The sequence below is a fragment of the Telluria sp. GW821-FHT07G12 genome, from assembly GCF_059418525.1.
Genome location: NZ_JBWKQA010000005.1, coordinates 397615 through 479212, shown reverse-complemented (window position 1 = coordinate 479212; position 81598 = coordinate 397615). Strand labels below are relative to the sequence as shown.

The 81598-nt window shown below is 65.2% G+C and carries 77 protein-coding genes and 1 other RNA gene (1 of these 78 cut by a window edge); 35 read left to right on the top strand and 43 right to left on the bottom strand.

Going from position 1 to position 81598, the window contains the following annotated elements; all coding sequences use genetic code 11:
• From AC07PE_RS20790 to AC07PE_RS20780, 3 genes are all read left to right on the top strand, one after another.
• Positions 1–675 (top strand): transposase (locus AC07PE_RS20790; RefSeq protein ID WP_498767971.1); only part of this gene is annotated, 675 nt, incomplete at its 5' end.
• Between the two features lie 145 nt (positions 676–820).
• Positions 821–1234, top strand: coding sequence for a hypothetical protein (locus tag AC07PE_RS20785; protein ID WP_498767969.1), 414 nt, complete (start codon positions 821–823; stop codon positions 1232–1234).
• A gap of 191 nt (positions 1235–1425) precedes the next feature.
• Complete coding sequence (locus AC07PE_RS20780) at positions 1426–1983, top strand: dihydrofolate reductase family protein (RefSeq protein WP_498767967.1); 558 nt, start codon at positions 1426–1428, stop codon at positions 1981–1983.
• Here AC07PE_RS20780 and AC07PE_RS20775 read toward each other — a convergent pair.
• Together AC07PE_RS20775 and htpX are read right to left on the bottom strand one after the other, a co-directional pair.
• The gene (locus AC07PE_RS20775; RefSeq protein ID WP_498767965.1) at positions 1980–3062 is read right to left on the bottom strand and encodes an AI-2E family transporter; all 1083 of its coding nucleotides are present in this window, start codon (positions 3060–3062) and stop codon (positions 1980–1982) included. The two genes, AC07PE_RS20780 and AC07PE_RS20775, sit on opposite strands and share 4 nt — an antisense overlap.
• A gap of 30 nt (positions 3063–3092) precedes the next feature.
• The gene (htpX, locus tag AC07PE_RS20770) at positions 3093–3962 is read right to left on the bottom strand and encodes a protease HtpX (protein WP_498767963.1); all 870 of its coding nucleotides are present in this window, start codon (positions 3960–3962) and stop codon (positions 3093–3095) included.
• A 173-nt stretch (positions 3963–4135) separates the two neighbouring features.
• On the opposite strand from htpX, the gene AC07PE_RS20765 reads away from it, so the two are divergent.
• A complete protein-coding gene (locus tag AC07PE_RS20765) occupies positions 4136–4552 on the top strand; it encodes a hypothetical protein (protein ID WP_498767961.1) in 417 nt (138 codons plus the stop codon).
• Here the strand turns inward: AC07PE_RS20765 and AC07PE_RS20760 are convergent, their stop codons facing one another.
• Positions 4553–5044: a phage regulatory CII family protein gene (locus tag AC07PE_RS20760; RefSeq protein WP_498767959.1), complete on the bottom strand. Its 492-nt coding sequence runs from the start codon at positions 5042–5044 to the stop codon at positions 4553–4555.
• An 82-nt stretch (positions 5045–5126) separates the two neighbouring features.
• Between AC07PE_RS20760 and AC07PE_RS20755 the strand changes: the two genes are divergently transcribed.
• Genes AC07PE_RS20755 through AC07PE_RS20745 form a run of 3 tightly spaced genes read left to right on the top strand, consistent with a single transcriptional unit; the run spans position 5127 to position 7595 of the window.
• Positions 5127–6017 (top strand): hypothetical protein, encoded by an 891-nt coding sequence (locus AC07PE_RS20755; protein WP_498767957.1) that lies wholly within the window; start codon positions 5127–5129, stop codon positions 6015–6017.
• Positions 6018–6021: 4 nt separating this feature from the next.
• Positions 6022–6804 (top strand): DUF2491 family protein, encoded by a 783-nt coding sequence (locus tag AC07PE_RS20750; RefSeq protein WP_498767955.1) that lies wholly within the window; start codon positions 6022–6024, stop codon positions 6802–6804.
• A 26-nt stretch (positions 6805–6830) separates the two neighbouring features.
• On the top strand, positions 6831–7595 hold the full coding sequence (locus tag AC07PE_RS20745) for a hypothetical protein (protein ID WP_498767953.1): 765 nt from the start codon (positions 6831–6833) through the stop codon (positions 7593–7595).
• Positions 7596–7600: 5 nt separating this feature from the next.
• Here the strand turns inward: AC07PE_RS20745 and AC07PE_RS20740 are convergent, their stop codons facing one another.
• Together AC07PE_RS20740 and AC07PE_RS20735 are read right to left on the bottom strand one after the other, a co-directional pair.
• Positions 7601–7921 (bottom strand): hypothetical protein, encoded by a 321-nt coding sequence (locus AC07PE_RS20740; RefSeq protein WP_498767949.1) that lies wholly within the window; start codon positions 7919–7921, stop codon positions 7601–7603.
• An 87-nt stretch (positions 7922–8008) separates the two neighbouring features.
• Positions 8009–8329 carry a Dabb family protein gene (locus AC07PE_RS20735; RefSeq protein WP_498767947.1) on the bottom strand — a complete coding sequence of 107 codons (321 nt, stop codon included), beginning with the start codon at positions 8327–8329 and terminating at the stop codon, positions 8009–8011.
• A gap of 68 nt (positions 8330–8397) precedes the next feature.
• On the opposite strand from AC07PE_RS20735, the gene AC07PE_RS20730 reads away from it, so the two are divergent.
• Positions 8398–9228, top strand: coding sequence for a sugar phosphate isomerase/epimerase family protein (locus AC07PE_RS20730; protein ID WP_498767945.1), 831 nt, complete (start codon positions 8398–8400; stop codon positions 9226–9228).
• A 98-nt stretch (positions 9229–9326) separates the two neighbouring features.
• Positions 9327–11327, top strand: a complete 2001-nt coding sequence (locus AC07PE_RS20725) for an acyltransferase family protein (protein WP_498767943.1) — start codon at positions 9327–9329, stop codon at positions 11325–11327.
• Here the strand turns inward: AC07PE_RS20725 and AC07PE_RS20720 are convergent.
• The 7 genes from AC07PE_RS20720 to AC07PE_RS20690 form a co-directional block, all read right to left on the bottom strand.
• Positions 11324–11731: a GFA family protein gene (locus AC07PE_RS20720; RefSeq protein ID WP_498767941.1), complete on the bottom strand. Its 408-nt coding sequence runs from the start codon at positions 11729–11731 to the stop codon at positions 11324–11326. The genes AC07PE_RS20725 and AC07PE_RS20720 overlap by 4 nt on opposite strands.
• Before the next feature lie 2 nt (positions 11732–11733).
• Positions 11734–13671, bottom strand: a complete 1938-nt coding sequence (locus AC07PE_RS20715) for a CocE/NonD family hydrolase (RefSeq protein WP_498767939.1) — start codon at positions 13669–13671, stop codon at positions 11734–11736.
• 45 nt (positions 13672–13716) lie between these two features.
• Entirely contained in the window at positions 13717–14616 is a 900-nt protein-coding gene (locus AC07PE_RS20710; RefSeq protein WP_498767996.1) for a LysR substrate-binding domain-containing protein, read from the bottom strand.
• Positions 14617–14659: 43 nt separating this feature from the next.
• Entirely contained in the window at positions 14660–15559 is a 900-nt protein-coding gene (locus AC07PE_RS20705; RefSeq protein WP_498767937.1) for an SDR family oxidoreductase, read from the bottom strand.
• On the bottom strand, positions 15556–16314 hold the full coding sequence (locus AC07PE_RS20700) for an SDR family oxidoreductase (protein ID WP_498767935.1): 759 nt from the start codon (positions 16312–16314) through the stop codon (positions 15556–15558). Before AC07PE_RS20700 ends, AC07PE_RS20705 begins: the two co-directional genes overlap by 4 nt.
• 88 nt (positions 16315–16402) lie before the next feature.
• Positions 16403–16756, bottom strand: coding sequence for a hypothetical protein (locus AC07PE_RS20695; protein WP_498767933.1), 354 nt, complete (start codon positions 16754–16756; stop codon positions 16403–16405).
• Between the two features lie 62 nt (positions 16757–16818).
• Positions 16819–18171: a GIN domain-containing protein gene (locus AC07PE_RS20690; RefSeq protein WP_498767931.1), complete on the bottom strand. Its 1353-nt coding sequence runs from the start codon at positions 18169–18171 to the stop codon at positions 16819–16821.
• A 216-nt stretch (positions 18172–18387) separates the two neighbouring features.
• On the opposite strand from AC07PE_RS20690, the gene AC07PE_RS20685 reads away from it, so the two are divergent.
• From AC07PE_RS20685 to bufB, 10 genes are all read left to right on the top strand, one after another.
• Positions 18388–19212: a metal-dependent hydrolase gene (locus AC07PE_RS20685; RefSeq protein ID WP_498767929.1), complete on the top strand. Its 825-nt coding sequence runs from the start codon at positions 18388–18390 to the stop codon at positions 19210–19212.
• A 76-nt stretch (positions 19213–19288) separates the two neighbouring features.
• Entirely contained in the window at positions 19289–19474 is a 186-nt protein-coding gene (locus AC07PE_RS20680) for a hypothetical protein (RefSeq protein ID WP_498767927.1), read from the top strand.
• Positions 19456–19953, top strand: coding sequence for a hypothetical protein (locus tag AC07PE_RS20675; protein ID WP_498767925.1), 498 nt, complete (start codon positions 19456–19458; stop codon positions 19951–19953). The genes AC07PE_RS20680 and AC07PE_RS20675 overlap by 19 nt, the downstream gene beginning before the upstream one ends.
• A 13-nt stretch (positions 19954–19966) precedes the next feature.
• Positions 19967–21610: an ExeA family protein gene (locus AC07PE_RS20670; RefSeq protein ID WP_498767923.1), complete on the top strand. Its 1644-nt coding sequence runs from the start codon at positions 19967–19969 to the stop codon at positions 21608–21610.
• A 1-nt stretch (position 21611) separates the two neighbouring features.
• A complete protein-coding gene (locus AC07PE_RS20665) occupies positions 21612–22406 on the top strand; it encodes a general secretion pathway protein GspB (protein ID WP_498767921.1) in 795 nt (264 codons plus the stop codon).
• Complete coding sequence (gene mobB / locus AC07PE_RS20660) at positions 22393–22929, top strand: molybdopterin-guanine dinucleotide biosynthesis protein B (RefSeq protein ID WP_498767919.1); 537 nt, start codon at positions 22393–22395, stop codon at positions 22927–22929. Before AC07PE_RS20665 ends, mobB begins: the two co-directional genes overlap by 14 nt.
• A 98-nt stretch (positions 22930–23027) precedes the next feature.
• On the top strand, positions 23028–25184 hold the full coding sequence (locus AC07PE_RS20655; RefSeq protein ID WP_498767917.1) for a PAS domain-containing hybrid sensor histidine kinase/response regulator: 2157 nt from the start codon (positions 23028–23030) through the stop codon (positions 25182–25184).
• Between the two features lie 76 nt (positions 25185–25260).
• A complete protein-coding gene (locus tag AC07PE_RS20650) occupies positions 25261–25461 on the top strand; it encodes a YjfB family protein (protein WP_498767915.1) in 201 nt (66 codons plus the stop codon).
• A gap of 195 nt (positions 25462–25656) precedes the next feature.
• Positions 25657–25929: a BufA1 family periplasmic bufferin-type metallophore gene (locus tag AC07PE_RS20645; protein WP_498767913.1), complete on the top strand. Its 273-nt coding sequence runs from the start codon at positions 25657–25659 to the stop codon at positions 25927–25929.
• Positions 25930–25933: 4 nt separating this feature from the next.
• On the top strand, positions 25934–27565 hold the full coding sequence (bufB, locus tag AC07PE_RS20640) for an MNIO family bufferin maturase (RefSeq protein WP_498767911.1): 1632 nt from the start codon (positions 25934–25936) through the stop codon (positions 27563–27565).
• A gap of 47 nt (positions 27566–27612) precedes the next feature.
• Here the strand turns inward: bufB and AC07PE_RS20635 are convergent, their stop codons facing one another.
• The 3 genes from AC07PE_RS20635 to fumC form a co-directional block, all read right to left on the bottom strand.
• Positions 27613–27903, bottom strand: coding sequence for a DUF883 domain-containing protein (locus AC07PE_RS20635; protein ID WP_230027529.1), 291 nt, complete (start codon positions 27901–27903; stop codon positions 27613–27615).
• A 166-nt stretch (positions 27904–28069) separates the two neighbouring features.
• Positions 28070–28282: an RNA-binding S4 domain-containing protein gene (locus AC07PE_RS20630; protein WP_487855143.1), complete on the bottom strand. Its 213-nt coding sequence runs from the start codon at positions 28280–28282 to the stop codon at positions 28070–28072.
• Positions 28283–28354: 72 nt separating this feature from the next.
• The gene (gene fumC, locus AC07PE_RS20625) at positions 28355–29749 is read right to left on the bottom strand and encodes a class II fumarate hydratase (RefSeq protein WP_498767908.1); all 1395 of its coding nucleotides are present in this window, start codon (positions 29747–29749) and stop codon (positions 28355–28357) included.
• Between the two features lie 95 nt (positions 29750–29844).
• Between fumC and AC07PE_RS20620 the strand changes: the two genes are divergently transcribed.
• On the top strand, positions 29845–31038 hold the full coding sequence (locus tag AC07PE_RS20620; protein ID WP_498767905.1) for a type IV pilus assembly protein FimV: 1194 nt from the start codon (positions 29845–29847) through the stop codon (positions 31036–31038).
• A 372-nt stretch (positions 31039–31410) separates the two neighbouring features.
• Positions 31411–31806: a winged helix-turn-helix transcriptional regulator gene (locus AC07PE_RS20615; protein WP_498767903.1), complete on the top strand. Its 396-nt coding sequence runs from the start codon at positions 31411–31413 to the stop codon at positions 31804–31806.
• Here the strand turns inward: AC07PE_RS20615 and AC07PE_RS20610 are convergent.
• From AC07PE_RS20610 to AC07PE_RS20600, 3 genes are read right to left on the bottom strand one after another with little or no spacing between them, the layout of a single operon-like run.
• A complete protein-coding gene (locus AC07PE_RS20610) occupies positions 31801–32430 on the bottom strand; it encodes a FadR/GntR family transcriptional regulator (RefSeq protein ID WP_498767901.1) in 630 nt (209 codons plus the stop codon). The genes AC07PE_RS20615 and AC07PE_RS20610 overlap by 6 nt on opposite strands.
• Entirely contained in the window at positions 32427–33380 is a 954-nt protein-coding gene (locus AC07PE_RS20605; protein WP_498767899.1) for an alginate lyase family protein, read from the bottom strand. Before AC07PE_RS20605 ends, AC07PE_RS20610 begins: the two co-directional genes overlap by 4 nt.
• A 13-nt stretch (positions 33381–33393) precedes the next feature.
• Positions 33394–35301: a hypothetical protein gene (locus tag AC07PE_RS20600; protein ID WP_498767897.1), complete on the bottom strand. Its 1908-nt coding sequence runs from the start codon at positions 35299–35301 to the stop codon at positions 33394–33396.
• Between the two features lie 137 nt (positions 35302–35438).
• Here AC07PE_RS20600 and AC07PE_RS20595 point away from each other — a divergent pair, with 137 nt between their 5' ends.
• Positions 35439–37682: a glycoside hydrolase family 3 N-terminal domain-containing protein gene (locus tag AC07PE_RS20595; protein ID WP_498767896.1), complete on the top strand. Its 2244-nt coding sequence runs from the start codon at positions 35439–35441 to the stop codon at positions 37680–37682.
• 107 nt (positions 37683–37789) lie between these two features.
• On the opposite strand, the gene AC07PE_RS20590 is transcribed toward AC07PE_RS20595, so the two are convergent.
• From AC07PE_RS20590 to AC07PE_RS20570, 5 genes are all read right to left on the bottom strand, one after another.
• Positions 37790–38602: an NAD-dependent epimerase/dehydratase family protein gene (locus AC07PE_RS20590; RefSeq protein WP_498767894.1), complete on the bottom strand. Its 813-nt coding sequence runs from the start codon at positions 38600–38602 to the stop codon at positions 37790–37792.
• A 24-nt stretch (positions 38603–38626) separates the two neighbouring features.
• Positions 38627–39529, bottom strand: coding sequence for an SMP-30/gluconolactonase/LRE family protein (locus AC07PE_RS20585; protein ID WP_498767892.1), 903 nt, complete (start codon positions 39527–39529; stop codon positions 38627–38629).
• A complete protein-coding gene (locus AC07PE_RS20580) occupies positions 39522–40928 on the bottom strand; it encodes an MFS transporter (RefSeq protein WP_498767890.1) in 1407 nt (468 codons plus the stop codon). The genes AC07PE_RS20585 and AC07PE_RS20580 overlap by 8 nt, the downstream gene beginning before the upstream one ends.
• Before the next feature lie 51 nt (positions 40929–40979).
• Positions 40980–43124 (bottom strand): glycoside hydrolase family 88 protein, encoded by a 2145-nt coding sequence (locus tag AC07PE_RS20575; protein WP_498767888.1) that lies wholly within the window; start codon positions 43122–43124, stop codon positions 40980–40982.
• A 108-nt stretch (positions 43125–43232) separates the two neighbouring features.
• Entirely contained in the window at positions 43233–44225 is a 993-nt protein-coding gene (locus AC07PE_RS20570; protein WP_498767886.1) for a LacI family DNA-binding transcriptional regulator, read from the bottom strand.
• 119 nt (positions 44226–44344) lie between these two features.
• On the opposite strand from AC07PE_RS20570, the gene AC07PE_RS20565 reads away from it, so the two are divergent.
• The gene (locus AC07PE_RS20565; protein ID WP_498767884.1) at positions 44345–45169 is read left to right on the top strand and encodes an NAD-dependent epimerase/dehydratase family protein; all 825 of its coding nucleotides are present in this window, start codon (positions 44345–44347) and stop codon (positions 45167–45169) included.
• Here AC07PE_RS20565 and AC07PE_RS20560 read toward each other — a convergent pair whose 3' ends face one another.
• The 4 genes from AC07PE_RS20560 to AC07PE_RS20545 are packed head-to-tail and all read right to left on the bottom strand — an operon-like array spanning position 45170 to position 48292.
• Positions 45170–45817, bottom strand: coding sequence for a dihydrofolate reductase family protein (locus AC07PE_RS20560; protein ID WP_498767882.1), 648 nt, complete (start codon positions 45815–45817; stop codon positions 45170–45172). It abuts the gene before it with no gap.
• The gene (locus AC07PE_RS20555) at positions 45805–46212 is read right to left on the bottom strand and encodes a VOC family protein (RefSeq protein ID WP_498767880.1); all 408 of its coding nucleotides are present in this window, start codon (positions 46210–46212) and stop codon (positions 45805–45807) included. The genes AC07PE_RS20560 and AC07PE_RS20555 overlap by 13 nt, the downstream gene beginning before the upstream one ends.
• A 1-nt stretch (position 46213) precedes the next feature.
• Complete coding sequence (gene bcaP, locus AC07PE_RS20550) at positions 46214–47641, bottom strand: branched-chain amino acid transporter BcaP (protein WP_498767878.1); 1428 nt, start codon at positions 47639–47641, stop codon at positions 46214–46216.
• Positions 47642–47677: 36 nt separating this feature from the next.
• A complete protein-coding gene (locus AC07PE_RS20545) occupies positions 47678–48292 on the bottom strand; it encodes a tetratricopeptide repeat protein (protein ID WP_498767876.1) in 615 nt (204 codons plus the stop codon).
• 137 nt (positions 48293–48429) lie between these two features.
• On the opposite strand from AC07PE_RS20545, the gene pdxR reads away from it, so the two are divergent.
• Positions 48430–49884, top strand: a complete 1455-nt coding sequence (pdxR, locus tag AC07PE_RS20540) for a MocR-like pyridoxine biosynthesis transcription factor PdxR (RefSeq protein WP_498767874.1) — start codon at positions 48430–48432, stop codon at positions 49882–49884.
• Here pdxR and AC07PE_RS20535 read toward each other — a convergent pair.
• The 4 genes from AC07PE_RS20535 to AC07PE_RS20520 form a co-directional block, all read right to left on the bottom strand.
• Positions 49881–51755 (bottom strand): glycoside hydrolase family 2 protein, encoded by a 1875-nt coding sequence (locus AC07PE_RS20535; protein ID WP_498767872.1) that lies wholly within the window; start codon positions 51753–51755, stop codon positions 49881–49883. The two genes, pdxR and AC07PE_RS20535, sit on opposite strands and share 4 nt — an antisense overlap.
• 77 nt (positions 51756–51832) lie before the next feature.
• The gene (locus AC07PE_RS20530; RefSeq protein WP_498767870.1) at positions 51833–54358 is read right to left on the bottom strand and encodes a TonB-dependent receptor; all 2526 of its coding nucleotides are present in this window, start codon (positions 54356–54358) and stop codon (positions 51833–51835) included.
• Positions 54359–54378: 20 nt separating this feature from the next.
• Positions 54379–55599 (bottom strand): glycoside hydrolase family 88 protein, encoded by a 1221-nt coding sequence (locus tag AC07PE_RS20525; protein WP_498767868.1) that lies wholly within the window; start codon positions 55597–55599, stop codon positions 54379–54381.
• A 278-nt stretch (positions 55600–55877) separates the two neighbouring features.
• Complete coding sequence (locus AC07PE_RS20520; RefSeq protein WP_498767866.1) at positions 55878–56159, bottom strand: flagellar protein FliT; 282 nt, start codon at positions 56157–56159, stop codon at positions 55878–55880.
• A gap of 334 nt (positions 56160–56493) precedes the next feature.
• Between AC07PE_RS20520 and AC07PE_RS20515 the strand changes: the two genes are divergently transcribed.
• The 5 genes from AC07PE_RS20515 to AC07PE_RS20495 all read left to right on the top strand — a co-directional run bounded on the left by AC07PE_RS20515 (position 56494) and on the right by AC07PE_RS20495 (position 62989).
• Positions 56494–59109, top strand: coding sequence for a M1 family metallopeptidase (locus AC07PE_RS20515; protein WP_498767864.1), 2616 nt, complete (start codon positions 56494–56496; stop codon positions 59107–59109).
• A 47-nt stretch (positions 59110–59156) separates the two neighbouring features.
• A complete protein-coding gene (locus tag AC07PE_RS20510; RefSeq protein ID WP_498767862.1) occupies positions 59157–61220 on the top strand; it encodes a M13 family metallopeptidase in 2064 nt (687 codons plus the stop codon).
• Between the two features lie 137 nt (positions 61221–61357).
• Positions 61358–61984 carry a class I SAM-dependent DNA methyltransferase gene (locus AC07PE_RS20505; protein ID WP_498767994.1) on the top strand — a complete coding sequence of 209 codons (627 nt, stop codon included), beginning with the start codon at positions 61358–61360 and terminating at the stop codon, positions 61982–61984.
• Positions 61985–62182: 198 nt separating this feature from the next.
• The gene (locus AC07PE_RS20500) at positions 62183–62362 is read left to right on the top strand and encodes a CsbD family protein (RefSeq protein WP_047825672.1); all 180 of its coding nucleotides are present in this window, start codon (positions 62183–62185) and stop codon (positions 62360–62362) included.
• Between the two features lie 84 nt (positions 62363–62446).
• Positions 62447–62989 carry a DUF2939 domain-containing protein gene (locus AC07PE_RS20495; protein WP_498767860.1) on the top strand — a complete coding sequence of 181 codons (543 nt, stop codon included), beginning with the start codon at positions 62447–62449 and terminating at the stop codon, positions 62987–62989.
• Here the strand turns inward: AC07PE_RS20495 and AC07PE_RS20490 are convergent.
• Together AC07PE_RS20490 and AC07PE_RS20485 are read right to left on the bottom strand one after the other, a co-directional pair.
• Positions 62986–63444 carry a hypothetical protein gene (locus AC07PE_RS20490; protein WP_498767858.1) on the bottom strand — a complete coding sequence of 153 codons (459 nt, stop codon included), beginning with the start codon at positions 63442–63444 and terminating at the stop codon, positions 62986–62988. The genes AC07PE_RS20495 and AC07PE_RS20490 overlap by 4 nt on opposite strands.
• A gap of 55 nt (positions 63445–63499) precedes the next feature.
• Positions 63500–64579, bottom strand: a complete 1080-nt coding sequence (locus AC07PE_RS20485; RefSeq protein ID WP_498767855.1) for an AI-2E family transporter — start codon at positions 64577–64579, stop codon at positions 63500–63502.
• 121 nt (positions 64580–64700) lie between these two features.
• On the opposite strand from AC07PE_RS20485, the gene AC07PE_RS20480 reads away from it, so the two are divergent.
• Positions 64701–64880, top strand: a complete 180-nt coding sequence (locus AC07PE_RS20480) for a CsbD family protein (protein ID WP_379771560.1) — start codon at positions 64701–64703, stop codon at positions 64878–64880.
• Between the two features lie 109 nt (positions 64881–64989).
• On the opposite strand, the gene AC07PE_RS20475 is transcribed toward AC07PE_RS20480, so the two are convergent.
• On the bottom strand, positions 64990–67209 hold the full coding sequence (locus tag AC07PE_RS20475; protein ID WP_498767853.1) for a S9 family peptidase: 2220 nt from the start codon (positions 67207–67209) through the stop codon (positions 64990–64992).
• A 157-nt stretch (positions 67210–67366) separates the two neighbouring features.
• Here AC07PE_RS20475 and AC07PE_RS20470 point away from each other — a divergent pair, with 157 nt between their 5' ends.
• Positions 67367–68425 carry an oxidoreductase gene (locus AC07PE_RS20470; protein ID WP_498767851.1) on the top strand — a complete coding sequence of 353 codons (1059 nt, stop codon included), beginning with the start codon at positions 67367–67369 and terminating at the stop codon, positions 68423–68425.
• 6 nt (positions 68426–68431) lie between these two features.
• Here the strand turns inward: AC07PE_RS20470 and AC07PE_RS20465 are convergent, their stop codons facing one another.
• The 3 genes from AC07PE_RS20465 to AC07PE_RS20455 form a co-directional block, all read right to left on the bottom strand.
• Positions 68432–69232 (bottom strand): HDOD domain-containing protein, encoded by an 801-nt coding sequence (locus tag AC07PE_RS20465; protein ID WP_498767849.1) that lies wholly within the window; start codon positions 69230–69232, stop codon positions 68432–68434.
• Positions 69233–69327: 95 nt separating this feature from the next.
• Positions 69328–70731: an MATE family efflux transporter gene (locus AC07PE_RS20460; RefSeq protein WP_498767847.1), complete on the bottom strand. Its 1404-nt coding sequence runs from the start codon at positions 70729–70731 to the stop codon at positions 69328–69330.
• A 40-nt stretch (positions 70732–70771) separates the two neighbouring features.
• On the bottom strand, positions 70772–71674 hold the full coding sequence (locus tag AC07PE_RS20455) for a c-type cytochrome (RefSeq protein WP_498767845.1): 903 nt from the start codon (positions 71672–71674) through the stop codon (positions 70772–70774).
• Positions 71675–71897: 223 nt separating this feature from the next.
• On the opposite strand from AC07PE_RS20455, the gene AC07PE_RS20450 reads away from it, so the two are divergent.
• Complete coding sequence (locus tag AC07PE_RS20450) at positions 71898–72824, top strand: DnaJ C-terminal domain-containing protein (protein ID WP_498767843.1); 927 nt, start codon at positions 71898–71900, stop codon at positions 72822–72824.
• A 3-nt stretch (positions 72825–72827) separates the two neighbouring features.
• Positions 72828–73139, top strand: coding sequence for a chaperone modulator CbpM (locus AC07PE_RS20445; RefSeq protein WP_498767841.1), 312 nt, complete (start codon positions 72828–72830; stop codon positions 73137–73139).
• 419 nt (positions 73140–73558) lie between these two features.
• Here AC07PE_RS20445 and AC07PE_RS20440 read toward each other — a convergent pair whose 3' ends face one another.
• Both AC07PE_RS20440 and AC07PE_RS20435 read right to left on the bottom strand, forming a co-directional pair.
• Positions 73559–73750, bottom strand: a complete 192-nt coding sequence (locus AC07PE_RS20440; protein WP_498767839.1) for a hypothetical protein — start codon at positions 73748–73750, stop codon at positions 73559–73561.
• 1029 nt (positions 73751–74779) lie between these two features.
• The gene (locus AC07PE_RS20435) at positions 74780–77590 is read right to left on the bottom strand and encodes a TonB-dependent receptor plug domain-containing protein (protein ID WP_498767837.1); all 2811 of its coding nucleotides are present in this window, start codon (positions 77588–77590) and stop codon (positions 74780–74782) included.
• An 87-nt stretch (positions 77591–77677) separates the two neighbouring features.
• Between AC07PE_RS20435 and AC07PE_RS20430 the strand changes: the two genes are divergently transcribed.
• Entirely contained in the window at positions 77678–78109 is a 432-nt protein-coding gene (locus tag AC07PE_RS20430) for a hypothetical protein (RefSeq protein ID WP_498767835.1), read from the top strand.
• 4 nt (positions 78110–78113) lie between these two features.
• Here the strand turns inward: AC07PE_RS20430 and ssrA are convergent.
• Positions 78114–78472: a transfer-messenger RNA gene (gene ssrA / locus AC07PE_RS20425) on the bottom strand.
• Between the two features lie 159 nt (positions 78473–78631).
• On the opposite strand from ssrA, the gene AC07PE_RS20420 reads away from it, so the two are divergent.
• Positions 78632–79483 (top strand): class I SAM-dependent methyltransferase, encoded by an 852-nt coding sequence (locus AC07PE_RS20420; RefSeq protein WP_498767833.1) that lies wholly within the window; start codon positions 78632–78634, stop codon positions 79481–79483.
• Positions 79484–79533: 50 nt separating this feature from the next.
• On the opposite strand, the gene AC07PE_RS20415 is transcribed toward AC07PE_RS20420, so the two are convergent.
• From AC07PE_RS20415 to ubiG, 3 genes are all read right to left on the bottom strand, one after another.
• Complete coding sequence (locus tag AC07PE_RS20415; protein ID WP_498767831.1) at positions 79534–80172, bottom strand: glycine zipper 2TM domain-containing protein; 639 nt, start codon at positions 80170–80172, stop codon at positions 79534–79536.
• A 101-nt stretch (positions 80173–80273) separates the two neighbouring features.
• A complete protein-coding gene (locus AC07PE_RS20410; protein ID WP_498767829.1) occupies positions 80274–80969 on the bottom strand; it encodes an HAD family hydrolase in 696 nt (231 codons plus the stop codon).
• 21 nt (positions 80970–80990) lie between these two features.
• Positions 80991–81598, bottom strand: partial view of a bifunctional 2-polyprenyl-6-hydroxyphenol methylase/3-demethylubiquinol 3-O-methyltransferase UbiG gene (gene ubiG / locus AC07PE_RS20405; protein WP_230027659.1) — the 3' portion only. The gene runs 94 nt beyond the window's last position; only the last 608 of its 702 coding nucleotides appear in the window; its start codon lies off the right edge, out of view; the stop codon is at positions 80991–80993.

Genomic DNA, 81598 nt, shown 5'->3' with positions numbered 1-81598 from the left:
GGGGTGATTGTCGATGTCGAAGCCTCGGCAGTGACCAAGACAGCCGAAGTCGAAGCCACCAAGACCATGATCAATCGAGTGGAAGAGAAATATGCCATGAAGCCACGGCGCTTGGTGGGCGACACGAACTATGGCGTGGCTGCCATGCTGGGGTGGCTGGTCGACGAAAAGGGAATCGCTCCGCACGTGCCGGTATGGGACAAATCCGAGCATCACGATGGCACTTTCAGTCGCACCGACTTTACCTTCGATGCCGCAAACAACCGGTACGTTTGCCCTGCCGGAAAATATTTGAAACCAGCTCAGCGCAGTCAACAGAAAAATCCGTTTCGCTATCGCGCCAGCTCGTACGACTGCCAGGTTTGTCAGCTAAAACCGAGGTGCTGTCCCAACATGATCATTCGTAAAATCGACCGCAGTCCGCATGAGCCTGCGCGCGACGTGGCCAAAGCGATCGGTAAAACGCCGGCCTATCGCGAATCGCGTCGGGAGCGAAAGAAGGTCGAGATGCTGTTTGCCCACCTCAAACGCATTCTCAAGCTCAGGCAATTGCGATTGCGTGGGCCCAGCGGTGCCCACGATGAGTTTCTGCTCGCGGCCACGGTGCAAAATCTTCGTCGAATGGCTAAAAACCTGATACCGGCACGGCGAAACGAGAATCTAGTGATGAGTTAGCCAAACCAAGATGGGCCAGCCGCTCGTCCTTCCTGTACAGTTACTTCATCAAGGACTGCTGCTTGCCCAAGAGTTTTTCAACACAATAGGCCAATAGCGGACGCAAAACGCGTCAAACCTAGCGAGAGGGAGCAAACTGTCTATCGTGAAAAAAGCACTTTTTACCGTCATTTTATTTCTATCGGGCTCCGCGATCGCCGCACCGATACCAGGCGAAGTCGTAGGTATATGGGCCACCAAAAATTCAGAATTTCTTGGGGATGCAGTCCTTAAGGGTGACGCTATTTACCTGGACTCAAACGGGATAGGTGGTTGGATAGGGGGCAATGGACGGGATGTGCTAGGCGTCCAGATTGTCGTCACATCATTTGATCCCGCGAACGGCATCTTGACTTTCAAAATGACTGAGAATGGCAGAAACGGCCCCATCGGAACTCTTGTTTACGATCCTAAGACTCATGTGCTGATATCGGGAGCGGACGGAAAAAGGTTCGAGCAACGCAAGGCTGGGCCACTCTCTGAGCAGCTGCGACGAACGCTGGGATTGGAGCAAAAATAGCTTGTTAAAATTCCGAGTCCCAGTGTTAATGATTGCCATACGTGCGTAAGCTCTCGCGCGGAATAGGTGGATGCCGCTTGGCAACAGTCCGCTTCGGGGCGATAGCAGCCAGCCACATCAAGCAGGTCTCGCCTAGCAACGATCGACAGGATCAACTACCAGCACGCCCCGGAACGCAAACGGAAAACACCATGGGACTCCTGACCTTCAGCATCAACCTCACCCTGGACGGCTGCGTCGACCACCAGGAAGGCATCGCCGACGACGAGACGCACGCCTTCTTCACCCACCTCATGGACGAGAGCGGGGCGATGCTGTGGGGCCGCGTCACCTACGAGATGATGGAGGACTACTGGCCGGCAGTCGCCCGCGGCGACGTGGAAGCGCCACCGGCGATGCGCGAGTGGGCGCGCAAGCTGGAGGACAAGCCGAAGTACGTGGTCTCCTCGACGCGCAAGGACTACTCCTGGACCGAAAGCCACCACATCGCGGAGGACCTGCTCACGGGCGTACAAAAGCTCAAGGATGCGACGCCGAACGGCGTGCTCCTCGGTAGCGGTAAGCTCGCCACACAACTGGACCGCCTTGGTCTGATCGACGAGTACAGATTCCTCGTCCACCCCAGGATCGCCGGCCACGGCCCCACCCTGTACGAGGGTGGGCTGCTCGCCACGCGGCGGCTCGCGTTGATCTCGGCGACGCCGCTCAGTAACGGTGCAGTCGCCATGCACTACCGGCGCGAGTCTTAAACGTCGGCAGTCTTGTCGGGCACGCCGGCGGACTCCGGCGCCTTGATCGACGCCGCATGCTCGCCGCCGCGCAGCCAGCCGAACAGGATCGCCATCATGAAGGGGCCCACGAAGAGGCCGATCACGCCCAGGGTCGAGACGCCGCCGAGCAGGCCGAACAGCACGGCCAGGAAGGGCAGGTTGACGCGCTGGCCGATCAGCTTGGGACGGATGAATTTGTCGACCATGAACAGTTCGACGGCGCCCCAGCTGAACAGTCCCAGGGCCGCGCCCGAATGGCCCTGGCCCAGCAGCAGCAGCGACACCATGGTGAAGGACAGCGGCGCGCCGCCCGGCACCAGGGCCAGGTAGCCGGTGATCACGCCCAGCAGGGCCGGCGCCGGCGCCCCGGCGAGGCCGTAGGCGATGCCGAGCACGATGCCCTCGAGGATGGCGACCGAGCACAGGCCCAGCGCAGTGCCGCGCACCGATAGCGGGAACACCCGGCGCAAGGTGGGATAGTGGGCCGGCAGCAGGCGGTCGCCGGCACGGTCCATCAGGCGCACGACGGCGGGGCCGTGCACGTAGAGCATGAACAGGGTGAGCAGGGCCAGGAACAGGTACAGCGCATTGGCCAGGATGATCGAGCCCCAGGTGCGGGCGGCGCCGGTCAGGTGGGGCATCATGTCGCCGACGATGCTGCGCACCAGGCTGCCGATGCCGCCCGGCCGGGCCAGGTGCTCGTTCCACCACTTGACGGCCGGTTCGGCCACCATCGGCAGGTTGGACAGCCAGGCTGGCACCGGCACGCCGGTTTCGTTCAGGTGGGCCAGCGAGCGCTGTACGCCGGCCAGTTCGCTGCTCAGGGCATTCACCAGCACGAAGCCGGGGCCGGCAAAGGCCGCTACCAGCAGCAGGACCAGGAAGGCCGCGCTGAGCGGCCGCGGCCAGCCGCGCCGGACCAGCCGTTCATACAGAGGCCAGGTGATCACTGCCAGCAGGCCGGCCCAGGCGAGCGAACCGACGAAGTGCTGGAGCACGAACGCGAGTCCGATCGCAAATATGACGGGCAGCGCGGACTGCGCGAATGAATACCGCATGTGTTCCCTGGTCTCCTGGCTGGCCCCGTCTTACGCGCGCTGCAGGGCTGCGATGCGCTCTTCGCAGGACGGGTGGGTGCTGAACAAGGACAGCATACCACCGCCGGCGATGCCGGAGGCCGCCATGTTCTTCGGCAGCTCGCCCGACTCCATGCCGCCGAGGCGGTGCAGCGCGGCGATCATCGGACGCGGGGTGCCCATGATCTGGGCCGAACCGCGGTCGGCGCGGAACTCGCGCTGGCGCGAGAACCAGGCCACGATGATGCTGGCCAGCAGGCCGAACAGCAGGTCGCAGACGATCGAGGTCACGTAGAAGGCGATGCCCGGGCCGCTGGATTCCTCGTCCTTGCGGATGAAGCTGTCGACCGCGTAGGCGACCACGCGCGCCAGGAACACCACGAAGGTATTCACGACGCCCTGGATCAGGGTCAGGGTGACCATGTCGCCGTTGGCAATGTGGGCCACCTCGTGCGCCAGCACGCCTTCGACTTCCTCGTGCGTCATCGAGGCCAGCAGGCCGGTCGACACCGCCACCAGCGACGCGTTTTTCGTCGCGCCGGTGGCGAAGGCGTTCGGGGCGCCGTCGTAGATGGCGACTTCCGGCATCGCGATGCCGGCGCGCTGGGCCTGGCTGGCGACGGTATTCATCAGCCAGGCTTCGGTGGCGTTGGACGGCTGCTGGATGACGCGGGCGCCGGTCGTCCACTTGGCGATCGGTTTCGACATCCACAGCGAGATGAAGGCGCCGCCGAAGCCCATCAGGGCCGCGAAGCCGAGCAGGGCTCCCAGATTCAGACCGTTGGCGGTCAGGTAGCGGTTGACGCCCAGCAGGCTGGCCGATACGCCCAGCACCAGCATGATGGCCACGTTCGTGGCGAGAAAAAGAAAGATGCGTTTCATGATTGCTTACCCTCTGGAGGTTATATTTCCAAGGTGAAGCATAAGCCAGACGGCTCATCGGAAAAAGCGCAGTTTTTGGAAGAATGACTTCGGAAAAATCGAAGCCATGTGCGATATCGTTTTGCTATAGTTTGACGCGTTCGTCCCTTTCCCATCCATACATGGAGGTTGCAATGCGCGGAGCAGGCGGAACCAGCGGCGGTACGGGCCAGTTTTTCCTCGGCCTGGTCATGATGTGCGGCGGCTTTTATTTGCTGCTCAACAGCGTGGTGGTGAGCTCGGCCTTCGGCTGGGGTACGCGCCTGTTCGGCTTCGGCAGTGTCGGTATCACGGGCGGCATCGTCCTGATTCCCTTGATCATCGGCGTCGCCATGATCTTCTACAACGCCCGCAGCGCAGTCGGCTGGCTGCTGGCGGTCGGCTCGCTGGCCGGCCTCGTGTTCGGCGTGATCGCCTCGCTCAGCATGAGCTTGCGCACCATGTCGGCCTTCGAACTCATCTGCATCCTGGTGCTGGCTTTCGGCGGCCTCGGGCTGTTCCTGCGCTCGCTGCGCAGCCATGCGCGCGAAGAAGCCGCGGAAGCCGTCTGATCAATGCAAGCCGGCGTCCGTCTCTTTACGGAGCCGGGCGCGCCAGGCGCCCAGGGCCGACAGGGCCGAGTGGAATTTGCGCTCGATCAGATCGGCCTCCGCCTCGGTGACCCTACCATCGATCAATGCGCTCGACACGGCTTCCGCCACCGCGCCCACTTCGCTCATCACCCGGCACACGGTCTGCGACAGGTCGTCCTGGCGCGCGCTCTCCGGCTGCGGCACCAGGAAAGCGGCCATCCCGTGGCGCACCAGCAGGGCGTGCAGCGGCAGGTGGGCGTCGGGTACGCCGGCTGCATGACAGCGTTCGACGATCAATGAGACCTCTTCGAACGAGGGATAGTGCGAGGCGATGGTCGGCGCCAGCTTGTTGCGCAGGACGTTCACCGACATATCGAGTTCGCGCGCCAGCGCATCGAGTCCGCCGGGGTACTTGCGTGCCACCGTGTAGAGGGCATCGTGCTGGTTCATGTCCAGGTAGCGTCGCGTCATGGTAATCCTTTGATATTTTTACCGGTGCATGTCAACATGCCCTTCGTTATCCTGATTCTAACTTTCGACGGCTCTCCTGACCATGCTGAAGACCTTTACCAAGTATGCACATGTCGCCCTGGCGCTGAGCCTGGCCCTGTCCGTCGCTGCGGCGCCGGTGGACGCCAAGCCGTCGAAGTCCTCGTCCTTCAAGGGCGGCTTCTCGTCGCAGCGTTCGGCGTCGTCGTCGTCGGCTAAGGGCGGCTTCGGCTCCTTCAGCAGCCGCTCGGCGTCGAAGGCATCGGGCAGTAGCGACAGCAGCGCGGCCAGGAAATCGAGCGGCGGCTTCGGCTCCTTCAGCTCGGCGCCGGCCTCCGAGTCGCGCAAGTCGGATTCGGCGCTGTCGCGCAAGCTGGACCGCGAAAGCTCGGAATCGAACGCCCTGCGCACGCTGGATGAACGGCGTGCGGCGCAGGCAGCGCGTAACAACCCGCGTCCGGCGCCAAGCTACGAGCCGCGCGATGCGCGCACGCCGCAGCAGCCGCCGCAAGGCTATGGCTATGGCAATGCGCCGGCGCCCGCACAGCCGCCCATAATCATCAACCAGGGCGGCGGCGGAGGAGGGCTGGGTCACGTGATCGCCGGCGCCGTGCTTGCCAACTCGGTCGCCAACGCCCATGCCCGCAACAACAATGGCAATAACAGCGGCGCCAACGGCGGCTACTACCCGGCGCCGAGCGGTTCCGCCGGCGACTTGGCCAACCAGGCCGGCGCCGGCAGCGTGGGCGGCAGCGCCGGCGCGGCGGCGCCCGCGGCACCGGGGGCGCCAGTGGCCCCTGCACCTGCGGCGCCCGCAAAAGGCGGCTCGGTGTTCGGCACCGTCCTGTGGCTGGGCGTGCTGGCGCTGATCGGCTGGGGCATCTACCGCGTGTGGAAGCGCGCCAGGGCCCGCCGCGAAGCAAACAAACCGAATTATTCGTTCGAAAGGAATTGAGCAGATGGCCTGGAAGGATGTATTCAGCTACGTGCGCGGCGTCGCGGCAAAGAAGGGCGTGGCCGAGGGCGAAGCGCGCATGGACGAAGGCGTGCCGCTGGACGCGCGCATCGGCAGCGTGGTGCAGATGCAGGCTTCGCCCATCATCCGCGCGCAGGCCAACGGCTCGCTGATCGCCATGCCGGAGGCCGGCGACACGCGCATCCTGGCCGTCTCGCAGATGCGCCTGCAGCCGGATACCGAGCTGTATCGCCTCTACCTGGACAAGGGCGACGAGGACGCGAAGGAGAAATTCCTGCAGGTGTTCTGCGGCGACGACGGCAAGGTGGCCGAGATCCTCTACTGCACCCAGCTGGCGCGCGTGATCCCGGAAACCGCCGACGATCAGGACGCCTACACGGGCCAAGCCGGCTACGGCCTCGGCGACCAGGGCTACACGCTGTGGCGCGAGCAGCTCGCCGACACGCTGGACGAGGTGACGCTGGCCACGGCATTCGGCGACAGCGAGCGCATCGACTTCATGCGCGACGCCGGCGGCGCGGCAAACTTCGTCAAGCCCTTCACGGGCCGCGAGATCCGCATCGACGACGCCCAAGGCGTGCACGGCCTGCGCCAGGAGATGTACTTCATGCCCTACGTGCGCGAACTGGCGGGCGGCGGGCGCGAATACTTACTGATCACCACGGAGATCATCGAAAGCGTCGATGGCGATACCTCGAAGCGCGGCATCCATGTCGACTTCGTGATCGGCATCCCGATGGAGCAGGAACGTATCGTCATTCAATGACATCTTTACCCACGAAAGGAAAGACAATGAGCAACGCAAGCGGATGGGGCCTGACTGCACGGCTGGTGTCGAAACACTTCGGCGCACTGGGCGACCGGATCTCGGAGGCGATCGCCAACTTCGATCCGGAGACCGCGACCGAGGCCGACCGCGACCGCCTGGTCGACACCCTGCGCGACACCGCGCAGCTGCTGGCGACGGCCCGCGCCTCCTTCGACAAGGAGCACAAGGACGTGGTCAACCTGCAGACCCTGATCGCCAGCGACGAGCGCGCCGCCGAGAAGCTGGCCGAGCGCCTGGCCGCCGGCACCATCTCGGAAGCCACGGTCACGCTGTTCTGCGACGAGCTGGAAGCGAACAAGGCGCGCCTGCCGCAGGAAGTGCAGGAAGAGGCGGACGCCCGCGCCTACATGGACGAGCTGCAGAAGATCGTCGACGCGCTGTCCAAGCAGCTGGCCGAGTTTGACGCCCAGGCTAGAAAAGCGATCCAGCAGCTGGCGGCCGCCAAGGCGCAGAAGGAACTGCAGGAACTGCGCATGGAGCGCCAGAGCCAGTTGGCCGGCCTGACCAGCATGAAGGGCAATTCGACCGCGCTGAACGCACTCACCAAGCGCGCCCAGGCCGTCAGCAACGAAGCGGCCGGCCTGCGCATCGTCGCCGACATCGGCCAGAAGCCGCTCGACCAGCAGGCCGAACTGGATGCGATCCGCAAGTCGGTGAGCCAGCCGGAGACGGCCGGCGAGACGGCGCTGGAGCGCCTGAAGCGTTTGTCAGGCAAGACCGCGGCCTGATTCTTCTATTCGGAATCGCGCAGCCAGGACTTGCTGTTCGGCCTGGCGGGGACGGGGGCGGCGCTGACCGCCTTGGACTGGACCCGCTTGCCGAACTCGCGCTCGGTCTTGCGCGGCGGCGTCTTCGATTTGGCCAGGTAGGATTTGACGCCAACCGTGCATCGGTAGATCAGCACGCCGACGCCGAGGATCAGCGCGCTGACCGTGATCGCCAAGCCATCGGGTCGGTTTGCGACGACGAAAATGCAGACGAAAACGATGAGGTCGAGGCAGAGAAGAAGGTTGAATCGCGCCTTGAGGTTCGAGGCGACTTCATTGATCGACATGCTGAGTTCCAGGTAAATCTTGCGGCAATGGCTTCATTTTACCATTGCCACATGGAAATATTGCATGACAATGCGCAAAGCCAGGGTTTATTGCGCCCAGTAGTCGATCACCAGCGACTTCTCCAGGCTGGCGCCCAGCGTATCGACAAAAGCCTGGTGCGCCGCATGCAGCAGATAGCCGTTGCGGTCTTCTTCGCTGGCGAAGCTGAGCGTGAAGCAGTGGCTGAAGCCCTGGTTCAGGCCCTCGGGGCTGACGTTGGTCCCCCATTCGTAGGCGGTGATGCCGGGTATGAGGTCTTTCAATCGGCCGAAGCCGGCGACGATGGCGTCGATCTCGTCGTTGGTGGCGCTGTCCTTGAAGGCAAACAGGACGATGTGGCGCAGCGTGGTGTGGGTGTCGATGTTCATGGTCGGTATCGGTAAGTGATGAGTCAGCCGATTTATCTTACACTTGCCAAAAAAAACCGGAGACACGCATGACCCTGCAACGCATCCTGCTGGCCCTTTTCTTGTCCTCATCGCTGGCCCAGGCCGCGGAGCCGGCCCCGCGCGTCGGCGTGCAGCTGTGGTCCGTGAAGGACGATCTCAAGCAGGACTTCGAAGGCACGCTGGCCACACTGGCGGGAATGGGTTTCCAGGGTGTGGAATTCGCCGGCGAGTTTGGCCGCTACGCGAAGGATCCCGCCGGCCTGCGCGCCTTCCTCGACCAACAGAAGCTGCAATGGGCCGGCGCCCACCTCGATTTCGCCGCGCTGTCCGATGCGCGCTTCGCCGAGACCACTGCCTTCTACCGGACCGTGGGCTGCCGCAACCTGGTGATCGCCTGGGACAAGCGCGGCGCATCGGTCGAGGGCGCAGGTGCCATCGCGCGCGAACTGGCCGCACTGTCGTCGAACCTGCAGCCGCTCGGCATGCGGATCGGCTACCACAACCACGCGCAGGAAATGACGGGGCCGGACGGCCGCACGCCTTGGGACGGCATCGCGGCCGGCACGCCGCACGAAGTCATCCTTCAGCAGGACATCGGCTGGACCGTCTTTGCCGGCAAGGACCCGGTGGTGCTGGTCAAGCGCTATCCCGGCCGCACCATTTCTTCCCACTTCAAGGCCAAATTGGTGGAAGGCGGGCAGGGCAAGCCGCTGATCGGTCAGGACCGCACCGACTGGCCCGGTGTGTATGAGGCCGTACGCACAACGGGCGGGGCTGAGTGGATCGTGCTCGAGCAGGAAGAGTATCCGGACGGGCTGCGGCCGCTGGAGGCAGTGGCGGCGTCGATGCGCGGGCTGCAGCGTCTGATTGGACGATAGCCACAAGCAAAAGCCCTGACGCGCACGATAGACAGTCTGTTTGACACATCATAATCGTTGAGCAAGACTGCGATGACGCGTCATGTGGAGGTTGCTACATGGATATTCGCCGAGACAGCAACGAAGTTCTCAAGGCAAGCGCAGCACACACGATCACCTACCGCCCGGACATCGACGGCCTGCGCGCCGTGGCCGTCGGCCTTGTCGTTCTGTTCCACGCCTGGCCCAAGTGGCTGCGTTCCGGCTTCATCGGCGTCGACGTCTTCTTCGTCATCTCCGGTTTCCTGATCACCTCCATCATCCTGAAGGACCTCAAGCAGCGATCCTTTACCATCCGCGGCTTCTACGTGCGCCGCATCCGGCGCATCTTCCCGGCATTGATCACAGTCGTGCTGGCGGTGCTGGCCTTCGGCTGGTACGTGCTGCTTCAGCAGGAGTTCGCCCAGCTGGGCAAGCACGTCGCTGCGGCGGCGGCCTTCGTGTCGAACCTGGTGCTGTGGAGCGAGGCCGGCTACTGGGACAACGAATCCGTCACCAAGCCCTTGCTGCATCTATGGTCGCTGGGCGTGGAGGAGCAGTTCTACCTGGTGTGGCCGATTGCGATGGCGCTCTGCTTCAAGGTCAGGTTCGGCATCCTGGCCTTCCTGGCGCTGACCCTGGGCGGCTCTTTCTTCTACGGCCTGTACGCCACCTTCAACCATCCGGCCGAAGCCTATTTTTCGCCCGTCACCCGGTTCTGGGAACTGGCCTCCGGCGGCCTGGTGGCGTATGCGATGACCAAGCGCAGCCCGCTGCTGCCGCAGCCCCTGCTGGTCTCGAGCGCTGGCCTGGTGCTGCTGGTGCTGGGCGCAGTACTGATCAAGGGGCAGAGTAATTTTCCCGGCGCCTGGGCGCTGCTGCCGGTGCTCGGCACCTGCGCGCTGATCGCCGCCGGCAACGTCTCCTTCATCAACCGCCGCCTGCTCGGCAATCCGCTGATGGTGAAGATCGGCCTGGTCAGCTATCCCTTCTATTTGTGGCACTGGCCGCTGCTGTCCTTCGGCTACATTATCGAGGGTGAAAAGCCGCAGGCGCTTACCAAGGCAGTGCTGGTGCTGGCGGCGCTGGCGCTGGCCTTCCTGACCTACCACCTGATCGAGCGCCCGGTGCAGAAGTCGCCGAACAAGCGCCGCGCCATCCAGGGACTGGTGGCGGCGATGGCCTGCTTCGGCATGCTCGGGGTGATGGTCAAGGCCGGCCTGCTTCCGGAGCGGATGCAATCCACCGCGGTCGCGCGCTACATGGGCGCGCTGAACGACCTCGGTTTCCCGGACCCGGCCATGAAACCGCTGCGCTATCAAGGCTCGCTGTTCCAGCAGCTCGAAGGGCAGGGCAAGGGCACCACGGTCCTGATCGGCGATTCCGTCATGGAGCAGTATGCGCCGCTGGTCTCGCAGGGCTTGCGCGAAGGCCGCTTCGACCGCCGGCGCGTGATCTTCGCGACCCAGGGCGGCTGCCCGCCGATCGAAGGCGCGGTGCGCCTGCCGCGGCTGCGCTATCCGACCTGCACCACCACCGTCAGCGACGCCTGGCGGCTGGCGGCGTCACAGGACGTCGACACCGTGGTGGTCGCGGCTTCCTGGTACGGTTATTTCGCGAACTGGCAGCAGGATGTCGAGATGCCGGTCAATGGCACCATGCAGATCTTCCCCGCGAAGACCGCGCAGCAGGCGGCCTATGCGACGCTGGAGCAGTCCATCGCCCGCCTGCGCGCGGCCGGCAAGCGCGTGTTCCTGGTGCTGCAGCCGCCCTCGGGCAATCCGTTCGACCCGCGCTCGATGATCACCGGTTCGCGCTTCGGTGAAATGAAACCGCGCACCGACATGGAGGCCTTCCGCGTCGACCGCTTCTACAACGACAATGCGGCGCCGCGCCAGCGCCTGCTGCAGATCGCACAGGCGACCGGCGCGGTGCCGATCGATCCGGTCGACACCATCTGCAAGGACGGCATCTGCCCGACCGTGAACGCGGAAGGGGAGCCGATCTACACGGACCCGGTGCACATGCGGCCTTTCTACGTGCGCAGCAAGGTGCATTACCTCGACACGGCGATGCGCTAGAGATTGCGGATGTCGGACGGAGGTGTCGACCAGTTGTCGTTGCGGCCGTCGAGATAAGCGACGGGGGCCGCCGCCAGTATGTCCGCCGGTACGTCGTCCAGGCAGTTGACGCTCACCGCCACATACGCGCCCCAGCGCGGCGATGTGCCTTTGCCGAAGGGCCGCACGCCGCAGGCCGAGCAGAAAACATGCTGCTCGGTGCGCGTGTTGCAGCGGTACTCGGACAGCGCCGCCTCGCCCTGCAGCAGGCGGAAACGGTCCGCAGGGACGATCGCCGCCCAGTTGCGCAGCTTGGTGCACAGCGTGCAGTTGCAGCGGATCGTGCCCTGTGAGAGGTCGATGTCGGCCTCGAAACGGACCGCGCCGCAATGGCAGCTGCCGCGATAGGTGGCGAGGCCGGCCACCGTCAGCGCGCCACCGCGGTGTCCACCACCGGCAGCTCGATGAAGCTGCTGTGATAGATCCGCTGCGTCGCCTTTTTGTAATCCTCCGGCTTGGCCAGGAAGATGTTCTCGACGTAGGTCTGCGGATTGCGGTCATAGAGCGGGAACCAGCTCGACTGCACCTGCACCATGATGCGGTGGCCAGGCAGGAAGACGTGGTTCGCGGTCGGCAGGCCGAAGCGGTAGGACAGCGGCTTGTTGGCGGCCAGCGGCTTCGGCTTGTCGTAGCCCTCGCGGTAGCGGCCACGGAAGATGTCGCCCGAGATCATCAGCTGGTAGCCGCCCATCGCCGGCTGGCTGCCCACCTGGTCCGGGTAGACGTCGATCAGCTTGACCACCCAATCCGAATCGGTGCCGCTGGTCGAGGCGACCAGGTTGGCGATCGGCTCGCCGCTGATCTTCACCGGCGCGGTCAGCACATCCGAGACGAAGGTTGCGACGTCGGTGCGGCCCGAGGCTTCGCGCTGGTCGTCGGCCAGCCAGCGCGGCCAGCTTTGTCCCTTGGCTTCGTCGTAGCCGTAGGGCGGGATCGGGCGCTGGCGGAAGGGCACCGGCTTGGCGGGGTCGGAGACGTATTCGTCGTAGGCCTTCGCATCGGCGGCGGCGCCCAGCACCGCCTTCTGGCCGGCGGCCAGGCGCAGCGCAACCGGCTTGGCCGCACTCGGCCACGACGCCAGGTTGCGCCACTGGTTGGTGCCGGTCTCGAAAGCCGTCACGGTCGGGATGTCGGGCGTGGCCTCGTTGCCTTTCAGGTGGCGGTCGAGGAAGGGCCGCAGCACCGCCTGGCGCCAGTACAGGGCCGTATCGCTGCCGAACTTCAGCGCGCCCAGGCTGCTGCCGTCGCCGATCGCGCCGCCGTGGTTCCACGGACCGAGCGTCAGGTGGACCAGGTTGTTCCTGTCGTTCGGCTTGATCGCCTTGTAGACGGCGACGGGGCCGTAGATGTCCTCGGCGTCCCACAGGCTGTGCACCAGCAGGGTCGGCACCGTGACCGGCTGCCTGGCCAGGATCTTGTCCATAGCCTGCTGCTGCCAGAAGCTGTCGTAGCTCGGGTGCTGCACCACTTTGCGCCAGAAGCCGCTCTGTTCGAGGCCGCGCTGGCGCGCCAGCTCGCCGGCGGATCCGGCGCGCATGTACATGTCGTAGTCGTCGTAGTTCGAGGTGTACCACTTGGCGGAGTTACCGCGCGTGACCACCTGCTCCATGATGTAGGACAGGTTGATCTGGCGGAAGGCGCCGTGGTGGAACCAGTCGTCGCCCATCCAGCCGTCGACCATGGGGTTCATCGGCACCGCCGCCTTCAGCGCCGGGTGCGGATTCACCAGCGCCATCAGCGGCAGGAAGCCGTCGTAGGAGATGCCGATGATGCCGACGCGGCCATTGGTCTCGGGGATGTTCTTGATCAGCCAGTCGATGGTGTCGTACGTATCGGTCGAGTGGTCGACCGGGGTCGGGTTCAAGGGGCCGGACAGCGGCCGGTTCATCACGTAGTCGCCTTCCGAACCGTACTTGCCGCGCACGTCCTGCACCACGCGGATGTAGCCGCCCTGGACGATCACGTCGGCGGCATTGTCGTAGCCGCTCAGGATGGATTCCAGGTCCGAGCTCTCGGCGTGGCTGGTCAGGCTGGAGGCGTCGTAGGGCGTGCGGGTCAGCAGGATGGGCGCGTTCTGGGCGCCCTTCGGCACGATGATGACGGTGTTCAGGCGGGTGCCGTCGCGCATCGGGATCATCACGCTGCGCTTGACGTAGTTGAAGCCGACGGTGGGGGCGTTGAATTCGGCCGGGGTCTCCGAGGGCAGGGCGGGATATTGCGGCGTGGGAGGTGCGGTCTGGGCCTGGGCGATGCCGGCGATGGTCATCGCACAGAGCAGTGCGATACGTGTGCTTGCTGAGGTCATGGTGTCCCTGTTGTTATTTTGAGGCACCGATACATTAGCACGGGATCAGGGCATGCGCGGCTGCTCCGCGAAGCACTGCAGCAGCCAGTCCGCGAACACCCGCACCCGCGCCGACAGCTGGCGCTGGCGCGGATACAGCACCGATACCGGCAGCGTCGGCGGCGGCAGTCCGGGCAGGACGATGCGCAGGCGTCCTGCCGCCAGCTCGCCGTCGATGCGATAGCGCGGCACCTGCACCAGGCCCAGTCCGGCCAGCGCCGCCGCGGTGTAGGCCGAGGCGCCCGCGACCGATACCGCGGCCGGGGGCAGCGCCAGTTTCAGGCCATCGTCCGTCATGAACTCGAGCGGATAAGGGCGGCCGGTGGCGGTGGACACGTAATGGACGGCCCGGTGGCGCGCAAGATCGGCCAGTTCGCGCGGCTCGCCGAAGCGTTCCAGATAGGCGGGGCTGGCCACGGTCAGCTGTTCCAGGTTGGCCGCGCGCCGCGCCACCATCGAGGAATCGTGCAGCTGGCCGGCGCGCAGCACGCAGTCGACACCCTCGCGCACCAGGTCGACCAGCCGGTCCCCTTCGCCCGCGTGCAGCGTGATGCGCGGGTGGCGCGCCAGGAAAGCCGGCATGGCAGGGAACACGAAATGCTCGGCCAGCGTGGGCTGCAGGTTCACGCGCAGCACCCCGGCCGGCTCGGTGTCGCGGAAGGCGCCTTCGGCTTCGTCGAGATCGGCCAGAAGGCGCACGCAGCGCTGGTAGTAGGCCTCGCCGTCCTGGGTCGGGTTGACCACCCGCGTGGTGCGCTCCAGCAGGCGGGCGCCAAGCCGGGACTCAAGGCGCTTGATGGCATTGGTGACGGTGGCGCGCGGCAGCAGCAGATCCTCGGCCGCCTGCGTGAAGCTGCGGCGCTCGACGATGCGGACAAAGATCTGCATCTCCTGGAACCGGTCCATCTGCGTCATCGTCTTCCTCATCCTCCCGTGTGCACGCCGCCGATTATACGGCGGGCCGCGACGGCGCCAGCAGGTCGGCGATGCCGATCCGTTGGGCGAAGTCGATGCGCACCGCTTCCGCTACTTCCAGCACCTCGCGCGCGCCGTCGCCGATGAAGTCGACCACCGTGCGGAAGGGCCGCTGGCCATGCGGCAGACCGACGATGCGCACCAGTTCGTCCGCCACCGCCTGCGGATCGGCTTCCGGCGGCGTCAGGGCCGACAGGCGCTCGCCCACCTGGTCCATCACGCCGTCGTAGCGGGCATAGGCCGCGCTGCGCGCTTCGTCCTTCGGCTTGCCGGCGCTGGGGAAGTGCTCGGTGCCGTGGGTGAATGCGCCCGGCACCACGATCGCTGTTTCGATGTTGAAGCGCGCGACTTCGTAGGACATCGATACTGCCAGCGAATCCATTGCCGCCTTGGCCGCGCCGTAAGGGCCGAGGAAGGGCGGGAAGCCGCCCTTCGTGGTGGTGCTCGAGATCCACAGCAGCAGGCCGGATTCCTGGGCGCGCATCTGCGGAAGGGCGGCGCGGCTGACACGGTGGGCGCCGACGTAGTTGGTGTCGAGGACCGCCATGGTTTCTTCGGCGCTGAAGGCTTCGGCGGGGCCTACGGCCAGGTGGCCGGCGTTCTGCACCAGCACATCGAGGCGGCCCTGCTCGCTCAGGATGGCGTCAACGGCGGCATCGGCGGACGCCTGCGACAGAACGTCCAGCTCGATCGGGATCAGGCGCAGGCCCTCGGCCTCGGCCCAGGCGCGCATTTCGTGGGCGCGGCCGGCATTGCGGCCGCCGATGTCGCGCATCGAGGCGTACACGGTGTGCCCGGCTTGCGCGAGCGACTGGGCCGACAGCTTGCCGATGCCGCTGCCGGCGCCGGTGATCAGGATGATTTTCGGGTTCATGCCAGACCTCCGTTCGCGCGCAGCACCTGGCCATTGACCCAGGCGGCATCCGGGCCCGCGAGGAAGGACACGACGCCGGCAATGTCCTCGGGCTGGCCGAGACGCCCCAGCGGCGCCATGGCGGCGGCCTGCTGGATCTGCTCGTCGGTCTTCCCGTCCAGGAACAGCTCGGTCGCCACCGGACCCGGCGCCACGGCATTGCAGGTGATGCCGCGCCCGCGCAGCTCCTTGGTGAACACGCGGCCGAGGGCCTCCACCGCGGCCTTGGTGGCGACGTACACGCCGTAGGTCGGCGGCGCCATGTGCAGCACGCTGGTCGAGAAGTTGACGATGCGGCCGCCGTCGTTCAGGCGGGTGTAGGCATCGCGCATGGTGTTGAAGGTCCCCTGCACGTTGATCGCGAAGGTCCGTTCGAACACCTCGTCGCTGGTCTCAGCGATGGTCACGTAAGGCAGGACGCCGGCATTGTTGACGAGGACGTCGATGCGGCCGAGCTGCTCTTCGACGATGGCGAACATGCGTTTGACGTCGGCGGCGCTGGCGACGTCGGCGCGCACGGCCAGTGCGCGGCCGCCTTCCTGCTCGATCGAGGCCACCACGGCGGCGGCTTCGGCTTCCTTGCTGGCGTAATTGACGGCGACCGCGAAGCCGTCGCGCGCCAGGCGCCGGGCGATGGCGGCGCCGATGCCGCGCGAAGCGCCGGTGACGAGCGCGACGCGGTTAGGGGTGTTGGAATGGGTGGACTTGCTTTGCATGATGACCTCCTCGTGGTTGACAGTGAGGTCATCTTGACTGATATCGGAAGAAAGATAATTTCTGATATTTTGGTTTTAGAATTCCATTTTAAATAACAATGCCGCCAGCGCGGCGGAGCCGGTCGAACAGGGTGACGCCCTGGCGCCGCGTGCCGGGTCCGCCGAGATGGTCCCACCAGCCGAGCGGGAAGGTCATCTTGCGGTCGGCCATGGCGACGAAATCGTCGAAGCCGCGCTGGGCCTCGCTGAGAGTGATGATGCGGGCGTCGATGTCGGCGGCGATGTCGAGGCAGATGTCGCCGTGCAGGTCGCGCCAGGGCTGGGCGCCGCCCGAAGGATCGCCGCGCCAGGCCCTGATCCGGCTCACCGCATCCCAGGGCACGGCCAGGCCGCGCACCGTGAAGCCGCTGTCGGAGACGAGGATGGCCGGCGCGGACGGCATCCGCAGCCAGCCCGGCCGCCGCAGCAGCCGGGTTTCAAGAACGTTGAGGAGGGCTTTCACTTTTATTGATGGTGCGAGCCGCTGCGGTCGACCAGCAGCAGCTGGCCAAGGCCGCGGGCATCGCCCTTGCCGTTGCCGACCACGTTGACCGAGGCGCTGCCCGGGCCGCGTACCGAGATATCGGTCTGGCCGACGTTCAGGCGGCGGCCTTCGAGGCTGCCGGAGCCGTTGATCTGGACGCTCACCGCGGCTACGCTGCCGGCGATGCGGGCGTTGCCGGGGCCGTCCATCTTGAGCAGCAGGCGCTTGCCGGACATGCCGGCTTCCAGCTCGCCGGAGCCGTGCATTTCGGCGTCCAGGGTGTCCGACACGTTCTGCAGCTTCACGCCGCCCGGGCCGCGGCTGCGGACGATGGCCTTGCCCACCTTCAGGCTGTCGCCGTTCATGTCGCCGGAGCCGCTCGATTCGAGCGTCAGGTTGCCGATACTGCCGCCAAGCTCCGCGTTGCCGGGGCCGCCCAGGCGCAGCTGGCTGGCCGCGGCGTTCAGGCCGCGCGCAGTCAGTTCGCCGGAACCATGGACTTCGGCCTCGAACTTGCGGATGTTCCCGGCGATGCAGGCACTGCCCGGGCCGCGCTGTACGCTGCGCACGCTTTCGACCGCCAGGTCGCAGCCTTCGAAGTCGCCCGAGCCGCTGCTCTCCAGGCTCAGCTCACGGCTGCTGCCGGACAGTTTCAGCTCGCCCGGACCGCGCATGCGCGCCGTCACGCGCGAGGCGCGCAGGCCGTCGGCTTCCAGGTCGCCCGAGCCGCTCATCTCGGCCGCCAGTTCGTTGCCGACGCCGGCCAGGCGCACGTCGCCGGGGCCATGCATGCTGACGTTGGCGTCGCCGGCCTTCAGGCCGCGCAGGTCGAGGTCCCCGCTGCCGCTGCTTTCCACCACCAGCTGGCGCACCGCGCCGTCGGCGTGCAGGTCGCCGGGGCCGGTGCTGGCCAGGGTGAAGCGCTCGCCGCTTGCGTGGGCCAGGTCGACGTCGCCGCTGCCGCTCATGCGCAGGCTTTTCAGGCCGGCGGCGCCGATCGTGACCGTGGTGGTCTCGCGGCGCTTGCCGAAGCTGAAGGAGAAGCTGACGCGCGAGACCGGACGCACGATCAGGGTGTCGCCGCGCACCAGGACTTCCATGCCGTCCAGCTCCTTGCGCTCGCCCGACACCGTCACGGCCTGGCGCGCCTGGGCGTCGACGATCACGCGGTAGGGACCGGCCAGCTCGATCGCGCTGAAGGCGCCGACCTGGCGCTGCTCGGTGACGATGCCGGCGGCTTGCGCCTGTTGCGGCTGGGCGAAGCTGGCGTGGCTGGCGAGGGTGGCGCAGGTGAGGGCGGCGGCAATGGCGGTCAGTTTGATGGCGGTCTTCATGATCTCGTTGTTATGCTTGAATGTGCGGCGGTGCCGGGAGCCTGAACGATAGGGCAAGCCTGCCTTGTCTGCATGCGAAAAACGACAGACGTGCAAAAACGCGGCGCGAAGTGCAAAAGACCAGGGCTGAGCGGTGCGGCGGCCGGCCCTGGAATTTCGAATGAACCTTCGGTTTTGAGAGGCGCCGTGCGGCTTGTGCGGGTGTATATTGATTGGATGTCCTCGCTAACCGTCCGCAAGCTGAATGTCGACCTGTCCCAGGGCTTTCCGCGCCACTGGTTGGGCGGCGACGTCTATCGCACCGCCTTCCTGAATGCGTTGTCGATGAGTTTCCCGATCGGGGAGCAGATGTTCATCGACAGCGTCCGTGCGGCGCCGCCCGAAGCCATCCTCGACCCGGTGCTGCGCGCCGAGGTGAAGGACTTCGTCGGCCAAGAAGCCAGCCACCGCTTCGTGCACCAGCAGTACAACGCCGAGCTGGCGCGCCAGGGCTTCGACTACACGATGGAGCCGTCGATCAAGGTGCGCGTGGAGCGCATCCGCAAGCTGCCGGTGCCGGATCGCCTGGCCATCACCTGCGCGCTGGAACACTACACGGCCATGCTGGCCGACTACGTGCTGCGCAACCAGGCCTGGCTGGACGGCGCCGATCCGCAGCTGCGCACGCTGTGGAACTGGCACGCGGCCGAGGAACTCGAACACAAGGCGGTCGCCTTCGACGTCTACCGCGCGGCCGGCGGCGGCTACCTGAAACGGGTGCTGTGGTTCCTGCACGTGAGCCTGGTGTTCTGGATGGACACCACGCTGCAGACCGTCCACAACCTGCGGCGCGACGGCGCCCTCTGGCGCCTGGGCACCTGGACCAGCGCCGCGCGCATGTGGTTCGGGCGCCGCGGCCTGGCCTGGAGCCTGCTGAAGCCCAGCCTGGACTACCTGTCGCCGCGCTTTCACCCTTGGCAGCATGACAACCGCGAACTGCTGCAGATGTGGCTGGAGCGCAACGACGACACCTACCGCGAGATCGGCAGCACCGCCCCCTGAAGGACGCTTGCGCGCCGCGAATGGCCGGATCGGGGCACGGATGTCATAATGGATGGCTCGTGCAAGGAGACCCATCGTGATTCGCTATCTGGGCACACGCAAGAATGCGGAAGGTGCCCCCGTCTATGTATTCCTCGTCAATGGCATGGAGAAGGAAGTGCGCGAGCACGCCCTCAAGCAGCATCCCGGCTGCTACGACGCCCTGCCGGCGTCGGTGAAGGCGAAGATCGCCGCCAACCGCGCATGGCTGTCCAAGCTGTGACGGCCTTGCGGCTGTTGCCGCTGCTTCTGGCGATCCTCGCCGGCGCGGCGTCCGCCCAGACCCAGGACAAGCAGCCATCCACCTTCGGCCCCGTGATCGGCGGCGCACTGCTGTGCCGGGACCAGATCGACAACAAATACTTCTATTCCTGGCTCAGCAGCCATTTCGGCGCCCCGTACAAGCACGAGGGCGGGGCCTTCTGGTTCCGCACCGGCGAAGCCACCCTGTGGGGCGCGCCTGTCACCGAGGTGATGGTCAGCGACGATACCAGCGAACTGGTGTTCCTGGTTGCGGTGGCCGAAGTGCCGCCGGACCAGCTGGAGCAGGCGATCCGCGGCGCGGTCGGCGTGCGCTACCCGCCGGCAGATAGTTCCCAATATCCTTTGCGGGTTTCCGCCTCCGGCAGCAAGATCGCTTACTACAATAGCAAAAGCAAAATATACTGCGCGAAGTTCAAACCGCTGCCGCCCGGCCGCTAGGGTATTCCTTGGTATGTACACCAGCTACTTCAATCTGAAGCAACAGCCGTTCTCGATCGCGCCCGACCCGCGCTATCTCTTCATGAGCGAGCGCCACCGTGAGGCGCTGGCGCACCTGCTCTACGGCATCGGCAGCGGCGGCGGCTTCGTCCTGCTGACGGGCGAGATCGGCGCCGGCAAGACCACGGTCTGCCGCTGCTTCATCGAGCAGATCCCCGACAATTGCCGCCTGGCCTATATCTTCAACCCCAAGCTGACGGTCGAGGAATTGCTGCTGACCATCTGCGACGAGTTCCGCATCGAGCTGCCGCCCGCATCCGCCGGTGCGCTGGGCGTGAAGAGTTATGTCGATGCGATCAACGGATACCTGCTGGACAGCCACGCCCAGGGCAACAACAACGTGCTGGTGATCGACGAAGCGCAGAACCTGTCGCCCCAGGTATTGGAACAGCTGCGCCTGCTGACCAACCTGGAGACCAGCGAGCGCAAGCTGCTGCAGATCATCCTGATCGGCCAGCCCGAGCTGCGCAGCATGCTGGCCCAGCCCGAGCTGGAGCAATTGGCCCAGCGCGTGATCGCGCGCTACCACCTGGGGCCGCTGTCCGAATCCGAGACCGGCGCCTACGTCACGCACCGCCTGACGGTGGCGGGCGCGCATCCGGGCAACCCGATTCCCGGCTCGCTGGCGCCGCTGATCCACCGCCTCACGCAGGGCGTTCCGCGCCGCATCAACCTGCTGTGCGACCGCGCGCTGCTTGGCGCCTACGTCGAGAACAGCAGCGTGGTGACGCCGAAGATCCTGCGCCGCGCGGCCGAGGAAGTGTTCGCGAACGAAGCGCCTGTACAGCGCCCCCCGATGCGCTGGCCGCTGGTGGCGGGCGGGGTGCTGGCCGGGGCGGCGATCAGCGCCGCGGCGTGGCAGGCGGTGCCGCGTGCTGCCGCGCCGCCGGCGCCTGCCGCTTCGACCGCGCCTGCGCCACAGCTTGCGAAGAATGCCGTGCAGCCGGCACAGAAGCCTCTCAAAGGCAGCGCTTCGATTCCTGTCGGGGGAACCACGTCCAAACCGCTGCTGCTGGCCACCCACACCGAAGCCCTGCGCGAGCTGGGCGCCCTATGGGGCCAGCAGTTGCCGACGGACGAACCCTGCCAGGGCGCGCCCAAGCTGAACCTGCGCTGCTACCAGGGGCGCGGCGGCATCTACGAACTGCGCCTGCTCGACCGCCCGGCCATCGTCGCCCTGCACGACGGCCAGAACCTCGGCTATGCGGTGTTGTCCTCGATGGATGCCGACAGCGCGGTGCTGAGCGTGAACGGCCAGCGCCAGAAGGTGAGCCTGGGCGCGCTGGCGACCCGCTTCGACGGCGAATTCACGACCCTGTGGAAGCAGCCGCGCGCCTTCCGCGACGAAATCCACCCCGGCGACACCGGCCCGGACGTGGACTGGATCGCCGGCCGCCTGGCGGAACTGAACAAGCTCGAAGCGCCGCGCACCGAGCGGCCGCTGGACGAGCCCACGCGCCGCCTGCTGCGCACTTTCCAGGCCAGGCAGAACCTGAAAGCGGACGGCGTGGCCGGGCCGCGGACCTTCATGCGCCTGAACCAGCTGAGCGGGGTGGACGAACCGCGCCTGCTGGCTTCCAGCGGGACGGGAAAATAATATGTCATACATCCTCGAAGCCCTGAAGAAGGCCCAGGCCGAGCGCCAGCTGGGCAACGCGCCCACCATCCACGCGCCGCAGCCGCTGCAGGCCGCCCAGCCGGGCATGGCTGCCAGCCGCAAGCCGCTGTTCATCGGCCTGGGGGCGGGGGTGCTGGTGGTGGTGCTGGGTGGGCTGTTCGTGTGGCAGCGGTCGCCGGCGCCGGCTGTGCCGTCCGCGGCGTTGACGGCGACGCCGGGTGCCGCCGCGCCGTCCGCTGCTCCTGCCGTGCCGGATGCGCCTGTTCGCGCGCCAGCTGCGCCTTCGCTTGCCGCAGGCGCCGCCTCGGATACGCTGCAAGTCAGCGCACCGCCTGCGCCGCCGCGTCCCGCGCACGCGGCCGAGCCGCCCGCACGCACCACGCCGCCGGTCGCCAGCAGCAGGGCCGGGGCCGATGCCCTCGCATCCACGGCCCCGGCGCACACCCCGGTCGCCACGCCGCCAGCGCCGCCTGCAGTCGCCGCCGCAACGCCGCCGCGTCCAGCCAGCGCCGCACCGGCACCAGCCCTGGCGCCGTCGCCCGAAGACAGCCTGCCTTACCTGCACCAGCTGCCCGACACCATGCAGCGCGACGTCCCGCGCGTGAGCTTCGGCGGCTACATGTATTCGGCCAATCCGGCGGACCGCCTGCTGCTGGTCGACAAGACCCTGCGCCACGAAGGCGAGGAGGTCGCGCCCGGACTGGTGCTGGAGAAGCTGTTGCCGAAGGCGGCCGTGATGAATTACCGCGGCGTCCGCTACCGTGTCGCCTACTGAGGCGGGCAGGGCCGCCGGCGGCCAGGTGCTGGGCGTGATCGGCTGGTCCGGCAGCGGCAAGACCACGCTGCTGGAATACCTGGTCGGCCAGCTGGCGGCCGAGGGCCTGCGCGTCAACGTCATCAAGCACAGCCACCACGACATCGTGCTGGAGCCGCCGCACAAGGACAGCGCGCGCCTGCGCATGGCCGGCGCCGGCGAGGTCATGATCGCCTCTCCCTACCGCTTCGCGATCCAGCACGAGCTGCGCGGCGCGCCCGAGCCCTCGCTGGAGGAGCACCTCGCGCGCCTGGCGCCGGCCGACCTGACCCTGGTCGAGGGCTACAAATGGGCGGCGATCCCCAAGCTCGAAGTGTTCCGGCCCGAGCTGGGACGCAGCGCGATGTACCCGGAGGATGCGAACGTGGTCGCGGTGGCGTCCAGCGTGGCGGCGCCGGCGGACCTTGGGCGCGACATCGCCTGGCTGGCCCTCGACCAGCCGGCCGCGGTCCTGCGCTGGCTGAGGCGGCGGCTGGACGCCTGAGCGGCCGCGAGCGCCGCCCGGCGCCACACGCAGCGGGTAAAAATGCTATCGTTCGGCTTGTTTATCTTTCAAGGCGGCCTGTTGGCTGCCGCATCACCATGCAGAATGCGCCACCCGCCGGTTTTGTCGACGCCAACCTGAGCTTTGCTTCGGGCGGGGGCGAGATGGGCGCCGTCCTGCGCAGCCTGGACTGGGCCGCCACCCCGCTGGGGGCGCTGGAAACCTGGCCGCAGTCGCTGCGCACCGTGGCCGGCATGATGATGAATGCGCGTCACCCGATGTATGTCGCGTGGGGCCCGGAACTCTGCCTGCTCTTCAACGACAGCTACCGCAAGATCCTCGGCGCCAGGGCGGACGATGCGCGCCAGGTGCTCGGCAAGCCTTTCCGCGAAGTCTGGGCGGATGTCTGGGACCAGGTCGGCCCCATGCTGGCCGCCACGCTGCAGGGCGAATCGCTGTGGTTCGAGGACACCCCCTTCACGCTGATGCGCAACGGCTTCCCCGAGCTGATGTATGCGAGCTTTTCCACCAGCCCGGTGCGCGATGAGTCCGGCGGCATCGCCGGCGTGGTGTGCGTCTGCACCGAGACGACCGACAAGGTCCGTTCGCAGCAGGAGCGCGACCGCGTCGAAAAGCGCCTGCGCCTGCTGGACGCGATCGGCGAAGCGACGCGCCTGGCCGCGGAACCGAAGGCGATCATGGAGCACAGCACCCGCCTGCTCGGCGAATACCTGGACGCCACCCGGGTTGCCTACGCCGACCTGGAGGCGGATAACGACCGCTTCACCATCCGTCATGACTGGCGGGTCGAGGGCGCGATCAGCACGGTTGGGGTGTATTCGCTCGATCTGTTCGGCTCGCGCGCTACGTCGAACCTGCGGGTCGGCCGCACGCTGCTGATCAACGACGTCGACCGCGAGCTGGCGCCGGGCGACGGCTTCGAGATGTTCAACCTCATCGGCATCAAGGCCATCATCTGCTGCCCCCTGGTCAAGCAGGGCCGGCTGGTGGCCATGATGGCAGTCCACCAGCAGCAGCCGCGCACCTGGACCGCCGAGGAGGTGGCCCTGGTGGAGGCGGTGGTGGACCGCTGCTGGGCGCACATCGAGCGCGTGCGCTCGACCGAGGCGCTGCGCGAAGCGGACCGCCGCAAGTCGGAATTCCTGGCGACCCTGGCGCACGAGCTGCGCAATCCGCTGGCGCCGATCCGCAACGCCCTCGAACTGCTGCGCCTGGGCGCGGACAAGCCTGGACTGATGGACAAGGTGCGTGCGACCATGGAGCGCCAGGTCGGGCACATGGTCCACCTCATCAACGACCTGCTGGATATTGCCCGCATCTCGAGCGGCAAGGTGGTGCTGAAGATCGAGCGCGTCGACCTGCAGAGCGTTGCGGCCAGCGCGGTCGAGACCAGCCTGCCCCTGATCCAGGCCGCCGGGCACACGCTGGGGCTGCGCCTGCCCGAGGAGCCGGTGTGGCTGGACGTGGATGCCGTGCGCCTGAGCCAGGTGCTGAGCAATCTGCTGTCGAACGCCGCCAAGTACACGCCGCAGGACGGCAGGATCACGGTGTCGGCGCATACCGAGGGCGGCATGGCGGTGATCCAGGTGCTCGATACCGGCATCGGGATCGCGCCGGAGGCGCTCGAGGCCGTGTTCGATATGTTCGCCCAGGCGCCGCAGAGCATCGGCATTTCGAAAGGGGGCCTGGGCATCGGCCTGTCGCTGGTTCGCCACCTGGTGTCCCTGCATGGCGGCAGCGTGACCGCGTCCAGTCCGGGCCCGGGGCAGGGCAGCACCTTCACCGTTCGCCTGCCGCTTGCCGCCCCGCCCGGCGCCGATGCTCAGGACGGCGCGGCGCAGGCCGATGCCGTGGCGCTGGCGCCGGATGCGTTGCGGGTCTTGGTGGCGGACGACAACGTCGACGCTGCCGATACCCTTGCCATCCTGCTGCGGCTCGCCGGCCATGAGGTGCGCGTTGCCTATGAGGGCGAAGAGGCGGTGCGTATCGGCGCCGAGTTCCGCCCGCAGCTGGCCTTCCTCGATATCGGCATGCCGCGCATGGATGGCTACCAGACGGCGCAGGCCCTGCGCGGCTTGCCCGGCATGCATGGCTTGCGCCTGGTGGCGCTGACCGGCTGGGGCGCCGAGGACGACCGCGCCCGCTCGCGCGCCGCCGGTTTCGACCATCATTTGCTCAAACCGGCCTTTCCTGAACAGCTACAGGCTATTCTGGCGGAGGCCTCGGCGCTCTAAAGTTCTGGCCGGGACCGCCGTTAAAAGAGGATGACCCGCATTGGGCATGTAATTCGCCCTCACACAGGAGATCGTCATGGACGTCATGGGTATTGCCAAACTCGCCACCAGTATCGCCGACACCGGCACCCGCCAGGATGTGGGCATCGCCATGCTCAAGAAAGCGCAGGACGTGCAGGCATCGACCGCCAACCAACTGCTGGAAGCCGTCCAGGCTGCTTCGCCGGCGCCTAACCTGCCGGCGCATCTGGGCAAGCACGTCAATACAACTGCCTGAGCCGCAAGCCGGCAGCAGGCCGATAAAAATCAACCGGGCGCGTCAACAGGATCGCGGCCCGGTGCGTTAAAACAGCCACGTACCCGGCGCGAGGCAGGCCGCACAACAGATCCGCTCTTGCCGCCACCATTGCTGCCAACGCGCAGCCACAAAGGCCGACCCCGCCGGTGTACGCATTTCGAAGGAGACTCCCACATGAATAAACGTCAGGCACTCGTTGCTGCCGCGCTCGCGAGCGTGTGCGCCGCCAATGCCTCGGCCAATGGCCAGATGGACATGCAGCCGAAAGGCGAGCAGGAAAAATGCTATGGCGTGGCCAAGGCCGGCCAGAACGATTGCGGCACCGCCACCCATGGCTGCGCCGGCCAGGCCGCGGTCGACAACGACCCCACCGAATGGCGCACCGTCCCCAAGGGCAGCTGCGAGAAGTCCGGCGGCAAGCTGAACCCGCCGCAGCAGAAAAAATAAACCCGTGACAGCGCACCCGGTGCGCGGCGTCGGCATCGGCCTGCGCGTGCCGCACTACCGCCAGCTGATGGAAGAGCGGCCGCCGCTCGGCTGGCTAGAAGTTCATACGGAAAATTACCTGGCCCGCTCGGGCTGGGACTGGCATGTGCTGCAATCGCTGCGGCGCGACTATCCCCTCAGCCTGCACGGCGTCGGGCTCGGCCTTGGGTCAAGCCACGGCTTTTCCGAAGACCATCTGGAGCGCGTGCGCCAGCTGGCCGGGGCGATCGAACCGGCCCTCGTCTCCGAGCACCTGAGCTGGAGCGCGCTGCGCGACCGCCAGCTGAACGACCTGCTGCCGCTGCGCCTCGATAGCGCGGCCCTGGCCCTGGTCGCCGCCCGCGTCGAGCGAGTCCAGGACGTGCTGAAGCGGCGCATCCTGGTCGAAAACGTCTCCACCTATCTCCGCTTTGCCGGCGACGCGATGAGCGAAGCCGAGTTCCTGGCCGCGCTGGCGCGCCGCACCGGCTGCGCCATCCTGCTCGACGTGAACAATCTCTACGTTAACCAGTGCAACCACGGCGAGGACGCGCTTGCCGCGCTGGATACGCTGGCCGGCCTGCCGCCGGGGACGGTCGGCGAACTGCACCTGGGCGGGCACCTGGTCACGGAGCTGGCCGTCATCGACCACCATGGCGACCGCATCGCGCCGCCCGTGTGGTCGCTGTACCGCGAGGCGCTAAGGCGCTTCGGCGCGGTGCCGACCCTGGTCGAGTGGGATACGGACGTGCCGGCGCTCGAGGTGCTGCTGGACGAGGCGCGGGAAGCGGAGCGGATCGCCGCCGAAGCGATGCCGGCGTTTTTGCCCGCTGTGCCGGAGCAGCCGCCTTCCTTCCCGCCGGCGGACAGCAATGCGCTGGCAGACCTGCAGCAAAGCTTCGGCGCCGCCCTGGCCGACAGCGCCCATCTGCCCCTGCTGGCGCCCCAACTGAAGGGCGATGCCGCCCGCCTGGGCATCTACCGCGGCAACCTCGCCGGCGCCTGGCGCCGCGCGCTGGCGAGCGCCTATCCCGTGCTGCGCAAGCGGATCGGCGAGGAGGCCTTCGAGGCTCTGGCGCGTGCCTACGGACGCGCCCACCCGGCGCAGGACCCGGACCTGAACCGCTTCGGCGCCGGACTGGCTGCCTTCGCCGAAGGCGACGACCGTCCCTGGCTGCCCGGGCTGGCGCGGCTCGAATGGGCTGTCCACGAATCCTGGTATGCGCCCGATGCGCCGGCGGACGAACATGGCGGCCCGCGGTCCGTGCTGGCGTCCCTGAGCCCGCAGCAATTCGAGGCCAGCCGCGCCATCCTGCACCCGTCGCTGCGCCTGCATGCCTCGCGCTGGCCGACGGCTGCGATCTGGCTGGGCGAAGAATCCGATGGCCCGAGCCACGCCCTGGTCCTGCGCGCACGCTGGCAGGTGGCGGTGCGCGAGATCGATGCGGCGGAGCACGCGGCGCTGGCGCGGCTAGCGGGAGGGGAAAGCTTTGGCGCCGCCCTCGACGCGGCCTTCGACCTGGATGAGGACGCGCCTATCGCGGCCTGGCTGGACGGCTGGTTGGAGAACGGGGTGATCGTGGGGATACTCGGGGAAGCCGACCCGCCCGCGAAGTGAAGCGGGGCCGGCGCGGGCGCGGTGGCCCGTGGGCTGCAGCGTCAGCGTCAGTGATACTGGAAAGCGCGCAGGATGCGCTCTTCGCCGGTCTTGTCGTGGTGTAGTTCGTTGGCGGCCCGGGTGGCTTCGATCATCCGGGACAGCTGTTCCTCCTCGAAACGGACCAGTTCTTCGTTGGCCGCATTCAACGCCATGGCCAGCTTGGCGCGCGCACTCTGATACACCAGGCCGGTGTAATGGTCGGTGTTCTTGAGCAGTTCTTCCGCGTTTTCGATGACAAGACGCAGGTCGCCAATGAGCCGCTGCTGCGTCATGGAGCTTGGGTCTGGGGTTTCCATCTTCCTCACCTTTTGCCGAAATACGTCTTCAATATAGAGAAGGAGGACTGCCCAAGTTTGTCAACGCGCAAACGTGACCCCTACAGCCGGGGACGGCTAATCCGGTGCGCCCGGCAGGTGCATCCGGCAGGACGCACCTTTTTTTTGTGAGTGGCAGGGAACTTTTTTAGCGGACAGTGATCCGCACATCGCCTACGCTCACGACCTGGCCGGCACGGATCTTGGCAGTCTTGCGCAGTTCCTTCTTGCCGTCGACCGACACCACGCCGCTGGCGACCATGTTCTTGCCGGCACCGCCGCTGTCGACAAAGCCGACGAGCTTGAGCAGCTGGTTGAGTTCGATGAACTCCGATGTCAGTTCAAAAGTTGTTGTTTGCATTCTATCCTCGGTTAAAAATGGACGGCGTACCGTTGAGTTCGCCAGTGCGCCGCCACTCGAACCTGCCTGGCCTCAGCCCGGATCCGGCCGCGTCATCTCGATCGGCACGATCCACTGCTCGAACTGCTGCTCGTCGACGAAGCCGGACCGCAGCGCGGCCTGGCGCAGGGTGAGTCCCTCGTGCTGGGCAGTCTTGGCGATCTGCGCGGCGCGATCATACCCGATATGCGGGGCCAGGGCGGTCACCAGCATCAGCGACTGCTCCATCAGCTCGCCGATGCGCTTGCGGTTCGGTGCGATACCGCGCGCGCAATGCTCGTCGAAGGAGCGCATGCCGTCGGCCAGCAGGCGCGCGCTCTGCAGGAAGTTATGCGCGATCATCGGCTTGAACACGTTCAGCTCGAAATTGCCCATGGAGCCGCCGACGGTGAGGGCGACGTCATTGCCGAATACCTGGCAGCACAGCATGGTCATCGCCTCGCACTGGGTCGGATTGACCTTGCCCGGCATGATCGAGCTGCCCGGCTCGTTTTCGGGAATCGTGATCTCGCCCAGGCCCGAGCGCGGGCCGGAGGCCATCCAGCGCACGTCGTTGGCGATCTTCATCAGCGCCGTGGCGAGGGTCTTGAAGGCGCCGTGCGCCTGCACCATCGCATCGTGGCCGGCCAGGGCCATGAACTTGTTCGGCGCGCTCTTGAATTGCAATCCGGTGCGCGAGGAAATCTCGGCCGCGATGCGGTTCGCGAATTCCGGATGCGCATTCAGGCCGGTGCCGACCGCGGTGCCGCCGGCAGCCAGCTGCAGCAGGCCGGGCAGGGTGGATTTGATGGCTTGCTCGGCGAATTCGAGCTGGGCGACGTAGCCGGAAAATTCCTGGCCCAGGGTCAGCGGGGTGGCGTCCTGCAGGTGGGTGCGGCCGATCTTGACGATGTCGGCGAAATCGCGCGCCTTGACGCTCAGGGTGCCGCGCAGCTGGGCCAGCGCCGGCAGCAGGTCCTTGGCGACGGCCGCCGCCGCGGCGACGTGCATGGCGGTCGGGAACATGTCGTTCGAGGACTGGCCCATGTTCACATGGTCGTTCGGGTGCAGGAGGCGCGCCTCGCCGCGCTCGCCGCCCATCAGTTCGGAGCCGCGGTTGGCCAGCACCTCGTTCATGTTCATGTTGCTCTGGGTGCCGGAGCCGGTCTGCCAGACGGACAGCGGGAATTCGCCGGGATGGCGGCCTTCCAGCACTTCGTCGGCGGCGGCGATGATGGCGTTGGCTTTGTCGGCGGGCAGCTTGCCGAGCGAGCGGTTGACGGCGGCGGCGGCGCGCTTCACCTGGGCCAGCGCGGCGACCAGTTCCGGCGCCATCTTCTCGCTCGAGATGTGGAAGTGATGCAGCGAGCGCTGGGTCTGCGCGCCCCACAGTTGTCCACTTGGCACCTCGATCGGGCCGAAGCTGTCCTTCTCGATCCTGTTATCCATAGAGACGTCCTGACTTTTTGTTGGTAGGGAAGTATCACTAAAGAGTGTACCGCAATGGCCGTTAATGACGCTGAGGCTTCAAATTTGTGAAACTTATGCTCCGCTGCTCCCGCCATTTCCTGTCCCTGCTCGTTCTTGCCAGTGCTTTTGCTACCGTCCACGCGGCCGAACTGGGCGAGGCGCGCGTTTCGTCCCACATCGGGCAGCCGCTGGTCGCCGATATCGAGCTGGCAATGGTCGACGATCCTGCGCAGGCGGTGTCCGTGCGGGTGGCCAGCCCTGAGGTCTACAACGGCGCCGGCATCGCCGTGCCGCCGGTGCTGGCGAACCTGAACCTGTCGGTGATGCGGCGCGACGGCCGCCAGTACCTGCACGTGACCTCGCTGCGGCCGGTCGACAGCGAGCACCTGCACCTCTACCTGGAACTGGTCGACAAGGGCCAGCGCTCGGTGCGCCTGGCGACGCTGTGGCTGACGCCGGATCCGAATCCGGCGCCTGCTCCGGTAGCCGCTCCAGTCCCGGCGCCGGTGGCCCATATCGAAGCGGCGCCCAAGGCCGCGCCCATCGTCGCACCCGCGCCGGCGCCGGCACGCAAGCCGCTTGCCATGCGCAAGCCCGAGCCGGTTCCGGAGCATGCGGAAGAAGAGGGCGCAAAGCAGCCGGTGCCCGCCAAGACGCGCCAGCCTGTCAAAAAAACCACCGAGACCGCCCACGCGGAACCGAAAGCGGCGCCGCTGCCCATCCACGCCCAGCAGCCGGCCGCCCCGGCAGCCTGCGTCCAGCAAGCCGAGCAGGCCAAGGTCTGCGCCGCTCTCGACGGCAAGAATGCCGCGCTCCAGGCAAAGCTGGGCACGCTGGAAGGCAAGGTGAAGTCCCTGCAGGCCACACTGGGCGCGGCGCCAGCCGTGAGCGCGCCGACGTCCACGCCTGCATCCGAGCCTGCCAAGGAAGCACCCGCGCCCGCGCCGGAAGTCGCCAAGGAGCCGCCCGGTCCCAAGCCCATCGGCGCCATCAAGCCGCTGGTGCCGCGCAAGCCAAAGGCGCCGCCGCCGGCGCCCGAGTCCGGCTTGCCCTGGGGCTGGATAGGCGGCGGGGCGGCCCTGCTGCTGGCGCTGGGCGGCGCCCTGATGCTGCTGCGCCGCCGCGCGCGCACCGTCCGCAACGTCGACATCCCGGCCGCGCCGCACCTGCTCGAACGCCTGCGCCAGCGCTTTGCTTCGCGCACCAAACCGGCTCCGGAAGCGGCGCCGGAACCGGCTGCCGAAGCGGTCGAACCGAGCTTCGAATAGGCGCGCACAAACTCGTCTACACAAGTTCAAATTTTGCGTTATACTGAGTCCCATGTGATCTAAATGACCACAAAAACGGCTCAGGATCTGGCCGCAGCCACCACCGATAGCGTGGCGCGATAACCGGATGTTCGTTGAAGAAACGCCTGTAACCGGAAGCGGTTTGCCTGCCTACAATGGCAGGCGGACGCCGGATGCAACCGGCAAGAGGCGACGCCAGGGGATGCCTGGTGCTCGCACTCCCCAATTCCCGAAACCCGCGCTGGCCCGTCCACCGCGGGTTTTTTCATGGCCGCGCACGCCTGACACCAGCGCGACGGCTGGGTTCGCCCGCTTGGCTTAGGATATCGACATCGACGGAGGAAAAACAAGATGAGCGACACAGATCCGGCCCAGCCGCCGCGCGGCGACCTGTTTTCCGAAAACTGTCCTTCGCGCGAAGTGCTCAAGCACGTGACCAGCCGCTGGGGCGTGCTGCTGCTGGTCGCCCTCGGCGACGGCGCCCAGCGCTTCGGCGAGCTGCGCCGCAAGGTCGGCGGCATCAGCGAAAAAATGCTGGCCCAGACCCTGGTGTGGCTGGAGCAGGACGGCTTCGTGCAGCGCATCGTCCAGTCGGCCGCGCCGCCCCGCGTCGAGTACCGGCTGACGCCGCTGGGCGAGGAAATCAGCGGCAAGATGAGCGAGCTGGCGGAATGGATCGAGTTGAATACGGGCGCGATGCTGGCCGCCCAGCGCAAGACGGCCGGCGCCGTCCGCGCCGCTTCATAGCGAACGCTTGCGCATCCTTTCGCCGCTGTTCGACAGGTGGGTGCGCATCGCGGCACGCGCGCCGTCCGTGTCCTGGCGCGCGATCGCATCGACGATATCTTCGTGTTCGCGGTGCATGCGCTCGAAGCTGCCGGGCGGCCGCTCGCGCGCGGACAGGACCTTGCCGAGCTGGCCCTGCAGGTCGACGAAATAGCGGTTGGCGCTGGACTCGGCAAGGATGCGATGGAAGCGCACGTCGGCCTCCACCGTCGACTCGCCCGCGGCCTGCGCGCGGCGCATGTCGTCCAGCGCTTCGCGCAGCGCCGCCAGCTGGGCCTCGGTGCGGCGCGCGGCCGCCAGCGCGGCCGCCTCGGTTTCCATCCCCATGCGCAGTTCCAGGATCGCCAGCGCGGTCTGCTGCGGCGGCTCGAGCACGAAGGTGCCGATGCCGTGGCGCGTTTCCACCAGCCCGGCCGCCTGCAGGTGCGAGATCGCCTCGCGCACCACGGAGCGGCTGACGCCGTATTCCGCCACGATTGCGGCCTCGGTCGGCAGCCGGTCGCCCGGCTTCAGCTCGCCGGTGCGGATGCGTGTCTCGATCCCCTCGACGACGCCGAGGGCGAGGCTGGGCCGTCCCTTGTTCATCGCTTCACGTGCTCCAGCGGATTGGCGATGCCGATGTCGCCGCCCATGCGCGGCTCCCACAGCGCCGCGGAGGGCGGCGTGGCGGCCGCAGCGCCGGTGTGGCGGTCGTAGACGATCTTCCAGCTTGGCGTGCCCTTGATCCGTTCCTGGGCGATGCCGGTGGCTTTCTCGATGGCGGAAGGGTCGGCGGCGCCCTGCAGCGTGAAGCGCACCAGCTGGTCGAGCCTGGGCGACTGCACATCCAGAATCGAAGCCAGCATCACCAGCGGCTGCGCCGCGAAGGAATGGTAGTGCAGGGCCTTGGCGGCGCGCTCCATTTCCAGCGGCAGCGAGCCGTCGGGCGCGACCTGCGACATCGCATGCTCGAACACCTTGCGGCCCCAGGCTACTAGGTGCTCGTCGCCGGTGACGGCGCCGGTCGCGGCCACCGCCAGGCCCTCCCAATAATAGTGGTTGTTGCGCACGCCCTTGCCGGCATCCGCATGGACCAGGGTCGCATCGGCCACCGTCTTCAGCCAGGCGTCGATGGCCTGGCGCTCAGCCTCGTTCGCGGCCGGGCGCAGCTTGGCATAGCCGAGGGCCAGGCCGCCCAGCGCCCACTTGCGCGTGTAGTAGGACTGGTTGCTCGTCATCTTGCCCATCATCGCGTTCTGCTGCGCCCAGGACGACAGCCACTGCAGGCCGCACTGGGCCTCCTCGCGCTTCGATGGCGCGGCCTGGTAGGCGCTGGCATGGCGCGCCACCGCATCCAGGAATTCGTCGACCGGTTTCGTTGCGGCGACGTTGCGCGCCTTGCGCACGGGGTCGACGATCGAGTGGTTCTTGTCGATGTAGTAGCTGTTGGCGTCGATATCGTGGACGGCCGGCGGTGGCGCCTCGCAGGCCTGCGCAGCTTGCAGGCCGAGGGTCAGCAGGGGCGCCAGCAGGGTGGTGCGGATGGTCTTCGGCATTGGCGTGCTTCCTTCAACGATAATGCAGGGTCCACTTGATCGTCAGCGGACGATCGAGGGTGAAATTCTCGGTGGCGCAGCTGACATGGCTGGCCATCGCGCCTTCGGGCGCGCGGTACGGGTCCGCGCCGTGCGTGGCCTCGACCGTGCAGGCATCCAGGCCGCTCACTTCGAAGGCGCTGACGTCGCCCTGGCCGAAGCGCACGGTCCTGCCCTGCAGCGCCGGCGCATCCGACCAGGACGCGAACTCCAGGCTGGCGCGCGTCACCTGCAGCGGCGCCGCCGGCGTGTAGGTGTCGGTGCGCGTGATGATACCCGGTTCGAAGCTGTAGGTGGTCTCCAGCTTGATGCGCTCGTCCTTCAGCGGGCCCTTCTTGCCGAGCTTTGCCAGCGCGTCCTGGCGGTAGCTGACGCGGGCCTTGTTCCCCTTGTTCTCGGTGCGGATGTCCTTGATGTAGGAGACCGGCAGCAGCTGGGTGCCGTCCGCCAGCGTGAACTTCGGCAGCAACTGGGCGTGTTCGGCGCCGCTGTCCGGCGTGCCGGCGACAATCCCCGACGCGAAGGGCAGCGGATAGTAGGGGCTGTTGTCGAACTGGCTGTCGCCGCCGTTGATCATCGCCAGGCTGAAAACGTGACCCTTGTCGCGGTAGATGGCCAGCGCGCGGTCGTAGTCGCCGCGCGCGAACCAGGTGGTGGAAAAGCGTGGGCGTGTCTTGTCCAGCCAGGCCTGCAGGCCGGTCTTCGGCTTTGCATCCTTCATGCCAGCCGCGTTCCAGAAATCGTTCGTGAAGATCAGCTGGTGCGACAGCGAGAAGTTCTCGCCCAGAATGCGGTGCTTGGCGCGGTAGGTGTCGGTGCGGCGGCCGCCGTTCCACATGTCGACCGAGTGCATGCCCGGATTGGTCCAGAAGTCCATGTACTTGGCGACGATGCGGTTGGCGTAGGCATAGGCGTACTGCTTTTCTTCGGGCGTGAGGACGCCCAGATAGGCGGACACCGACAGGATCTCCAGCGCCGCCGTCTCGCCGTAAGGGCCGAGGCTGCGGCCCCAGGTGAAGCCTTCGCCGGCGGTGTTCGCGAAATTCAGCACCACGTCGGCGGACTTGCGCAGCAGGGCCTTCAGTTCCGGCGTGACTTCCATGCCGGTTTCGATGAAGCGCTCGCAGATCTCGGCCACCAGCAGCACGCTGTAGCGGTCGAAGCGGCCTTCACCGGGCGTCTCGTCCGAAAAGCCGAACTTGCCGGAGTAAGTCGCGTAGTGCGTCATCATCTTGTCGAGCAGGACCTTGCTCGCGCTCTCGTCTTCCCAGCCGAGCAGCATGCGCAGGCGCGCGACGCTGAAGGCCACGCCATAGTAATTGGTCGGCAGTTTGATCAGCTCCCACTGCGGCGTGACGAAGGTATGCCAGTCGAGCGTGGTCTTCAGGCGCGCCAGCGTGGCCGGGCTGACCGCCTGCTCCAGCAGGCCGGCCTGCTTCAGCTGGTACAGCGCTTCCAGGTAGTAGTAGATGCCCCAGGTGTGGTTGTCCATGTTCACCGTCATGTCGGTGATGTCCCTGAACTGGCGCAGGCGCTCCTGCAGACGCGGATCGTCCTTGCGCATGTTCAGCAGCACGTGGGCCAGGCCGCTGGCGATTTTCCCCTGCAAGAACTTGTCGTTGCTCTTCAGCGCCTCCACGCCGTCGATGGTTACGTGTTCTTTTTCGGCTACCATCTTGTCGAACAAATACTCGAGCTGCGGATAGAGCTGCTGCTGGACGATCTGGTTCATCGGCATGTCGGCCAGCGGCGGTACGTAGCGCGAGGACGGCGGACGCGGTGCATCTGCGGATGGCGTGGCGCCGAAGGCCGGGGGAAGCGCTGCGGGGAGGAATGCGGCGCTTGCGAGCAGCGCCGCCAGGGTCGACTTGACGAGCTTCATGTGTCTCCTGATGCTGGTTTATGAGCGGTTGGGAGGCCTCTACGTGCCTTGTAAAACGTTTAACTGAAGTATATAGTAATCCTTCCAATCGTCAACATAAGAAAACGTTATCCTAAATACGCTGTGGAGGAGGGTGGATGAAGAAGAATTGGAAGCTGCGAATGGGTCTGGCCGCGGTGTGCGCGGCGTTCGCAAGTACCGCCTGGGCCGGTGGCGAAACCGAGGTCGCGCAGCGGGTCGAGGCGCTGCTGCGGCAGATGAGCATCGAGGAAAAGGTCGGCCAACTGAACCAGCTGTCGGGCAAGGAGTTCAGCACGGGCCCGAACAGCAACGCAGTACGGAATATGGAAAGCGACATCCGCAGCGGCAAGGTCGGCTCCATGCTCAACATCAAAGGCGTGCTTGAGACCCGCCGCGTGCAGGCGCTGGCGCTGCAATCGCGCCTGCACATCCCGCTGCTGTTCGGCCTCGACGTCATCCACGGCTACCAGACCGTGTTCCCGGTGCCGCTGGGCGAAGCCGCGTCCTGGGACCTCGAAGCGATCGAGGAATCGGCGCGCATCGCCGCACGCGAAGCGTCGAGCGCCGGCATCCACTGGACCTTCGCGCCCATGGTCGACATCGGCCGCGATCCGCGCTGGGGCCGGGTCATGGAAGGCGCCGGCGAAGATACCTATCTGGGTTCGCGCATCGCCGCCGCCCGCGTGCGCGGCTTCCAGGGCGCGCAACTGGGCGGCACGTCATCGGTGATGGCGACGGCCAAGCATTTCGCCGGCTACGGCGCCGCGATTGCGGGGCGCGACTACAACGCGGTCGACATGAGCGAGCACCAGCTCTACGAAACCTATCTGCCGCCTTTCAAGGCCGCGTTGGACGCCGGCGCCGCGACCTTCATGAACTCCTTCAATACGCTGAACGGCGTGCCGGCCACCGGCAACGCCATGCTCCAGCGCGAGATCCTGAAAGGGAAGTGGGGCTTCAAGGGCTTCGTCGTCAGCGACTGGGGCTCGGTGCGCGAGATGGTCGTGCACGGCTATGCCAGCGACCTGACGGATGCCGCGGCCAAGGCCATCACCGCCGGCAGCGACATGGACATGGAGAGCAATGCGTATTCGTCCTCATTGGCCGCGCTGGTGAAGAGCGGGAAGGTCGACGTCGCGTTGGTCGACGATGCCGTGCGGCGCGTGCTGACCAAGAAGTTCGAGCTGGGCCTGTTCGACGATCCCTTCCGCTTCTCCGATGCCGCGCGCGAACGGGCCTCGCTGAACGACCCGCGCCACCGCCAGGCGGCGCGCCGCATCGCCGCCGAATCGATGGTGCTGCTGAAGAACGAGGGCAATGCGTTGCCGCTGCGGCCCGGCCTGCGTTCGATTGCCGTGATCGGGCCGCTGGCCGACGCGCGCCGCGACCTGGAAGGCGGCTGGATCGTGCAGTCGAACGCAGCGAAGATGGCGAGCCTGGTCGACGCCGTGCGCGAGCGTGCCGGGCAGGGCGTGCGCGTCGACTACGCGGCCGGCTGCGACGTCGCCTGCCGCGGCAAGGAGGGTTTCGACGCCGCCTTGAAAGCGGCGGCAGCGGCGGACGTGGTGGTCCTCGCCGTCGGCGAAAGCTGGGACATGTCGGGCGAAGCCAAGTCGCGCGCCTACCTTGGCCTGCCGGGACGGCAGGGCGAGCTGTTCGATGCGCTGCGCGCGATCGGCAAGACGCCGGTGGTCGTGATCATGGCCGGACGCCCGCTGATCTTCGAGAACGTGGCCGAGCAGGCCAAGGCCATCCTGTATGCCTGGCATCCGGGCAGCGAAGGCGGGCATGCAATCGCCGACGTGCTGTTCGGCGACGTGAATCCGTCGGCCAAGCTGCCGATGACCTTCCCGCGCAATATGGGACAGATCCCGATCACCTACCAGCAGTACAACACCGGCCGGCCGGTGCAGGACGAGAAGAACGTGGTCTACAAGTCGGCCTACATCGACTCGCCGAACACGCCGCGCTATGCCTTTGGCCATGGGCTGAGCTACACGAGCTTTGCCTATAAAGACCTGCGGCTGTCGAACACCAGCATGGGGCCGGACGGGAAGCTCACCCTGTCGTTCACCCTGGCGAACAGCGGACCGGTGGCGGGGGCGGAGGTGGTGCAGCTGTATCTGCGCGATCCGGTGGCCTCCGTCGTGCGGCCCTTGAAGGAGTTGAAGGGCTTCCAGCGGGTGGTGCTGCAGCCCGGGCAGACGCAGACGGTCAGCTTCGTGATCGATCGCGAGACGCTGGCGTTCTATGATTGGAAACTGGCGTGGGGTGCGGAGGCCGGGAAGTTCGAGCTGATGGTGGGGAGTGCTTCGGATGATATTCGTTTGAGGCAGACGATTGAATTAACCGACCGCTAAACCGTCGTTCCCGCGGAGGCGGGAATCCATACTGAGCGTACTGAATCGCCGCAGCATGGATTCCCGCTTCCGCGGGAAGTCATTTCGGGCAATGCCCGGAATGACGATTACGACTTCGGATACTTCGGCCCATTATTCAAGAACCCACCCCCCTGAAACTTGAGCGTGATGTCCTCGTTATTCGAGTGATCCACCCGCCCGTCGTACAGCTGCGTGAACCCGCGCGAACTCTCCTTCGCCACATACCCCAGATGCCGCGCCTCGCGGTTATCCCACCACTGTCCCGGATTGTCTGAGGTGCAGAAAGCGATGGTGTGGCCGACGGCCGGCGTGAGCAGGGCGCGCCGCAGCATCTCGACCAAATCGTCCAGCGCCAGCCACAGCACGGCCTGGCGATGATTCGACGGCTCCGGGAAGCAGTAGCCGATGCGGAGGCACACGGTCTCGACGCCAAAACGGTCCCAGTAATAGCGCGACAGCGACTCGCCGAACACCTTCGACACGCCGTAGTAGCCGTCCGGGCGCGTCGCCATCGAAGCGTCGACCAGGTCGGTGGTCTTGTACATGCCGACCGTGTGATTGGAACTGGCGAACACCACGCGCTTGATGCCCAGCGTGTGCACGGCTTCGTACAGGTTGACCATGCCGTGCACGTTGGCGTTCATGATGGGCGCCCACTCTTCTTCGGTCGAGACGCCGCCGAAGTGGATGACGGCGTCGACGCCCTCGCACATGCGGAACACGTCTTCGCGCTTGCCCAGATCGCCCAGGACGATTTCCTCGCCCTCGCCGGCAGGGCCGAAGTCGTTCAGGTCCGACAAGCGCACGATGTCGGCGAAGGCGTGCAGGTGTTCGCGCAGGCGGCGGCCCAGGCCACCGGCGGCGCCGGTGAACAGAATGCGTTTGAATGGTTTGGTCATTGTTATCTTGTCGTGAAGTAGAACTTAAGCAGGGAAGGGCGCTTCCGGTACGCCCTGCACGCCCGGCCGCAGCAGCAGCACGGCGCCCGCCATGGGACCGCCGGCGCCGTTGCCGGGGTCGATCGAGGTCACCAGCATGGTGTCCAGGCCGGGGCCGCCGAAACTGCACATCGACGGCTTGGCCATCGGGAGCTCGATCCTGCGGTCGAGCTCACCCTGCGGCGTGAAGCGCAGCAGGCAGCCGTCGTCGTTGCCTGCCACCCAGTAGCAGCCGTCGGCGTCGATCGCGGCGCCATCCGGCCTGCCCGTGTAGCCGGCCATGTCGACGAACAGGCGCCGATTGTGCGGCAGGCCTTCATCGGTGTCGTAATCGAAGGACCACACGCGGCGGCGCGTCGGGTGCGAATCCGACAGGTACATGGTGCGGCCATCGGGCGAGAAGGCGAGGCCGTTCTGGGTCACCAGGTCCGACACCACGGCGCCGGACAATCCACGCGCATCGTAGCGGTACAGGCGCCCATCGGGACGCGCAGCCGCCATGTCGCGGAACATGGTGCCGGCCCAGAAGCGGCCCTGGCGGTCGCAGCGGCCGTCATTGAAGCGCATCTCGGGCGTGAGCTCATCCGCGCTCGGAGACGCCAGCAATTGCGCCTCCACGCTGTCGCCATCGCCGAGAGTGAGGCTGAAGACGCCGGTCTCCATGCCGGCGATCAGACGGCCACCGTGCCGGAAGGCGATGCAGGCCGCCATCTCGGGCGTGTTCCAGCTGCGCAGCGCACCGCTGGACGCATCCAGGCGCCAGATCTTCTTCGCCGGGATGTCGACCCAGTACCAGGCGTTTTCATTCGCATTCCAGGCCGGGCTTTCGCCCACGGTGCAGCGCATGTCGCCCACGCGCTCGATGGCGATCGCTTGGGTGTCAGGCATTCTGCAATCCTTTCGGCAGCTCGGCCATCTTGTGCACCGGTACCAGCAGCTTCATCACGACCCAGGCGGCCAGGTAGGCGGTGGCGCAGATGGCAAACATGATCAGGTAGCCGGTCTGGATCTGGCCCAGCGCGCCGTAATAATCGAACAGGGCGCCGCCCAGCTTGGTGACCAGCACGCCGCCGATGCCGCCGGCCAGGCCGCCGATGCCGACCACCGAGCCGACCGCGTTCTTGGGGAACCAGTCCGACGCGGTCGTGAACAGGTTGGCCGACCAGGCCTGGTGGGCGGAGGCGCCGACACCGATCAGGATCACCGGAATCCAGTAGCCCATGGAACCGAGCGGCTGGGCCAGCAGCACCACCAGCGGGCAGAAGGCGATCAGCAGCATCGCCTTCATGCGCGCATCGTAGACGCTGCGGCCGCGCGCGATGAAGTACTTGGGCAGCCAGCCGCCGCCGATGCTGCCGACCATGGTCATGCTGTACAGGACGGTCAGCGGGAAGGACAGCGCGGTGCCGCTCATGCCGTAGGCCGAAGACAAATACTTGGGCAGCCAGAACAGGAAGAACCACCAGATCCCGTCGGTCATGAATTTGCCGAAGGCGAAGGCCCAGGTCTGGCGGCAGCGCAGCAGTTCGCCCCAGGTGGCCTTGCGCGTCTGCGTATCGACGCAGGCTTCGTCCGGCACCTCGGCATCGTGGTTGATGTAGGCCAGTTCGGCCTTGCCCAGGCGGTGGCCCTTGCCCGGTTCTTCGTACAAGCCGCCCCAGAAAGCCATCCACAGGAAGCCGATCGCGCCGATCCACATGAAGGCCGCTTCCCAGCCCCAGATGCTGGCGATGACGGGCACCGAGATCGGCGCCAGGATCGCACCGATGTTGGCGCCGGAGTTGAAGATGCCGGTGGCGAAGGAGCGCTCGGTCTTCGGGAAGAATTCGGCGGTGGCCTTGATCGCGGCCGGGAAGTTGCCGGCCTCGCCGATGGCCAGGATGGCGCGCGAGACGATGAAGCCGGCTACCGAGGCCGGCACCGCGGCCAGGCCGACCGTCGCGAACACGCTGTTGACGGCATTGCCGATGGCAAGCGAGTAGGCGTGGGCGATCGCACCCAGCGACCAGACGAAGATCGCCAGGTGATAGGCGCGCCGGGTGCCGATGCGGTCGACGACGCGGCCGGCGAACAGCAGGGCCACCGCATACACCAGCTGGAAGGCCGCGGCGATGTTCGCGTAGTCGGTGTTCGACCAGCCGAATTCCTTCGACAGCGAAGGGGCCAGCAGGCTCAGGACCTGCCGGTCGAGGTAGTTGATGGTGGTGGCGAAGAACAGCAGGCCGCAAATGGTCCACCTGTAGTTGCCGATGTTGTTGCCGGTATTGCCGCTTGCATTGTGTCTCATGGTCAGTTCGCGTGTTTGTTATGGGGCTGACTTCTCAATGAACGGTAAAACTTATTGCGGTCCTGTCACCTCCAAAGGTTTGGACAGGCGCGCCGCCACATTGCGGACCGTGGCTTCCCACGAAGCTGGGGTCGGGAAATCGCCGCTCTTGCTCCAGCCGGCGCCAAGGTAGTAGACGAAGGGTTTCGTGGGCGTCGCATGGCCGAGCAGCAGGGCGTTACCGTCCAGTTCCAGCGCGCGCACCTGCTGGCCCGGTACGATCAGCGCGCAGGCCGTATGGCCGTGCGGCGGCGCCTCCGGTTCCCAGTAGCTGATCCAGCCGGCGGCGTCCTCTTTCACGAGCCGGCCATCGCCCTTGCGCAGTGAGATGCCCGGACCCGCCTCGATGGCACCCGGACGGTCGCTGTCGAAGGTACTTTCGACGCGGCTGAAGTTGGAGCCGGCGTCGATCGAAATACGCTTGGTCTCCGCGATGCGGCGGCCGTTGGCGTTCCAGCCGTCGTAGCGCAGCTCGAACACGGCGCGCAGCGGGCCATCGGCGATCACCCTGTGGCTGGCGTAGACGTTGGAATCCCAGGCGCGGCCGCCGTCGACCACACTCAACCCACCGCAGCCGCGCGCGGTGCCGACGTGGTAGTTGTCGACGCCTTCGCCATGGTCGAGGTGGTAGGCGCCTTGCCTGTACCACTTGTCCTGGACCGGGCGGCGCACCGACTTCACCCAGACGTCGATGCCGCTGCTGACGTGCTCCTTCGGCTCCTTCAGGATCGCGGGGCCGTAGGTACGATGGGCGATGCGGTCGCTCTCCCAGGCGAAATCGTCGAGGCGCTCGGGCACGAAGCGGGCGTGGGCCTTGACGTCCGGGGCGGGCAGCGGCGGCATGGCGGCGGCCGGCACCAGCAGGAAGCGACGTTTTTCGCCGGGCGCGAAGTTCGCCTGGAACAGCAGGGTATCGCCGAGGCGCTGGGACGGCAGGATGCGCGAGGTCGCCGCCTCGATCACGGCCACCGGCGCCGCGGGCGACTTGACCACGATGCTCTCGTCGGCGCGATAGAAATCGCCCGGATTGGCGGCGCTGACCGTCTGCGCCGGCGCGCGCTGCAGCAGCGCCATGCGGTAGATCTCGCTGCCTGCCATCAGGAAGGCGCCGATGCCGTAGGCTTCGCTCGCATCTTCGGTAAAAGCGCCGGGCGCGCGGCCGATCGGCTGCACGTGGGTCAGCTTGCCGTCCGGCTGGACCTTGGCGTTCAAGGCCTGCCAGGCCCGCAGCACGGCCGGCTCGTAGGCCGCGCGCTCGAGCAGGCCCTGGTTGAGGCCCCAGGCCAGCGCATAGGTGAACAGGCCGGTGCCGCTGGTCTCCTGCATCGGATAGCTGGCCGGGTCGAGCAGGCTGGCGCGCCACAGGCCGTCCTTCTGCTGCAGGCTCACGACCTTCGCCGCCATCTCCCTGAACTGCTGTTCGAAGCGCGCGCGCGACGGGTGGTTCGCCGGCAGGTATTGCAGGGTGCGCGCCAGGCCCGCCATCACCCAGCCGTTGCCGCGCGCCCAGAACACCTTGGCGCCGTTGGCTTCATGCTGGCCGAAGTAATTGCTGTCGCGGTAGTAGAGGTGCTCGGCCTTGTCGTACAGGTAGTCCGAGGTGCGCCACCATTGCGCGACCGCGTGATCGAGATAGCGCTGGTCGCCGGTGGCCGCGTACAGGCGCATCCAGGCCGGTGGCCCCATGAACAGGGCGTCGCACCACGACCAGCGGTCCTGGTTGCCGGGCTCCGTGAACAACAGCGTGCCTTCGTGCGGGTTGGCGAGGATGTCGTCGAACTGCGCGCGCATCGGCGCCAGCATCTCGGGCTGGCGCAGCTGCAGGTAGAGCTCCGCATAGGTCTGGCCGACCGCCTGGTCATCCGCGTGATAGGTGCGCGGGCCCAGCTTCCAGCCGTTCTTCACGCCCATCGCGACCATCGCATCGCGGTAGCGGCGATTGCTGGAGAGGTTGGCGAGGGCCATCAGGCCGGCGTCGCCGACTGCCTCGGCCCAGTGGGTCGGTTCGTGGAAGGCGGGATGATCGAGCTGCCAGTCGGCGACGCGCTCCATCGGTGTCAGCACAGTGGCGGGCGTAGGGGCCTGGGCCTGCGCGAAGGCAGGCGCGATGGCCACGATGGCAGGCAGGCCTGCCAGGGCAAAGCGAAGGTTCGGCATATGTCTCGTCGTTTTATCGCAGCGTGAACGCCGCCGTTTGTTAAACGTTTTCCAAAGAATATGGCAAGTTCTTCGGAAAGTAAAGCGTCGAGACGGGCCTGGGAGAGCTTAAGTGCGCGGTTGGGTAGAGGAGCGCAGAATCAATTGGGGAGCGACCTTGGTCAGCTTCTCGACCTCTTCACCACGAATCACTGCCAGCAGCTTTTCCATGGCCGATGCGCCCATCCGCTCGCTCTGCAGGTCGACGGTAGTCAGCGCCGGCGTGACGTATTTGCCGTAGGGGATATTGTCGAAGCCGACCACCGAGATATCGCGCGGCACCGACACGCCCAGGTTGGCCGCTTCCTTCATGAAGCCGAGCGCCATCAGGTCGTTGTAGCAGATCAGGGCGTCCGGCGCATTGCTGCCCAGGACGATGCTCGAGCACAGGCGCTCGCCCTCGGCCAGCGAGGGGCTGTCGCCGTCGAACACCGTCAAGGACAGGCCGGCCGCGTCGAGGCATTCGCGGATGCCGCCCAGGCGTTCCTCGTCGCGGCGCGACTTCGAGAAACCGAGGTAGGCGATGCGCTTGTGGCCCAGCATTTTCAGGTGCTGGGTCAGCATGAAGGCGCCGCCATGATCGTCGCTGGCGACGGTCGGCAAGGGCAGCTCGGACAGGGTGCCGAAGAACACCAGCGGCTTGTCGATTTCCGCCATCCAGCCCATCTCCTTTTCGCGCAGGCGCGAGGCGACGATCATGCCGTCCACGCGCCGGCTCAGGTCTTCCAGCACGCGCCGCTCGCGGCTCGGGCTTTCCTCGGTGTCGACCACCAGCACCGACAGGCCGTGGTCGTTGGCGACCCGCTGCGCGCCCTTGAGGATGCTGCTGAAGTGGGGGTTGGTGATGTCCAGTACCGACAGGCCGATGGTGTCGGTGCGCCCGGTGATCATCGACTTGGCCAGCGGGTTCGACTTGTAGCCCAGGCTCGCGATGGCGGCATCGATCGCCGCTTCGACCTTGGCCGAGAAACGCTGCGTGCCATTGATGTATTTCGATACCGTGGCAATGGATACGTTGGAGGCGGCGGCAACGTCGCGGAGGGTCGGGGCAGTCTTTTTCATGGCGGATAGTGTTACTTAGGCAAGCATCTTAGCATGCGCTCTCGCCACCTCGGCAAGTTGACGGTGGGGCAATTTGGAGATAATCTAGTTAAACGTTTACCAAAATCGGAGCAGGCCTCATGAATCAAGCGTTTTCACCCAAGCCTTTCCAGCGCCTCCTGTTGACCGGCGCCGGCGGCGGACTCGGCGTCATGCTGCGCGAGCGCATCAAGCCGTGGGCGGAAAACGTCCGTCTCAGCGACGTCAAGGAGATCGCGCCGGCGGGCGAGGGCGAGGAAGTGGTGCAGTGCGACCTGGCCGACCGCGAGGCGGTGATGGCGCTGACGGAAGGCGTCGACGCGGTGCTGCACTTCGGCGGCGTCTCGGTCGAGGACAGCTTCGAGAACATCATGCAGGCCAACATCCTCGGCCTGCATCACCTGTACGAGGCGGTGCACAAGCGCGGCATCCGGCGCGTGATCTACGCCAGCTCCAGCCACGTGGTCGGCTACTACCCGACCACGCAGGTCGTCGACGCGAATGTGCCGCTGCGCCCCGACGGCATCTACGGCGTGTCGAAGTGCTTCGGCGAGGCCCTATCACGCTATTACTTCGACCGCTTCGGCATCGAGACCGTCTGCCTGCGCATCGGCTCCTCCTTCGATGCGCCGCGTAATGCGCGCATGATGACGACCTTCCTGGCTTACGACGACCTGGTGGAACTGGTGCGCTGCGCGCTGTTCACGCCGCGGGTGGGGCATACGATCACCTACGGCGTGTCCGACAATGATGTGCAATGGTGGGACAACCGCGAGGCGGCGCATCTGGGATTCGTGCCGCAGAAGAGTTCGCGGGTGTTTGCGGAGCGCTTTCCGCAGACCGGGGTGTGGCCGCCGGCGGATGATATCGCGGCGACCTATCAGGGCGGCCCCTTCCTGCTGGCGGGGCCGATCTACAAGGATTGATCAGTCCTTGCGCAGCACCACGTGGGTCGCGGCCGCCGTCGGCACATGCTCGACGCAGCGGAAGCCCAGGGCGTTCATATCAATCCCCGTGAACAGGGATTCGCCCGATCCCAGCAGCACCGGCGAGATCGCCAGATGCATCTCGTCCACCAGCCCGGCCTGCAGGAACTCGCGCACCGTCGCCACGCCGCCGCCCAGGCGCATATCCTTGCCCTTCGCGGCAGCGCGAGCCTGCTCATAGGCTGACTCGATGCCGTCGGTGACGAAATAGAAGGTCGTGCCGCCTTTCATTTCCAGCGGCGGGCGCGGATGGTGGGTCAGCACGAACACCGGAACGTGGTAGGGCGGCTCATCGCCCCACCAGCCTTTCCACTCATCGTCCGGCCAGGCGCCGCGGACCGGCCCGAACATGTTGCGGCCCATGATCCAGGCGCCGACGTTCTCGAAGCCGCGCGCGGCAAAGTCTTCGTCCGGACCGTCGGTCCCTTTGCCTTCGTTGCCGATCATGGTCTGGAAAGTGCGGGTGCCGCGGAACCACTGGTGCAGTCCGCCGGCGTTTTCGCCCATGGGATTCTCCAGGCTCTGGTTCGGGCCGGCGCCATAGCCGTCAAGGGAAATGGAAAAGCCTCGTACTTTTAGTTCGGACATCTTGTCTCCGTGTTGATGGGCTGAAGGCCAACTATACAAAATCCGTGGCCAAACGGATCGCTGCAAAAAGCCACCGGCGGATAGCCCGGCACCCGATGCACCTGCTCGCTCTTCGCGCCGGCGCCCAGCGCTCTGGCCAGTGTCGCCTCGAAATCCTCGACGCGGAAATCGATGTGCACCGGCGTCCAGTGCCGCTCGTACCTGCGCACGTCGTCGCTGCCTTTCGCCGGATGGCTGCCCGCCGGCTTGGCCACCAGGCCGATCGTCGCTTCGCCGGCGCTCAGGACCGCGTAGCCGGGATGCGGGCGGGAGGTCTCGGCAAATCCGAAGGCTTCGCCGAAAAACTGCAGGCCGGCCTCGATGGAGGGGACGTCGATGGAAACGGTCACTTTCATATTATTTTCCAATTGGCAAAACTTCCGGCGCTGGCGCTGCCTGGTTCAGCAGGGAGCGCGGCCGCGCATAGACAAAGTAGACTACCAGGCCCAGCGCCAGCCAGGCCAGGAAGGCGGCCCAGGTGGTCTTGCTCAGGAAGGCCATCAGCACGGCGCAGAACGCGATCGCGAGCATGGGCACGTAGGGCACGCCGGGGCAGCGGAAGGCGCGGTGCAGCTCGGGGCGCTTCTTGCGCAGTACGATCACCGCTACCGATACCAGGCAGAAGGCCGCCAGCGTGCCCATGTTGACCAGTTCGCCGAGTACGCCCAGCGGCACCACGGCACTCAGCAGGCCGAAGATGATGCCGACGATCCAGGTGGCGAAGAAGGGCGTGCCGAAGCGTGGATGGATGTTGGACAGGCGGGGTGGCAGCAGGCCGTCGCGCGACATGGCGAACAGGATGCGCGTCTGGCCATAGGCCATCACCAGGATCACGGTCGTCATGCCGAGGATGGCGCCGAGATCGACGAAGGCGGCGAACCAGGTTTCGTGCGCATACTGCAGGGCCAGCGACACCGGATGGTCGATGCCGAGGAATTTCGCGTACGGGACGATGCCGGTCATGATGGCGGTGACGATGATGTACATGATCGTGCAGATCGCCAGCGTGCCGATCAGGCCGATGGGCAGGTCGCGCTCGGGGCGCTTCACCTCTTCGGCGGCGGAGGTGACGGAATCGAAACCGATGAAGGCGAAGAACATGAGGGCGGCCGCGCTCAGCGTGCCGCCGGCGCCATGCGGCATGAAGGGATGCCAGTTGGCCGGCTGGACGTGGCGCGCGCCCACCAGGATGAACAGCAGCACGACGCCGAGCTTGATGATCACCATGATGTTGTTCACGCGCGCGGATTCGCGCACGCCCAGCGACAGCATCGCCGTGAGCACCATCATGATGCAGAAGGCCGGCAGGTTGAACCAGGTATGCAGGCCCGGCACCGCACCTGGCGCGGCCCGCAGCGCTTCCGGCAGGATCAGGCCGAAGCTCTCCATCAGGGACTGGAAATAGCCGGACCAGCCCACCGCCACCGCGGACGTCGCCAGGCCGTATTCGAGCAGCAGGTCCCAGCCGATGATCCAGGCCACCAGTTCGCCCATCGTGACGTAGCTGTAGGTGTAGATCGAGCCCGCCACCGGGACGGTGGAGGCGAATTCCGCGTAGCACAGGGCCGCCAGCCCGCAACACACGCCGGCGATGATGAAGGACAGGGTCAGGGCCGGGCCGGCCGTGACGGCGCCGGTTCCGGTCAGGACGAAGATGCCGGTGCCGATCACCGCGCCGATTCCCATCAGGATCAGGTCGAAGGGGCCGAGGACTTTTTTCAGGCCGCCGGGCTTGCGGCTCATGGCCATCATCTGGTCGAGATTTTTTGTTCTGAACAAGCTCATGTGCGCTCTTTGTCGGGAAGTGATTCGGGAAGTGATTCAGGATGTGCTGCTGCTCTTGTGCGGCCGGGCCGGCAAGGACATGCCCGGCTGCCAGCGGCGGGACAGGCATTGCGCCTGCGAGATCTGCTGCTCCGTCATCCGGCGCGCGAGCTCGGAACGCTGCTCGCCGGCGTTGCGGTGGCCCCTGGCGGCAGCGAGGTCCCACAGCATGTAAGCGGTCACCGCATCCTCAGGCAGGCCGGCCACGTGGTAGCGGTACATCAGGCCGAGGGCATACTGCGCGTCCGGATGGCCCTGCTCGGCAGCCTTGCGGAACCAGGAGATGGCCAGCGCCTGGTCCTGGGGCACCGCGTTGCCCGTGTAATACATGGCGCCGACCACGTATTCGGCGGCGGGCAAGCCCTGCAGCGCCGCCTTGTGGTGCCATGAAAACGCTTCCTTGTAATCGCGCGGCACGCCATGGCCCATGTAGTACATCAGGCCGAGCAAATGCTCCGCATCCGCATTGCCGGCCCTGGCAAGCGGCGCGATTTCCTTCAGCGCGACGGCGTAATCCTGCTCCTTGTAGGCAGCGACGCCTTCGGCCAGGCCCGCCAGCGAAGCGGCATGCAGGCCAAGTCCGAGCATTGTTGCAGCGATCAGCTTTTTCATAGTCTCCTCACCTTTCCTTGTCGACGAATGAAAGGATGGAATTCGACAGATCCATGAAAAGATATTTATTGACAGACTATAATCAGCGGGCTGGTACCATGTAAGGGCCACCCGGCGCCTGTTTGATAGGACTACACATGGACTACGGCCTCCTGCTCGCGGACTTCGAGCGCCACAACGATGTGAGCGGCTGGCCGCGCCAGCGCACGGTGCACGCCTGCCTGCGCGCGGCCATCCTCGGCGGGCGCCTGGTTGCCGGGCACCGCCTGCTGTCGACGCGGATGCTGGCGCGCGAGCTGGGTATTGCACGCAACACGGTCCTGTACGCCTACGAACAGCTGATGGCGGAAGGGCTGCTGCTCACCTCCCGGCGCGGCACAGCGGTGGCGCAAGTGACGAGATCCACGCCCGCGCGCGACAGTGCGGACCCCGTGCCGTCCACCCTGTCGCGCCGGGCGCAGGCGCTGGCCGGCATGTCCTCGCCCGGCTTCCTGAGCGGCGCGTTTGCCCTCGGCGTGCCCGCACTCGACGCCTTTCCCATGGCTGCCTGGCGCCGCCTGCTGGACCGCGCCTGGCGCGAGACCGGACCCTTCGAATTCGATTACTGCGACCCCACCGGCCTGCCGGTGCTGCGCAAGGCGATTGCCGACTATCTGCAGGCTGCGCGCGGCGTGCGCTGCGACCCCGAACAGGTGGTGGTCACCAACGGCACCCAGGCCAGCCTGGAGCTGTGCGTCCAGCTGTTTGCCGATGCCGGGGACACGGCCTGGATCGAAAGTCCAGGCTATCTGGGAGCGTTGTCGGCCTTTCGCGGCGGCCAGCTGCGCACGGTCGGCATCCCGGTGGATGAAGAGGGCATCGCCCCGAACGCCGACGATTGGCGCCGCACGCCGCCGCGTCTCATCTATGCCAGCCCCTCGCACCAGTACCCGACCGGCGGGGTACTGGACATGCGCCGCAGGCTGGAACTGCTGGAAAACGCCGGCCGCGCGGGCGCGCTGATCATCGAAGACGATTACGACAGCGAGTTCCGGCACGACGGCCCGCCGCTGCCGGCGATGCAGGGCCTGGCGCCTTCCGCACCGGTGATTTATCTGGGCACCTTCAGCAAGACCATGTTCCCGGCCATGCGTACCGGCTTCATGGTGCTGCCCGCCGGCCTGGCCGAGGCCGCGCATCCGGCGCTGGCGCGCATGCCCATGCACGGGCGGGTGCCGGAGCAGCGCGCACTGGCGGCGTTCTTGAGCAGCGGGCAGTTCGTGCAGCACCTGCGCCGCATGCGGCGGTTGTACCGCGAGCGGCGCGATGCCTTGCTCGAGGCCCTGGACCGGCATGTCGGGAATGCGGCGCTGGTCCATGGCGCCGGCACCGGCATGCATTTGTCGCTGCGCTTTGCCGATCCGGCCTGGCGCGACGACCGGATCAGCGATGCGGCGCTCGCTGCCGGCATCGCCGTGCACTGCATGACGCGCCACGAGACCGGCCTGCGCAAGACGGATTGGACCGGCCTCCTGCTGGGCTACAGCCAGGTGCCGGCCGGGGACATCGACGATGCGGTAAAACGCCTGGCGGCGATTGCGCACCGAGCTTAGTCGTACTGGCGCTGCTTCTGCTCGTAATAACGCTTCAGGGTCCAGAAGGCCTGCTTCTTCTTGCCGTCATCGGAAATCAGGCCCTTGCGGTTCCAGAAGTCCTGGAAATAGGGATGCGTACGCCGCGGCGACCGAAAATCCACCAGCACCCAGGGCGTCATTCCGCGCAGGCCCGGGATCCCATCCAGCATCTTGAACTGGTTGCGGTACAGGGCATCTTGATACTCCTCGCTCCAGCGTGTATCGGCGTCCGCGTGATAGCCGCCCAATGCATCGGCGCCGAACTCGGTAATCACCACCGGCTTGTTCAGGCGGATGTCGAATCTGAAGTCCAGCATCTCCGCATTGCTGGCCCAGTACCAGCCGGCGTATTCGTTGAAGCTGGCCAGGTCGAGCAGGTCGGCCAGCGGATCCTCGATCGTGATCGACTTGCCTTTGCGGTGGATCTCCAGCGCGGCCGCCACCAGGCGCGTGTCGTCGAGTGAGCGCGCGGTCTTGGCCAGCCCGCCCATGAAGGCATTGCGCGGCGCGGAGATCGGCGTCTCGTTCCCGATCGACCAGACCACGACGCTGGCGCGGTTCTTGTCGCGCACGATCAGGTCCGTCAGCTGGGCCTGGGCGTTGGCGAAGGTTTCCGGCTTGTCCCAGGAGATGGTCCAGTAGACCGGCACTTCGGCCCAGACCATCAGGCCCATCTCGTCGGCCAGGCGGATCATCTCTTCGCTGTGCGGGTAGTGGGCCAGGCGCACGTAATTGCAGTTCATCTCCTTGGCCCATTGCAGCAGCATGCGCATGTCGCCGCTGCTGCGCAGGCGGCCCGGAATCAGCGGGTTCTCGTCGTGCAGCGAGATTCCGCGCAGGAAGACGCGCTTACCGTTCAGGAGGATGTCCTCGCCGCGCGTTTCGATGGTGCGGAAGCCGATGCGGTCGACCACCTTGTCATCGCCGGCCGTCAGCGTCACCGAGTACAATTTCGGCAGTTCGGGTGACCACAGGTCCAGCTTGCTGACCGGGATGCTGACGGCGGCGCGGCCGCGCGCATCGGTCTGCACGCTGGCCTGGATGCCGGCTTCCGGTATCGACACCGTCACCTTCTGCGGCCCCGACGCGCCGGCCATCTGCACATAACCCTCGATGCGATGGGCGTCGCCTTTCGCCAGCTGCAGCTTGTAGTCGGCGATGTGCGTGGCCGGCACTTCGGCCAACAGCACGTCGCGGGTGATGCCGCCGTAGTTCCACCAGTCCGTGTTCAGGGTCGGGATGGCGTCCTGGTGGCGCGTGTTGTCCGCCTTGACCACCACGAAGTTGCGGCCCCTGACCAGTTTATCGGTGACGTCGAGCTGGAAGGGTGTAAAACCGCCGCGGTGCATGCCCAGCTTCTTGCCGTTCAGGTAGACGTGGGCTTCGTAGTTCACCGCGCCGAAGTACAGCATGTAGCGCTTGCCCTGCACGGGCTGGGCTTCGAACACCTGGCGCAGCCACAGCGTGCCTTCGTAGAGCTGCAGCTTCTCGGCCTGCGAGTTCCAGTCGCCTGGGATCTTCATGGTCGGCGCACGGTCGAAATCGTATTCGACCCAGTCGCCCTTGTCCTTCGGCTTGCGGTCGTCGTAGAAGCCGCCCTTGCCGCTGCTCGACGCGTCGAAGGGCACGTGGCGGTAGTCGTAGTAGCCGGTCTCGTAGGGGTCGATGATGTAGCTCCAGCGGCCGTTCAGGCTCAGGTGGCTGCGGCCGTAGATGTTCTGCAGCGGCGTTACCAGGCTGTCGGCGCGTTTGGTGACCGGTGTGCCGGCCAGCTGGACGTCAACCGGATCCGCGGCGTGGGCCATGGCCGCACAGGCGGCGAGGAGCAGGGCAATAATGCGGTGTCTCATTCTCTCTCCAAGTAACGACAATGCCGTCCGGGAGGGGCCGGACGGCATCGAAAGGCTCTTGCGATGATACTGCAGCGTCAGAACTTCACGTCGAGCTTCGCGCTGAAATAACGGAAGACGTCACGCGGCGGCACCCAGCTGTTGACCGTGATGGACGGCGACGAGGAGGTCGGGCCGGCGCGGTAGGACGGGCCGCTGGCGTTCGCGTTGCCGATGTAGAAGCGGTCGAACAGGTTATTCACGCGGAAGCTCAGGGTATAGCGGCCGCCGTTGTCGCGCACGCCGAAGCCCAGGTCGGCGATGGTGTAGCCGTCGTTGACCGAGCGTGGGTCGTTGTTGATGTTGGTCTGGTAGTCGCTCTGGTAGCGCACGTTGCCGTTGACGAAGGCCGAGAAGGGCAGGCTGGCGAACTTCCAGTCGTAGTTGCTGCCGATGTTGACCTTGACCTTCGGGGTGCCCGGGAAGATCCCGCCGGAGAGGTCCTGCACACCGGTGGTCGAACCCGCGACGATGGCGTAGCAGGCGCGGTTCCAGCCGGCCAGCGATCCGTTTTCTCCCTTGCCGGTGGTGCCGATGGCCGGGTTGGTGTTGTCCTGGTAGCAGGGGCCGTTCTTCCAGTCGACGATGGTCGGGCGGGTGTAGGCCACCGAAGCCTTGACCGTCAGGCCGGTGGTAACGATGAAGCTGGTGTCCAGTTCGAAGCCCTTGGTGCGCACTTTCGGGATCGAGTTCAGCTGCGTGTAGATGGTCGGGTCGTTCGGCAGTACGAAGGAGGTGTTCTGCTGATAGCCCTTGAAGTCCGTCTTGTAGGCCACCGCCGCCACCGACATGCGGCCGTGGAACAGGTTGGCCTTGGTGCCGAGTTCATAGGTGCGGCTGGTTTCCGGATCGACCGGGAAGGCCGCCGAGGCCTTCAGGCCGCTGGTCACGTCGTAGGCCTTGCCCTTGTGGCCGGTGGCGGTCATGGCGTACACCATCAGGTCGGGCGTGACCTGCTTCTGGACGCTCAGCTTGCCGGTGTTGGCCACGTCCATGTTGCCGCTGCTCGAGAACTGGTCGACGCCGACGGGGCCCGGCTTGAAGGTCGCGCGGTCCAGCTGGTCGGTGTAGAAGTTGCGGATGTAGTTGTAGCCCGATTCCTCGATGTTGTGGCGGGCGCCGGCAACCAGGGTCCAGGTGGGCGCGAAGTCCCAGGTCACCTGGCCGAACACCGCCTTGTTGATGTTGTAGATGTCGGTGTAGTAGTTGGTCGGGCTCGACGGCGAGTTGGCCGTGCAGGTGCTCGGCGCCACGCAGAAGCCGCGGATGAAGTGGCGGTCGATCGTGTTCTTGGCCCACCACAGGCCGGCCACATAGCGGAAGTTGCTGGCGTCCGGCGAGACCAGGCGCAGTTCCTGGGTCTTCGAGTTGATCTCGTAGGTGCCGAACTGGTTGTTACCGACGCTGAACTTGGTCTCGCCGGGGCGGGCGATGGTCGGGACGTCGACGAAGTCCTGGTCGCGGTAGTCGTTGGCCGTGTAGTGCTCGTACGAGGAGATCGACATCAGGGTCGCATCGCTCGGCAGGCGGTACGAGAATTTCAGGCCGGTGCCGGCGGTCTTCGAGTTGATCCCGGTCGGGAAGTCGCGCCGCACGTTGCGGTTGTTCTTGTCGTAGGGGTTGATGCCGGCCAGCGTGAGCGATGCCGGCAGCTGCGGGTTACCGTTCATGTAGGCGGTGGCCAGGTCGGCGTCGGTGCGCACCAGATTGCCCGCGGCGGCCGAACCGGTGGTGCGGTAGAAGCCGTTCACGGCGGTCACGCCGCGGCTGTTCTCCTGCTTGTTGTAGTGCGGGAGGATGTCGATGTCGAGGTCGCGGATCGGGGTCCAGGTCAGCTTGCCCATGAAGGTGTTGCCGGAGGAGCCGTTGACCTTTTCGCCGGTCGTCAGGTTGGTGAAGTTACCCGGCATCTCGTTCTTGTTGGCGGCCAGGCGCATGGCGAAGGTATCCGAGACGCGGCCGCCGGCCGATGCGGCCACGCGCCATTCGCCGTCGTCGGTGCGGTAGTAGCTGCCGCGGTAGGTCATCGGACCGGCGACCGGCTTGGTCACGATGTTGATCGCGCCGGCCACCGCCGATTTGCCGAACAGGGTGCTCTGCGGGCCTTTCAGGACTTCGATGCGGGACACGTCCGCCAGGTCGCGGAAGGCCTGGAACTGCACGGCGATCGGGATATCGTCGATGATGACGGCGACGTCGGATTCGACGCCGATACCCACCGAGACGGTGCCGATGCCGCGCATGAACAGGGCGTTGTTGGCGGCCGTGGTGCCCGAGGCCTGGGTCAGCGAGGGGGTGAGGTTGATCACGTCCTCGATCTCGCGGATATTGTTCGCCTGGATCTCCTGCTCGGAGATGACGGAGATCGCCATCGGCACGTTTTCCAGGCGCTCGACGCGCTTGTTGGCGGTGACGACCACCGACTGGATCTTGTTCGGGTCGGGCTGGGCCTCCTGCGCTTCCTGGGCCCAGGCCGGCAGCGTCCACTGGGCGATGGCGAGTGCGACGACGGCGGACAGGGGCTTGAGCGCAATGTGGGCGCGCCCGGTATGGTGCTTCTGCATGTGTGTCTCCTCTTGATTTTTTATTGAGATTGCGTCGCCCGCAGGCGCAGTAAAGCTTCCAGGAAGTAGTAGTCCGCGTAATTCAGCGGCACGTCGATCTCCTTGCCGGCCGGCTTGTGGCCGGTCGCATGCTTGAGCAGGAATCCGTGGTTCTCGCCGGGCGCGGCCAGATAGTCGCTGGAGGACAGGCTGCGCAGCTGGCGCTCGGCGAAGGCGCGGTAGCGCGCGGCATTCGGGGCGTCGACGAAGCCGGCGAGTTCCAGCAGCGCCGAGCTGGTGATGGCGGCGGCGGAGGCATCGCGCGGGGCGTTGGGGATGGCGGTGTCGTCGAAGTCCCAGTAAGGGATGGCATCGGCTGGCAGGCGGGGGTGATGGATGAAGAAGTCGGCGATGCGGCGCGCCTGGGCCAGGTACTCCGGCTTTTTCGTTTCACGGTACATCATGGTGTAGCCGTACAGGCCCCAGGCCTGGCCGCGCGCCCACGAGGAGTTATCGGCGAAGCCTTGGACCGTGACCTTGCCGCGCACTTCGCCGGTTTGCGGATCGTAGTCGACCAGGTGGTAGCTCGAGCTGTCGGGGCGGAAGTGGTTGCGCAGGGTGGTGTCGGCGTGGGCGATGGCGATCTCGCGGTAGCGCGGCTCGTTGGCTGCCTTAGCCGCCCACATGAGGAGTTCGAGGTTCATCATGTTGTCGACGATGACCGGGAATTTCCAGGTGCTGTCCTTCCACAGGTCCCAGGACTGGATGGCGCCGACTTTCGGATTGAAGCGGGTGATGAGGGTGGTGGCGCCGGCCAGCAGGGCGTCGCGGTAGGCCGGATCCTTGGTCAGGCGGTAGCCGTTTCCGTAGCCACTGCCCAGCATGAAGCCGAGGTCGTGCTGGGACTTGTCGAACTTGGCCGGGGCGGTGTCGAGGGTGTAGCGGATCGCGGCCGTTTTCCAGGCCGGGTCGCCGGTGGCTTCGAACAGATACCACAGCGAGCCTGGGAAGAAGCCGCTGGTCCAGTCCTTCGGGCCGACCGTCACCAGTGCGCCTTTGTCGACGGTGCGCGGGAAACCCGGCTTGCCCTGGACCGAGGCCAGCAGGCTGCGGTACTGGGCGGCCGCGATCTGGAAATCCCGCTTGACGAGATCGGCGACCGGCTCGGCTGCCAGCGCCTGGGTGCCGATGGCAGCAAGGACGATTCCGCAGGCAAACGTTTTCGCAGCGCGGCTGGCGGCTCGGCGGCATGCGTCCAACATGGTTCGTCTCCTTGTGCCTGTCATTGTTGTGAGAATCCTAATCACAAGAAACGGCCATGTCAACAACTTTAGGAAAACGATTAACTTAAGGTTTTTTGAATTGGTCTGTCCAGTTTCATAGGGAGATATGTAGCTTTATTTCCTGCGCCCATGAAAACAAGCGAGATCAGAGAAAACGTTTTGCTTGCTGTTGTGCAGCAAAAAGGAGTAGAGGGATAAGCAACAAAAAACCCCTGGGACGCGAGTCGCAGGGGTTGATTGGTGGGGGAGTGAAACGCTTAGTGGGCGCTCATTGCCCGTTCGATCTGGCCGTGCCAGGGTTCGGTGACGTCGCGCACGGCGCGGTCGTTGGCCATGATCTGCTTGAGCAGGTCGATCTTGCGCAGGCGCTGGGCGCCTTCCAGCGGCGGCACGCCCGATTTGGTAGCGCTCACCTGCAGGGACACCTGGGTTTCCAGCCGAGCCAAGCCATCGAAGTCGCCATCCTGGGCAGCAACTGCCATGCGGCCGCTGAGAGCGGCGATGTTTTCGTACATGGCGAGGACTTCGTTGGACGTCATGATGCACCAAGAGCAATTTTTTCCGGCCGGATTGCCGGGTATCTGGGTCGTTATCGGCCCAGATTTTTGAAACTTTAGGGTTTTCGAAAGATTTTTTTAAAAAATTTTTCGCAAACTCGATTCATGAGATTTTGCCTGTATTCAACTTGATCCAGCGCACGGAAGAGATGGGCAGAAAGCGATCTGCTCCCCGGATTGTGCAATCCAGCCCGGCTTTTTGCAGTTTGTCGCAATCCTGTCATCCTTGCCATTCGGCTTGGTTATAGTGCAAGCTGGATCGCTGCGCCAAAGCAGCGCCGACAATAACAAGACGAGAGAGAAAGGGAGAAAGTCCATGAGACCAATCCAGGCGATCGGCGCTACCGCGCTGGCCCTTGCCGCCATCGGCGCCCATGCCGAAGCACCGTATTCTTTTGACAAGACGCCGGGCAAGCTGCCCAAGGACGTCATCCCGGTGGAATACCAGGCCCACCTGGCGCCGGATATCGCCGCCAATATCTTCAGCGGCACGGAAACGGTGGAGATCGAGGTATTGAAAGCCACCTCGACGATCATGCTGAACGCCGCCGCGCTGGAAATCGACAGCGCCACGCTCTCCGGCAAGGGACTCAAGCAGCTCAAGCTGAGCCCGGTGCTGGACGAGAAGCAGGAAACCCTGAGCTTCACCCTGCCGCAAGAACTGGCGCCGGGCCGCTATCGCCTCGAGCTGGCCTTCCGCGGCAAGATCAATCGCGAAGGGCGCGGCCTGTTCTATGTGAACTACCAGGCCGGGAAGGCGGACAAGAAGCTGATCGCCACCACCATGGAGCCGACTGACGCGCGGCGCATGCTGCCGACCTGGGACGAGCCGGCCTTCCGCGCCAAGTTTCGCCTGTCGGTCGACCTGCCGTCCGGCCTGAAAGCATTCTCGAATACCCCGGTCGACAAGCAGGCCAACATCGCCGGCGGCAAGCAGCGCATCAGCTTCAAGCCGACCCCGAAGATGCCGAGCTACCTGGTAGTGCTGGCCGCGGGCGAGTTCGAGCGCATCAGCACGAAGCAGGACGGCGTCGAGATCGGCGTCGTCACCACCGAGGGCAAAAAGGAGAAGGGCGCCTTTGCCCTTAACGCCAGCCGCGACCTGCTGCACTTCTATAACAACTACTTCGGCGTGCCTTACCCGCTGGCCAAGCTGGACCAGATCGCGATCCCGAACGGCTTCAATGGCGCGATGGAGAACTGGGGCGGCATCGTCTACAACGAAAACACCCTGCTGTACGATCCGAAGACCAGCCCGGAGCACATCCGCCAGATGACCTTCTCGGTCAACGCCCACGAAATGGCGCACCAGTGGTTCGGCAATCTGGTGACCATGGCCTGGTGGGACAACCTGTGGCTGAACGAGGGCTTCGCCTCCTGGATGGCGTCCAAGGCCACCGAGCACTTCCACCCGGAGTGGCGCCCCTACCTGGCCAACATCGGCGACCGCGAACGCGTCATGAACCTCGACGCGCGCAAGACCACGCACCCGATCCAGACCCCGGTCGAGACCGAAGCCCAGGCCGCCGACGCCTTCGACGACATCACCTACGAAAAGGGCCAGGCCTTCCTGCGCATGCTCGAGGCCTACCTGGGCGAAGACGCCTTCCGCAAGGGCATCCGCGCCTATATGCAGAAGCACCAGTATTCGAACACGACTTCCGCCGACCTGTGGGCGGCGCTCGAGCATGCCTCGGGCAAGCCGGTCGGCAAGCTGGCCTCGGACTGGACCACCCAGCCGGGCTTCCCGCTGATCAAAGTCGAACAGGCTTGCGAGGACGGCAAGCGCAAGGTGACCCTCAGCCAGCAGCAGTTCCGCCTGGACGAGCCGGCCACGGATAACCGCCTGTGGAGCGTGCCGCTGCAGGTCGGCACCGTGAACGGCAAGTCGATGACGACCCTGCTGAGCGGCGCCACCGCCAGGGTGACGCTGCCCGGCTGCGAGGGCGCGCTGGTGGTCGACCCGCACAGCGTCGGCTACTTCCGCATCCAGTACGACCGCGCCACCTTCGACGCGCTGGCCAGCCAGGCCGCGCGCCTGCCGGACGCCACCCGCCTCAAGCTCCTGAACGATACTTGGACCCAGGTCACGGCCGGCCTGGTCCCGCTCGACGCCTGGCTGAAACTGGCGGCGCAGCTGGGCGATGAGCCGCGTCTGGCGGTGTGGGAATCCATCCTCGGCAACCTCGGCTTCCTGGATTCCCTGGCGCGCGGCGAGCCGGAGCGTCCGCTGGTGCGCCGCTTGATCGTCGGCTTCGCCAAGCCCAAGCTTGTCAAACTGGGCTGGGACGAGAAGCCCGCCGAGACGGTCGAAGACGCCCAGCTGCGCGCGCTGCTGGCCGGCGCCCTGGCGCGTGCCGGCGACGAGGAGGCGATCGCGCAGGCGCGCAGCCGCTTCAAGCGCTGGCTGAGCGACCCGGCCTCCGTCAGCCCGGCGATGATCGGTTTCGTGACTTCCGCCGCCGGCCGCTATGCCGACCAGCAGACCTTCGAGGCCATCGCCGCGCGCATGCAGCAGACCCAGAACAACGAGGAGCGCTCGCGCCTGCTGGGCGCACTGATCCAGGTGCAGGATCCGGCGCTGGCGGACAAGGTGCTGCAGATGGCGCTGTCGCCGAACACGCCGCCGACCCAGGTGGCCGGCATCGTGCAGGGCGTGGGCCGCTCCCACCTCGACCAGGCCTGGAACTTCGCCGTCGCCAACCGCGAGCAGCTGATGAAGACCCAGGATTCGGTCAACCGCAACCGCGCCTTCCCGGGCATCGTCGCCGCGTCCTCGAACGCCGGCGACGCCCAGCGCATGGAAGACTTCGTTCGCCAGAACTTCGAAGCCGATGCGCAGGTCGAAGCGCAGCGGGTTGCCAGCGGCGTGCGCGTGCGCGCGGCCCAGAAGGCGCGCCTGCTGCCGCAAGTGCGCGAGGCGCTGAAATGAAATCCAGGTACTACAATAAGACGATCACTCACCAAGAAGGGAACTACATGAAGACCAGCTGGACTCCAGTGAAAACCGCCATCGTGCTCGCCCTGTGCGGCGCCGCCGTCGTGGCTATGCCTGGCCAGGCGCAGCAGGCTGCCGCACCGAAAGTCGAAGCATCCCAGGCGAATGCCGCCGTGCGTCCGGGCGACGATTTCTTCGCCTACGCCAACGGCGACTGGCTCTCGAAAACCGAGATCCCGGCCGACCGCAGCTCCTGGGGCGCGATGGGCGCGCTGGCGGAAGAGACCAACCAGCGCATCGTCAAGATGATCGAAGACCTCGCCAACGACAAGAAGCTGAACGGCGAAGCGCGCAAGGTGTCGGACTACTTCCGCGCCTACATGAACGAGCAGGCCATCGAAGGCAAGGGCACCGCGCCTCTGAAGCCGCTGCTGGCGAAGATCGACGGCATCAAGGACAAGGCCGGCCTCACGCGCGCGCTGGGCGAATCGATCCGCGCCGACGTCGACCCGCTGAACAACACCAACTTCTTCACCGAGAACCTGTTCGGCCTGTGGGTCGCGCAAGGCCTGCACGACACCACCCGCCACATGCCCTACATCCTGCAGGGCGGCCTGGGCATGCCGGACCGCGCCTACTACCTGGACAGCAGCGAACGCATGGCCGGGCTGCGTACCAAGTACCAGCAGCACATCGCGGCGATGCTGAAAATGGCCGGCTACAGCGATGCCGACGCGCGCGCCGCCAAGGTGTTCGCGCTGGAAGTCGAGCTCGCGAACAGCCACGCCAGCCGCGCCGATTCGGCCGATGTGCTGAAGGCCGATAACACCTGGACCGTGAAGGACTTCGCGTCCAAGGCGCCGGGCATGGACTGGAACGCCTTCTTCAAGGCCGCCAAGCTGGGCGACCAGCAGAAGTTCATCGTCTGGCATCCGACTGCGATGGCGGGCGAGGCCGCGCTGGTGGACAAGGTCGACCTGGCCACCTGGAAGGATTACCTCGCCTTCCATCGCATCAACCAGATGGCGAATGTGCTGCCGAAGGCCTTCGCCGACCAGCGCTTCGACTTCTACGGCAAGTCGCTGAGCGGCACGCCGCAGCAGTCGCTCCGCTGGAAGCGCGCACTCGGCGCCACCAACGGCGCGATGGACGAGGCGGTCGGCAAGATTTACGTGGCCAAGTACTTCCCGGCCGAGAACAAGGCCCGCCTGCAGCAGATGGTCAGCAATATCGTCGATGCCTTCGGCAAGCGCGTGGACAAGCTGGACTGGATGGCCCCGGCCACCCGCGCCCAGGCCAAGGAAAAGCTGAAGACCCTGTACGTGGGCGTGGCCTACCCGGACAAGTGGAAGTCGTATGAAGGCCTGAAGGTCGTGGCCGACGACGCCTTCGGCAACGCCGTGCGCGCCGACGAATTCCACACCGCGCAGGAGATCGCCAAGCTGCACCGCAAGCCGGACCGCACCGAATGGTCGATGCCGCCGCAGCTGGTCAATGCCGTCAACCTGCCGCTGCAGAACGCGCTGAACTTCCCGGCCGCGATCCTGCAGCCGCCGTTCTTCGATCCGAAAGCGTCGGACGCCACCAACTACGGCGCGATCGGCGCCATCATCGGCCACGAGATCAGCCACAGCTTCGACGACCAGGGCGCCCAGTTCGACGCCCAGGGCCGCCTGCGCGACTGGTGGACCAAGCAGGATGCGGAGCACTTCAAGACCGCGTCGAGCAAGCTGGTGGAGCAGTACAACGGCTACAAGCCTTTCAGCGACCTCGCCGTCAACGGCCAGCTGACCCTGTCGGAAAACCTGGCCGACCTGGCCGGCCTGGCTGCGTCCTACGACGCCTACCGGGCCGCCTCGGGCACAGGTAAGGAAAAAAGCGCGACGCCGGAAGGCGACCGCCAGTTCTTCATGGGCTACGCGCACAGCTGGCGCAACAAGGCGCGCGAAGCCGCCGAGCGCCGCGGCATCCTGACCGACGGCCACGCGCCGCCGCAGTACCGCACCGCCACCGTGCGCAACCTGGATGCCTGGTACAAGGCCTTCGACGTTCAGCCAGGCCAGAAGCTGTATCTGGCGCCGGAAGAGCGTGTGCGCGTCTGGTAATAGTTTTTAGAAGGTAACGGACGCCGGCGTCAAGGAAGCCAGGCCTAGAATCAATGGCCTGGCATTCCTTCCGCAGGTGGTCCATGAAGCAGCATTATCTCGACCTCAAACGGCGCGTCTTGCGCGCCCATCCTTGCATGACACAGGACGACGACTTCCGGGAAATTTCCGAACGCACCCTGCATCACTACGACCTCAGTGCGCCGCGCTTCTTCGCGGGCACCATCGATCATGACGTCAGCCAGAACATCGCTGCTTTGCTGGATGCGATCGAGGCCGAAGCGCCATACACCATTCTCGACCTCGGCTGCGGGCCGGGGCGCGACCTCAAAACCTTTCGCGACATGGGCCACCGCGCCATCGGCCTGGACGGCAGCGTTCGCTTCGTGGACATGGCCGCGCAGTACAGCGGCTGCGAAGTGTGGCTGCAGAACTTTATCGATCTCGATCTGCCGGACGCGCTGTTCGACGGCATCTACGCCAACGCTTCGCTCTTTCACGTACCGCGCAGCCTGCTGCCCAAGGTGCTGGGCGAACTGTATGACTCCCTGAAGCCGGGCGGCGTGCTGTTCAGCTCCAACCCGCGCGGCAATAACGAAGAAGGCTGGAACGGCCCGCGCTGGGGCAGCTTCCATGACTATCCCGCCTGGGAAGCCTTTGTCACCGATGCCGGCTTCGTACCGATTCATCACTACTACCGCCCGGCCGGCTTGCCGCGCGATCAGCAGCCGTGGCTGGCAAGTGTCTGGCGTAAGCCCGCTTAAGTTTCACCTAACTAAATTGATTCCACTACGTTAACCGGCGAACAGAGTGAGGGCCGCAATCGGCCCAAGATGGACCTGTACCGCTCGACAGCCGGGTGGTACGACGGGACCTCGACACCGCCACCAATCTCGGCGGTCCACCGGATGGGATGCGCAGCGGGTCGAGGGTTCGTTAACCAATCGAAAGGAGGTGTCCATATGAATGAGGACCAGATCAAAGGCAAGGCCAAAGACATTGGCGGCAAGATTCAAGAAGGTGTCGGCAAAGCCGTTGGTAGCAGCGAGCAGCAAGCCAAAGGCCTGAACAAACAGGTTGAAGGCAAGGTGCAGGAAAAGGTCGGCGACGCGAAAGATATCGTCGGCAAGGGTAACCGCTGATCTGCATTGCCTAGGCGTGTATCCTCCAAAACAGCCGCCTCCGGGCGGCTGTTTTCTTTGTCATTTCCATATAGAATCCCGGTGATGAACACCTTGCAAAAACGGATCATCTCCACCATTGTCCTTGTCCTGATCGCCGGCGTGGCGGCGTATTGGTATTGGTCTCCTTACCTGGCAATGCGCCAGCTACGCGAGGCTGCAGTGACGGCCGATGCCGCGCGCTTCAATGAGCATGTGGACTTCCCGCGCTTGCGCGAGAGTCTGAAAAGCCAGTTCGCGGCGCGCCTGCATGGGGATGAAGCGGAGCAGGGCGGCAATAACTTCGGCCGCATGCTGGCGGGTGTCGTGGTCGATAAACTCATCGACACGGCTATCCGCCCGGAAACGATCATGTTTGCGATGCGTGAAGGGAAGTTCAAGATCGAGAACGGCGGGACGCGCGAAGGCGAACCCGGTACGGGCGAGCGCAAGAAGGTCGTCTGGAGCACGGAACGCCAGGGGCTCGATACCATCCTCTTCCATGTCGAAGGGGACGGCAGCGCCAAGCCGAAAGGCAAGATGGCGCTCGTGATGCAGCGCCAGGGCTTCGCTGACTGGAAGCTGACCGATATCCGGTTGCCGAACTAAGCGCGTTCCGGCCGCGTCGACAGCGCCACGATCGCCGTACCCGCGGCCACGATCAGTGCGTCTTCGATGAGTCCGCTGCGGGTCTGGCCGATACGCGCCATGGCCTGTTTGCGCGCGGCCAGCGTCAGGTAAGCGAGCGGTACCGCAGTTGCGACTGCGAGCGCCGCACCGGTCTTCTCCTGGCCGCGCGGCGCCAATGCAGCACCGGCGATCCCCGCGCTCATCACGCGCGCCAGCAGACCCAGGAAGACGGTGCGGTCGGGCGCCGTCTTCATCTTGTCTCCGAACAGTTCTCCTACCCCCATGGCGAGGGCGCCGTATTTGAACAATGGGCGGTCCAGCAAGGCCAGTTCGCCCGGCGTGTCACGGTCTGCGAGGCGCGCCGTTGCAATCGTGGCCATGGGCGTCATCGAGCGTGCGCTGGCGACGGCGCCGATCAGAGCGGAGGGGAGCAAGCTACGCAGGTTCATCTTTTGCCTTTACATTTGCTGGGAAATTCCATACTAGCCATTAATCGCTCGGCGGCGCGCCATCTTGCTTATCGGATCGATCGCCGAGGATGTCTTCCACGTACAGCATCTTCACCAGCACCATTAGCGTGGCCGTCATCGGCGTCGCCAGCGCGATGCCGGCAAAGCCGAAGATGGTGCCGAAGATCAGTTGCATCACGATGATGAGCGCCGGCGCGATCTCCACCGCCCAGGAATCGATCAGCGGCTGCACGATATAGCCCTGCACCAGCTGGATGCCGCCGAACAGCATCATCGTATAGAGGGCCAGCTGCGGGTCGACGGACAGGGCGATCAGCACCGCCGGCACGCCCGCCATGATGGGGCCGAGGTAGGGGATGAAGTCGAGCAGGCCGGCGATGATGCCGAGGATGAGCGCCAGCGGCACGCCCAGCAGGCTCAGCCCGACCGCAGTCGCGGTGCCGGCGATCAGCATCGAGCAGGACGTGCCCAGCAGCCAGCGCGCCAGGGTGCCGCCGATCTCGTTCAGCACCTGGCCTGCGCGCTCGCGTTTGGCCGGCGGCACCAGCCGGATGAAGCCGCGCCGGTAGACGCCCGGCGACACCGCGAAATAGATGCCGACGAACAGGATGATGGCGACGTTGCCGATCGCGCCCAGCAGGCCGCCGAAGAACAGGCCGGCATTCGGCACCATCTGCCCCAGGTATTGCATGAGCTGCTTGGGCTGCGGCAAATCCCTCGCGATGCGTCTGAGCAGCGGGTGCTGTTCGACCATCTGCTGCAGGCGCTCGATCGAGGTCGGAATCGTCTTTGCCAGCTGGTTGGCCTGTTCGGAAATCTGCGGCGCCATTGCCCAGCCGCCCAGCCCGATGATGAGCACCAGCATGCCCACCACGATGGCCAGGGACAGCTTGCGGTTGATGTGGCAGCGGCGCGAGAGGATGGCGCTGAGCTCGAACAGCAGGATGGCGAACAGGACGCAGGCGAACACCAGCAGCAGGGCGTCGGCCGCGAACCAGATGCCGGCCAGCAGTGCCAGGAACAGCGCCGCGATGCCGTCGACGAGGGCGGGACGCCGCATCAGGCCGCCTGGTTCAGGGGAGGGTGCTTGCTTACTCATGGAAAAATGCTATCAGCGGGCCGTATCGACCGTCGCGCGGCTGAGCTATGTGCGTGCGCGAACGGAGCCGGCAGTCAAGCTTTCTTATCATTGAGTCACTGTTTAACGAAAGGAGAGCACCATGAACTCGAACCAAGTCGAAGGCAAACTGCAAGACATCGGTGGCAAGATCCAGGAAGAAGCCGGCAAGCTGGTCGGTAGCGAAGAGCAGCAGGTCAAGGGCCTGAAGAACCAGGTCGAAGGCAAGACCCAGGAGAAGCTGGGCGACGCGCAGGAGAAGCTGCACGACGCAACCAAATAAGTAGGGTGGGCACGCCGTGCCCACGCGCACGATCGCCACAAAAAAACAGCCGCTCGAGAGCGGCTGTTTTTTTACGTCATGCGTGGGCTCGGAGAGCCCACCCTACGGGTTACTTCGCGTTGGTACCGCCCAGGTTCTTCTTGAAGAAGGCCTCGATCATCCCATACACGTGACGCTGGCCCGCGCGCGAGGAAATGCCGTGCTTGGCGCCCGGATAGGTCATCAGCTCGAAGCGCACGTTGCGGTTCACCAGCGCATCGATCAGGCGCGTCGAGTTGGTGAACAGCACGTTGTCGTCGGCCATGCCGTGCACCAGCAGCAGCGGCGACTTCAGGCCGTCCAGGTGGGCGAACACGCCGCTCTGCTTGTAGGCTTCCGGATTCGACTTCGGCGTCGCGCCCACGAACTGCTCGGTGTAGTGGGTGTCGTACAGCGCCCAGTCGGTCACCGGCGCCACCGACACGCCCATCGCGATCTTGTCCGAACCGGCTTCCAGCAGGCGCAGGGTCATGTAGCCGCCGTAGCTCCAGCCGAACACGCCGACGCGCTTGGCATCGACGAACTTCTGCTTGGCCAGCCAGTCGACGCCGGTCAGCTGATCTTCGACTTCGTGCTTGCCCAGTTCGCCGTAGATGACGTCGGTGAAGGCGCGCTCGCGGCGCGAGGAGCCGCGGTTATCCAGCGTGAACACGACGAAGCCCTGCTGCGCCATGTATTGCTTGAACAGATTGCCCCAGCCGCGGGTGACCTGCTGCGAGTGCGGGCCGCCGTAGACGAACAGGAAGACCGGATAGCGCTTGGCCGGGTTGAAGTTGGCCGGCTTGATCATCGAGTAGTACAGGGCCTGGCCGTCGTGCGCCTTGATGCTGCCGAACTCGGTCGGCAGGTGGTCGGCCATGTACTTGGCGTACGGGTGATCCTTGTTCAGCTCGTTATGCTCGAGCCACTCGACCATCGAACCATCGGCGTTGCGGATCGACACTTGCGGCGGGGTCTTCGGATCGGAGAAGGTGTCCACGAAGATCTTGCCGTTGCGCGAGAAGGCGGAGCTGTGCATGCCGTCGGCCTTGGTGATGCGCACCGGCTTGTCGGCATTGCTGCCGTCCAGGTTCAGCGCGTAGGTCTGCTTGTCGATGACAGCATCCTTGTTCGAGCCGATGTAGACCTTGCCTGCGTCCTCGTCGACCGCCAGGATTTCGTCGACGCCCCATTCACCCTTGGTGAGCGGGTACAGTTCCTTGCCGTTCAGGTCGAACAGGTAGAGGTGGTTGCGGCCGGTGCGCTCCGAAGCCCAGATGAAGGCCGGGCGGTTCTTCAGGAACTTGAGGTCGTCGTGGATGCTGACCCAGGTCTTCGAGGTTTCGGTCAGCAGGGTGCGCTGGGCCAGGCTGGCGGCATCGACGGCGATCAGGTCGAGGCGCTTCTGGTCGCGCGACTGGCGCTGGTAGACCAGGGTCTTGCCGTCCGTGGCCCAGTCGGCGCGCACCAGGTAGATGTCTTTCTCGGCGCCGAGATCGACCTTCTTCTGCGCGCCCGAGGCCGGGTCAACGATCATCAGGTCGACCAGCACGTTCGGGTCGCCGGCGGCCGGGTAGCGCTGGTCGATGACTTCGGTGCGGTCGGCAAAGATCTCGAAGCGGCGCGCGACCGGCACCGGGGCTTCGTCGTAGCGTTTGTAGGCGATCGCGGAATCGTCCGGCGCCCAGTAGTAACCGGTGCGCTGGCCCATTTCTTCCTGGGCGACGAATTCGGCTTCGCCATTGTGGATGGTGCCCTTGCCGTCCGTGGTCAGCTGGCGTTCCTTGCCCGTCGACAGGTCGATCACGACCAGGTTCTGGTCGCGCACGAAGGAGACGTAGCGGCCTTTCGGCGAGATCTTCGGATCGCCGACGTTACCCGAGGCGACCTTGCGCGCGGTATCCGGATTGGCGGCATCGACCAGGTAGAGGTCGCCGGCGATCGGCACCAGGATCTGCTTGCCATCCGGCGACCAGCTGTAGCTGATGATGCCCGACAGGCTGGCGGTACGCGCGCGTTCGCGGCGCGCCTTTTCTTCCAGCGACAGGTTTTCCGTCGGGACCAGCTTCTTGGAGTCGACCAGGCGGTGCGTGGTCTTGTCCTTCATGTTGTATTCCCACAGGTCCAGCTGGAACTGGTTGTCCGCGCGGCCGCGCAGGAAGGTCACGCGTTCGCCGTCGGGCGACACGCGTACGTTACGAACGCCAGGGCCGGACAACGCCGGGTCGGCGTAGATGCGGTCCAGGGTCAGGCGTTCCGCGGATGCGGGAACGGCCGCCAGGGCGGCAACAAGGGCAAGAATGAGGCGCATTTGGAATGTCTCGCGGGGAAAGATTAATTATGTGCAACGGGCGAGACGATACCAGAGTAAGGGCTTGAGCGCTGTAAATATGTAGGTGCAAATAGTATGCAGGCAGCAGTTTCCTCTACACTTGCCGCACTCTGGCCAAGCACAAGGATGAGGACGAATGAACGACAGCGCGCTGCGGGTGGGATTGATCGGCTTCGGCTATGCCGGCAGGACTTTCCATGCACCTTTGATCGGCACCACGCCCGGCCTCGCGCTCGTCGCCGTGGCAAGCAGCGATGCGGCCAAGGTGCGCGCCAGCCTCGGCGATGGGCCGCTCGTGTATGCCGGCGCCCGGGCCATGATCGAGGAGGCCGCGCTCGACCTGGTCGTGATCGCCAGTCCGAACGCGACGCACTTCGAGCTGGCATCGCTGGCCCTGGCTGCCGGCAGGCACGTGGTGGTCGACAAGCCTTTCACGGCGACGGCGGAACAGGCCGGCCAGCTTGCGCAGCTCGCTGCCGACAAGGGCCTGCTGCTGAGCGTCTTCCACAACCGCCGCTGGGACAGCACGACGCGCACGGCGCTGCGCCTGCTGGACGACGGCCTGCTGGGCAGCATCCGCTACGCCAGCATGCACTACGACCGCTACCGGCCGCAGCCGCAAGACCGCTGGAAGGAAAGCGCGGAGGCCGGCGGCGGCCTGTGGATGGACCTGGCCCCGCATCTGCTGGACGAGGCCATGTGCTACTTCGGCCGGCCGCTGGCGATCCAGGCCGATATCGCCTGCCTGCGCCCGGGCGCCCGCGCCGACGACAGCTTCCATGCGCGGCTGCGCTATCCCGACGGCCTCAGGGTGGACCTGCACGCCAGCATGCTCGGCGCCATGCCGCGTCCGCGCCTGGTGCTGCAGGGCACGCGCGGCTCTTACGTCAAGCAGGGACTGGATCCGCAGGAAGCGAGCCTGAAGGCGGGCATCCATCCGACAGGGGACGATGCGGCCTGGGGCATCGATGCGGAGAGCGGTGTCGCCGCCGTCGAACAGGATGGTGTATTGCGGATGCGGGAGATCCCGACCGAGAACGGCGCCTATCCCGCTTACTACCGGCAGATCGAAGCAGCGATCCGCGGCCGTGGCGCGAATCCGGTGCCGCCGGAGCAAGCGGTCTTCGTCATGCGGCTGCTCGACGCGGGACGGGAGAGCAGCACCCGGCGCTGCGAGGTGCTGCTCGGAAGCTGACCCTGCTCAGGCCGCTGCGGAGAAGGAGTCGTGCGTAGGGAAGCGCTTGCGCATCCATTCGGCGTCGAGGCGCAGGACGTTCACGAGCTCGGCCGGCAGCGTGTCGAGCACGGCAGGATCGTCGCTGGGCGTGTCGGCCAGCAGGCTCGCGAGGTGGATGATGCCGCCCAGCTTGCAGAAAGGATGCGCGGCCAGCGGATCGGACGAGGCGGCGAGGGCGGCAACGATCTGTGCCGGAAAATTCCAGCGCCGTCCCAGCTCGGCCGTGATCTCGCCTTCGGAAATGCCGAGCAGACGTTGCTCGCGCTCCCAGCGGCCACCCGGCAGGTGAGGCTGTTGCTCGATTTCGGCAAACGCGGTGGGGGCGACCTGGTAGATCAGCAGTTCGCCGAGGCGCAGCATCATGCCGGCCAGCCAGGCTTCGTTGCCATCCACGCCTGAGCCGCCCGCCAGCCATTTCGCGTAGCCGGCGCAGGCCATGCTGCTCTTCCAGAACTCATCGGAATCCAGGCCGGGCAGGGAAGGGAAAGCGTCCGAGAAGCAGGCAGCCAGGGCCAGCGTACGGATGTGCGCCATGCCGGTCAGCGAGATCGCCTCGTCCAGCGTGCTGACCGAACGCCGCGCGCCGAAATGCGCGCTGTTCGCCAGGCGCATCAGCTTGGCAGTAAGCGCCGGATCGCGCGCGATGATGGCGGCGACACTCTTCGCCGAGGCGTCCTCGTCGTCCAGGGTGGCGATCAAGGCTTGGGCAACTTCGGAGATCGTGGGGAGTTTGACGTCGGCAAAGAACTGGGCGAGGCTGGGCATGACTACCTTTCAAGAAACGCAGTGTGCGTAAATATGCGTCCTTGAGTGTAAGTCCTGAATGGAGTTGCGCTCCAGTAATTTCCAACAATTTGTGACTAGCTGTTGCTCTCTTGCACGCGCTGCTTCGACAACTTGTTCAGCGACCAGGCCAGCAGCACCGCCGCCACGGTCAGCCCCAGGATCAGCCCGATCCAGAAACCGGTGGCCTGCATCGGTGCGGCGGGCGACCATGGGAACCAGGCCGGCGCCCAGCCAAGGATCCAGCCGACCGGCAGGGCCACGCCCCAGAAGGCGATCATCTGGATCAGCATTGGCGAACGCGTGACTTTATAGCCGCGGATCGCGGAGGCTGCCGCCACCTGGGTCGAATCGGACAGCTGGAAAATCGCCGCCAACAGCAGCAGCATGGCGCAGGTGGCCTGCACCTGCGGGTCCGACGAGTACATCGCCGCGATCTGCCAGCGGAACAGGGCGATCCCCAGCGCCGACAGCGCGCCGAAGGACACGCACATGCCGGTGCCGATCCAGGCCACCGAGCGCGCCTTGACCGGGTTGCCTTCGCCCATCGATTGGCCGACGCGGGTCAGCGCGCCGATCGAAAAGCTCAGCGGCACCATGAACACTAGAGAGGTGAAGTTCAGCGCCACCTGGTGCGCCGACACCTGCACCACGCCAAAGCGGGCCACCAGCAGGCTGACCACGCCGAAGGCGCTGACTTCGGCGAAGTGGGTCACGCCGATCGGCAGGCCAAGGCGCAGCATGCTGCCGATCTCGGACCAGTTCGGGCCTTCCCAATGCGTGAACGGGTAGGTGGTGTGGTAGACGTTTGACACCTTGATCCAGCCGATCATCGCGGCCAGCATCAGCCACATTCCGGTGGCGGTGGAGATCGCACAGCCCAGCGCCCCGAGTTTCGGAAAACCGAAGCTGCCGAAGATGAACAGCCAGTTGACGACGATGTTGTACAGCAGGCCGAGGAGGGCGATGACCATGATCGGCTTGGTCTGGTTGATGCTGGTCGTGTAGCCGTACAGCGCGCGGTAGCAGGCAAAGGCCGGCATGCCGAGGCTGATGATGTGCAGGAAAGTCTTGGCGCGATCCGCCACGGCCTGCTCGAGACCGATGTGGTCGAACAGCAGGGTGCACAGGTTGGCGGCGATACAGCCGGCAATGCCGACGATCAGGCCCATCCACAGCGATTCGCGCACCGAGTGCGAGATCCTGTCGAAGCGGCCGGCGCCCATCTCGTGCGCGACCACCGAGTTCACCGCCATCATGATGCCCATCACGGTGACCAGGATGATGGACCAGACCGAGGTGCCGAGCGACACTGCGGCCAGTTCGGCGGCGCTGACGTGGCCGGTCATCGCCACGTCCGCCACGCCCATGCCGACGGTCGCGAGCTGGCCGACCAGCATCGGCCACGACAGGCGCCAGAGGGTGGCGATCTCGGTGCGGACGGGTGATGAAGTATGCGTGGCAGTAATAGTGGATGTCATGGCGCGGCTACCGGATGGGAGCCCGCCATTTTACCCGGACTCAGCGCAGTCCCGTCTCCCGCGCCGGCACCGTTTTCAGGAAGGCATACAGGGCCTTGGCGTCGGTATCGTTGATCTGCTTGAGCGAGGCGAAAGGCATCACCGGGCTGATCGGCTTGCCATCCGGCCGGTGCCCGGAACGCAGCATGGCGATGAAGGCGTCCGGCGTCGGGTAGCGCGCCATGGCGCTGCCCTTTCCCGGCGTCAGGTTGGCGGCGGCGGGCCAGGCCGGCGGACTGCCGGGGATCCTGCCGCCGCTCAGCGTGGCGCCGTGGCAGCCGATGCAGGCATTCGCCATGTAGGCGCCATGTTCGACGGTGACGGCGGCGGCAACCGGCCGTGCCGGCGCCAGCGTGTGGTCGATCTTCTCGGAGGCGTCCTTGATGAGGCCGAAGGCGTACATGGCCTTGACCGGCGTCGGCAACTGGATCGTGGCCCGGTTGCCGGCCACCGGCGGTAGTTGCTGCAGGTAGGCGATCAGGGCCGCCGTGTCTTCTTCGGTGAGGCGGGCGTAGTCTTCGCTCGGCATGACCATCACCGGCTGGCCGTTGGGCTTGATGCCGTGGCGGATGGTCCGCACCCAGTCGACGACCTGGTAAGCCGCCGTCGCGCCGTTGGGGCCTGTCGTGATGTTCGGAGCGACCACCAGCATGCCGCCATCCTGGATGACGGTCTTGCCGGCGCCGTTGGCGCCGTGGCACTCGGCGCAGCCGCGCGTGCTGTACAGGTAGCGGCCATGCTCGACACGGGCGGCATCGGGCGCGACGCTGAGCGCCGGGATCTGGATGGCGACGGTGCGCACCATCTTGCGCTCGCCGATCGATTTGCCGAGCACGGCCGCCGCAACGCCACCCAGTGCGAGCGCAACCAGCGCGATGCTGGTGCTTTTTACCCATTTATTCATTATCGTCTCCCGTAAAGACATCCCGTTGCCAATTTAGCATTGCTCAGCGCTTATGCCTAGCTGGTCGTAGGCCGGGACCCAGGTCCTACCCATTCTGGGCAAAACGATGAGCTCAGGGATGCGCGGGATCATGAGTCGTACGCGCCGTGCATGCGTAGTTGAACTATCAAGTTATGCCCACACATAGAGGGGCATCCATCCAATCCCTTCGGGAGCTACGCTCGTGGAATACAAGGACTACTACCAGACGCTCGGTGTCGAACGGACCGCATCCGCCGACGACATCAAGAAGGCTTACCGCAAGCTGGTCCGGCAATACCACCCGGACGTCAGCAAGCACAAGGACGCGACCGAGAAGACCAAGGAAATCAACGAGGCCTACGACGTGCTGGGCGACGCCGAGAAGCGCGCCGCCTACGACGATCTCGGCCAGGGACGGCGCCACGGCCAGGAATTCCAGCCCCCGCCCGACTGGGGCCAGCAATACGATTTCGGTGGCGGCGGAGGCGGGGCCAGCGCCGAGGACATCTTCGCGGACCTGTTCGCCCACATGGGCCGGGGCCGCCGCGGCGGCATGGGCGGCATGGGCGGCGGTGGAGGCGGCTTCCAGATGCGCGGCGAGGACATCCACGCCGCCATTTCCATCGACCTGCGCGACGCCTTCCAGGGCGCCACGCGTACCATCAGCCTGCGCGCGGGGCAGCAGGAAAAGACGCTGAGCGTGAACATTCCGAAGGGCGTTACGCCGGGTCAGCAGCTGCGCCTGGCGGGCCAGGGCCATCCGGGAATGGGCGGGGCCGGCGCGGGCGACCTCTACCTGGAGATCCAGTTCAACCAGGATGCCCGCTACCGGGTCGAGGGCGCCAACGTCTACCAGAACGTGCCGGTGGCGCCGTGGGAAGCGGCGCTCGGCGCCAGTATTTCAGTGCCGACGCCGTCCGGCACGGTCGAGGTGACTGTGCCGCCGGGCTCGCAGAGCGGCCGCAAGCTGCGCTTGAAGGGCAGGGGGATCCCGTCATCGACGCCGGGCGACCTCTACCTGATCCTGGACGTGGTGCTGCCGCCGGCCACCAGCGAACGTGCGCGCGCGCTGTACGAGCAGATGGCGCGCGAGCTAGCCTTCAACCCACGCGAACGCATAGGAGCTTGAGCGATGCAAGAGATGACGATCGTGAGCGGCGTGCTGCTGGACGATGCCGCCCTGACCCTGGAGGAGCTGGCGCGCGCCTGCAACGTGGAGCCGGACTGGGTGGTGCGGCGGGTGCAGGCGGGCATCCTCGGCGGCCAGCCGACGCTGCAGATTACCGAATGGCGCTTCCGCAGCGGCGACCTGCTGCGCGCACGCAGCCTGCTGAGGGTGGAACGCGACTTCGACGCCAACGAGGACGTGGCCGCGCTGGTGGTCGACCTCGGCGACGAGGTGCATCGCCTGCGGGCGCGCCTGCACGCGCTGGGTTTCAATTAACTAACCTCGAGCACACTGACGCCCGCTGCCGACCAACATTAGGATCGGCCCAGCGAAAGCGATACAAGGTATCGGCCATAAGGAAGAGCTATACAATAGCATTCGCTAATGGCTTTGATGAAATTTTAGCAACCCCTTGAGGAGCGGGCTTGGCTTGCAAGTTGGCGCAACCATGAAGGTAATGAAAAGGATGGGCAGCGGTTACCGGAACAGTGATTTCTTTTCCTGAAAAGTAAACAGTGCTATCCGAGGCCTGCAGAGGGCGCAAAAAAGAGTCCGCCAGCCTGAGCTGGCGGACGACTGCATATTCCTAGCGGAGTCGCAAAAGAAATTGAAGCAAAATCACTAATTTAATGCCTCAAATAGGTTATAACGCGTTTCTTTGCGCTACATTGGCTGGCGCGTTAAACCTTTTTCATTTAGTAGAAACTATCGGAGGCCACTCCGACCAGTTGAACTGGTGGCTGGTTCGAATAAACCGTCGAATCTGCTTCGACTACCGGTGCTTCGTCAAGCCAGTTTGGGCCAGCAGGCTTTCCCATATTGATGATAGTACCATCCCACTCCCGATATCCGCCGCCGCCATTAGTAACGAGACCGTCGTAACCCATATTGTTCTCCTTCAAAGATGGTTGTTCACTATTGCATGGTGTTTAGAATCGCGAGCCTCTGCGATCAATACATTCTGCAGTTCAATTTTTACTTATTCTAAATCTCGAGTCAATACATTTATTCAATGTGAATATTCACTGATATGAGGTTGATATCGATTAGCGTGCATACTCACCGTTTGCGAACGAATCAGAAAAAATGTCAGGTTTATTATTTCGTTTGATGGTGCCGACCTTTGAGGGCAACGACGTCACGTTCGCGACATCTAAGATCTCGTTTAGCGTTGCGTGCAACCCGTCCGCCATGTTTTTCACGCAGCCTCAACGAAAATCGCATCGTTTGCTGTTACCTTTGCCAATCAAGTACATCTATTTGCTATCTGCGTCGAGCAGGCATGCGGCGTCTCGATGGCTATAAGAGGGTAAATTCATCTGTGATCAGGTAAGTCGGATGCGCCCACTCAGTGTGGCGTAGTTGCATTTGACGGCTAGCCGGTGAATTTGTGGGGTCTTTTGTAGGGGAATCGGCAAACACGAGCGATAGAAAAGTACCCGCTCCACAGGTTTGCAAAAGCCGCCAGAAGGCAAGATACCCGATCAAGTGAATTAACATGTTGAGTTCCTGTGGGGCGATAGCCGTCGTATTGACCCGTAATATTCCCACTTTCAGCTTCGGCAGTTTGCCTACCCCTGGTAGGTCGCGTACGTAATGCCAAACTGCCCTCGTGCCCTTGCTATGGCAAGCTGACTCAATACCTGCAGAGGTGTGTTTCGGACAATTAGATGTTTAAGCCGAATCGACATCGACTGGTCTTATTGGATAAGCAAGGCGAAGAAAAAGATGCCCAGAACGTGAGCCGGACCCTGTGACCTTATATGAGAGCGTTGATTGAGAAATTAGTCTGATAGCGACGAGACCACAACTCTTCTTTTTCGCTCTTTTGAGTTTATAGCAGGCTCGTCCAAATTTGCGGTGAACAAAAAACCAGGCCGAAGCCTGGTTTGGATTAGGTCTGGGCGATTGTGCGCTTAGAACTTGTAGGTCGCAGCAACCGACACGCGGCGGAACTGTGCGACGTAGCCGTCGCGCCAGGTGATCGGATAATCCTGTTCGAAGATGTTGGTGACGAACAGGCTCAGCTTCACGTGATCGATACCCGAGTAGGTCAGCGAGTAGTCGAAGGTGGTGTTGCTGCCGACGTGGTTACAGGTGGCCATGTTCTCCGGAGCGACCTTCTGCGTCACGCAATAGGTCGGCGAGGAGTTGCTGTTGTTGCCCCAGCCACTGTTGTAGTTCATGGTGATCGAGTGGTCGAAATCACCCTTCTTCATGTACAGCTTGGTCACGGTCTTCAGGCGCGACGCCGGGAAGTCGAAGAAGTCCCAGGTACCGGCGATGTTCTCGTCATACGCGCCCAGCGCTTGGCTGTAGTTCTGGTACTTCCAGACGTAGGAACCGTCGAGTTTCACACGGAAGTCGGTGCCCATGAACTTGAAGCGGCCCGATGCGTCGAAGTCGAAGCCCGAGACGCGGGTACGGCCACTGTTGACGTAAGGGTTGTACACCAGACCCAACTGGCCGACGCCACCGTAATTGATGGTGTTGCCCGGCGCGTACTTCTTCACCAGTGCCAGGAACTCGTTGTCGTTGGCGGTGTTGTCGACACGGATCAGCTGGCCGGCCGGCAGGCTGGCTTCGCCTTTCAGGACGTCGGTTACGGCACGGGTGCCGATCTCGTTGCGGCGCTCGATGAAGTAGTAATCGAGACCGGCGCTCCAGTTCTTGATCGGCTCGAACACGGCGCCCAGGGTCAGCGAACGCGAGGTTTCCGGCTTCAGATCCGGATTCGAGGACACGAAGCTCGGCAGGCCGGCGGAGCATTCCGCGTTGCGGAAGTTGTTCGCCAGCGTCTTGTCGGCGGTGGTCGCGCCGGCAGCGCCTTGCACCAGGGCGTTCAGCTGGTTGGCAACCGGACAGCGGCGCAGGTCGTTGACACCCGTGGCAACCGAGCTACGGCCCAGGCCGTTACCGGATTCGACGATGTTAGGCGCACGGAAACCGCCCGATGCAGTGGCGCGCAGAAGCAGGCTGTCGGTGACGTTGTAGCGCAGGCCCAGCTTCGGCGACAGGTGAGCCTCAAAGTCGCCGCTCTTGTCGGCGCGCAGCGCCGCGTTCATCTCGAGACCTTTCAGCAGCGGGACGTTGGCTTCGGTGAACAGCGCGTATTCGTTACGCGAATCGTCCACCTGCAGGCCGAAGATGCCGACCAGGTCGCCGCGCAGCACATTGTCCGAGCTCTTCATCCAGTAGGAGTTCTGGCTGATATTGGTGCCGAACGCAACGTTCAGCGGACCGGCCGGCAGCTGGGCCACGGTGCCCGACACGGTTGCGTCGAAGAACTTGACCTTGGCTTCACCTTTGGTGGTACGGACCGGGAACATCGCTTCCAGCAAGGCAGGATCGTTCTGCTTGCCGAACACGTAGGTCTTGTTGACGATCGCGTCGGTGTAGCCCTTGGCGCTGACGGCGCGGGTGGCCTTGGTAGCGCTCGAATGCGAGTAGCCGAGTGCCGATTTCCAGTCCCAGGTGCCGATGGTGCCGTCCAGGGCCAGCATGACGCGCTGCTGGTCGGAATCGGTGCGGTTGAAGTTGAAGCCGTTACCGGTGTCCATCATGCGCGCGCGGTACTCGGTCGGCGTGCTGTACGGGTTCATCGGGTGGCCAACTGGCAGCTTCGGATACGAGAACGGGCCGACCATTTTGCCGCCCAGTACGTTGTACCAGATGCTCTGCGAGCTAGTGGCGCTGCCGTTGCTGACGCTGAACGGGGCCACGATGTACTCGCTGACTTCGCCGGCGGTCGTGACTTCAAAGTTGGCGTTGATGTCCTGGCCGATGCGGAAGTGGGTGCTGCTGACGAGCGCATGGCGCTTGTTGTCCGTCCTCAAGCCGGTGTACGGCGTGGCATCCCATTTGCACAGCTTGTCGGTCGGATCGATATCGGCAGCCGGGCAGCCCGGTGCGGCGACGATGTTGGTGCTGCTCAGGAAATAGTTACCGGTCGGCGAGAACGAGCTCTTCGCATCGTAGGTCGAGCGGCCCGGGGTCAGGCGGTGCCAGGCCGGGTAGTGCTCAGCCAGATCGCCCTGGCTGTAACCGTCGGTTTTGTAGGCTTCGGCGCTGAGGTAGGTGTTAAAGCCGTTCTTGTCGATGTCGCCGTAGCCCCAGATTGCCGAGATGTTACGGTTGCGTGCGTCCTGGAAGTGCGGCGCTTCGCCGTACTGACCCTTGATCTGGAAACCCTGGTAATTGCTGCGCAGGATGATGTTGACCACGCCGGCAATGGCGTCGGAGCCGTAGATTGCCGAAGCACCATCCTTCAGGACCTCGATGCGCTCGATGGCGTCGCTGGCGATGGCATCCAGGTTGGTAAAGTTCTGCTGCGCACCGTCGGCCAGGCCATAGGGCGCAATGCGGCGGCCGTTGACCAGGACCAGCGTCGCGACCTTGCTCAGGCCGCGCATGCTGACGCCGGAAGAGCCGGTGGCGAAGCTGCCCGAGCTGGCGGAGGCCGAGCTGATGTCGGTGCTGACCGAGGACATGGCGGTCAGGATGCCCAGCGCCGTGTTCTGGCCGGTCTTTTCGATATCCTCACGGGTGAGGACCTGGATCGAGCCGGCGGTTTCCGCCGCGGTACGCTTGATGCTGGAGCCGGTGACTTCGACGCGCTGGATCTTCGGTTCAGGCTGGGTAGCCTCTTGTGCAGCGACGAGGGCAGGAATGGCCAGGGTGACGGCCAGTGCCAAGGTTTTCTTGTTAAAAATGCTTTTCTGCTTCACAACGACTCCTGGAATGGAAATTTATCGAGCAATCGCGTAAAGCGGTCAGTATTTTCTGGCTCGTAGTCAATACGCGTATAAATACTTTTGCATAAGATTGAGGTGGTGCAAAGAAGCAAGTATGCATTTCTGAAATATTTCGTTACTTTTCACGGAGCACGTTGGGTTTTTGATACATTTTGTTACGTTGATGAAGATTTTGTGAAGTTGGCGGAACGAAATTTTTTGGGGACGCGAGTGGGCGGCAGGAAATTGCTGCGGTGCGGGATGGTGGGAACCGTTGCGGCTGAGCTGGCAGGTGGAGGTAAGGCGCAGTCGCTGCGCGACTGCTTGGTCAAGCGAATCGGAGAGCCCTTGCGCTTGTCAGCGCAAGGTCGCTCCGCCGGCTCGCCGCGGTGCGGCGAAAAACCCCGGCTCCGCCCCGCGTCCGTGCCGGACGCGGATCCGATTCCTGTCGTTTCAAGCAAGTATTCAAAAACAAAGCCCCACCGGCTTGCGCTGGCAGGGCTTTATTTTTGAATACTGGTGGAGGCGGCGGGAATCGAACCCGCGTCCGCAAGCACTCTACAGACAGTTCTACATACTTAGCACTATCATTTAATTTAACCAGCACAACGGGGATGTGCACCCTGTGTACTAGCGAGTTACCTTAAATTTCGGAAGCAACCAAGTAACCCGGTTGAGTCCTAGCCTCTCTAAATGACTCTACTTGCCTTGCGGCCCACCCGAGAGGCGAGGTGGTGTAGAGCTAGCAGCGATTAAGCTGCGAGTGCGTACGAGTTATCGTTTGCAGTTATTGATTTCTGGATGTATTTACGAGGTAACCAGTCCTCGGTATGCCCTGCGCTGCTTTGCAACCCACGTCGAAACCAGGTCGCCCCCCAACGAAGAACCTCCATTGTATCGCAAACGGAGGTGGTGTGCAGTGATGCAGATCTCATGAATCGTCTGTGAAAGTTAACTTTCGATAGACTTTTGTTGTCAAACACGGACTATCATCTCAGCTGCTGGAGATTCCGAATGATCAACAACGAGGTTCGAATGACTTGTATCGTCTGCGGCACCCCACAAGCCGCCGGTTTGACCGGCTGGCATGCGTCCTGCCATGAATGTGGGTACGAAAGCGCCGCTTTGCAAGGAGCGATCAACGAGAAGCCGGCCGGTGCGCCGGTCGATGAGGATGAGCGTGAACTGGGCCTGAAGGGCCTGCGGCAGGAAAATTTCCGGGATATCGTCGATCTCGCACGGCGGCTGGCCCGGCCGGGGGCGAGCAGCCTGCTCGACGTCGGCTGCGCCCATGGCTGGTTCCTGGAAACCGCCCGCGAGCGCTTCGAAGTGCTCGGCATCGAGCCGGATGCCGTGGTCGGCGGACGCACGGCGGCGCGCGGCTTGCCTGTGCGCCAGGGATATTTTCCGGATGCGCTGCAGCCCGGCGAAGCCTTCGACGTCATCGTCTTCAACGACGTCATCGAACACATTCCGGACATCCGCGCCGCGCTCGACGCCTGCCATGCGCGCCTGAACGAGGGCGGCCTGCTGATCCTGAACCTGCCCAACAGTGCGGGTTTCTTCTACCGCCTGTCGAAGGCCTTCGCCAAGATGGGCTGGCGCAGCCCCTTCGAGCGCCTGTGGCAGAAAGACCTGCCGTCGCCGCACGTCCATTACTTCCGTCCCGCCAACCTGGAGCGCCTGGTGGCCAAGCATGGCTTCGAGCGCGTCCATTCGGGCGAGCTGCCCTCGCTGCGCGCCAAGGGCCTGCTGGAGCGCATCCGCTGTGCCGGCAATATCTCCGGCCCTTCGCTCTACCTGCAATACCTTGCCGCGCTGTGCGCGATTCCGCTGCTGGGCCTGTTCCCGAGCGACATCATCGTCAGCGTCTTCCGCAAGACGTAAAAAAACCGCGGGGCTTGCGCGCCCGCGGCTTTCTTCAAGTGTAACAACGATCAGCGGTTGATCATCTGGTTGCCGATCATGCCGCCGCCGATGATGCCGGCCACGGTTGCCAGTTTCTTGCCATTACCGCCGCCGACCTGGTTACCGATCAGGCCGCCGATCACAGCGCCGGTGCCGATGCCGATGTAGTTCGGCTGCGGTGCCGGACGCGGTGCCGGTGCGTAGTAATCGTTGCGGGCGTAGCCATCGTTACGCGCATAGGTGTGGTGCACCACCGTGCGCGGACGCGGCTTGGCCGGCACTTCCTTGATGATGGTTTCCTTGATCACCACCGGGGCCGGGGCGGCGGCAGCCACCGGCTGCGCATACATCGCGGTGGCCGGCTGGGCATAGGTGCCCTGCGCAGTCTGGACATAGCCCGACGGCAGCGCTTGCGCCTGGATCGGGGTCATCTGGACGGCCGGAGCGGCCATCTGCGGCTGTGCGCCGGCATACGCCTGACCGGAGGTCGGCACATAGGCGTTCTGCGAGCTCATCAGTGCCGCGGCTTGCGGCGACGGGGCGCTGTTCGAGCTCGGCAGGACGCCGGTGATCGCGGCGGTGCCGACCAGGCTGACGACGATGACCGATGCGGCGGCAGCTGCCATCAGCGGGTGGATACGGTTGGTGGTGGTCTTGATCGCTTCCATGTTCTCTGCTCCTGCAACGTTGTGTTGTCCGATGGGAGTAGATTACTGGCGATAATCATGGAGAGATAGACCGCCCCCTGTATCAATCGTAAAGATATGTATCAGGCCGCTCGCGCCGCATTGATGACTTCACGCAGCACCTGCAGCAGGTGCTGCGGCGTATCGAGCAGGTAGTCGGCGCCCCAGGTGGCGGGCGGGATCTCGCCGCAATAGCCCCAGCCGCAGGCGACCGTCACCATGCCGGCGGCGCGGCCGGCTTCGACGTCGCGCAGATCGTCGCCGACGTACCAGCAAGCCTCGGCAGGCAGGTTCAGCAGGCGGGCGCCTTCGAGCAGCGGGGCAGGGTGGGGCTTGGCGAAGCCGGTGGTGTCGCCGGACACCACGCAGCCGGCGTGCGCCAGGCCGATCTGCGGGATCAGCGGGTCCGTAAAGCGCATCGGCTTGTTGGTGACGACGCCCCAGGCCATGCCGGCCTCTTCGATGCCCTTCAGCAGCTCCGGCACGCCGTCGAACAGCGTGGTTTCCACCGCCATTGCCGACTGGTAGCGGTCGAACCATTGCAGGCGCAGCTCTTCGTAGCCGTCGTCGCCCGGCTGCAGGCCGAAGGCGGCGCCGATCATGCCGCGGGCGCCGGCCGAGGCGGTCGGGCGCAGCACCTCGTAGGGCGTCGGGGCGAGGCCGCGCTCGGTGCGCAGCCAGTTGACGGCGGCGGCGAGGTCGGGCGCGGTATCGGCCAGCGTGCCGTCGAGGTCGAACAGGACGGCGCGCGGGGCGGGCAGGCGGGAAGGAAAGGTCATGCGGCTATTGTCGGTGCGGGATTACAGAGGCTTGGTACAGGCGACCATGTAGTTCACGTCGGTGTCCTGATTCAGCGAATAAATCTTGGTCAGCGGGTTGTAGCTCAGGCCCTTCAAGCCGTCGACCTGGAGGCCGGCGGCGCGGATGAAGCTGGAGAGCTCGGCCGGCGTGATGAACTTGGCGTAGTCGTGGGTGCCGCGCGGCAGCATGCGCAGCACGTACTCGGCGCCGATCACCGCGAACAGGTAGGACTTCGGATTGCGGTTCAGGGTAGAGAAGAACACGTGGCCGCCCGGTTTCACGAGCGTGGCCGCGGCGCGCACGATGGCGGCCGGATCGGGCACGTGCTCGAGCATTTCCATGCAGGTGACGACGTCGAACTGGCCCGGCTCCTCGGCGGCCATGTCTTCGGCGGCGATGAGCTTGTAGCGCACCTCCACGCCGGATTCCAGGCTGTGCAGGTCGGCCACTTTCAGCGCCTTTTTCGACAGGTCGATGCCGGTCACTTTCGCGCCCTTGCGCGCCATCGATTCGGACAGCACGCCGCCACCGCAGCCGATGTCGATCACGTTCTTGCCGGACAGCGGCACGCGCGCGTTGATCCACTCCAGGCGCAGCGGATTGATCT

Excerpts from the sequence above, each read along its gene's own strand:
- AC07PE_RS20445 (WP_498767841.1), top strand. The coding sequence starts at position 72,828 with ATGCAAGAGATGACGATCGTGAGCGGCGTGCTGCTGGACGATGCCGCC.
- AC07PE_RS20745 (WP_498767953.1), top strand. The coding sequence starts at position 6,831 with ATGAGCAACGCAAGCGGATGGGGCCTGACTGCACGGCTGGTGTCGAAA.
- AC07PE_RS20580 (WP_498767890.1), bottom strand. The coding sequence starts at position 40,928 with ATGAGACACAATGCAAGCGGCAATACCGGCAACAACATCGGCAACTAC.
- AC07PE_RS20555 (WP_498767880.1), bottom strand. The coding sequence starts at position 46,212 with ATGAAAGTGACCGTTTCCATCGACGTCCCCTCCATCGAGGCCGGCCTG.
- AC07PE_RS20715 (WP_498767939.1), bottom strand. The coding sequence starts at position 13,671 with ATGACCTCAGCAAGCACACGTATCGCACTGCTCTGTGCGATGACCATC.
- AC07PE_RS20735 (WP_498767947.1), bottom strand. The coding sequence starts at position 8,329 with ATGAACATCGACACCCACACCACGCTGCGCCACATCGTCCTGTTTGCC.
- AC07PE_RS20635 (WP_230027529.1), bottom strand. The coding sequence starts at position 27,903 with ATGGAAACCCCAGACCCAAGCTCCATGACGCAGCAGCGGCTCATTGGC.
- AC07PE_RS20560 (WP_498767882.1), bottom strand. The coding sequence starts at position 45,817 with ATGTCCGAACTAAAAGTACGAGGCTTTTCCATTTCCCTTGACGGCTAT.
- AC07PE_RS20485 (WP_498767855.1), bottom strand. The coding sequence starts at position 64,579 with ATGAGTAAGCAAGCACCCTCCCCTGAACCAGGCGGCCTGATGCGGCGT.
- AC07PE_RS20570 (WP_498767886.1), bottom strand. The coding sequence starts at position 44,225 with ATGAAAAAGACTGCCCCGACCCTCCGCGACGTTGCCGCCGCCTCCAAC.
- AC07PE_RS20460 (WP_498767847.1), bottom strand. The coding sequence starts at position 70,731 with ATGACATCCACTATTACTGCCACGCATACTTCATCACCCGTCCGCACC.
- AC07PE_RS20470 (WP_498767851.1), top strand. The coding sequence starts at position 67,367 with ATGAACGACAGCGCGCTGCGGGTGGGATTGATCGGCTTCGGCTATGCC.
- AC07PE_RS20495 (WP_498767860.1), top strand. The coding sequence starts at position 62,447 with ATGAACACCTTGCAAAAACGGATCATCTCCACCATTGTCCTTGTCCTG.
- AC07PE_RS20565 (WP_498767884.1), top strand. The coding sequence starts at position 44,345 with ATGAATCAAGCGTTTTCACCCAAGCCTTTCCAGCGCCTCCTGTTGACC.
- AC07PE_RS20455 (WP_498767845.1), bottom strand. The coding sequence starts at position 71,674 with ATGAATAAATGGGTAAAAAGCACCAGCATCGCGCTGGTTGCGCTCGCA.
- AC07PE_RS20505 (WP_498767994.1), top strand. The coding sequence starts at position 61,358 with ATGACACAGGACGACGACTTCCGGGAAATTTCCGAACGCACCCTGCAT.
- pdxR (WP_498767874.1), top strand. The coding sequence starts at position 48,430 with ATGGACTACGGCCTCCTGCTCGCGGACTTCGAGCGCCACAACGATGTG.
- AC07PE_RS20740 (WP_498767949.1), bottom strand. The coding sequence starts at position 7,921 with ATGTCGATCAATGAAGTCGCCTCGAACCTCAAGGCGCGATTCAACCTT.
- AC07PE_RS20650 (WP_498767915.1), top strand. The coding sequence starts at position 25,261 with ATGGACGTCATGGGTATTGCCAAACTCGCCACCAGTATCGCCGACACC.
- AC07PE_RS20530 (WP_498767870.1), bottom strand. The coding sequence starts at position 54,358 with ATGCAGAAGCACCATACCGGGCGCGCCCACATTGCGCTCAAGCCCCTG.
- AC07PE_RS20515 (WP_498767864.1), top strand. The coding sequence starts at position 56,494 with ATGAGACCAATCCAGGCGATCGGCGCTACCGCGCTGGCCCTTGCCGCC.
- AC07PE_RS20590 (WP_498767894.1), bottom strand. The coding sequence starts at position 38,602 with ATGACCAAACCATTCAAACGCATTCTGTTCACCGGCGCCGCCGGTGGC.
- AC07PE_RS20760 (WP_498767959.1), bottom strand. The coding sequence starts at position 5,044 with ATGACGCGACGCTACCTGGACATGAACCAGCACGATGCCCTCTACACG.
- AC07PE_RS20410 (WP_498767829.1), bottom strand. The coding sequence starts at position 80,969 with ATGACCTTTCCTTCCCGCCTGCCCGCCCCGCGCGCCGTCCTGTTCGAC.
- AC07PE_RS20415 (WP_498767831.1), bottom strand. The coding sequence starts at position 80,172 with ATGGAAGCGATCAAGACCACCACCAACCGTATCCACCCGCTGATGGCA.
- fumC (WP_498767908.1), bottom strand. The coding sequence starts at position 29,749 with ATGGATAACAGGATCGAGAAGGACAGCTTCGGCCCGATCGAGGTGCCA.
- AC07PE_RS20525 (WP_498767868.1), bottom strand. The coding sequence starts at position 55,599 with ATGTTGGACGCATGCCGCCGAGCCGCCAGCCGCGCTGCGAAAACGTTT.
- AC07PE_RS20595 (WP_498767896.1), top strand. The coding sequence starts at position 35,439 with ATGAAGAAGAATTGGAAGCTGCGAATGGGTCTGGCCGCGGTGTGCGCG.
- AC07PE_RS20685 (WP_498767929.1), top strand. The coding sequence starts at position 18,388 with ATGTCCTCGCTAACCGTCCGCAAGCTGAATGTCGACCTGTCCCAGGGC.
- AC07PE_RS20440 (WP_498767839.1), bottom strand. The coding sequence starts at position 73,750 with ATGGGTTACGACGGTCTCGTTACTAATGGCGGCGGCGGATATCGGGAG.
- AC07PE_RS20615 (WP_498767903.1), top strand. The coding sequence starts at position 31,411 with ATGAGCGACACAGATCCGGCCCAGCCGCCGCGCGGCGACCTGTTTTCC.
- AC07PE_RS20630 (WP_487855143.1), bottom strand. The coding sequence starts at position 28,282 with ATGCAAACAACAACTTTTGAACTGACATCGGAGTTCATCGAACTCAAC.
- bcaP (WP_498767878.1), bottom strand. The coding sequence starts at position 47,641 with ATGAGCTTGTTCAGAACAAAAAATCTCGACCAGATGATGGCCATGAGC.
- AC07PE_RS20620 (WP_498767905.1), top strand. The coding sequence starts at position 29,845 with ATGCTCCGCTGCTCCCGCCATTTCCTGTCCCTGCTCGTTCTTGCCAGT.
- AC07PE_RS20700 (WP_498767935.1), bottom strand. The coding sequence starts at position 16,314 with ATGCAAAGCAAGTCCACCCATTCCAACACCCCTAACCGCGTCGCGCTC.
- AC07PE_RS20670 (WP_498767923.1), top strand. The coding sequence starts at position 19,967 with ATGTACACCAGCTACTTCAATCTGAAGCAACAGCCGTTCTCGATCGCG.
- AC07PE_RS20690 (WP_498767931.1), bottom strand. The coding sequence starts at position 18,171 with ATGAAGACCGCCATCAAACTGACCGCCATTGCCGCCGCCCTCACCTGC.
- AC07PE_RS20475 (WP_498767853.1), bottom strand. The coding sequence starts at position 67,209 with ATGCGCCTCATTCTTGCCCTTGTTGCCGCCCTGGCGGCCGTTCCCGCA.
- AC07PE_RS20600 (WP_498767897.1), bottom strand. The coding sequence starts at position 35,301 with ATGAAGCTCGTCAAGTCGACCCTGGCGGCGCTGCTCGCAAGCGCCGCA.
- AC07PE_RS20780 (WP_498767967.1), top strand. The coding sequence starts at position 1,426 with ATGGGACTCCTGACCTTCAGCATCAACCTCACCCTGGACGGCTGCGTC.
- AC07PE_RS20750 (WP_498767955.1), top strand. The coding sequence starts at position 6,022 with ATGGCCTGGAAGGATGTATTCAGCTACGTGCGCGGCGTCGCGGCAAAG.
- AC07PE_RS20775 (WP_498767965.1), bottom strand. The coding sequence starts at position 3,062 with ATGCGGTATTCATTCGCGCAGTCCGCGCTGCCCGTCATATTTGCGATC.
- AC07PE_RS20655 (WP_498767917.1), top strand. The coding sequence starts at position 23,028 with ATGCAGAATGCGCCACCCGCCGGTTTTGTCGACGCCAACCTGAGCTTT.
- AC07PE_RS20610 (WP_498767901.1), bottom strand. The coding sequence starts at position 32,430 with ATGAACAAGGGACGGCCCAGCCTCGCCCTCGGCGTCGTCGAGGGGATC.
- AC07PE_RS20420 (WP_498767833.1), top strand. The coding sequence starts at position 78,632 with ATGACTTGTATCGTCTGCGGCACCCCACAAGCCGCCGGTTTGACCGGC.
- AC07PE_RS20755 (WP_498767957.1), top strand. The coding sequence starts at position 5,127 with ATGCTGAAGACCTTTACCAAGTATGCACATGTCGCCCTGGCGCTGAGC.
- AC07PE_RS20665 (WP_498767921.1), top strand. The coding sequence starts at position 21,612 with ATGTCATACATCCTCGAAGCCCTGAAGAAGGCCCAGGCCGAGCGCCAG.
- AC07PE_RS20675 (WP_498767925.1), top strand. The coding sequence starts at position 19,456 with ATGGCTGTCCAAGCTGTGACGGCCTTGCGGCTGTTGCCGCTGCTTCTG.
- AC07PE_RS20710 (WP_498767996.1), bottom strand. The coding sequence starts at position 14,616 with ATGGACCGGTTCCAGGAGATGCAGATCTTTGTCCGCATCGTCGAGCGC.
- AC07PE_RS20705 (WP_498767937.1), bottom strand. The coding sequence starts at position 15,559 with ATGAACCCGAAAATCATCCTGATCACCGGCGCCGGCAGCGGCATCGGC.
- AC07PE_RS20575 (WP_498767888.1), bottom strand. The coding sequence starts at position 43,124 with ATGCCGAACCTTCGCTTTGCCCTGGCAGGCCTGCCTGCCATCGTGGCC.
- AC07PE_RS20510 (WP_498767862.1), top strand. The coding sequence starts at position 59,157 with ATGAAGACCAGCTGGACTCCAGTGAAAACCGCCATCGTGCTCGCCCTG.
- AC07PE_RS20605 (WP_498767899.1), bottom strand. The coding sequence starts at position 33,380 with ATGCCGAAGACCATCCGCACCACCCTGCTGGCGCCCCTGCTGACCCTC.
- AC07PE_RS20585 (WP_498767892.1), bottom strand. The coding sequence starts at position 39,529 with ATGCCTGACACCCAAGCGATCGCCATCGAGCGCGTGGGCGACATGCGC.
- AC07PE_RS20535 (WP_498767872.1), bottom strand. The coding sequence starts at position 51,755 with ATGAGACACCGCATTATTGCCCTGCTCCTCGCCGCCTGTGCGGCCATG.
- htpX (WP_498767963.1), bottom strand. The coding sequence starts at position 3,962 with ATGAAACGCATCTTTCTTTTTCTCGCCACGAACGTGGCCATCATGCTG.
- AC07PE_RS20765 (WP_498767961.1), top strand. The coding sequence starts at position 4,136 with ATGCGCGGAGCAGGCGGAACCAGCGGCGGTACGGGCCAGTTTTTCCTC.
- AC07PE_RS20725 (WP_498767943.1), top strand. The coding sequence starts at position 9,327 with ATGGATATTCGCCGAGACAGCAACGAAGTTCTCAAGGCAAGCGCAGCA.
- AC07PE_RS20730 (WP_498767945.1), top strand. The coding sequence starts at position 8,398 with ATGACCCTGCAACGCATCCTGCTGGCCCTTTTCTTGTCCTCATCGCTG.
- AC07PE_RS20465 (WP_498767849.1), bottom strand. The coding sequence starts at position 69,232 with ATGCCCAGCCTCGCCCAGTTCTTTGCCGACGTCAAACTCCCCACGATC.
- AC07PE_RS20520 (WP_498767866.1), bottom strand. The coding sequence starts at position 56,159 with ATGACGTCCAACGAAGTCCTCGCCATGTACGAAAACATCGCCGCTCTC.
- AC07PE_RS20480 (WP_379771560.1), top strand. The coding sequence starts at position 64,701 with ATGAACTCGAACCAAGTCGAAGGCAAACTGCAAGACATCGGTGGCAAG.
- AC07PE_RS20645 (WP_498767913.1), top strand. The coding sequence starts at position 25,657 with ATGAATAAACGTCAGGCACTCGTTGCTGCCGCGCTCGCGAGCGTGTGC.
- AC07PE_RS20500 (WP_047825672.1), top strand. The coding sequence starts at position 62,183 with ATGAATGAGGACCAGATCAAAGGCAAGGCCAAAGACATTGGCGGCAAG.
- AC07PE_RS20545 (WP_498767876.1), bottom strand. The coding sequence starts at position 48,292 with ATGAAAAAGCTGATCGCTGCAACAATGCTCGGACTTGGCCTGCATGCC.
- AC07PE_RS20695 (WP_498767933.1), bottom strand. The coding sequence starts at position 16,756 with ATGCCGTCCGCGCCGGCCATCCTCGTCTCCGACAGCGGCTTCACGGTG.